This is a genomic window from Plantibacter sp. CFBP 8775, from assembly GCF_014839505.1.
GTDB classification, from domain to species: Bacteria; Actinomycetota; Actinomycetes; order Actinomycetales; family Microbacteriaceae; genus Plantibacter; species Plantibacter auratus.
Genome location: NZ_JACYNV010000001.1, coordinates 1,919,746 through 2,033,173, shown reverse-complemented (window position 1 = coordinate 2,033,173; position 113,428 = coordinate 1,919,746). Strand labels below are relative to the sequence as shown.

At 69.5% G+C, this 113,428-nt stretch carries 105 protein-coding genes, 4 tRNA genes, 1 pseudogene and 1 riboswitch (2 of these 111 running past the window's edge); of the genes and pseudogenes, 33 read left to right on the top strand and 77 right to left on the bottom strand.

Annotation, left to right across the window (positions count from 1 at the left end; translation table 11 throughout):
* The 6 genes from clpX to IFR14_RS09645 all read right to left on the bottom strand — a co-directional run.
* Positions 1-1,035: the 5' portion of an ATP-dependent Clp protease ATP-binding subunit ClpX gene (clpX, locus tag IFR14_RS09670; RefSeq protein WP_064295154.1), read on the bottom strand. It extends 243 nt beyond the left edge of the window; the window shows 1,035 of its 1,278 coding nt (coding positions 1-1,035); its start codon is at positions 1,033-1,035; the stop codon falls past the left edge of the window.
* A 111-nt stretch (positions 1,036-1,146) separates the two neighbouring features.
* Positions 1,147-1,815 carry an ATP-dependent Clp protease proteolytic subunit gene (locus tag IFR14_RS09665; RefSeq protein WP_071260849.1) on the bottom strand — a complete coding sequence of 223 codons (669 nt, stop codon included), beginning with the start codon at positions 1,813-1,815 and terminating at the stop codon, positions 1,147-1,149.
* A gap of 30 nt (positions 1,816-1,845) precedes the next feature.
* On the bottom strand, positions 1,846-2,439 hold the full coding sequence (locus tag IFR14_RS09660) for an ATP-dependent Clp protease proteolytic subunit (RefSeq protein WP_056006680.1): 594 nt from the start codon (positions 2,437-2,439) through the stop codon (positions 1,846-1,848).
* Positions 2,440-2,583: 144 nt separating this feature from the next.
* Positions 2,584-3,090 (bottom strand): tetratricopeptide repeat protein, encoded by a 507-nt coding sequence (locus IFR14_RS09655; RefSeq protein ID WP_191940912.1) that lies wholly within the window; start codon positions 3,088-3,090, stop codon positions 2,584-2,586.
* An 84-nt stretch (positions 3,091-3,174) separates the two neighbouring features.
* Positions 3,175-4,641: a trigger factor gene (gene tig / locus IFR14_RS09650; protein ID WP_161578527.1), complete on the bottom strand. Its 1,467-nt coding sequence runs from the start codon at positions 4,639-4,641 to the stop codon at positions 3,175-3,177.
* A 55-nt stretch (positions 4,642-4,696) separates the two neighbouring features.
* Positions 4,697-4,770, bottom strand: a tRNA-Pro gene (locus tag IFR14_RS09645).
* A 193-nt stretch (positions 4,771-4,963) separates the two neighbouring features.
* Between IFR14_RS09645 and IFR14_RS09640 the strand changes: the two genes are divergently transcribed.
* A tRNA-Gly gene (locus IFR14_RS09640) sits at positions 4,964-5,034 on the top strand.
* Between the two features lie 346 nt (positions 5,035-5,380).
* Here the strand turns inward: IFR14_RS09640 and IFR14_RS09635 are convergent.
* Positions 5,381-6,652 carry an HNH endonuclease signature motif containing protein gene (locus IFR14_RS09635; RefSeq protein ID WP_191940911.1) on the bottom strand — a complete coding sequence of 424 codons (1,272 nt, stop codon included), beginning with the start codon at positions 6,650-6,652 and terminating at the stop codon, positions 5,381-5,383.
* 335 nt (positions 6,653-6,987) lie between these two features.
* On the opposite strand from IFR14_RS09635, the gene IFR14_RS09630 reads away from it, so the two are divergent.
* Entirely contained in the window at positions 6,988-7,179 is a 192-nt protein-coding gene (locus IFR14_RS09630; RefSeq protein ID WP_086473518.1) for a hypothetical protein, read from the top strand.
* Here the strand turns inward: IFR14_RS09630 and IFR14_RS09625 are convergent.
* Positions 7,176-7,712, bottom strand: a complete 537-nt coding sequence (locus IFR14_RS09625) for a gamma carbonic anhydrase family protein (protein ID WP_137241835.1) — start codon at positions 7,710-7,712, stop codon at positions 7,176-7,178. The two genes, IFR14_RS09630 and IFR14_RS09625, sit on opposite strands and share 4 nt — an antisense overlap.
* Positions 7,713-7,927: 215 nt before the next feature.
* On the opposite strand from IFR14_RS09625, the gene IFR14_RS09620 reads away from it, so the two are divergent.
* Positions 7,928-8,416 carry a Dps family protein gene (locus IFR14_RS09620; protein WP_064295149.1) on the top strand — a complete coding sequence of 163 codons (489 nt, stop codon included), beginning with the start codon at positions 7,928-7,930 and terminating at the stop codon, positions 8,414-8,416.
* 81 nt (positions 8,417-8,497) lie between these two features.
* Here the strand turns inward: IFR14_RS09620 and IFR14_RS09615 are convergent, their stop codons facing one another.
* The 6 genes from IFR14_RS09615 to IFR14_RS09590 form a co-directional block, all read right to left on the bottom strand.
* Entirely contained in the window at positions 8,498-9,175 is a 678-nt protein-coding gene (locus IFR14_RS09615; RefSeq protein ID WP_290368178.1) for a response regulator transcription factor, read from the bottom strand.
* 4 nt (positions 9,176-9,179) lie between these two features.
* Positions 9,180-10,553, bottom strand: coding sequence for a sensor histidine kinase (locus IFR14_RS09610; protein WP_191940910.1), 1,374 nt, complete (start codon positions 10,551-10,553; stop codon positions 9,180-9,182).
* A 110-nt stretch (positions 10,554-10,663) separates the two neighbouring features.
* Positions 10,664-12,217, bottom strand: a complete 1,554-nt coding sequence (locus tag IFR14_RS09605) for an amidohydrolase (RefSeq protein ID WP_194718754.1) — start codon at positions 12,215-12,217, stop codon at positions 10,664-10,666.
* 37 nt (positions 12,218-12,254) lie between these two features.
* Positions 12,255-13,256, bottom strand: coding sequence for an Fpg/Nei family DNA glycosylase (locus IFR14_RS09600; protein WP_085510674.1), 1,002 nt, complete (start codon positions 13,254-13,256; stop codon positions 12,255-12,257).
* 62 nt (positions 13,257-13,318) lie between these two features.
* Positions 13,319-13,807, bottom strand: a complete 489-nt coding sequence (locus IFR14_RS09595) for a ribose-5-phosphate isomerase (protein WP_085510673.1) — start codon at positions 13,805-13,807, stop codon at positions 13,319-13,321.
* Between the two features lie 35 nt (positions 13,808-13,842).
* Entirely contained in the window at positions 13,843-14,466 is a 624-nt protein-coding gene (locus tag IFR14_RS09590; RefSeq protein WP_064295146.1) for a mycothiol-dependent nitroreductase Rv2466c family protein, read from the bottom strand.
* 142 nt (positions 14,467-14,608) lie between these two features.
* Between IFR14_RS09590 and pepN the strand changes: the two genes are divergently transcribed.
* The 6 genes from pepN (at position 14,609) to IFR14_RS09560 (ending at position 22,509) form a co-directional block, all read left to right on the top strand.
* On the top strand, positions 14,609-17,152 hold the full coding sequence (pepN, locus tag IFR14_RS09585; protein WP_191940909.1) for an aminopeptidase N: 2,544 nt from the start codon (positions 14,609-14,611) through the stop codon (positions 17,150-17,152).
* Positions 17,153-17,296: 144 nt separating this feature from the next.
* Positions 17,297-18,586: a histidine kinase gene (locus IFR14_RS21190; protein ID WP_191940908.1), complete on the top strand. Its 1,290-nt coding sequence runs from the start codon at positions 17,297-17,299 to the stop codon at positions 18,584-18,586.
* Positions 18,583-19,257, top strand: a complete 675-nt coding sequence (locus IFR14_RS09575) for a response regulator (protein ID WP_191940907.1) — start codon at positions 18,583-18,585, stop codon at positions 19,255-19,257. The genes IFR14_RS21190 and IFR14_RS09575 overlap by 4 nt, the downstream gene beginning before the upstream one ends.
* 81 nt (positions 19,258-19,338) lie before the next feature.
* A complete protein-coding gene (locus IFR14_RS09570; protein WP_079705699.1) occupies positions 19,339-20,346 on the top strand; it encodes a mechanosensitive ion channel family protein in 1,008 nt (335 codons plus the stop codon).
* A gap of 20 nt (positions 20,347-20,366) precedes the next feature.
* On the top strand, positions 20,367-20,771 hold the full coding sequence (locus tag IFR14_RS09565; RefSeq protein WP_191941291.1) for a globin: 405 nt from the start codon (positions 20,367-20,369) through the stop codon (positions 20,769-20,771).
* Between the two features lie 55 nt (positions 20,772-20,826).
* Positions 20,827-22,509, top strand: coding sequence for an FAD-binding dehydrogenase (locus tag IFR14_RS09560; RefSeq protein ID WP_191940906.1), 1,683 nt, complete (start codon positions 20,827-20,829; stop codon positions 22,507-22,509).
* 3 nt (positions 22,510-22,512) lie between these two features.
* Here IFR14_RS09560 and IFR14_RS09555 read toward each other — a convergent pair whose 3' ends face one another.
* Positions 22,513-23,193, bottom strand: a complete 681-nt coding sequence (locus IFR14_RS09555) for a hypothetical protein (RefSeq protein ID WP_191940905.1) — start codon at positions 23,191-23,193, stop codon at positions 22,513-22,515.
* 126 nt (positions 23,194-23,319) lie between these two features.
* Here IFR14_RS09555 and IFR14_RS09550 point away from each other — a divergent pair, with 126 nt between their 5' ends.
* Positions 23,320-24,192, top strand: coding sequence for an acyl-CoA thioesterase (locus IFR14_RS09550; protein ID WP_234993952.1), 873 nt, complete (start codon positions 23,320-23,322; stop codon positions 24,190-24,192).
* 10 nt (positions 24,193-24,202) lie between these two features.
* Here the strand turns inward: IFR14_RS09550 and IFR14_RS09545 are convergent, their stop codons facing one another.
* The 5 genes from IFR14_RS09545 to IFR14_RS09525 form a co-directional block, all read right to left on the bottom strand.
* Entirely contained in the window at positions 24,203-24,676 is a 474-nt protein-coding gene (locus tag IFR14_RS09545; RefSeq protein ID WP_064295138.1) for an acyl-CoA thioesterase, read from the bottom strand.
* A gap of 87 nt (positions 24,677-24,763) precedes the next feature.
* On the bottom strand, positions 24,764-26,446 hold the full coding sequence (ettA, locus tag IFR14_RS09540) for an energy-dependent translational throttle protein EttA (RefSeq protein ID WP_079705695.1): 1,683 nt from the start codon (positions 26,444-26,446) through the stop codon (positions 24,764-24,766).
* 13 nt (positions 26,447-26,459) lie between these two features.
* Entirely contained in the window at positions 26,460-27,905 is a 1,446-nt protein-coding gene (locus tag IFR14_RS09535) for an amino acid permease (protein ID WP_086473531.1), read from the bottom strand.
* 105 nt (positions 27,906-28,010) lie between these two features.
* Entirely contained in the window at positions 28,011-28,535 is a 525-nt protein-coding gene (locus IFR14_RS09530; RefSeq protein ID WP_240043895.1) for a DUF6993 domain-containing protein, read from the bottom strand.
* Between the two features lie 22 nt (positions 28,536-28,557).
* A complete protein-coding gene (locus tag IFR14_RS09525; RefSeq protein ID WP_137241843.1) occupies positions 28,558-29,016 on the bottom strand; it encodes a single-stranded DNA-binding protein in 459 nt (152 codons plus the stop codon).
* 282 nt (positions 29,017-29,298) lie between these two features.
* Between IFR14_RS09525 and IFR14_RS09520 the strand changes: the two genes are divergently transcribed.
* Entirely contained in the window at positions 29,299-29,499 is a 201-nt protein-coding gene (locus IFR14_RS09520; protein ID WP_064295136.1) for a hypothetical protein, read from the top strand.
* 800 nt (positions 29,500-30,299) lie between these two features.
* On the opposite strand, the gene nadE is transcribed toward IFR14_RS09520, so the two are convergent.
* The 4 genes from nadE to orn all read right to left on the bottom strand — a co-directional run bounded on the left by nadE (position 30,300) and on the right by orn (position 32,365).
* Positions 30,300-31,121: an ammonia-dependent NAD(+) synthetase gene (gene nadE, locus IFR14_RS09510; RefSeq protein WP_085510661.1), complete on the bottom strand. Its 822-nt coding sequence runs from the start codon at positions 31,119-31,121 to the stop codon at positions 30,300-30,302.
* Between the two features lie 91 nt (positions 31,122-31,212).
* Positions 31,213-31,563, bottom strand: coding sequence for a metallopeptidase family protein (locus IFR14_RS09505; RefSeq protein ID WP_064295133.1), 351 nt, complete (start codon positions 31,561-31,563; stop codon positions 31,213-31,215).
* 55 nt (positions 31,564-31,618) lie between these two features.
* Positions 31,619-31,694: transfer RNA gene (locus IFR14_RS09500), tRNA-His, on the bottom strand.
* 50 nt (positions 31,695-31,744) lie between these two features.
* Positions 31,745-32,365 carry an oligoribonuclease gene (gene orn, locus IFR14_RS09495; RefSeq protein WP_064295132.1) on the bottom strand — a complete coding sequence of 207 codons (621 nt, stop codon included), beginning with the start codon at positions 32,363-32,365 and terminating at the stop codon, positions 31,745-31,747.
* 52 nt (positions 32,366-32,417) lie between these two features.
* Between orn and IFR14_RS09490 the strand changes: the two genes are divergently transcribed.
* Together IFR14_RS09490 and IFR14_RS09485 are read left to right on the top strand one after the other, a co-directional pair.
* Positions 32,418-32,642, top strand: a complete 225-nt coding sequence (locus IFR14_RS09490) for an SCO4848 family membrane protein (protein ID WP_064295131.1) — start codon at positions 32,418-32,420, stop codon at positions 32,640-32,642.
* Positions 32,643-32,672: 30 nt separating this feature from the next.
* A tRNA-Arg gene (locus IFR14_RS09485) sits at positions 32,673-32,745 on the top strand.
* Positions 32,746-32,927: 182 nt separating this feature from the next.
* On the opposite strand, the gene IFR14_RS09480 is transcribed toward IFR14_RS09485, so the two are convergent.
* The 6 genes from IFR14_RS09480 to dinB all read right to left on the bottom strand — a co-directional run bounded on the left by IFR14_RS09480 (position 32,928) and on the right by dinB (position 38,240).
* Positions 32,928-33,500, bottom strand: a complete 573-nt coding sequence (locus IFR14_RS09480; RefSeq protein WP_137241845.1) for a hypothetical protein — start codon at positions 33,498-33,500, stop codon at positions 32,928-32,930.
* A complete protein-coding gene (locus IFR14_RS09475; protein WP_137241846.1) occupies positions 33,497-34,297 on the bottom strand; it encodes an energy-coupling factor transporter transmembrane component T family protein in 801 nt (266 codons plus the stop codon). The genes IFR14_RS09480 and IFR14_RS09475 overlap by 4 nt, the downstream gene beginning before the upstream one ends.
* The gene (locus tag IFR14_RS09470) at positions 34,294-35,691 is read right to left on the bottom strand and encodes an ATP-binding cassette domain-containing protein (RefSeq protein WP_191940903.1); all 1,398 of its coding nucleotides are present in this window, start codon (positions 35,689-35,691) and stop codon (positions 34,294-34,296) included. The genes IFR14_RS09475 and IFR14_RS09470 overlap by 4 nt, the downstream gene beginning before the upstream one ends.
* Before the next feature lie 86 nt (positions 35,692-35,777).
* Positions 35,778-36,407, bottom strand: a complete 630-nt coding sequence (locus IFR14_RS09465) for an ECF transporter S component (RefSeq protein WP_191940902.1) — start codon at positions 36,405-36,407, stop codon at positions 35,778-35,780.
* A gap of 36 nt (positions 36,408-36,443) precedes the next feature.
* A riboswitch (TPP riboswitch) is annotated at positions 36,444-36,552 on the bottom strand.
* Between the two features lie 50 nt (positions 36,553-36,602).
* The gene (locus IFR14_RS09460; RefSeq protein ID WP_079705686.1) at positions 36,603-36,932 is read right to left on the bottom strand and encodes a hypothetical protein; all 330 of its coding nucleotides are present in this window, start codon (positions 36,930-36,932) and stop codon (positions 36,603-36,605) included.
* Positions 36,933-36,941: 9 nt separating this feature from the next.
* The gene (gene dinB, locus IFR14_RS09455; RefSeq protein ID WP_079705685.1) at positions 36,942-38,240 is read right to left on the bottom strand and encodes a DNA polymerase IV; all 1,299 of its coding nucleotides are present in this window, start codon (positions 38,238-38,240) and stop codon (positions 36,942-36,944) included.
* Between the two features lie 82 nt (positions 38,241-38,322).
* On the opposite strand from dinB, the gene IFR14_RS09450 reads away from it, so the two are divergent.
* The gene (locus IFR14_RS09450) at positions 38,323-39,648 is read left to right on the top strand and encodes an acyltransferase family protein (RefSeq protein ID WP_191940901.1); all 1,326 of its coding nucleotides are present in this window, start codon (positions 38,323-38,325) and stop codon (positions 39,646-39,648) included.
* On the opposite strand, the gene IFR14_RS09445 is transcribed toward IFR14_RS09450, so the two are convergent.
* From IFR14_RS09445 to gatC, 4 genes are all read right to left on the bottom strand, one after another.
* On the bottom strand, positions 39,619-40,215 hold the full coding sequence (locus tag IFR14_RS09445) for a hypothetical protein (RefSeq protein ID WP_191940900.1): 597 nt from the start codon (positions 40,213-40,215) through the stop codon (positions 39,619-39,621). The two genes, IFR14_RS09450 and IFR14_RS09445, sit on opposite strands and share 30 nt — an antisense overlap.
* A gap of 115 nt (positions 40,216-40,330) precedes the next feature.
* Positions 40,331-41,830, bottom strand: coding sequence for an Asp-tRNA(Asn)/Glu-tRNA(Gln) amidotransferase subunit GatB (gatB, locus tag IFR14_RS09440; protein ID WP_064295122.1), 1,500 nt, complete (start codon positions 41,828-41,830; stop codon positions 40,331-40,333).
* A gap of 3 nt (positions 41,831-41,833) precedes the next feature.
* Positions 41,834-43,345, bottom strand: a complete 1,512-nt coding sequence (gene gatA / locus IFR14_RS09435; RefSeq protein WP_064295121.1) for an Asp-tRNA(Asn)/Glu-tRNA(Gln) amidotransferase subunit GatA — start codon at positions 43,343-43,345, stop codon at positions 41,834-41,836.
* Positions 43,342-43,641 carry an Asp-tRNA(Asn)/Glu-tRNA(Gln) amidotransferase subunit GatC gene (gene gatC / locus IFR14_RS09430; protein ID WP_064295120.1) on the bottom strand — a complete coding sequence of 100 codons (300 nt, stop codon included), beginning with the start codon at positions 43,639-43,641 and terminating at the stop codon, positions 43,342-43,344. Before gatC ends, gatA begins: the two co-directional genes overlap by 4 nt.
* Before the next feature lie 90 nt (positions 43,642-43,731).
* Here gatC and IFR14_RS09425 point away from each other — a divergent pair, with 90 nt between their 5' ends.
* Positions 43,732-45,453, top strand: a complete 1,722-nt coding sequence (locus IFR14_RS09425) for a long-chain-fatty-acid--CoA ligase (RefSeq protein ID WP_342365674.1) — start codon at positions 43,732-43,734, stop codon at positions 45,451-45,453.
* 2 nt (positions 45,454-45,455) lie between these two features.
* On the opposite strand, the gene ligA is transcribed toward IFR14_RS09425, so the two are convergent.
* A complete protein-coding gene (gene ligA / locus IFR14_RS09420) occupies positions 45,456-47,783 on the bottom strand; it encodes an NAD-dependent DNA ligase LigA (RefSeq protein WP_191940898.1) in 2,328 nt (775 codons plus the stop codon).
* A gap of 151 nt (positions 47,784-47,934) precedes the next feature.
* Between ligA and IFR14_RS09415 the strand changes: the two genes are divergently transcribed.
* Positions 47,935-49,413 carry a sugar porter family MFS transporter gene (locus IFR14_RS09415; protein WP_191940897.1) on the top strand — a complete coding sequence of 493 codons (1,479 nt, stop codon included), beginning with the start codon at positions 47,935-47,937 and terminating at the stop codon, positions 49,411-49,413.
* Between the two features lie 63 nt (positions 49,414-49,476).
* Here IFR14_RS09415 and mnmA read toward each other — a convergent pair whose 3' ends face one another.
* Positions 49,477-50,595 (bottom strand): tRNA 2-thiouridine(34) synthase MnmA, encoded by a 1,119-nt coding sequence (gene mnmA / locus IFR14_RS09410; RefSeq protein WP_229938575.1) that lies wholly within the window; start codon positions 50,593-50,595, stop codon positions 49,477-49,479.
* A 60-nt stretch (positions 50,596-50,655) separates the two neighbouring features.
* Complete coding sequence (locus IFR14_RS09405; RefSeq protein WP_191940896.1) at positions 50,656-51,879, bottom strand: cysteine desulfurase family protein; 1,224 nt, start codon at positions 51,877-51,879, stop codon at positions 50,656-50,658.
* 68 nt (positions 51,880-51,947) lie between these two features.
* Between IFR14_RS09405 and glgX the strand changes: the two genes are divergently transcribed.
* Both glgX and ybaK read left to right on the top strand, forming a co-directional pair.
* Positions 51,948-53,990, top strand: a complete 2,043-nt coding sequence (gene glgX / locus IFR14_RS09400; RefSeq protein ID WP_191940895.1) for a glycogen debranching protein GlgX — start codon at positions 51,948-51,950, stop codon at positions 53,988-53,990.
* A 2-nt stretch (positions 53,991-53,992) separates the two neighbouring features.
* Complete coding sequence (gene ybaK, locus IFR14_RS09395; protein ID WP_191940894.1) at positions 53,993-54,484, top strand: Cys-tRNA(Pro) deacylase; 492 nt, start codon at positions 53,993-53,995, stop codon at positions 54,482-54,484.
* Between the two features lie 57 nt (positions 54,485-54,541).
* Here the strand turns inward: ybaK and glgP are convergent, their stop codons facing one another.
* Positions 54,542-57,115 carry an alpha-glucan family phosphorylase gene (gene glgP, locus IFR14_RS09390; protein ID WP_191940893.1) on the bottom strand — a complete coding sequence of 858 codons (2,574 nt, stop codon included), beginning with the start codon at positions 57,113-57,115 and terminating at the stop codon, positions 54,542-54,544.
* A 172-nt stretch (positions 57,116-57,287) separates the two neighbouring features.
* Between glgP and IFR14_RS09385 the strand changes: the two genes are divergently transcribed.
* The gene (locus tag IFR14_RS09385) at positions 57,288-59,342 is read left to right on the top strand and encodes an alpha-1,4-glucan--maltose-1-phosphate maltosyltransferase (protein WP_191940892.1); all 2,055 of its coding nucleotides are present in this window, start codon (positions 57,288-57,290) and stop codon (positions 59,340-59,342) included.
* 65 nt (positions 59,343-59,407) lie between these two features.
* Positions 59,408-61,607 (top strand): annotated as a pseudogene (gene glgB / locus IFR14_RS09380) (1,4-alpha-glucan branching protein GlgB); the annotation flags it as partial.
* A gap of 31 nt (positions 61,608-61,638) precedes the next feature.
* Here glgB and IFR14_RS09375 read toward each other — a convergent pair.
* The 11 genes from IFR14_RS09375 to rpsB all read right to left on the bottom strand — a co-directional run bounded on the left by IFR14_RS09375 (position 61,639) and on the right by rpsB (position 71,491).
* On the bottom strand, positions 61,639-62,619 hold the full coding sequence (locus IFR14_RS09375; protein ID WP_137241858.1) for a tetratricopeptide repeat protein: 981 nt from the start codon (positions 62,617-62,619) through the stop codon (positions 61,639-61,641).
* Positions 62,616-64,481 (bottom strand): hypothetical protein, encoded by a 1,866-nt coding sequence (locus tag IFR14_RS09370; protein ID WP_191940891.1) that lies wholly within the window; start codon positions 64,479-64,481, stop codon positions 62,616-62,618. The genes IFR14_RS09375 and IFR14_RS09370 overlap by 4 nt, the downstream gene beginning before the upstream one ends.
* A 118-nt stretch (positions 64,482-64,599) precedes the next feature.
* The gene (locus tag IFR14_RS09365; RefSeq protein WP_191940890.1) at positions 64,600-65,343 is read right to left on the bottom strand and encodes an alpha/beta hydrolase; all 744 of its coding nucleotides are present in this window, start codon (positions 65,341-65,343) and stop codon (positions 64,600-64,602) included.
* A gap of 52 nt (positions 65,344-65,395) precedes the next feature.
* Complete coding sequence (locus IFR14_RS20865; protein ID WP_071260877.1) at positions 65,396-65,686, bottom strand: hypothetical protein; 291 nt, start codon at positions 65,684-65,686, stop codon at positions 65,396-65,398.
* Between the two features lie 50 nt (positions 65,687-65,736).
* Positions 65,737-66,405 (bottom strand): aggregation-promoting factor C-terminal-like domain-containing protein, encoded by a 669-nt coding sequence (locus tag IFR14_RS09360; protein WP_079705666.1) that lies wholly within the window; start codon positions 66,403-66,405, stop codon positions 65,737-65,739.
* Positions 66,406-66,480: 75 nt separating this feature from the next.
* The gene (locus IFR14_RS09355) at positions 66,481-67,038 is read right to left on the bottom strand and encodes a DivIVA domain-containing protein (RefSeq protein ID WP_342365673.1); all 558 of its coding nucleotides are present in this window, start codon (positions 67,036-67,038) and stop codon (positions 66,481-66,483) included.
* A 55-nt stretch (positions 67,039-67,093) separates the two neighbouring features.
* Positions 67,094-68,140 (bottom strand): phosphatidate cytidylyltransferase, encoded by a 1,047-nt coding sequence (locus IFR14_RS09350; RefSeq protein ID WP_342365672.1) that lies wholly within the window; start codon positions 68,138-68,140, stop codon positions 67,094-67,096.
* Between the two features lie 71 nt (positions 68,141-68,211).
* On the bottom strand, positions 68,212-68,766 hold the full coding sequence (gene frr / locus IFR14_RS09345; RefSeq protein WP_064295107.1) for a ribosome recycling factor: 555 nt from the start codon (positions 68,764-68,766) through the stop codon (positions 68,212-68,214).
* Positions 68,767-68,838: 72 nt separating this feature from the next.
* Positions 68,839-69,552 carry a UMP kinase gene (gene pyrH, locus IFR14_RS09340; RefSeq protein WP_056006822.1) on the bottom strand — a complete coding sequence of 238 codons (714 nt, stop codon included), beginning with the start codon at positions 69,550-69,552 and terminating at the stop codon, positions 68,839-68,841.
* Between the two features lie 169 nt (positions 69,553-69,721).
* Positions 69,722-70,549: a translation elongation factor Ts gene (gene tsf / locus IFR14_RS09335; RefSeq protein ID WP_064295106.1), complete on the bottom strand. Its 828-nt coding sequence runs from the start codon at positions 70,547-70,549 to the stop codon at positions 69,722-69,724.
* Positions 70,550-70,567: 18 nt separating this feature from the next.
* Positions 70,568-71,491, bottom strand: coding sequence for a 30S ribosomal protein S2 (gene rpsB, locus IFR14_RS09330; RefSeq protein WP_064295105.1), 924 nt, complete (start codon positions 71,489-71,491; stop codon positions 70,568-70,570).
* Between the two features lie 313 nt (positions 71,492-71,804).
* Between rpsB and IFR14_RS09325 the strand changes: the two genes are divergently transcribed.
* Entirely contained in the window at positions 71,805-72,329 is a 525-nt protein-coding gene (locus IFR14_RS09325; protein ID WP_191940888.1) for a murein hydrolase activator EnvC family protein, read from the top strand.
* Here the strand turns inward: IFR14_RS09325 and IFR14_RS09320 are convergent.
* The 11 genes from IFR14_RS09320 to IFR14_RS09270 form a co-directional block, all read right to left on the bottom strand.
* Entirely contained in the window at positions 72,302-73,231 is a 930-nt protein-coding gene (locus IFR14_RS09320; protein ID WP_191940887.1) for a tyrosine-type recombinase/integrase, read from the bottom strand. The two genes, IFR14_RS09325 and IFR14_RS09320, sit on opposite strands and share 28 nt — an antisense overlap.
* A gap of 57 nt (positions 73,232-73,288) precedes the next feature.
* Complete coding sequence (gene dprA, locus IFR14_RS09315) at positions 73,289-74,629, bottom strand: DNA-processing protein DprA (protein WP_191940886.1); 1,341 nt, start codon at positions 74,627-74,629, stop codon at positions 73,289-73,291.
* Positions 74,626-76,155, bottom strand: coding sequence for a YifB family Mg chelatase-like AAA ATPase (locus tag IFR14_RS09310; RefSeq protein WP_191940885.1), 1,530 nt, complete (start codon positions 76,153-76,155; stop codon positions 74,626-74,628). The genes dprA and IFR14_RS09310 overlap by 4 nt, the downstream gene beginning before the upstream one ends.
* Positions 76,155-76,511 carry a YraN family protein gene (locus IFR14_RS09305; protein WP_191940884.1) on the bottom strand — a complete coding sequence of 119 codons (357 nt, stop codon included), beginning with the start codon at positions 76,509-76,511 and terminating at the stop codon, positions 76,155-76,157. The genes IFR14_RS09310 and IFR14_RS09305 overlap by 1 nt, the downstream gene beginning before the upstream one ends.
* A 122-nt stretch (positions 76,512-76,633) precedes the next feature.
* Complete coding sequence (locus IFR14_RS09300) at positions 76,634-76,957, bottom strand: DUF2469 domain-containing protein (protein WP_071260887.1); 324 nt, start codon at positions 76,955-76,957, stop codon at positions 76,634-76,636.
* Between the two features lie 12 nt (positions 76,958-76,969).
* A complete protein-coding gene (locus IFR14_RS09295) occupies positions 76,970-77,614 on the bottom strand; it encodes a ribonuclease HII (protein WP_086473556.1) in 645 nt (214 codons plus the stop codon).
* Complete coding sequence (lepB, locus tag IFR14_RS09290; protein ID WP_086473557.1) at positions 77,614-78,363, bottom strand: signal peptidase I; 750 nt, start codon at positions 78,361-78,363, stop codon at positions 77,614-77,616. Before lepB ends, IFR14_RS09295 begins: the two co-directional genes overlap by 1 nt.
* A gap of 76 nt (positions 78,364-78,439) precedes the next feature.
* A complete protein-coding gene (rplS, locus tag IFR14_RS09285) occupies positions 78,440-78,787 on the bottom strand; it encodes a 50S ribosomal protein L19 (RefSeq protein WP_056006851.1) in 348 nt (115 codons plus the stop codon).
* Positions 78,788-78,975: 188 nt separating this feature from the next.
* Entirely contained in the window at positions 78,976-79,506 is a 531-nt protein-coding gene (locus IFR14_RS09280; RefSeq protein ID WP_137241868.1) for a hypothetical protein, read from the bottom strand.
* Between the two features lie 77 nt (positions 79,507-79,583).
* Entirely contained in the window at positions 79,584-80,243 is a 660-nt protein-coding gene (locus IFR14_RS09275) for a LuxR C-terminal-related transcriptional regulator (RefSeq protein ID WP_191940883.1), read from the bottom strand.
* Positions 80,240-81,493: an ATP-binding protein gene (locus tag IFR14_RS09270; protein ID WP_191940882.1), complete on the bottom strand. Its 1,254-nt coding sequence runs from the start codon at positions 81,491-81,493 to the stop codon at positions 80,240-80,242. Before IFR14_RS09270 ends, IFR14_RS09275 begins: the two co-directional genes overlap by 4 nt.
* Before the next feature lie 112 nt (positions 81,494-81,605).
* Between IFR14_RS09270 and IFR14_RS09265 the strand changes: the two genes are divergently transcribed.
* Complete coding sequence (locus tag IFR14_RS09265; RefSeq protein ID WP_191940881.1) at positions 81,606-83,108, top strand: PspC domain-containing protein; 1,503 nt, start codon at positions 81,606-81,608, stop codon at positions 83,106-83,108.
* Positions 83,105-83,488 (top strand): hypothetical protein, encoded by a 384-nt coding sequence (locus IFR14_RS09260; RefSeq protein WP_191940880.1) that lies wholly within the window; start codon positions 83,105-83,107, stop codon positions 83,486-83,488. The genes IFR14_RS09265 and IFR14_RS09260 overlap by 4 nt, the downstream gene beginning before the upstream one ends.
* Positions 83,489-83,517: 29 nt before the next feature.
* On the opposite strand, the gene trmD is transcribed toward IFR14_RS09260, so the two are convergent.
* The 3 genes from trmD to nirD are packed head-to-tail and all read right to left on the bottom strand — an operon-like array spanning position 83,518 to position 85,401.
* On the bottom strand, positions 83,518-84,225 hold the full coding sequence (gene trmD / locus IFR14_RS09255; protein WP_191940879.1) for a tRNA (guanosine(37)-N1)-methyltransferase TrmD: 708 nt from the start codon (positions 84,223-84,225) through the stop codon (positions 83,518-83,520).
* Positions 84,226-84,271: 46 nt separating this feature from the next.
* Positions 84,272-85,030 (bottom strand): sirohydrochlorin chelatase, encoded by a 759-nt coding sequence (locus IFR14_RS09250; protein WP_191940878.1) that lies wholly within the window; start codon positions 85,028-85,030, stop codon positions 84,272-84,274.
* Complete coding sequence (nirD, locus tag IFR14_RS09245; RefSeq protein ID WP_086473563.1) at positions 85,027-85,401, bottom strand: nitrite reductase small subunit NirD; 375 nt, start codon at positions 85,399-85,401, stop codon at positions 85,027-85,029. Before nirD ends, IFR14_RS09250 begins: the two co-directional genes overlap by 4 nt.
* Before the next feature lie 205 nt (positions 85,402-85,606).
* On the opposite strand from nirD, the gene nirB reads away from it, so the two are divergent.
* The 6 genes from nirB to IFR14_RS09215 all read left to right on the top strand — a co-directional run bounded on the left by nirB (position 85,607) and on the right by IFR14_RS09215 (position 95,595).
* On the top strand, positions 85,607-88,210 hold the full coding sequence (nirB, locus tag IFR14_RS09240; protein ID WP_446728078.1) for a nitrite reductase large subunit NirB: 2,604 nt from the start codon (positions 85,607-85,609) through the stop codon (positions 88,208-88,210).
* On the top strand, positions 88,211-88,990 hold the full coding sequence (cobA, locus tag IFR14_RS09235; protein WP_138946817.1) for a uroporphyrinogen-III C-methyltransferase: 780 nt from the start codon (positions 88,211-88,213) through the stop codon (positions 88,988-88,990). It begins immediately after the preceding gene.
* Entirely contained in the window at positions 88,987-90,150 is a 1,164-nt protein-coding gene (locus tag IFR14_RS09230) for a uroporphyrinogen-III synthase (RefSeq protein ID WP_191940876.1), read from the top strand. The genes cobA and IFR14_RS09230 overlap by 4 nt, the downstream gene beginning before the upstream one ends.
* A gap of 177 nt (positions 90,151-90,327) precedes the next feature.
* Positions 90,328-91,746, top strand: coding sequence for an MFS transporter (locus IFR14_RS09225; RefSeq protein ID WP_191940875.1), 1,419 nt, complete (start codon positions 90,328-90,330; stop codon positions 91,744-91,746).
* 37 nt (positions 91,747-91,783) lie between these two features.
* On the top strand, positions 91,784-93,937 hold the full coding sequence (locus tag IFR14_RS09220; RefSeq protein ID WP_191940874.1) for a molybdopterin oxidoreductase family protein: 2,154 nt from the start codon (positions 91,784-91,786) through the stop codon (positions 93,935-93,937).
* Entirely contained in the window at positions 93,934-95,595 is a 1,662-nt protein-coding gene (locus tag IFR14_RS09215) for an FAD-dependent oxidoreductase (RefSeq protein WP_191940873.1), read from the top strand. Before IFR14_RS09220 ends, IFR14_RS09215 begins: the two co-directional genes overlap by 4 nt.
* A 93-nt stretch (positions 95,596-95,688) precedes the next feature.
* Here IFR14_RS09215 and rimM read toward each other — a convergent pair whose 3' ends face one another.
* From rimM to rpsP, 3 genes are read right to left on the bottom strand one after another with little or no spacing between them, the layout of a single operon-like run.
* Complete coding sequence (gene rimM, locus IFR14_RS09210; protein WP_342365671.1) at positions 95,689-96,336, bottom strand: ribosome maturation factor RimM; 648 nt, start codon at positions 96,334-96,336, stop codon at positions 95,689-95,691.
* The gene (locus IFR14_RS09205; protein WP_064296312.1) at positions 96,337-96,588 is read right to left on the bottom strand and encodes an RNA-binding protein; all 252 of its coding nucleotides are present in this window, start codon (positions 96,586-96,588) and stop codon (positions 96,337-96,339) included.
* Between the two features lie 2 nt (positions 96,589-96,590).
* A complete protein-coding gene (gene rpsP / locus IFR14_RS09200) occupies positions 96,591-97,016 on the bottom strand; it encodes a 30S ribosomal protein S16 (protein ID WP_064296311.1) in 426 nt (141 codons plus the stop codon).
* A 251-nt stretch (positions 97,017-97,267) separates the two neighbouring features.
* On the opposite strand from rpsP, the gene IFR14_RS09195 reads away from it, so the two are divergent.
* Positions 97,268-98,410: a glutamate--cysteine ligase gene (locus tag IFR14_RS09195; RefSeq protein ID WP_191940872.1), complete on the top strand. Its 1,143-nt coding sequence runs from the start codon at positions 97,268-97,270 to the stop codon at positions 98,408-98,410.
* A 10-nt stretch (positions 98,411-98,420) separates the two neighbouring features.
* Here IFR14_RS09195 and IFR14_RS09190 read toward each other — a convergent pair whose 3' ends face one another.
* Positions 98,421-98,801, bottom strand: coding sequence for an META domain-containing protein (locus IFR14_RS09190; RefSeq protein ID WP_191940871.1), 381 nt, complete (start codon positions 98,799-98,801; stop codon positions 98,421-98,423).
* A 16-nt stretch (positions 98,802-98,817) separates the two neighbouring features.
* Positions 98,818-100,371, bottom strand: a complete 1,554-nt coding sequence (ffh, locus tag IFR14_RS09185; RefSeq protein WP_191940870.1) for a signal recognition particle protein — start codon at positions 100,369-100,371, stop codon at positions 98,818-98,820.
* A gap of 103 nt (positions 100,372-100,474) precedes the next feature.
* On the opposite strand from ffh, the gene lipB reads away from it, so the two are divergent.
* Together lipB and lipA are read left to right on the top strand one after the other, a co-directional pair.
* Complete coding sequence (lipB, locus tag IFR14_RS09180; protein ID WP_191940869.1) at positions 100,475-101,149, top strand: lipoyl(octanoyl) transferase LipB; 675 nt, start codon at positions 100,475-100,477, stop codon at positions 101,147-101,149.
* Positions 101,146-102,162 carry a lipoyl synthase gene (gene lipA / locus IFR14_RS09175; protein ID WP_064296306.1) on the top strand — a complete coding sequence of 339 codons (1,017 nt, stop codon included), beginning with the start codon at positions 101,146-101,148 and terminating at the stop codon, positions 102,160-102,162. Before lipB ends, lipA begins: the two co-directional genes overlap by 4 nt.
* A gap of 24 nt (positions 102,163-102,186) precedes the next feature.
* Here lipA and IFR14_RS09170 read toward each other — a convergent pair whose 3' ends face one another.
* From IFR14_RS09170 to IFR14_RS09160, 3 genes are read right to left on the bottom strand one after another with little or no spacing between them, the layout of a single operon-like run.
* Positions 102,187-102,687, bottom strand: coding sequence for a DUF2004 domain-containing protein (locus tag IFR14_RS09170; RefSeq protein WP_079705645.1), 501 nt, complete (start codon positions 102,685-102,687; stop codon positions 102,187-102,189).
* Positions 102,687-103,565, bottom strand: coding sequence for a signal recognition particle-docking protein FtsY (gene ftsY / locus IFR14_RS09165; protein WP_064296361.1), 879 nt, complete (start codon positions 103,563-103,565; stop codon positions 102,687-102,689). The genes IFR14_RS09170 and ftsY overlap by 1 nt, the downstream gene beginning before the upstream one ends.
* A gap of 54 nt (positions 103,566-103,619) precedes the next feature.
* Positions 103,620-107,291: an AAA family ATPase gene (locus tag IFR14_RS09160; RefSeq protein ID WP_191940868.1), complete on the bottom strand. Its 3,672-nt coding sequence runs from the start codon at positions 107,289-107,291 to the stop codon at positions 103,620-103,622.
* 149 nt (positions 107,292-107,440) lie between these two features.
* Between IFR14_RS09160 and IFR14_RS09155 the strand changes: the two genes are divergently transcribed.
* Entirely contained in the window at positions 107,441-108,523 is a 1,083-nt protein-coding gene (locus IFR14_RS09155; protein WP_191940867.1) for a GNAT family N-acetyltransferase, read from the top strand.
* 3 nt (positions 108,524-108,526) lie between these two features.
* Here IFR14_RS09155 and mutM read toward each other — a convergent pair whose 3' ends face one another.
* The 6 genes from mutM to IFR14_RS09125 form a co-directional block, all read right to left on the bottom strand.
* Positions 108,527-109,417, bottom strand: coding sequence for a bifunctional DNA-formamidopyrimidine glycosylase/DNA-(apurinic or apyrimidinic site) lyase (mutM, locus tag IFR14_RS09150; protein ID WP_191940866.1), 891 nt, complete (start codon positions 109,415-109,417; stop codon positions 108,527-108,529).
* On the bottom strand, positions 109,401-110,078 hold the full coding sequence (gene rnc, locus IFR14_RS09145; RefSeq protein ID WP_086473824.1) for a ribonuclease III: 678 nt from the start codon (positions 110,076-110,078) through the stop codon (positions 109,401-109,403). The genes mutM and rnc overlap by 17 nt, the downstream gene beginning before the upstream one ends.
* Positions 110,079-110,169: 91 nt before the next feature.
* Positions 110,170-110,379, bottom strand: coding sequence for a 50S ribosomal protein L32 (rpmF, locus tag IFR14_RS09140; protein ID WP_056006932.1), 210 nt, complete (start codon positions 110,377-110,379; stop codon positions 110,170-110,172).
* A 3-nt stretch (positions 110,380-110,382) separates the two neighbouring features.
* Entirely contained in the window at positions 110,383-110,895 is a 513-nt protein-coding gene (locus IFR14_RS09135; RefSeq protein ID WP_079706272.1) for a YceD family protein, read from the bottom strand.
* A 111-nt stretch (positions 110,896-111,006) separates the two neighbouring features.
* Positions 111,007-111,489: a pantetheine-phosphate adenylyltransferase gene (gene coaD / locus IFR14_RS09130; RefSeq protein ID WP_064296302.1), complete on the bottom strand. Its 483-nt coding sequence runs from the start codon at positions 111,487-111,489 to the stop codon at positions 111,007-111,009.
* A 19-nt stretch (positions 111,490-111,508) separates the two neighbouring features.
* On the bottom strand, positions 111,509-113,428 hold the 3' portion of the coding sequence (locus IFR14_RS09125) for an ATP-dependent DNA helicase RecG (RefSeq protein WP_191940865.1). 249 nt of this gene lie beyond the right edge of the window; only the last 1,920 of its 2,169 coding nucleotides appear in the window; its start codon lies beyond the right edge, outside the window; the stop codon is at positions 111,509-111,511.

The following is a 113,428-nucleotide window of genomic DNA, read 5'->3' as shown; positions in this document are numbered from 1 at the left end:
GATCTCGAACATGCGCTGGTACTGACGAACGAGTGCGTTCTTCGGGACCGTGAGGATCTCCATGAGCGCATGCTGGTCGAGCGGGGTGACCGTCGTGACGACCGGCAGGCGACCGATGAACTCGGGGATGAGACCGAACTTGTGGAGGTCTTCCGGCAGGACCTCGCCGAAGAGGTTCACGTCGTCGCCCTTGCTGTGCAGGGGTGCGCCGAATCCGATGCCCTTCTTGCCCGCGCGGGAGGAGATGATCTCCTCCAGCCCGGCGAAGGCGCCGGCCACGATGAACAGGACGTTCGTCGTGTCGATCTGGATGAACTCCTGGTGCGGGTGCTTCCGGCCGCCCTGCGGGGGTACCGAGGCGACGGTTCCCTCGAGGATCTTAAGGAGCGCCTGCTGGACACCCTCACCGGAGACGTCGCGCGTGATGGAGGGGTTCTCCGCCTTGCGGGCGATCTTGTCGACCTCGTCGATGTAGATGATGCCGGTCTCCGCGCGCTTGACGTCGTAGTCGGCAGCCTGGATGAGCTTGAGGAGGATGTTCTCGACGTCCTCGCCGACGTAGCCGGCCTCGGTCAGTGCGGTCGCATCGGCGACGGCGAAGGGGACGTTCAGTCGCTTCGCGAGGGTCTGCGCGAGATACGTCTTGCCGCAGCCCGTCGGGCCGATGAGGAGGATGTTGCTCTTCGCGATCTCGATGTCGTCGTGCACCGTCTCGGCGGGAGCGAGCGTGGCGCGTGAGCGGACGCGCTTGTAGTGGTTGTACACCGCGACCGAGAGTGCCTTCTTCGCGGCCTCCTGGCCGATGACGTACTCCTCGAGGAAGGCGAAGATCTCCTTCGGCTTCGGGAGGTCGAACTCGCTCACCGTCTCCTCGCTCGCTTCAGCGAGTCGCTCGGCGATGATCTCGTTGCACAACTCGACGCACTCGTCGCAGATGTACACGCCGGGACCAGCGATCAGCTGCTGGACCTGCTTCTGGCTCTTGCCGCAGAACGAGCACTTGAGCAGATCGGCGCTTTCGCCTATCCGTGCCATGTCTTTCCCTCTCCCTGGAGATTCGGTGCTCCGAGCCTAACCTGTCCCTGCGACAACTCGGCGCGCCACCCCGCTGGGATGACGCGCCGAGTCGTGAGCACTGGAGCCGGGTCAGGCCGTGATGGCCGCGATCGGGTTCTTCCGTGAGGTGAGCACCTGGTCGATGAGACCGTACTCGAGCGCCTCGGCGGCCGAGAGGATCTTGTCGCGGTCGATGTCCTTGTTGACCTGCTCCACCGAACGGTTGGAGTGGTGTGCGAGGGTCGACTCGAGCCAGCCGCGCATGCGGAGGATCTCGGCCGCCTGGATCTCGATGTCCGAAGCCTGTCCGTGGCCGGCCTCGCCGACGGCGGGCTGGTGGATCAGGATGCGGGCGTTCGGGAGCGCCAGGCGCTTGCCCGGCGTGCCGGCGGCGGTCAGCACGGCAGCGGCGGAGGCCGCCTGTCCGAGGACCACCGTCATGACGTGCGGACGGATGTACTGCATCGTGTCGTAGATCGCCGTCATCGCGGTGAACGAGCCACCGGGTGAGTTGATGTACATGACGATGTCGCGGTCGGGGTCCATGCTCTCGAGCACGAGCAGCTGGGCCATGATGTCGTCGGCCGATGCGTCGTCGACCTGCACTCCGAGGAAGATGATGCGGTCCTCGAAGAGCTTCGCGTACGGGTCCTGGCGCTTGTAGCCGTAGGCCGTGCGCTCTTCGAAGCTCGGGAGGATGTAGCGAGCACCCGGCATCTGCAGCGAGCGGCCCGCCGCACTGAACGTTGGAGTCTCCATGTGTTGCATTCCTGTCTGGTCGAAGCCGGGTTACTTGTCGCTGTCGACGGTTCCGCCGCCGCCGGCCACGTCGAGCGCGGACTCACGGAGGTGGTCGACGAAACCGTATTCGAGCGCCTCTTCGGCGTTGAACCAGCGGTCGCGGTCGCCATCGGCGTTGATCTGCTCGACGCTCTTGCCGGTCTGCGCCGCGGTGATCTCGGCGAGACGGCGCTTCATGTCGAGGATGAGCTGCGCCTGGGTCTGGATGTCGCTCGACGTCCCGCCGAATCCGCCGTGCGGCTGGTGGAGGAGCACGCGGGCGTTCGGGGTGATGTAGCGCTTGCCCTTGGTGCCGGCCGTGAGGAGGAGCTGACCCATCGACGCGGCCATACCGATGCCGACGGTGACGATGTCGTTCGGCACGAACTGCATGGTGTCGTAGATGGCCATGCCGGCCGTGATGGAGCCACCGGGCGAGTTGATGTAGAGGTAGATGTCGCGCTTCGGGTCGTCCGCGGCGAGGAGCAGCAGCTTGGCCGCGATCTCGTTCGCGTTCTCGTCGCGGACCTCGGCGCCCAGCCAGATGATCCGGTCCTTCAGCAGGCGGTCAAAGACACTGGGCGAGAACTGTGGTTCGGCCATTATCGCTCCGTTTCGGTTGTGCAGTGGTTCGAATCTATCGGAGGCGACGCGCGACCAACGCCCTGTTCGCCCTCGGCAGACTCCCGGGCGGCGGGGTTCGCCGGAGGCGGACGGCGAGCGGACGGACCGCGCGACCGTTGGGGCTCAGCGGAGCGGATCCGTCTCGAGTTCGTCGGCGTAGGCGCGGACGGACCGGTGGTATCGCGGCAGGTGCGGCACGAGAGCGCGGAGCGCGACGGCGGTCGCTCGACGCGGGTCCCCCGAGCTGGCGAGCGCCAGGGCCAGGAAGGCCGCGGTCGCGTCCGCGTACGGACCGGTCGGATCGTCCGCGAGCTGCTGTTCGAGCAGGACGATGCTCTCAGCGGTCCGGCCGAGGTTGCGGAGCGTGCTGGCCAGTTGGATGATCGCCTGCGGACGGTGCTCCTCGTCGAGTCCGGCCTCGAGGGCGGCGCGATAGCAGACCTCGGCCTCGACCTCGTGGCCGGCGGAGTCGCGCGCACCGGCTGCCTCGAACGCGGCGCGGGCGTCACCCGCCGGACGCTCGGCGGCCAGGGCGTCGATGGCGGCGATGCGCTGCTCGTCGTCGATGGTCTCGTCGGCCCAGACGGCTGCGACGCGGTCGTCCCAGCCGGTTGCGTCGGTCGTCGTCATGATGGCTCCCATTCGGCTGACGTGTCCGGAGACGACGACAGGGGCGGAATCGCTTCCGCCCCTGTCGTCACTGCTGGTGCTGTCCTACTCGGCAGCGGCCTCGTCGGCAGCGGCCTTCTTGGCCGGTGCCTTCTTGGCGGGCGCCTTCTTCGCAGGTGCCTTCTTGGCGGCGGCCTTCTTCGGCTCTGCCTCGGCCGGAGCCTCGTCGGCGGCGTCCTCGGCCGGAGCCTCGGTCGTCTCGTCGGCTGCAGTCTCGGTGGCGGCGTCCTCGTCCTCGACCACGGCGACGAAGTCGCTCAGGTCGACGGGCTTGCCGTTGGAGTCGACGACCTCGGCCTTGCCGAGCGCGATGGCGATGGCCTTGTTGCGGGCGACCTCGCCGACCATGGCGGGGATCTGGCCCTGCTGGCCGAGTGCCTCGATGAACTCACCAGGCTCCATGCCGTACTGCGACGCGCTCTGGATGAGGTACTCGGTGAGCTCGTTCTGGTTCACCTGGACGTTGAGCGACTCCGCCAGTGCGTCGAGGAGGAGCTGCGTGCGCAGTGCCTTCTCGCTGGACTCGGTGACCTCGGCGCGGTGCTCGTCGTCCTCGAGGCGGTTCTCGCCCTCGAGGTGACGGTGCACCTCGTCCTCGATGACGCTCTCGGGCACGGGGATCTGCGCGGCCTCGAGCATGGCGTCGACGAGCGCGGTGCGTGCGTCGCGGCCCTGGGTGATGACCTGCTGGCGCTCGACGACCTCGCGCAGCTGCGCCTTGAACTCGTCGATGGTGTCGAACTCGCTCGCGATCTGAGCGAAGTCGTCGTCGGCCTCGGGAAGCTCGCGCTCCTTGACGGCGGTCAGGGTGACGGTGACCTCGGCGTCCTCGCCCTCGTGCTCGCCACCGAGCAGCGGCGAGGTGAAGGTGGTGGTCTCACCGGCGGTGAGGGAGTCGAGTGCCTCGTCGATGCCGGTGAGCAGCTCGCCCGAACCGATCTCGTAGGAGACTCCGCTCGCGCGGTCGACCTCGGCGTCGTTGATCTTGGCGACCAGGTCGAGCTGGGCGAAGTCGCCCGTCTTGGCCGGGCGGTCGACGGTCACGAGCGTGCCGAAGCGTGCACGGATGCGGTCGAGCTCGTCCTGGACGTCGGCTTCGCCGGCTTCCTGAGCGTCGACGGTGAGCTTGAGGCCCTCGTAGGCGGGAAGCGTGATCTCGGGACGGACGTCGACCTCGATGTTCACGAGCAGGTCGCCGGAGAAGTCCTTCTCGTTCGGCCACTCGACGATGTCGGCCTGCGGGCGGCCGAGCGGACGGAGTTCGTTCTCCTCGAGTGCCTTGCGGAAGAAGCCGTCGAGGCCCTCGTTGACGGCGTGCTCGATCACGGCGCCCTTGCCGACGCGCTGGTCGATGATCGCCGGTGGCACCTTGCCCTTACGGAAGCCGGGGACGTTGATGTCCTCGGCGATGTGTCCGTAGGCGTGGGTGATGCTCGGCTTGAGCTCCTCGGGCGTCACCGCGATGGCGAGCTTGACGCGAGTGGGGCTCAGCTTCTCGACCGTGGTCTTCACGTGATTACTTCTCCTGTGTCGGGGATTCTGCCTCAGTTGAGGACGCAAAACGGAGTCGGGGCGACAGGATTCGAACCTGCGACCTCCCGGTCCCAAACCGGGCGCTCTACCAAGCTGAGCTACGCCCCGGATCGGCGACAATCCGGCCAGCCGGCCCGACCGACGAGCGGTGGGCGAAATGGCCTCGGTCAGTCTAGCCCAGAATCTGTGCGGCCCCTGTGCGGTTTCCGGGGCGGAACCGGCCTCGGGACACGGAGCTGCACGGATGGGCGCTCGGGATGCAGTAGCATTACCGGGTGAGTTCGTCGCATTGCGACGCCTCGGGGATGTAGCTCAATGGTAGAGCCTCAGTCTTCCAAACTGATTACGCGGGTTCGATTCCCGTCATCCCCTCTCCATTCGTCAGAACCATGCAGCGCCGTGCGAGCAGGCGCGACGGTTCGGCTCCGGTCCAGCGGCCTTCTGACGCCGCGCCCTTCGACAGACTCAGGGACCGGATCGTTCCCGTTGACCCTCCTCCGGTCACTGAGCTTGTCGAAGTGCCCACGAGGAACCCGTCGGCAGGCCCAGGAACCGGAGCCATCCGGGCACACCTCACCCCGGGACACCGAGCATGCGCGACCGAGCTGCCCTTCGACAGGCTCAGGGACCGAATCGTCCCCAGTGAACCTCGCCCGGTCACTGAGCTTGTCGAAGTGCCCACGAGAAACCCTTCGACAGGCTCAGGGACCGGTGGGGGTCAGAACGGCGCGGGATCCGGTTCGGTTCGATGACGTTTCCCGTCGGGTGTCGTCCAGTCGAGCACCCCGCCGGGCCCGTGTTCGAGGCTCCATCCGGGGAGGTGCTTCATCCGATGGTGATGTCGACACAGGCAGGCGAGATTGCCGACATCTGTTGCGCCGCCGTCCTCCCACGCGACCGAATGGTCGAGGTCGCAGGCTCTGGCTCGTCGCCCGCAACCGGGTGCGCGACAGGTGCCGTCTCGCAGGCGGACCGCGCGTTGAAGATCGGCGGGAACGCGGTACTGATTCCGCCCGACGGAGAGGATCGCGCCGGTTTCCGGCTGGACAAGGATCCGCGTGAAGCTGGGTGCGTTCACGGCGATACGCGCGGCGGTCTCCGGGTCGATCGGGCCGTACCCGTCGAGCATGCCGGGTGCGTCGGATACTCCGGCCATCGTGAGTGCCGGGACGGTGATCTGCACCGTCGGCTTGATGTGCTCCTGCACCTCGATCGGGTGCGGCAGGACTGAGCTGGACATCACGTCTTCCGGGGTCACACCGGTGAGCGCGAGCGCCGCGAGGGCGTCCGCTTGCAGTTGGGCGCAGGTGCGGGTGTCACCGGCCTTGCGCGACTCCGCGGCAGCCGCTTCGACCCGCTCCGCGATGCCCTGCGCGATCGGCGCCGTGGTGAACAGGTGCACCCACGCCATACCGTCCGCCGCGGGCTCGAACTCCACCCGACGGTCCGCCTCGGAGCGCACCGCTCGGGCGCTGATGGACTCGGGGTGGAGGCGCTCGCGCATGACGCGGGCGCTCGTGCGGAGGCCAGCGGCCGTGGTGCGCTCGGCGACGACGAGAATCTGTTCGAGGAACACCGCCCGCCCAGCAGCAGGGACGTCGCAGAGTTGGTCGGTGATCACTTGCGCATGCCGCGCCGAGATACGGCCTGCCTCCAGCGACGCGAGCACGGCTGGTGCGTCGTTGACGAGACGTTCGGCGTCGTTGGTCGCGCGCTGGATCGTCCGTTCCGGTATTCGGGTCGCCATCGCGAGGGCCGCACACGTCGACCGGCGGGAGAGCTCCCGACGCTCAGCCGGCGGAAAGATCGCCGGGACCGTGACGTCCGCGAAGGCGTCCGCATAGGCGGCAGAGCGGGCCAGGAGGCGCGCCTTCCGTGCGTCCAAGACTGCTTGCTGCCGGTGGATCTCCGCCCACTGATCCGAGAGCCCTGCGAGGCGCGCGGCGTGCTCGTCGCTCGCGCGGATCGCGGTGGCGGTGGTCTCGGTCATGGAACCAGTCCACCATGGACCACTGACATTCCAGATGCTGAGCTGCGCCGGTTGTGGAGGTTGCTCGTGTGCCCTTCGACAAGCTCAGGGACCGGAGGAGGTTACCCACAGACCGGGAGAAGATCGCCGGAGCCGGAAGTCCCTCGTGCGCCCTTCGACAGGCTCAGGGACCGGAAGAGGTGACACAGGGACCGGAGAGGTTACTCAGGGACCGGAAGAGGTTGCTCAGGGACCGGGAGAAGGCCACCGGAGCGGGAGGTCCCACCCGTGCCCTTCGACAGGTCGTCGCCTGGGGAGGACGGAGGACAGGATGCCCGACGCCCTAGGCTGAGCGCATGCGACTCGACGCGATCTGGCCCCACGTCTGGACGGTGGCCGGCGCGCTCGTCTTCTTCGTCGGGGTGTACGCACTCGCGACCGGGCGACTCGGCGTCGGACTCATCTGCATGATCGGCTGCGTCGTCTGCCTCTCCGGCTCGCTCGCCGCGCAGCGTCGCCTCAGGAAGCGCGACGCACGCCGCCGCTAATCCTCGTCGACGGCTGCGGCGTGGACCGCTCTGAGGGCGACGTAGTGTGCGGCGTTCTGCTTGATCGCCTCCTGCTCGTCGGCCGTCAGCTCCCGCCGCACCTTGGCCGGGACCCCCGCGACGAGCGACCCGGGCGGCACGATCATGCCCTCGAGGACCACCGCTCCGCCGGCGACGAGCGACCCGGCACCGATCACTGCTCCGCTCAGGACCACGGAACCCATACCGATGAGGCAGTCGTCCTCGACGGTGCAGCCGTGCACGACCGCGTTGTGTCCGACGGAGACGTTGCGCCCGATGACCGTCGGGTGGCCGCTGTCCGTGTGCACGGCGACGCCGTCCTGGATGTTGGACCCTGCGCCGAGCGTGATCGAGTCGGAGTCCGCGCGGAGGACGGCGTTGTACCAGACGCTCGAATCCGCGGCGAGCATGACGGCGCCCACCAGCACGGAGCCCGGTGCCGTGTAGGCACTCGGGTCGACCTGGGGCGAGCGTCCGTCTGAGAGTTTCCTGACCGTACCGTGCAGCGTCATACCGGCCACGCTATCGCAGGCGGCCCCGGCCGACGGGAACCCGCGTCGTTCCGGGGTGAATCGCCGGTACGGTCAGGCTTTCCTTGCTGAGTGCACCCTTCGTAAGCCGAGCCTCGACTTCCTTGCGGAATGTCTGCGGCTGAGTACCGTTGCATTCAAGTAGACCGACGAATCCGCCCGACCAGGGCCTCACTCGTCAACGAAGGGGAAACACCATGACCGACATCACCACCTCCATTCCGCAGGCCGTCGCCAACCCGGACGTCGCAGCAGGCACCGCGCAGTTCCTCAGCCCCGTCGTCGTCGACCTCACCGCCATCGTCGTCAACGGCAAGCAGGCCCACTGGCACGTGCGTGGCGCGAACTTCATCGGCGTCCACGAGCTGCTCGACGACATCGTCGACCACGCGCAGGAGTGGGCAGACCTCGCCGCAGAGCGCATCGTCGCCCTCGGCCTCCCGGTCGACGCACGCCTCAGCACCGTCGCCGCGAAGACCAGCACGCCCGAGCTGAGCGAGGGCTTCCAGCAGTCCGACCGCACCATCGCCGAGGTCATCGCCCTCATCGACGCCGCCTCCGCCTCGGTCAACACCGCGGTCGACGAGCTCGACGAGCTCGACCAGACCAGCCAGGACATCGCGATCGAGATCGCCCGCGGCCTCGACAAGGACCGCTGGTTCCTCTTCGCCCACCTCAGCCGGTAGTACTCCGGCGGGGCGACCCGCTCGCATCACCCACGAAGGGGCAGTCATCCGTGACTGCCCCTTCGTCGCGCGTGTCACCCTTCAGCCGTTGCGCTGGAGCAGGGCGAGGACCGCGAGGACGCGTCGGTGGTCGCTCCCGGAGTCCTCGAGACCGAGCTTCTGGAAGATGGCCGAGATGTGCTTCTCGACCGCACCGACACCGACCCGCAGGCGTTCGGCGATCGCCGTGTTCGTGCGCCCCTCCGCCATGGCGGAGAGCACCTCCGTCTCACGCGGGGTCAGGCCGGCCAACGGGTCGCGCTGTGCTGCGAACAGGGTGCGGACCACGTCGGGGTCGAGGACGGTCCCTCCCTCGACCAACCGGTGGATGGCGTCCTGCACCTCCTCCAACGAGGCGACCCGGTCCTTGAGCAGGTAGCCGATCCCACGCCCGCCGTCCGCGAGCAGCTCCCGGGCGTAGACGGTCTCGACGTACTGGCTGAGCAGCAGGACGGGGAGGTCGGGATGCTCGGCACGCAGCGCTATCGCTGCGCGGACCCCTTCGTCCCGGAACGTGGGCGGCATGCGGACGTCCATGACGATGAGGTCCGGTCGGTCCGCCGCGAGTCCGCGCTGGAGCGCCTCCGCATCGGCGTACGCGGCGACCGTGACGAAGCCGGCCTCGTCGAACAGCCGCATCAAGCCCTCGCGGAGCAGTGTCGAATCCTCGGCGATCACGATGCGGAGCGGTCCACCACCGGCACGGTCAGGGCTGATCACGCGTTCAGCCTACGGGGAGCGAGATCGACACGGCGCTGCCACGTACGACGCCTTCCCACACCGGGGCCGGCTCGATCACCAGTCTCCCGCCGAGACCCTGCGCGCGTTCCGTCAGGCCTTCGAGACCGTGGCCCGGTTCCAGGTGCGCGCCGCCCCGACCGTCATCGGTCACGCGGAGGGTGAGCCGCGAACCCAGCTGCTGGTCAACCGTCGCGTGGGCCTCGACGCCGGCGCGCCGCGCGTCCGCATGCTTCGACACGTTGGTCAGGAGTTCGGCGACGATGAAGTAGATCCCACGTTCCGTCTCACGAGGCAGCGTCACCGATGAGACGACCGCCAGCTCCGTCCTCGTCGGCACCGGACACCGCGCGGCGAGGTCCTCGAGTGCCGCGACGAGGCCGCGGTCCTGCAGCAGTGGCGGCATCAGGCCCTTCGAGAGCGCACGGAGTTCGTCGAGCGTCTCGGCGGCCTGGGCGCGCGCCTCGCCCAGGAGCGAGCGTGCGGAGGCGGGGTCCGTGTCGAGGCGTCGTTCGGCGGCCGCGAGATCCATCTGCAGCCGGACGAGCCGCTGCTGCGGACCATCGTGGATGTCCCGTTCGAGCCGCCGCACCGCACCCGCCTCAGCCGAGACGGCGGCACCGCGTGCACGCCGCTCCGCCAACAGCTCGGCTCGGAGCTCCTCCTGTGGCCGCGCACCGAACAGCCCGGAGGCGATGGCGTGGTGCAGCAGCACCAGCACCCGGAGGACCAGCGGGAGCGTCACGAGGAACACGACACCGAGCGCGAGATTCCAGAGCTTGTCGGCGAGCAACGCGTCCGACGGGTCCAGCGTGGGAGCCAGCAGCTCCGCGAAGCCCGAGGAGGAACCAGCCGAGAGCCGGTCCGCCCAGATCCAGTAGGTCGTGCCGGCGACGGCACCCACGGTCCAAGTGATGGTCAGCCCCCAGGTGATGCCCCCGACGATCGGGTTCACGAGGACCGTGTGCAGGGCCGCCAGCCACCAACGCGGTCCGGCGAGTGGAGCGAGCACGGCACCCAGTGTCGTCTCGGTCCCGATGGACGACCGCCAGGCTCCTCGTCGGATCGGCGGGAGCCCCGTCGTGCTGAGACGCGCGACCTCGAGCTCCACGAACGCCCGCGAGACCCAGAGGGCTCCGACGACGATCAGGAGACCGACCCCCAGGATCGCGAGCCCGAAGCCGAGGGAGAGGATCACCACGGCGACGACGCCGCCGGCGATGACGATCGGCAGGTTGGGCAACAGGAACAGGAGCGATCCGGGGACGTCCAGCCAGAGCCGACCGTATCGCCATGCGCCTCGGGTGGAGGGATCAGGCTTCGCCGACGCGTCGAGCTGCCGGCCGATGGCGGTGGTCATGAAGGAGGTCCTTTCGACGGAGCGGTCCCGGCTCTCGCACCGGGCTCACCTCAGTCTGTTCGGCTCCGCCGACGAACGGCATCCGGTGGACGCCCCGTTCCGATCGGGGGTTATCCCCCGGCCGGGTGGACGGATGGAGCCGCCGTCAGGCGCCCACCCAGCATCGTCGCACGGACCGGCATGGTGCGCAGGGCTTCCGGCGCGCAGGAGAACGGGTCGAACCCCACGACGACGAGGTCGGCGGGGCGGCCGACGGCAACCACGTCGTCGTCTCCTCTCGTCGACGCCGCCAGTGCTTCCTCGACCGTGATGGCCTGCTCGCCGTGCCAGGCCTCGCGTCCATCGCGGCTGCGCGTCACGGCGGCGGCGATGGAGACCCACGGGTCGAGGGGAGCGACCGGGGCGTCGGAACCGAGTCGGAGCGTGGCGCCGGCGTCGAGGAGGCTGCGGAGCACGAAGGCACGGTCGGTGCGCCCGGCCCAGTGGACCTCGGCGATGTCCCGATCGTCCATCGCGTGTTCCGGCTGGACACTCGCAGCCGTTCCGGTCCGCGCGAACCGCTCCAGGTCCGATGCCCGGAGCAGCTGCGCGTGTTCGATCGTGCCCCTCGCGCCGGTCGTCTCGATCGCGTCGAGCGCGAGGGTGTTGGCGCGGTCACCGATGGCGTGCACCGCGCAGTGGAGGCCGTTGGCGGTCGCCAGGGTGAGCAATGCGGTGAGTCGCTCCGGCGGGACGTTGAGCATCCCGTGCGCGTCGGTTCCGGGAGACGAACCCGGATAGGGCGCGTCGCAGCAGGCCGTCCGGGTGTTGAGGGATCCGTCGGTGATGACCTTGAACGGGCCGACCTGCACCAGGCCGTCCGTTCCGGCGAGCACTCCCCCGGTCACGAGCCCGGCGTCGATCGCGCGCTCGAGGTGCTCGGCGTACACACCGAACGAGATGCGGAGCGCGCGAGTCCCGTTCCCGACCCGACGGATCCAGTCGGCGGCGTTCCAGCGCATCTCCAGGTCGACGACACCGACGACGCCGCGTGACGCCGCCTGATCGGCTGCGGCGTCGACCCAGCGGTCGGAGAGCTCGTCGGCGACCTGGTCGAGCTGCTTGAGGACGGCGAACGACTCCTCCTCCCGCAACAGGCCGGTGGGATGGTCGGCGAAGCCCGTGGCCCGGAGCGCCGCGCTGTTCAGCCAGCAGCAGTGGAGGTCGGCGCTGACCAGCACGACCTCGCGGTCCGGTGCGATCGCGTCGAGCAGCGCGAACGTCGGCGCGTCCGGCCAGAGGGCGTCACGGAACCTCGCGCCCTCGACCCAGCCGTCACCATCGGCCCCCTGAGCGATCCGCTCAGCGACCAACTCGACCGCCTCGGCGGCGGATGCAGCAGAGGACAGGTCGACGCGCCTGGCCGTACGCGCCCACTGGGTGAAGTGCACGTGGTGGTCCCAGAGCCCGGGCAGGAGGAACCCACCACCGCCGTCCAACACCCCGGGGTCGGAGCGAAGCAGGACCTCGGGGTCGGCGGGTCGGATCGCCACGATCGAGCCGTCCTCGAGCAGGACGTCGACCCGTTCGGCGTCGGACGAGCCTCCGCGGCGCGGTCCGGACAGGTGGACGTCGGCGATCGTCGTGACGAGGTCGCCGTCGGGTCCAGGGCGGTGCTCGGTCATCACATCGGTCCTCGTCGGTTCGGCGGGCGGGTTCGGTTCAGCGCTGACAGTTCGGGCACCAGTACAGCTTGCGGGCGCCCATCTCCTCCAAGAGGATGTTCGTCCCGCAGACGCGGCACGGCAGTCCCTCCCGCTTGTAGACCCAGTGGCGATCGGCGCGGTTGGCCATCGCGAGGCGGTAGTCGGCCGCCGACAGGTCGTCCATCGTCATCATCTGGCCGGTCTCGACCCCGATCGCGAGCAACCGCGTCCAGTCGAGCCAGATCTCGCGAAGCGTCTCGACGGGGACCGTCTTCCCGGTGCGGTGCGGATCGAGACGGGCGCGGAACAGCAGTTCGGCGCGGTAGACGTTGCCGATCCCGCTGATGATCTGCTGATCCATGAGGAGTAGACCGATCGGGGAACCCTTACGGTGCGCACGCGACACGAACCGCTCCCCCGCCTCCGCGCTCGGGTCGAGCAGTGGATCCGGTCCGAGCCGATCGATGACGGCCTGCACCCCGGCGGCGTCGATCACCTCGCAGGCGGTCGGCCCGCGGAGGTCCGCCACGGTCGTCTCGGTCAACAGCCGCACGCGCACCTGACCCACCGGTTCGGGTGGGAACCGCTCGTCGATCTCGGCGAGTGGACTCGACTGCTCGGACATCCGGACCCTGGCCCGGCGCGGTGCACCGATGCTGTGCAGGGAGTTCTCCCCGTCCGCATCGTGGATCGGCGCATCGTCGTCGTCGAGCACCGTCCCGCGCTGGTTCGTCTGCCCCATGCGGCCGTTCGAGGCGGCGATGGTCGGGTCCGACCGGATCTCACCGGCGAAGTCCCACGCGCCGTACAGACCGAGGTGCACCCGCAACCACAGTCCGTCGTCGAACTCGAGGAACATCTGCTTGCCCACGGCCTTGGCGTCGGTGACCGTCCGGCCGTCGAGCACGGCGGCACCCTCGGCGAAGCGCCCCTGGGGAGACGACACGGAGACCCGGTGTCCGACGAAGTTCTGAGCGAACTGTCGGGCGATGCGATGGACGGAGTGCCCCTCGGGCATGGTGACTCCTCACTCGGTGGGGGCGCGATCCGGCGCGCCGCGCGGTGGCGGTGGAGGACGCGTCAGGCGTCGACGTGCTTGCCGGCGATGGTGCCGGTCGCCTCGAATTCGGCGAGCTGGGCGATCCGACGGGCGTGACGTTCCTCGAGGCTGAACGGCTCGGCGATGAACGCGTCGATGAAGGACACCGCCTCATCGGTGCTGTGCTGACGCGCACCGATCGAGATGACGTTGGCGTCGTTGTGCTGCCGAGCCAGCTGCGCCGTGCTGAGGTTCCAGACGAGCGCCGCGCGGACACCGACGACCTTGTTCGCGGCGATCTGCTCGCCGTTGCCCGAGCCGCCGAACACCACGCCGAGGGCGTCCACACCGGCCTGCTGATCGCGCACGACGGCCTTCGCCGCGTTGATGCAGAACGCCGGGTAGTCGTCCAACGCGTCGTACTCGGCAGGGCCGTGGTCGACGACGTCGTGACCGGCTGCGCGCAGGTGGTCCTGCAGGAACTGACTGAGCTCGAGACCGGCGTGATCGGTGGCGATGTGGATGCGCATGTGGAAAGTCTAGGGTTCCGGGCGCCGGCGTCGCGTCAGTCGAAGATCGGGTCCGCCGTACGGCTGCGCTTCAGCTCGAAGAAGCCCGGGTAGGCGGCAGCGGCGACGACACCGTCCCACAGTGCGAGCGCCTGCTCGCCCTTCGGCGCCGGCGAGATGACGGGTCCGAAGAACGCCACGTCGTCGATCGCGATGACGGGGGTGCCGACGTCCTGACCGACCCGTCCGATGCCGTCGAAGTGGCTCTCGCGCATGGGCCCGTCGTAGGCGTCCGTCGTCGACGCTTCGGCGAGCGCCGCCGGGAGCCCGGTCTCGGCGAGGGCTTCGGCGATCACGGCGTCGACGTCCTCCGCGCGTCCGCCGGGGTGGATCCGCGTGCCGAGGGCGTCGTAGAGCGGCTTGACGACCGCATGTCCGTGTTCGGCTGCCGCAGCGGCGACGAGCCGCGTGTATCGGAGCGCCCGGGGGAAGAAGGCCCGGTAGTCGTCGCTGACGTCCTGGTCCTCGTTGAGGACGGCGAGGCTCATGATGTGCCAGTGGACGTCGAGGTTCCGGGCTTCGGTGACCTCGTCGACCCAGCGCGAGGTCATCCAGGCCCACGGGCAGGAGGGGTCGAACCAGAAGTCGACGCGGGTGTTGTCTGCAGCGGAAGTCGTCATGCCGTCACCCTACGCGCCGATCCCCGTCGACTCCCCCGAAACGGACGGACGGCGGGTCTAGGCTGGTTGATCGTGCCGCGGTCGTCACGAGCGACCACGTGCAGTTCACACGTCACGTGTCCATCAACACCAGGGAGCAGTTGTGCCAGGAGAGAACCTCACCCGAGTCGAAGCCCAGGAGCGCAGGGCGCTCGTCGACACGTCGAGCTACGAGGTCGTGCTCGACCTCACGACCGGTCCCGAGGTGTTCCGCAGCACCACGACGGTGCGCTTCACCGGTGAACCGGGCGCCTCGACCTTCATCGACGCCATGACGCGCACCGTCCACTCCGTCACGCTGAACGGCGTCGAGCTCGACCCGTCGACCGTCTCCGACGGCGTGCGCATCCAGCTCGACGGCCTCGCTGCGGAAAACGTGCTCGTCGTCGACGCGGACGCCGAGTACACCAACACCGGTGAGGGCCTCCACCGCTTCGTCGACCCCGTCGACGGCGAGGTGTACCTGTACAGCCAGTTCGAGGTGCCGGACTCCCGTCGGGTGTTCGCGGTCTTCGAGCAGCCCGATCTGAAGGCGACGTTCACCTTCACGATCACGGCGCCCGCAGCCTGGCAGGTCGTCAGCAACTCCCCGACGCCTGAGCCGGTACCGGCGCACGACGGCGCGGCGACCTGGAGCTTCGCACCCACGCAGCGCATCTCCTCCTACATCACCGCGATCGTGGCCGGCCCGTACGACGTGGTGCGCAGCGAGCTCACCTCGAGCGACGGCCGGACCATCCCGCTGGGCGTCTTCGCTCGCAAGAGCCTGGCGGAGTACCTCGACGCCGACTACATCTTCGAGAAGACGCGTCAGGGCTTCGCGTACTACGAGGAGAAGTTCGCGTACCCGTACCCGTTCGAGAAGTACGACCAGCTCTTCGTCCCCGAGTTCAACGCGGGCGCGATGGAGAACGCCGGCGCGGTGACCTTCACCGAGACCTACGTGTTCCGCTCGAAGGTGACCGACGCGATCAAGGAGCGCCGGGTCGTCACGATCCTGCACGAGCTCGCCCACATGTGGTTCGGCGACCTCGTCACCATGAAGTGGTGGAACGACCTGTGGTTGAACGAGTCGTTCGCCGAATGGGCTTCGACGATCGCCACCGCTGAGGCCACCGAGTGGACCGAGGCGTGGACGACGTTCAACGCGATGGAGAAGACCTGGGCCTACCGCCAGGACCAGCTGCCGTCGACGCACCCCATCGTCGCGACCATCAACGACCTCGAGGACGTCCAGGTCAACTTCGACGGCATCACCTACGCCAAGGGCGGCTCCGTCCTGAAGCAGCTCGCCGCCTGGGTGGGCATCGAGGCGTTCTTCGCCGGCGTCGGCAACTACTTCCGCAAGCACGAGTTCGGCAACACCGTGCTCGACGACCTGCTCGTCGAGCTCGAGGCGACGAGCGGCCGCGACCTCCGCGAGTGGTCCAAGCTGTGGCTCGAGACCGCCGGGGTCGGGACGTTGAGCCCGGAGTTCACGGTCGACGCCGACGGCGCGTTCACCGCGTTCGCCGTCCGGCAGACGGTCCCCGCGGACTACGACACGCTGCGTCCGCACCGCCTCGCCATCGGCCTGTACCGACTGCAGGACGGCAAGCTCGTCCGCACCCAACGCGTCGAACTCGACGTCGACGGGGCGCTCACCGAGGTGCCGGAGCTCGTCGGTGAGATGCAGCCCGACCTGGTGCTGCTGAACGACGACGACCTCGCCTACGCGAAGATCCGCCTCGACGAGCGGTCGCTCGCGACGGCGATCGGCCACCTCGCCTCGATCGAGGACCCGCTCGCACGCTCGCTGGTCTGGGGCGCTGCCTGGGACGCGACCCGCGACGCCGAGTCGAGCGCCTCCGACTACGTGGAGCTCGTCCTCGGGAACATCGCCACGGAGACCGAGTCGACGACCCTGCGCACCACGCTCGGCCAGCTCGGTCTGGCCGCGCGCAACTACGTCGCTCCGGAACGCCGCCTGGCGACCATCTCCCGGGTCGGCCACGCGCTCTGGACGCTCGCCCAGGAGGCGGAGGCCGGCTCCGACGCGCAGTTCCAGTTCGTGAAGTTCTTCGCCGCTCTCGCCTCGACCCCCGAGCACGGCGAGCACCTGCGTGCACTGCGCGACGGCTCCGCGGCACTCCCGGGCCTGGAGATCGACACCGACCTCCGCTGGGAGCTCCTCGAGGGCCTGGTCCTCCTCGGTCTCGCGGACGGTTCGGACATCGATGCGGCGCTCGCCGAGGACAACACGGCGAACGGTGCCCAGGCGGCCGCTCGTGCACGGGCGACGATCCCCACCGTCGAGGGCAAGCGCGCAGCGTTCGACTCGGTCGTCGAGCACGACGACCAGCCGAACGCGATCGTCCGGAACGTCGGTCTCGGGTTCGGGCACGTCATCGACCCGGCCGTCCTGCAGCCGCTCGTCGAGCCGTACTTCGCCGCGCTCACGTCGGTCTGGGAGTCGCGCAGCTACAAGATCGCCGAGTACATCGTCGAGGGGCTCTACCCGGCGGCGCTCGCCTCCACCGAGCTCCGCGACCGCACCCGCGCGTGGTTGGCCGCCAACGCCGATGTCCCGGCACTCCGACGCATGCTCGTCGAAGCCCTCGCCGGGGTCGAGCGGGCGCTCGCGGCACAGGCACGGGACGCCGCGTGACCCACTCGGCCGGATAGCACTCCGGTACCAGGATCATCTGGCGAGAACCCCTCCACGGCACGACCCGCTGTGGAGGGGTTCTCCGTATCCTGGAGGGATGCGCGGCCCAGTGAACGACGAGCGACCCACAGGGTCGTCCTCGTCGTGACTACTCGGAAGCCCTCCTCCGACCGGGACCGGGCCGCGACGGAGGCCGCGCTGATGCTCCCACGCCCACCCGGGGTCGTCCGACGCTGGTGGTCGAGGCATCCGTGGACCGCCGACTCGCTCATCGCCGCCGGGTACCTCCTCATCGCGCTCTCGGTCAGCACCGTCGAGTGGTTCGACGTCGACCTGGCGGCTCAGCCCGGTCGCATCGCCCTCGCCGTCGCGATCGTGGGCATCACGACGCTCGCCGTCCTGCTCAGGCGACGGCGCCCGCTCGCGATGACCGTGCTCGTCATCGCCGTCGGTCTCGTCTCGGTCGCACAGACGGTGGGCGTCGACGCGTTCGCGGTGCCGATCCTGCTCTACTCGGTGGCCGTGTACCGGACCGTCGCGCTCGGTTGGCAGGCGTTCGCCACCGCCGCGGTGGTCGCCGTCCTCGCCCCGTTCCTGCCCTGGGCCGCGCCACATGAGCCGGGAGAGCCGCAGCAGACCATCATCTCGGTCGTCCTCTTCGCGCTCTTCGGGCTGCTGATCGGGATCAACGTCGGCAATCGCAAGCGGTACGTCGAGGCCCTCGTCGATCGGGCGGCGCAGCTGGCCCGCGAGCGCGACCAGCAGGCCCAGCTCGCCGCCGTCGCCGAGCGGACCCGCATCGCCCGCGAGATGCACGACATCGTCTCCCACAGTCTCACCGTCATCGTCGCGCTGAGCGAGGGGGCCCTGGCGACGAAGGACCCGGCGGCGTCACGGTCCGCCATGACCGCCGTCACCGACGCCGCCCGCGGCTCCCTCGTCGACATGCGACGCATGCTGGGCGTCCTCCGCGAGACCGGCAGTGCACCCCTCGCACCGCAACCCGACGCCGCGTCGATCCCCACGCTCGTCGAGACCTTCCGCGGGCTCGGTCTGCCGGTCGCACTCACCGTCTCGGGGCCGTCGACGGACGACCCGTCGATCCTGCTCGCCGTGCACCGCATCACGCAGGAGGCACTCACGAACGCGCTGCGGTACTCGGAGCGGCCGAAGCGCGTCGACGTCGTCCTCACCACCGACGACGAGCAGCTCGAGCTCATCGTCGAGAACGACGGCTCCATTCCGGACGCGCCGTCGCTCGGCGCCGGCCAGGGGTTGCTGGGCCTCCGCGAACGCGTCGCGTTCCAAGGAGGTCGGGTCACCGCCGGAGCCGTCGGCGATCGGCTGTGGCGCGTCCATGCCGTCCTCCCCCTGGAACCACGCCCGTCGAGAACGTCCCCGCCGACCACCGAACCACGAGGAACCACACCATGACCGACCCCGTCCGCATCCTGCTCGTCGACGACCAACAGCTCATCCGGCTCGGATTCGGTCTCGTGCTCGGCGCTGAGGACGATCTGGACGTGGTCGGTGAGGCTTCGAACGGCGCCGAGGCGATCGACCTCGCCGCCAGCCTGCGGCCGGACGTGATCCTCATGGACGTCCGGATGCCGGGACTCGACGGGATCGAGGCGACCAGGAGGATCGTCGCCGCGAACCCCGACAGCCGCATCATCATCCTGACGACCTTCGACCTCGACGAGTACGCCTTCGGAGCGCTGCGGGCCGGCGCGAGCGGCTTCCTCCTGAAGGACGCCCTGCCGAACGAGCTGACGTCCGCGATCCGCGCGGTCCACGCCGGCGACGCCGCCGTCTCGACCCGCATCACGAAGCGGATGCTCGAACTCTTCGCGACGGCCCTCCCCGGCACACCCACGGCCGCCGAAGACGGCTCGGCAGCAGAACTCGCCGAGCTGACACCGCGGGAGCACGACATCCTCGTCGCCATGGCGGAGGGGCTGAGCAACGCGGAGATCGCCGCCCACTTCGTCCTCTCCGAGTCGACGGTGAAGACGCACGTCGGTCGCGTACTCATGAAGCTGCAGCTGCGCGACCGCGTGCAGGCGGTCATCTTCGCCTACAAGCACGGACTCGTGCGTCCATGACCGTTCACGCAGGCACCGTCCGGCTCGCACTCGGGCGGCTCACACGGTTCACTCCGGGTCGCTCGATACACTGAGGCCCATATGAACTGGGATGAGATCTGGCCTGACGTGACCGCCTTCCTCTGGACGGCGGGGTGGAAGATCATCGGCGTGGTGGTCGTGATCGGCCTGGCGTTCGCCGCCGCATGGGTGCTCCGATTCGTCATCCGACGCGTCGTCGGCCGCATCGTGAGTGGCGTCAAGAAGAGCGCCGACGTCACCGACACGCAATCGCTGCTCGCCTCGCCGCTCGCCGCCGTCCGACTCGTCCAACGCACGCGGACCCTCGGCACCGTGCTCAGCAACATCGTCAACGTCACCATCGTCATCGTCGCGGCCATCCTCGTCGTCAACGTCATTGACTCGAGCATCATCGGCTCCTTCGCCCTGCTGACGGCCGCGGTCGGTGCCGGTCTCGGTTTCGGCGCGCAGAACATCGTCAAGGACATCCTCAACGGCCTGTTCATGGTGGTGGAGGACCAGCTGGGCGTGGGCGACGTGGTCGACCTCGGACCCGCCACCGGCGTCGTCGAGACCGTCGGCATCCGGATCACCCAGGTACGCGACGTCAACGGCACGCTCTGGTTCGTCCGCAACGGCGAGATCCTGCGGGTCGGCAACATGTCGCAGGGGTGGTCGCGGGTCATCATCGACCTGGCGATCCCGTACGACACCGACGTCGAAGCCGTCCAGGAGCGCATGCTCGACACGGCCAACGAACTCGCCCACGACCCCAAGTGGCGCTCCCGCATCCTCGAGAAGCCCGAGCTGTGGGGTCTCGAGTCGATCTCGGGTGACGCACTCGTCATCCGCCTGGTGATCAAGACGCGCACGAGTGCCAAGGACGACGTGGCTCGCGAACTGCGGATGCGGTTGAAGCGGGCCGTCGACGAGATGGACGTCAAGCTGCCGTCGCTCAACAGCATCGTCCTCTCGGGCTTCGAGGGTGCCGCAAGCGTGACCGGTTCGCGTCCCCCGCGCACCCACCCGACCACGGTGGTCCCTCCACGGGCGCCGAAGACCAAGCGACCCCCGAGAGGGCAGCAGTGACCGACTCCCAGGCACCAGGCATGTCCTTCTACGAGCAGGTCGGCGGACACGCCACCTTCAAGGCCCTCGTGGACGAGTTCTACCGCGGCGTGGCCGGCGACCCCGTCCTGAAACCGATGTACCCCGAGGAGGACCTCGGTCCGGCGGCCGACCGGCTGATGCTCTTCCTCGAGCAGTACTGGGGTGGGCCGGGCACCTACAGCGCCGAACGCGGCCACCCGCGTCTCCGGCTCCGACACCAGCCCTTCCACGTGAACCCCGACGCTCGCGACCGCTGGCTGCTGCACATGCGCGCCGCCGTCGACAGCCTCGACCTCGCGCCGGTGCACGAGGCGACGCTCTGGGACTACCTCGAGCGGGCAGCCCACGCCATGGTCAACACCTTCGACGAGGATCCAGGGGCACCGCACCGCAGTCTCCTCTGATTCCGGCCGCACGGTCGTAGGATCGGACGCACGTCCGTGCCGAAGGAGTCAGCAGATGCCAGCAGCCGTCCCTCCCAACCCGTCCGCCGATCGAACCGAGGCCGACGCGATCGTGATCGGCAGCGGGCTGGCGGGGCTCGTCGCAGCCGCAGAGCTGATCGACGCCGGCAAGCGTGTCATCCTGCTCGAACAGGAGCCGGAGTCGAACCTCGGTGGCCAGGCGCACTGGTCGTTCGGCGGCCTGTTCCTGGTCGACTCCCCCGAGCAGCGCCACCTCGGCGTCCGTGACTCGCTCGAGCTCGCGACCCAGGACTGGTTCGGCGCAGCAGCGTTCGACCGTCCCGAGGACCACTGGCCCAAGCGCTGGGCAGAGGCGTACCTCGATTTCGCCGCGGGCGAGAAGCGCGCCTGGCTCCACGAGCAGGGCGTGCGGTTCTTCCCGGTCGTCGGCTGGGCGGAACGGGGCGGCTACGGCGCCATCGGCCACGGCAACTCCGTTCCCCGCTTCCACATCACCTGGGGCACCGGACCCGGTGTCGTCGCGCCCTTCGTCCGACGGGTGAACGCCGGCGTCGAGGACGGCTCGGTGTCGGCTCACTTCCGGCATCGTGTGGACGAGCTGCTCACCGAGGACGGTGCGGTCGTCGGCGTACGCGGCTCCGTGCTCGCCCCGTCGCATGCCGAGCGCGGAGCTCCGAGCTCGCGCGAGGTCGTCGGCGAGTTCTCGTGCAGGGCGCCTGCGGTGCTCGTCGCAAGCGGTGGCATCGGAGGGAACCACGACCTCGTCCGCGAACAGTGGCCGGCCCGGCTCGGGACGCCGCCGACGACCATGCTCTCCGGTGTCCCGGCGCACGTCGACGGACGCATGCTGGCGATCAGCGAACGCGCGGGCGGGCATCTCATCAACGGCGACCGGATGTGGCACTACGTCGAAGGCATCACCAACTGGGATCCGATCTGGCCGCAGCACGGCATCAGGATCCTGCCGGGGCCGTCGTCGCTCTGGTTCGACGCGACCGGGAAGCGACTCCCGGTGCCGCTCTTCCCGGGCTTCGACACGCTCGGTACCCTCGCGCACCTGCGTGCCACCGGCCACGACCACAGCTGGTTCGTGCTGACCCAGCGGATCATCGAGAAGGAGTTCGCACTGTCGGGGAGCGAGCAGAACCCTGACCTCACCGGGAAGGACCTCGGGCTGCTCGCGAAGCGCATCGGCCCGGGAGCGCCCGGCCCCGTCGAGGCGTTCAAGGAACACGGCGCGGACTTCGTCGTCGCCGACACGCTCACCGAGCTGGTCGCAGGGATGCAGGAGCTCAGCCCGGAGAAGCCCATCGACGCGGCGAACGTCATCGCCGAGGTGGAGGCCCGCGATCGCGAGATCGACAACCCGTTCACGAAGGACCTGCAGATCACGGCGCTCCGCGGTGCCCGCTCCTACCGGGGCGACAAACTCATCCGCGTCGCCGCACCGCACCGGCTCCTCGATCCGAAGGCCGGACCGCTCATCGCGGTGAAGCTGCACGTCCTGACCCGCAAGAGCCTCGGTGGGCTCGAGACCGACCTCGCGAGTCGGGTCCTCGGCCCGGACGGGAACCCGGTGCCCGGCCTCTACGCCGCCGGTGAGGCGGCTGGCTTCGGCGGTGGAGGGATCCACGGCTACCGCGCGCTCGAGGGGACCTTCCTCGGCGGCTGTCTGTTCAGCGGTCGGACCGCCGGCCGCGCGATGGCCGCCGGCTGAGGATCAGGACACGGCGCCCGCGAGCACATGCCCGCGTCGGGTGCTCAAGCGGACCCATCCGCCTGAGCGGAAGACGGCCGCGCGCTCCGGCTCGGCGATGAAGCCGAGGCCCACCGCGGCGAACGCGGCACCGGTCGGGAGTCCGTGGCCGTCGCCGAGGGGCCGGGACCAGACCTGCGACCGCACCTTCTGGACGATCTGATCGCCCACCGCTGTGGGGAGCGTCTCGGCGATCTCCGAGGCCCCCGTCCTGGCGACGAGTTCGAGCTCGATGGTGTCCACGTCGCCCGCACGTTCCCAGCCACCACGGGGCGGTGCCTGTCCGACCCACGGGGCCGTCCTCGTGGACGGCGGCAGCTCGAGCGGCACGGTCTCGCGGGCATCCGCGACCAGGTCCTCGGCAGCGACGCCGCCGAGCGTGCGGACGATGCGGTCGATGAGTTCACGCGGGGTCGCGAGCACGTCCGCCGTGGCGGGTTCGGCGAGTGCGAAGGTGCGCATCCCGATGATCGTCGGACTCCGGTCGAGCAGACCCTGCGGGTGCAGCACCGGAGCGGAGACCGCCAGGACGTCCCCGATAGCCAGGAGCCGCACACCGGAGTCGTCGATCCGGGCGGCGCGTGCGAGGAAGGTGCGGAGGTCGGCGAGCGAGGTGGCGTCGAGGAGCTGCAAGATGGTGGACATCTCCTCTCAATCTACGCCACCGCCGCGTGCGCTCCGGCACCGCGTCGCCAGGGCCTGGATAGACTCGGCGGGTCGGGTCGGGCATCGACGACCGAGCCTCGACCCCCGGATGAAAGGCGTGTTCGCGTGAAGGAACCGATCCACTCCCTGCTCACCGCACTCGACCTCAGTGCTCCCGGTGTCCGGACCGACGAGGACATCTTCACCGGTCCGTCCCAATGGATGCCACAGGGGCGGGTCTTCGGTGGTCAGGTGCTCGCCCAGTCCGTCGTCGCCGCGACCCGGACCGTCGACGCCGAGCGCATCATCCACTCGATGCACGGGTACTTCCTCCGACCAGGCGACGTCGACCTGCCGATCACCTTCGCGGTCGACCGCATCCACGACGGACGCTCGTTCGCCACCCGGCGCACCCAGGCATACCAGAACGGGGTGCCGATCCTCTCGATGATCGCGTCCTTCCAGACCCAGGATGAGGGCCCGGAGCATCAGATCGAGCTGCCCGACGGGATCCCGGACCCGGAGACGCTCCCGTCAGCCGCCGAGCTCCTCAGCGGGATCGACCACCCGGCGGCCGAGGCGTGGGCGACGGGACGCCCCTTCGACCTCCGCCACGTCGGCTCCCCCGTCTACCTCCGGGTGGAGGGCGAGCGGACCACCCGGCAAGCGGTGTGGTTCAAGACGATCGAGGACCTGCCCGACGACCCGGCGCTGCACCGTGCAGCGCTCGCCTACGCGAGTGACTACACGATCCTGGAGCCGGTGCTCCGTCGTCACGGCGTCCCGTGGGCCACCCCGGGCATCAAGATCGCCAGTCTCGACCACGCCATGTGGTGGCACCGACCCGCCCGCGTCGACGAGTGGCTGCTCTACCTGCAGGATTCCCCGAGTGCCACGGGCGGACGAGGTCTGTCCCTCGGGCGCATCTACGATCGGGCGGGTCGCCTCGTTGCGAGCGTCGCCCAGGAGGGCATGGTGCGGTTCCCGACGCCTCGGTGACCGGCGTCGCTCAGCGCCGCGAGAACTCGATCGGATCCTCGAGGAACGGCTCCCATGCGGCACGTTCGACGTCCGAGATCCGGCGCGGCTTGAGCGTCTTGGCGTCCACCATGACGACCGTCGTGGAGGCTCGGGCGTACAGCGTCTGCGATGCCCCGCCCAGCGGCGAGTAGACCTCGTACGCGACCTGCAGGCTGGCTCCGCCGATCTTGCCCATCCAGAGCTGGACGTCGAGCGGATCGCGCTGGTACGGGATCGGGGCCAGGTACTCGATCTCCTGGTGCGCCACGAGCGTCAGCGTCTCGGCCTCGAGGCTCGCATCGATGACCGCGGTCGGCGGGACGTCCTCCGACGCCAGCGTCGGGATCCAGAAGACGCGGACGCGCGCCTCCTCCAGCAGCTTGAGCATGGAGGCGTTGTTGACGTGGTTGAAGGCGTCGAGGTCGCCCCACCGCAGTGGGATCGGCACGTGGAGTCTGGTCATTGCTGGGCCCTCCGTGGGTCGGGGACGTACGGGTCGTGAACGGACGACGGCCCATCGGCAGAAGCCGATGGGCCGTTCGCACGAGTCCTAGTCGCGCGTGAGCTTGCGGTACGCGGAGCGGTGCGGCTTGGCCGCGTCCGGTCCGAGGCGCTTGATCTTGTCCTCTTCGTAGGACTCGAAGTTTCCCTCGAACCAGTGCCAGTTCGACGGGTTCTCCTCGGTGCCCTCGTACGACAGGATGTGCGTCGCGATGCGGTCGAGGAACCACCGGTCGTGGGTGATGACCACAGCGCAACCCGGGAACTCGAGGAGCGCGTTCTCAAGGCTCGAGAGCGTCTCGACGTCGAGGTCGTTGGTCGGTTCGTCGAGCAGCAGGAGGTTACCGCCCTGCTTGAGCGTCAGCGCGAGGTTCAGTCGGTTGCGCTCACCACCGGAGAGGACGCCGGCCTTCTTCTGCTGGTCCGGCCCCTTGAACCCGAAGGTCGACACGTAGGCGCGGGACGGGATCTCCTGGTTGCCGACCTGGATGTAGTCGAGCCCTTCGGACACGACCTCCCAGAGCGTCTTGTTGGGGTCGATGCCCCCACGGGACTGGTCGACGTAGGAGAGCTTCACGGTCTCGCCGACCTTGAGCTCACCGCCATCGAGCGGCTCGATGCCGACGATGGTCTTGAACAGCGTGGTCTTACCGACACCGTTCGGGCCGATGATGCCGACGATGCCGTTGCGAGGCAGGCTGAAGGAGAGGTCGTCGATGAGGACGCGTCCGTCGAAGCCCTTCTCGAGCTTCTTGGCCTCGAGGACCGTCGAGCCGAGTCGCGGACCGGCGGGGATCTGGATCTCCTCGAAGTCGAGCTTCCTGGTGCGCTCGGCCTCTGTCGCCATCTCCTCGTAGCGAGCGAGACGAGCCTTCGACTTCGCCTGGCGGCCCTTCGCGTTGCTGCGGACCCACTCGAGTTCGCTCGCGAGTCGCTTGGCGAGCTTCGCGTCCTTCTTGCCTTGGACGTTGAGACGCTCGCCCTTCTTCTCGAGGTAGGTCGAGTAGTTACCCTCGTAGGGGTACAGGCGACCGCGGTCGACCTCACAGATCCACTCTGCGACGTGGTCGAGGAAGTACCGGTCGTGGGTGACGGCGAGCACGGCGCCCGCGTACTGGGCGAGGTGCTGCTCGAGCCAGAGCACGCTCTCGGCGTCGAGGTGGTTGGTGGGCTCGTCGAGGAGCAGGAGGTCGGGCTTCTGCAGGAGGAGCTTGCAGAGTGCGACGCGACGCTTCTCACCACCGGAGAGGTGGGCGACCGTGGCGTCGGACGGCGGGCAGCGCAGGGCGTCCATCGCCTGCTCCAGCTGCGAGTCGAGGTCCCAGGCGTCAGCGGCGTCGATCGCCTCCTGCAGCACGCCCATCTCGGCGAGCAGGGCGTCGAAGTCGGCGTCGGGCTCGGCCATCGCGAGCGAGATCTCGTTGAAGCGGTCGATCTTGCCCTTGATCTCGCCGACGCCCTCTTGGACGTTCTCGAGCACGGTCTTGTCCTCGTCGAGTTCCGGCTCCTGCATGAGGATGCCGACGCTGAAGCCCGGCGTGAGCTTCGCCTCACCGTTCGAGGGGGTGTCGATCCCCGCCATGATCTTCAGGATCGTGGACTTACCGGCACCGTTCGGGCCGACGACGCCGATCTTCGCTCCGGGCAGGAACGCCATCGTCACGTCGTCGAGGATGAGCTTGTCGCCGACCGCCTTGCGGGCGCGGACCATCGAGTAAATGTATTCAGCCATGTCGCCGTCCAGTCTACGGGCGGACCCTCCGTTTGCGCTGCACGACGACGCCCGCGATGACGGCCGCCGCCGCGATCGCGCAACTCGTCGTCACCTCGAGGAGCCGGGCGGGCCCGCCGAAGAACATCGACACCAGCAGCGCGACGAGCGCGACGACGACCACGACGGTGAGCCACGGGTGTCCCCACATGCGGATCCCGCCGACGCGGTCGCTGCTCTCCGACGGCGAGACCTGATCGAACCGTCGGCTGCGCAATTGAGCGACGGCGATCACGATCCACACGAAGATCGCGATCGCGCCGGTGGAGTTGACGAGGAACGTGAAGACCTCGTCCGGTGCGAGGTAGTTCAACAGGACGCACACGAGCCCGACGACGGCCGAGCACAGGATCGCGACCGCCGGAGTGCCGCGCCGTGTCGTCGCGCGGACCGCTCGCGGGGCCTCCCCGCGGCCGCCGAGCGAGAACAGCATGCGCGATGCCGTGTACAGCGAGGCGTTGAGCGTCGACAGCAGGGCCGTGAAGACGATGATGTCCATCGCCACCCCGGCACCGGGAATCCCGGCGGCGTGCAGCATGGTGACGAAGGGACTGATCCCCGGCGTGATCTCCGTCCACGGCACCACGATGAGGACGACCAGGATCGAGCCGATGTAGAACAGCAGGATCCGCCAGACGACCGAGTTCACCGCTCGCCGGACGGCACCCTTCGGGTCCACCGATTCTCCCGCCGCGATCGTGGCGACCTCGGCACCGAACATCGAGAAGATGATCGGCAACAGCGCCGCCAGGACGCCGCCGATACCGAACGGCAGGAAGCCCCCGTCGGTTGGAGCGAGGTTGGCGACGGTCGCCGTCTCGGTCGGGATGACGCCGACGATGATGAGCGATCCGAGCGCGATGAACAGGATCACGGCCGCGATCTTGATCGACGAGAACCAGAACTCGAACTCACCGAACGACTTCACGGAGACGAGGTTGGCGGCGAGGAATGCGACGGTGATCACGAGCGCCGGGATCCACTGCGGGAGACCGGGCACCCACTGGCTGACGATCTGCGCTGCGGCCGTCGCCTCGATGCCGACGACCACGACCCAGAACCACCAGTAGAGCCATCCGATCGCGAGACCGGCCCAGGGACCGATGAATCGCGAGGCGTAGGCGGAGAACGACCCGGTCTCGGGCGATGCGGAGGCCATCTCCCCCAACATGCGCATGACGAGCACCACGACCACGCCGGCCAGGGCGTACGCGAGGATCACGCCGGGCCCTGCTGCGAGGATCGCCGTGCTCGACGCCACGAGGAGCCCGGCGCCGATCATGCCACCGAGGGCGATCAGCGCCAGATGACGAGGCTTGAGCGTGTGCGCGAGCGCCGTCGGCGCGACGGCCAGACGTTCGTCGGCCAGGAAGACGGCCTCGGTGGCAGGTTCCCCGCCAGGTGATGGGTTGGCGGTCATGCAGTCCCTCGATTCCGGATCGAGCCACCCAAGAAGTGGCGACATCTGAAATGTCAGGCTATGGCATGCCTACAACTTGCACCAGTCCGGAAGCGGTCGGCGGCTCTACCAGTCGATCGCGCGGGTGACCCCGATGAGGCATCGACCGGTGTCGAGCTGCGACACCACCGACGAGTGGTACCCCGTCGCCGGCCCGTTCTGCCCGAGGATGCACTGCCCTTGCCACCGGATGGCGAACTGGATCGAGTCGGCCGGCTCGCCGATGCTCGTCGTGTCCGAGGAGACCTCCATCTCCGCCTTCGGGAAGCCGGCGGCGACGAGACCGTCGATGATCGCCTGGCCGCCAGCGGCGGGGTTCGCGGCGAGCGTGGCGGCGTTCACGGCGTCGAAGAACGGCAGGTTGTCGGTGGCGGTGCCCTCGGGGAGCAGCACCGGTGCGGCCGGAGCCGTCTCAGTGGCGGTCGGCGTCTGGCTCGGCGTGGCCGTCGGCTCGGGAGCAGGCTGGGTGCAACCGGTCACGACGATGCCGAGCAGGCCGAGCACCACGCCGACCCGGACGCCGGCGATCGACGAGCGACGACGGATCGAGGTGACGGCTGAGACGGGGCGATCGCGGAGGCTCTTCTGCACGTCGAGCAGTCTACGCGGCGCGTCAGAACGGCGTGTCCTGCGGCGGTGCCGACGCCCACTCCCCGGTTCCGGATCCGGATCCGGTCGACTCGGATGCGGCGGACGCCGGGGACGCCCCCGCTCCGACCGGCGACTCATTGGACCCCTTCGGTTGCCAGCCGATGTCCGGCCCGATGTGATCGGCTTCGATGTCGACCGACGTCCCTCGTCGATCGCCCTGCTCCCAGTCGCGGATCCGCAACCGGCCGAGCACGATGACGCGTTGTCCTTTGACGAGCGATGTGGCGGAGGCGGTCGCCAATCCACGGAAGGCGCTCACCGTGTACCAGTTCGTCTCCTGCGCCACCCAGGAACCCTGCTTCTGGTCGTACCGACGTTGCTGCGACGCCAGGCGGAAACTGGTGATGTCCAGCCCGGACGTCGTGCGATGGTGCTTGGGGTCTGTCGCGACGTGTCCGCAGACGGTGATCTGGTCGTTCATGGGTTCCTCTCCTGTCGGTCCGACGATCCTGGCGGCGGATCGCGGAAGCGTCCGGGGCGGGTCCGTGCCGATCGCCGCCCCGGACGCGCTGCCAGCCTCACCGATCCCGGAGGCCCCGTGGCGAGCCGGGCGGCCCTCGTCGATGTCCACAACCGCGCACCTCGCTGTGGAGGACCCTCGCTCCGCTCTGACCAGGGCCGATGTCGGTGGCCCCGCATACGCTGACGAGTACCAGCCGGCAGTCCCAGTCCGGTATCGCCCCACCAGCGCACGAGGAGTCCCATGCCCAACGCCCTGAGCATCCGTCCCGGCTACTGGCGCGTGACGACCCCCGACGGCCGCGTGCTCGGCAACATCGAGGCCGTCGGAGCGGACGGCGTCCCGGAGTACCGGGCCAACCGGTTCAGACCGGCGGTCCTCGGGTACGCCCCACTGGGCAGCTTCAGCGATCTCGCGGTCGCCATCGACGCCTTCCGCAACTGAGCGACGACCCTCCCGCCGTTCCCATCGAACCCGGTGCGTCGCCCGTGTTCACGCCCGAACGAGGGGTAGTCTGCGGCCCATGCAGTGGTGGAATGACTTCGTAGAGTGGGTGACCTCAGCTGAGGTCCGCCCCATGCTGTTCGCTGCGGCCCTCTTCATCGTGGCCGTCGTGGTGTCCTCCCTCGTCGCCGCCGGCGCAAGCCGTCGCGCGCTGCGAGCCATCGTGGACCAACGCGACCGAGAGCAGAAGAACGTCGCGATCCTGGCGCTCGTCGACGCCGCCACCGAGGCCAGCGTCTGGAACTCGCTCACCCCGCAGGAGCAGGTGCTCAGCGATCGGGCCGTCGCCCAGGCCGACACCCTCGTGCGGCTCAGCCCGATCAAGGGTGCGGCCGTCGCCGCGGACTGGGCGAACCACCAGCTCCACGAGATGAAGCGCAACTCCGCGACGTTCGGGTACGAGTTGGACCCGGTGGTCGAGGACTTCCGCGACCGCCTCGTCGAGTGGTCGAAGAAGCCGGCACGGGCCCGAAAGGACTTCGACGGAGACCTCCGTCGCTGGCGCGCCGAGTCCAGCGGATCGGAACAGGCGCTCGTCGCGGAGCAGGAGTCGTGGGTCGCCAAGCAGCACCACGAGCAGTACGCCGGTGTGAAGCCCGCGTCCACCGCCCCGGCTGCACGGCCCGGCGACATCACTCGCTCGACTGGCGGCACGATCAACACCAGCACGACGCAGCGCATCATCGACGACGTCGCGGTCCTGGAAGCCGANCCGCCGTCTTCGTGTCAGGGGTGCGTGGTCAGCGCCACCAGGTGTCGAATTTGCTGACCGGGACCTGTCGCTTGTGCTCCGTCGCCGCGTACCGGGCCTCGATCGCTTCGGCGGCCACCGGATCGATCTCGCTCCCCTCGAGGAAGTCGTCGATCTGCTGGTAGCTGAGCCCGAGGTTCTCCTCGTCGGTCTGGCCAGGAGTGCCGTCGAGGAGATCGGCGGTCGGGGCCTTCAGGTAGAGGCGTTCCGGAGCGTCGAGCGACTCCAGGAGCGCACGCCCCTGACGCTTCGTCAGGCCACTGAGCGGGAGCACGTCGGCCCCGCCGTCGCCGAACTTCGTGAAGAAGCCGGTGACCGCCTCGGCCGCGTGGTCCGTCCCGACCACCAGGAGCCCCTGCTGACCGGCGATCGCGTACTGCGCGACCATCCGTGCCCGCGCCTTCGCGTTGCCCTTGACGAAGTCACTGAGGGGTTCGCCGGTCGCATCCGCGTACTCGGCTTCGAACCCGTCGACCGCACGTTGGATGTTGAACACGACGGAGTCGTCCGGGCGGATGAACGACAGCGCCAACTGGGCGTCGTCCTCGTCGTGCTGCACGGCGTACGGTAGACGGACGGCGACGAACCGGGCCTCGCCACCCTCGGCTCGGACCTCTTCCGCCGCGAGCTGGCACAGGCGCCCGGCGAGCGACGAGTCCTGTCCCCCGCTGATCCCGAGCACGAACCCCTTCGTGTGCGTCGCCCGCAGGTACGACTTCAGAAAGTCGATCCGGGAACGGACCTCGGCCGCCGGGTCGATCGTGGGGCTGACATGGAGTTCCGCAATGATGCGGGCCTGGATCTCGCGCATGTCCCCAGGCTACTCGCTCACCGGAGGCGCACCCGGAACTCCGAGGCACTTGCAACACACCGGAAACACGGCTCGGTGGGCGAGGCGGGTCTCAGGCCCAGCCGAGCTCGTGCAGCCGCTCGTCGTCGATGCCGTAGAAGTGCGCGATCTCGTGGACCAGGGTGGTGTGGATCTCGTCGGCGAGCTCGTCGAGTGTCTCGCACGCCGCCAGATGCGGCTCGCGGTAGACGATGATCCGGTCGGGCATCTCGCCGAAGCCGTAGCGGTCGCGCTCCGTCAGGGCGACGCCGTCGTACAGCCCGAGCGTGTCGAGCGTGCCGTTCTCAGGGCGGTCCTCGACGACGAACACGACGTTGTCGAGACCGTCGACCATCTCGTCGGGCAAGCGGTCGAGTTCGTCCACCACGAGGGCTTCGAACGCCTCGGTGTCCAGCTCCAACATGCCCGCTCCCCGGATACGACAGAAGCCGGAGGGATCCTCCGGCTTCTGTACGACATGGGGTGAGTAACGGGGCTTGAACCCGCGACCTCCTGGACCACAACCAGGCGCTCTGCCAACTGAGCTATACCCACCATGCGACCTGCTCCGCGGAGACCGCGTCACAAGCGACTGGACGAGTCTATTACATGTTTGGGGCGTACCGTGACACGACCGCTTCCGAAACCTGCTTCGCGTCGTCGGAGGACGGGCCGGGGAGGTCGACGAACAACGCTCCGCGGTAGTAGGCGAGCTCACGGATGGACTCGAGGATGTCCGCCAGCGCGCGGTGTCCGCCGTGCTTCGACGGGGCGTTGAAGTACACCCGCGGGTACCACCGACGGGCGAGTTCCTTGATGGAGGAGACGTCGACGTTGCGGTAGTGCAGGTGGGCGTCGAGCCGCGGCATGTACCGCGCGAGGAATCCTCGGTCGGTCCCGATGGTGTTCCCGGCCAGCGGTGCCTTCGACTCGTCGGGGACGAAGCGCTGGATGTACTCGATGACCTGGAACTCGGCGTCCGCGACGCTCACGCCGTTCGGGATCTCCTCGAGCAGCCCCGACGTGCGGTGCATGTTCGTCACGAACTCACCCATGTTGTCGAGTGCCGACTGGTCGGGCTTGATCACGACGGAGTAACCCGGGTCGAGGATGTTCAGTTCGAAGTCGGTGATCACGACGGCGATCTCGACGAGTTCGTCGACCTCCAGCTCGAGTCCGGTCATCTCGCAGTCGATCCAGACCAGACGGTCCCCAGCTGTGCTCATGGGTCGAGTCTACTCAGCACGACCGACGCCGCCGGTTCCGTAGACTCGAGCGGTGATCATCGCCATCTCCGTCCTGCTGCTCGTCAACGGTGTCTACAACGTCGTCGTCTGGCCCCGCTTCCTCAAGCGCATCGTGGCCGACCCGCGCGCCCGCGACGATCAGGGACGTGCGACGACGTTCCTGCGCGTCCACGTCATCCTCATCAGCATCGCCCTCGTCCTCGCAGCCCTGTCGCTCGTCTTCGGAGTCCTCGGCCTCCTCGGCGTCGGCGCCTGACACACCGCTGCGGTATCCTGGACGACGCCCGCCTCCGTAGCTCAGGGGATAGAGCAGGAGCCTTCTAATCTCTTGGTCGCAGGTTCGAATCCTGCCGGGGGCACCTCACACGACATCGCGGACCCTTCTCATCTCTTGGTCGCAGGTTCGAATCCTGCCGGGGCACACCACCCTTCGACAAGCTCAGGGACCGGAACCCGAGTCCTGACCCTTCGACACGCTCAGGGACCGATGACCGGAAGCTGACCCTTCGACAAGCTCAGGGACCGAGATCGCGGTCGGTCGTCAGACGCGGAGCCAGGAGTTCCAGCGGCCCGCTTCGTCGCGCCGTAGGGCGTCGAGGACGAGCGCGAAGACCTGGTCCGCGGCGCCGGTCGCCTCGATGCGGAGACCCGCGTCGAGGTCGGGCCGCTCCCGCTCGATGAACGAGTCCTCCTGGAGGGTCCACCCCGCGAGCCAGTCGACGCCGTCACCGCGCCCGATGAGGCGGTCGGTGCGCTGCACCACCGGCGCGTCGAGCCACAGCACCGTGTCGGCGAGCACCCGCGACGATCGCGACGACGACCCGCAACCCTCGACGATGAGTGGACGGTCGCTCGGCACGAGGTGCGCCTCCGCACGGGTGGACCGTTCCCAGTCCCAGCGCCGCCACTCCCCCGCGCGCCGCTCGGAGAACGGTCTGAGGATCCACTCGACGAGGAGTCGAGCACCCTCGTCGAGCCCCTCCCACCCCGGATACAGGTCGTCCATGTGGACGACCGTGCTGGCCATCAATGCGGACGCCACCGAGGAGGCGAGCGTCGTCTTCCCCGTGCCCGACCGTCCGTCGATGAGCAGGACCGGCGGAACCGCGCTCACTGACCCACGACCCGGAACGTACCGGCGAGGACCGCCGTGGACAGCGCGAGGGCCATGATCACGATCGTCACCAGGACGGCAATGAGATCGGCCCGGCCCAGGCGGGACGGTCTGGCCCAGGTGCGTTCGATCGGTGCCCCGAACCCCCGCGCCTCCATCGCCGTCGCGAGTTTGCTCCCGCGGCGGATGGCGAACACCAGCAGCACGAACGCCATGGACGCGAACCGCCGGACCACTCCCCGGTCCCCCAGCCCACGGGCACGACGGGCGAGCGCGAGACTGCGCCAGTCGTCGATGAAGAGTCCGAGCATCCGCGCTCCAGCGAGGATCCCGAGCACGAACCGCGACGGCAGCTTCGCGATCTGGGACAAGCCGTCGGCCAGATCGGTCGGATCCACCCGCGCGAAGAGCAGGATCGTCGGGAGACCGAGCGCCAGCACGCGGATCGTCACGGCGACCGCCAGTTCGATCGAGTTGTCCGTCACGCGGACGAACCCGAGCGACAGGTACTCCGTCCCTCCCGGCTTCGCGTACAACAGCATGCTGATCCCGCCGATGGGCGCGAAGACGAGCACCGGCAGTGCCCGCTTCAGCAACGCGGTGAACCGCAGGCCGGAGAGCGGGAACAGCATCACTTCGAGCAGCACCGCCGTGCTCGCACTCACCCAGTCGATCGTCAGCAGCAACGGGACGGACAGGATGAGGACGGCCAGCACCTTCGTCACCGGATTCACCCGGTCGAGTGGCGGTCGATGGTGCAACACCGTCGAGCGCTCCGCTGCAGTGACGCTCGTCATGCGGCCCGCCTCCCGAGCTCCAGCGGTTCGAGGAGGATGCGATGGTCGCCCAGATGCTCGACGACCCCCGCGTCATGCGTGACGGAGACGATCGTCGCGCCGCGCTCGAGCTCATGTTGCAGCAGGCGGACGAGTGACAACCACGTGCGTCGATCCTGCCCGAACGTCGGTTCGTCGAGGACCATGACCGCCGGCCGGGCGGCGAGGACGGTGGCCACCGACAACCGGCGCTTCTGACCGCCCGAGAGACTGAACGGGTTCGCCTCGGCGAGACGCCCGAGACCGAGCGCCTCGAGGATCTCGGTGACCCGCTCGTCGATGGCGGTCCGGGACCAGCGGAGGGCCTGCAGGCCGACACCGAGCTCGTTCCGCACGGTCGATGAGACGAACTGGTGCTCGGGATCCTGGAAGACCGTCCCGATGCGCGTGAGCAACTCGGTGGACTTCCAGCGGATCGGCCGGGATCCCAGCCTGCCGGCGAGCTGCGGAGCGGCGGTCACCGTCCCCGTGATCTCCGGCAGCAGTCCCGCCAGCGTGAGCGCGAGCGTGGACTTCCCCGCCCCGTTGGGGCCGACGATGACGGTCGCCGCGCCCTCGGGCACCGCGAGCCCCAGGTGCTCCTGCACCGGCTGCTTCCGCGTTCGACCGATCGCCAGGTCGTCGGTCGTGATGACCGCCGCTGATGGGCCGGACACCGGACGAGGGGCCAACCCCAGCGGGATGCCCGGCACCCAGACGCCCGCATCGGCCAGGCGCTGCCCGACGTCGTCGAGGACGAGGTCGGGTGGCCCGTCGGCGAGGACACCGCCGTCGGCGTCGAGCACGACGACCCTGGTCATCAGCTCGCGCCAGACGTCGACGCGGTGTTCGATGACGACCAGGGTGGACGAACCGTCATCGACCAGCCGAGCGACGGCGTCCCGCACCTCCGCCACCCCGGCCGGGTCGAGGTTCGCGGTCGGTTCGTCGAGCAGGAGGAGCGAGGGGTGCATGGCGAGTACGCCGGCGAGGGCCAGCCGCTGTTTCTGACCGCCGGACAGCGCCGAGGTCGAGTGGTCCAGCGGCAGGTCCAGTCCGACGGCCTCCAGCGAGGCGTCGACGCGGCGCCAGATCTCCTCGCGCTCGACGCCGAGGTTCTCGCAGCCGAAGGCGACGTCGTCGCCGACCTTGGACAGGATCACCTGCGAGTCGGGATCCTGCAGCACGAGCCCGATGCGACCCCTCGCTCGTTCAGGCGGAACGCCGTCCACGAGGAGCGAGCCGTGGGACTCCCCCTCGTCCGCACCGCCGAGGACGCCGGCCAGTGCGTGGATCAGCGTCGACTTGCCGGCACCGGACGCCCCCAGGAGGAGGACCCGTTCGCCCGGTTCGATCACGAGGTCGAGGTCGCGCACCGCCCAGGCCTTCCGACCGGCATGACGCCACCCCCAGTCCCGCGCGACGACGCGCGCCGGACCGGTCGCAGCCGTTCCCGGCACGATCAGACCTCGCGCCGAGCGTCCCGCCCCGAGGCGAACCGACTGAGCGCCCCGGTCGACGCGAGTGCCCTGACAAGGGCCCAGCCGACGACACCGGCGAGGATCGCGCCCGAGACCAGCAGGGAACCGAGGTAGATCGCGTTGAACTCGACACCCTTCTCGAGGTTGCCCGACATCACGAGCTCGAGGAGCCATGCGCCGGCCCCGGCTCCGGCACCGGCGAGGATCGCCGGAACGAGGCCGAAGCGCTTGTACGCGAGCGCCGCGAACACCAGCTCGGCCCCCAGGCCCTGAGCGAGGCCGGAGTACACCGTCGTGACACCCCATGCGTTGCCGATGAGGGCGGAGACGATCGCTCCGATGGTCTCGACGAGGAGCGCAGCGCCGGGCTTCCGGATGATGAGTCCGCCGAGCACCCCACCGAGGAGCCAGATCCCGACGGCGATCCCGCCGAAACCGGGCGTGACGGCGCTGGCACCCGCGTACCAGAGTGATCCGAGCGTGTTCCACGCCCAGAAGATGAGGCCGGTCGCGACGCCGAGCACGGCGACCACGACGATGTCGACGACCCTCCAGCGCAAGGTCCGCGACGCAGCGCGTTCAGAGGGTGAGATCCTGGTCGATGCTGACACGATACGTGCCCTTCCTGTAGACGGAAAAGAGCACGGGATAGCGAGAAATGGTCTCCCTGCGCTGGCATGATCCAGATCAGGTTCGACGGTCGAAGGCGAATACCTTCCTCTCAGCCCGGTTCACCGGACTCCCGTGGTGGCACGAGTCTAACCCCTGCCGTGCGCAGTCGCACGACAGGGGTTCGACGGAGAGGGCTACTTCTTGAGGGCCTTGATGAGGCCGGCCAGCGCCTTGCCGCTCACCCAGATGAACGGGATCGCGACGGCGATGAGCGAGATGAGGTTCGGGTCGAAACGGAGACCCTCGTCGGTCTTGATGTAGGCACCGACCGGGATCGAGACGCCACCGCCGCCACCGCCGCTCGGGGCGTCGTCGCCGTCGCCCTCGGAGCCGCCGCCGAAGCCGTAGTACGTCAGCGCGACGGGCACGAGCTTCGTGCCGTCGACGTCCTGCTGCTCCCCGTAGGCTGCGGACACGCCGAGCCCCTTCGCCTGTTCTGCCAGCTTCTCCACGAGATTCGTCATACCGCGAGGCTACCGCTCGGTATCCACCGGTCCAAGGGGTTGATCCGTGCTCCCAGCACCCTGCGAGTCTCCGCGACTGCCGAGTCCGCGACGTCTCGGCTTGCCGAGGAGGGAGGCGGGAGCGATCGCGAGATCGCCGAACCGGCTCGCGACCCGGTCGATCGTCTGCTCGGCTTCACGCCACTCCTCGTCCGGGTCCCAGAGCCCGGCACCGGCCTCATCGGCGGGGACGAGCTGGTCGACCTTCACCCCGACGAGGCGCACGAGGCGTCCGCCGCGATCGAGGTCGTCGAACAGCGACGCCGCCTCGTCGTAGACCCGACGCCCGACGTTCGTGGCCTCGCCGATGGTGCGCGACCGGGTGATGACGCTGAAGTCCGCATAGCGGACGCGGATGCTGATCGTCCGGCCGGCGTAGCCGCCCTTCCGGAGCCGGATCGCGACGAGGCCGGCGAGGTTCAGCAGCTCGCGCTTGAGGATGGTCGGGTCCGAGACGTCCGTCGGGAAGGTCACCTCGTGGCTGACGCTCTTCTCGCGTCGTGCCAGCTCGATGCCGCGCGGATCGATCCCGTTCGCGAGCTCGAGGAGTCGGCGACCGGAGGCCTCACCGACCGCGCGCTGGAGCATCGACAGCGGGGTGGATGCGAGCTGACCGATGGTCCGGATGCCCCGGTTCGTCAGCTGCTCCTCCGTCCGACCACCGACGCCCCACAGCGCACCGACCGGCAACGGATGGAGGAACGCCAGGGTCTCGTCGGCGGGCACGACCAGCAGGCCGTCAGGCTTCGACAGGCCGGAGGCGAGCTTCGCGACGTACTTCGTCGACGCCAGGCCGACCGAGCACGGCAGACCGGTCGCGTCGAGGACCCGTTGCTTCACGAGCGCGGCGATCGTCCGCGGGCTCCCGAGCAACCGGACCGCACCGGAGACGTCGAGGAAGGCCTCGTCGATGCTCAGCGGCTCGACGAGCGGTGTGACCGACTCGAACACCTCCATCACCCGGTCGGAGTACTCGCGGTACCTGCCGTGGTGGGGCGGCAACACGACGGCGCTCGGACAGAGGCGCATCGCCTGGGACACCGGCATCGCCGCGCGCACGCCGTACCGGCGAGCCTCGTAACTGGCGGAGGTGACGACCGACCGCCCCTCCTTGTTGCCCACGATGATCGGCAGACCGCGCAGCTCGGGCCGTTCCAAGAGCTCGACCGAGACGAAGAACGCGTCCATGTCGACGTGGAGGATGGGGGTACCGCTGTCGTCGGCATCGTGCGCCGAGACGCGACGAGACGCTCCATCCTGCCGACTCATGACTCCATTGTCGCAGTCGCCTCCGACACGCTCTCCACAGGGGCCAGGGCGGGAGGGCTCGGCGACGCTAGGCTGTCCGGCGATGAGCACGCGAACGCGGACCGGGTCGGCCCCGGCGGTCCCAGACCTCTCCGGGCGGGACCTCGCCCTCGACCTCGTGCGCGTCGCGTGCGTCGTGACGGTCGTCATCGTCCACCTCCTGATGGTCGCGGTGGCGGTCGAGCCGGACGGCACGATCGGCATCTCCCGCGCGTTGGAGCAGCAACCCTGGTTCGACACGGGTACCTGGTTCGGCCAGATCATGCCGCTGTTCTTCATCGTGGGCGGCTTCGCGACGATCACCGGCTGGCGCAGCACCGTCCGACATGGTGGCGGGACGAGGGACTTCCTCCGGTCCCGAGTCTTCCGACTCGCCCTGCCGACGATCCCGGTCCTGCTCTTCCTCGCCGCGGGGCTGTGGCTCGCCGGGGCGCTCGGTGTCGACCCCGCCATCATCGAGGCCGTCGCCGCAGGCGTCGGGTCCCCGCTCTGGTTCCTGGCCGCCTACCTGCTGTGCCAGGCGGTCGCCCCGTTCCTCGCCACCTGCCACGACCGCCACCCCGTCCTGACCTGTGCGGCACTGCTGGCCGGCGTGATCCTCGTCGACGTCGTCCGGTACTCGACCGGCCTCCTGGGCATCGGTCTCGTCAACCTGGTGTTCGTCTGGCCGCTGCTGCAGCAGTTCGGGTTCTTCCTGGCCGACGGTCGTCTCCGCACCGTCCCTCGCCTCGTCCTCGTGGCCGTGGTGCTGGTCTCCTACGGTGCGCTCGTGCCGATCACGACCTGGCTGCCGTACTCGACCAGCATGCTCGGCAACCTCAACCCACCGACCCTCCCCCTCGTCGTCCTCGGCGTCGGGCAGCTCGCCCTGCTCGCCCTGGTGCACCCGCTGCTCACCGCCATCATGCGGACCCGCGCCGCGCGAGCGGTCGTCTTCCTCATCGGGTCCCGGCTGATGACGGTGTACCTCTGGCATCTCCCCCTGATCATCGCGGTCGCCGGTCTCCAGCTCGCCCTCGGCATCCCCTTCGCGGAACCGCTGAGCGCGGCATGGTGGTGGACCCGACCGGTCGTGCTGCTCGTCGTCGCGGTCCTGCTCGCGGGCGTCGGCACACTCCTCGGCCGCGTCGAGCACCCCCGCAAGCTGCGCCTCGACCCGGAGCGCAAGCCTGCGCACGTCGCCGTGTGGATCGCGCTCGCGAGCGCATTCATCATGCCCTTCGCGGAGATCTCCCACCCGCTCACCGCCACCATGGCGGCTGCAGGTGCTCTCGGCTCGATCATCGCGGTCGTGCTCCTGAACCCGACCCGTCGGCCGGTCGAGGGCGTCGCGAACGGATCAGACCAGGCCGTGGACCAGCGGCCGTAGCCACTCGCGGAAGGCCTCCCGGTCATCCCGGAGCGACTCACTGACCACGATCGTGTCGGGCGCGACCACCCAGGCCCCCGGTCGGCAGATCGGGAGCACCTCGAGGTCCAACCGGAACGAGCTGGATTGCCGACGCAACTCGAACTGACGCTCGCGGATGAGTTCGTAGACGTCGGTGAGACGGCTCGGCGATCGCCCTGCGAGCGCGCGTTCGTACTCACGGATACGGGCCGACGCCCATCGGTACGCCTCGTCGTACGCCCGATAGGCGAGCTCCTGCAGGTCGAGGGCTCGATCGAACACCTCGAAGTGTGGTGGACGGACCTCGGCCATGAAGAGGCGCGTGTCCCGACGGGCGATCCCGGTCCACCAGCCGTCGAACTGGACCGCGAGCGCGTCGAGGTCGAGGCCGGCGACGTCGACCCGCTCCAGCCCCGGCGTGACTGCGGGAAGCTGCGCGACGCATCGCTCGCCGAGCCCTGCCATGTCGCGGAACGCGAGCGCCAGCATGAGGGCCATCGGAGCGTCTTCCGTGACCTGCCACCGCATGGTGCCTTCGACCAGCATGGCGGAAGTGTATGCCGGGCCCGCAGTCGGCACCAGGGCTTCCGCTGGCCGACGACATCGGGCCCGAGCCGCCGTCGTCGACGGTGGCACGGGCCCGATGGTGCAGCAGCGGCCGCTACTGCGAGGCGCGCTCCAGGACGAGTTCGCGCACACGCGCCGCATCGGCCTGTCCGCGCATCGCCTTCATCACGGCTCCGATGACCGCGCCGGCGGCCTGGACCTTGCCGTCGCGGATCTTGGCGAGGACGTCCGGCTGAGCGGCCAGTGCCTCGTCGATGGCGGCGATCAGCGGCCCGTCGTCGGACACGAGCGCGAGACCGCGAGCGTCGATGACCTCCTGAGGAGTGCCCTCCCCGTCGATGACGCCCTCGAGCACCTGGCGCGCGAGCTTGTCGTTGAGCGTTCCGTCCTCGACGAGCGCAGCGAGTGCCGCGACGTGCTCGGGCGACACGAGGCTCGTCGCCTCGACGTCGCGCTGGTTCGCGATCCGCGAGATCTCGCCCGTCCACCACTTCCGTGCGGCGGCCGGAGCGGCACCGGCCTCGACGGTGGCCGTGATCTCGTTCAGCAGACCACCGTTCACGACGTCCTGGAACTCCAGGTCGGTGAAGCCCCACTCGCTCTTCAGCCGACGGCGGCGGACGGCCGGCTGCTCGGGCAGTGCCGCTCGGAGTTCCTCGATGAGTTCGGGCGACGGCACGACCGGGAGCAGGTCGGGCTCCGGGAAGTACCGGTAGTCGTCAGCGTCGCTCTTCGGCCGGCCGGCGGACGTGGCACCGGTGTCCTCGTGCCAGTGCCGCGTCTCCTGGACGATGGATCCGCCGTCCTTGAGGATCGCCGCCTGCCGCTGGATCTCGTAGCGGACGGCGCGCTCGACGGAACGCAGGGAGTTGACGTTCTTCGTCTCGGTACGCGTGCCGAGCTTCTCCTGGCCGCGCGGGCGCAGCGAGATGTTGGCGTCGCAGCGGAGGTTCCCGCGCTCCATCTTCGCGTCGGAGATGCCGAGCGCCACGACGATGTCGCGGATCGCGGAGACGTAGGCCTTCGCGATCTCGGGCGCCCGGTGCTCGGTGCCGTAGATCGGCTTCGTGACGATCTCGACGAGCGGCACACCCGCGCGGTTGTAGTCGACGAGCGAGTACTCGGCACCCTGGATACGGCCGGTGGAACCGCCGATGTGCGTGAGCTTGCCGGCGTCCTCCTCCATGTGCGCGCGCTCGATCGGCACCGTCACGATGGTGCCGTCCGCCAGCTCGACGTCGACCGAGCCCTCGAACGCGATCGGCTCGTCGAACTGCGAGATCTGGTAGTTCTTCGCGAGGTCGGGGTAGAAGTAGTTCTTCCGCGCGAACCGGCTCGAGGGTGCGATCGAGCAGCCGAGGGCGAGCCCGAGGCTGATCGAGTACCGCACCGCCTGCTCGTTCACGACCGGGAGCGACCCGGGCAGACCGAGGCAGACCGGCGAGATGTTCGTGTTCGGAGCGTCGCCGAAGCCGTTCGGCGCCGAGGAGAACATCTTCGTCTTGGTGTTCAGCTCGACGTGCACCTCGAAGCCGAGCACCGGCTCGTACAGTTCGAGGGCTTCTTCGTAGGAGAGGAGCTTGTCCTTGGCCATGGGTTACCGACCTCCGAGAGCGGGTGCCTGCGAGATGAGGGTGTGCCCCCACGTCGATTCGAGGAGCGCCTCGAGGGCGGCGCCGACCCGGTAGAGCCTGGCGTCCTCCCGTGCTGGCGCCATGAACTGGATGCCGACGGGCAGACCGTCTTCCGGGGCGAGACCGATCGGCACGCTGATGCCGGGCACGCCGGCGAGGTTCGCCGGGATGGTGGTGACGTCGTTCAGGTACATCGCCAGTGGGTCGTCGATACGCTCGCCCAGCTTGAACGCCGTCGTCGGGGCGCTCGGGCTCACGAGGACGTCGACCTGGTCGAAGGCCGCCGCGAAGTCGCGCTGGATGAGCGTCCGGACCTTCTGGGCGCTGCCGTAGTAGGCGTCGTAGTAGCCCGCGCTGAGCGCGTACGTGCCGAGGATGATCCGTCGCTTCACCTCGGGACCGAAACCGGCCTCGCGCGTCGCGGACATGACCTGCTCGACCGTGCCGCCACCCTCGGGCGTGACCCGCATCCCGAAGCGCACCGAGTCGAACTTCGCGAGGTTGCTCGACGCTTCGGCGGGGAGGATGAGGTAGTAGGCCGCGACGGCGTACTCGAAGTTCGGAGCGGAGACCTCGACGATCTCGGCACCGTTCGCCTCGAGTACCGCGAGCGCCTCCTGGAAGCGGCTCTTCACGCCGGCCTGGAAGCCCTCACCGTTGAGCTCGGTGACGACGCCGACCCGGAGGCCGCGCAGCACGTCGCCGCGCGCGCCCTCGCGGGCCGCAGCGGCCATCGACGGCCAGGCGTCGCGGAGCGAGGTGGAGTCGAGGGCGTCGTGCCCGGCGATGACGTCGTGGAGGAGGCCCGAGTCGAGGACCGTGCGGCTGACCGGCCCGACCTGGTCGAGCGAGGAGGCGAGTGCGATCGCCCCGTAGCGGCTGACCGCGCCGTAGGTCGGCTTCACGCCGACCGTGCCGGTCACGTGCGCCGGCTGGCGGATGGACCCGCCGGTGTCGCTGCCGAGGGCGATGGGTGCCTCGAACGCGGCGACCGCGGCAGCGGAGCCACCGCCGGAACCGCCGGGGATGCGGTCGAGGTCCCACGGGTTGTGGGTCGGGCCGTACGCGGAGTGCTCCGTGCTCGAGCCCATGGCGAACTCGTCCATGTTCGTCTTGCCGAGCGGCACGAGACCGGCGGCACGCGACCGGGCGACGACGGTCGCGTCGAACGGTGACAGGTACCCCTCGAGGATCTTGCTCCCCGAGGTGGACGGCATGTCCGTCGTGACCAGCACGTCCTTGATGGCGAGCGGGACGCCCGCCAGCTCGCCGAGGTCCTCGCCCGCGGCACGGCGTGCGTCGATGTCGGCGGCGACGTCGAGTGCGTGGTCCGACACGTGGAGGAAGGCGTGGACGTCGCCGTCGACCTGCGCGATGCGGTCGAGGTGCGCCTGGGTGGCTTCGACGCTGGAGACCTCGCCAGCGCGGAGCTTGCTCGACAGCTCGGCTGCCGTGAGACCGATCAACCCGCTCACTGCTCCTCCCCCAGGATCGCCGAGACCTTGAAGCGACCGTCGGCCGATTCCGGCGCGTTCTGCAGCGCCTGCTCCCGCGTGAGCGTGTTGCCGACGACGTCGTCGCGGTACACGTTCTCGAGCGGGATCGGGTGGCTCGTCGCCGGGACGTCAGGCGTGGCCACCTGCTGCACCTTCTGGATGTTGTCCACGATGGAGTCGAGCTCCGTCGTGAGGTGGGCGATCTCGTCCTGGCTCAGGGCGATTCGAGCGAGGTTCGCGAGATGCGCGACCTGCTCGGTAGTGATTTCCGACATGCGTCTCCCGTACGTGTAGCGGTGGCGGTCGCTCCAGTCTATTCGCCAGGGACGTGGTCGTCCGTCGGGCTCCGCCCCTACAGTGGGACGGTGACCCAGAACGACTCGAGCAGCCGTCCCCGTCCCCCGCACGAGCGTCCCTGGCTCGCGAGCTACGCCGCCGACGTGCCGGACGACATCCCCGAGCAGACCGGCAGCCTCGGCGATCTCGTCGAAGCCTCCGCCGCGAGCTACCCGGACGCCGTCGCGCTGGAGTTCTTCGGGTCGACCACCACCTACACGGAGCTCGAGGCGCTCATCGCCCGTGCCGCCGCCGGCCTGCGCGCACTCGGTGTCCGGGCGGGAGACCCCGTCGCCCTCATGCTCCCGAACTGCCCGCAGCACATCGTCGCGTTCTACGCGGTCCTCAGGCTGGGCGCCGTCGTCATCGAGCACAACCCGCTCTACACCCCTCAAGAGCTCCGCCACCAGTTCGAGGACCACCGCGCGACGTTCGCGATCGTCTGGGACAAGGTCGCCGAGCACCTGCAGGACTTCCCGGCCGATCTGGCGGTGCACTCGCTCGTGACGATCGACGTGACCCGGGCGATGCCGCTCCACATGCGCGCTGCTCTCCGTCTGCCCATCCCGAAGGCGAGAGCCTCACGGGCTCAGCTCACCGCGCCGGTGTCGGGCACCGTGCGGTGGGAGCAGCTCCTGACCTCGGGGCCGCTGCCGGCGAGCCACCCGAAGCCCGCGACCGACGCCCTCGCACTCATCCAATACACGAGCGGGACGACGGGCTCGCCCAAGGGGGCCGCACTCACCCACGGCAACCTGCTCGCGAACGCGGCGCAGTCCCGCGCCTGGGTGCCCACGGTCAAGCGTGGGGAGGCCGTCGTCTACGCGGTGCTCCCGATGTTCCACGCCTACGGCCTGACGCTCTGCCTGACGTTCGCCATGAGCATGGGCTCGCGCCTCGTCCTCTTCCCGAAGTTCGACCCGGCGCTCGTCCTCAAGGTCATGAAGAAGCGACCGCCGACCTTCCTGCCCGCCGTCCCGCCCATCGCCGACCGACTCCTGACCGCGGCGACCGAGCAGGGCGTGTCACTGCAGGGCACCGAGATCGCCATCTCGGGCGCGATGCCGCTGCCGCACGACCTCGTCGTCCCGTTCGAAGCTGCGTCCGGCGGTTTCCTCGTCGAGGGCTACGGGCTCTCCGAGTGCTCACCGGTCATCTCCGCGAACCCGGTCTCGACCGCACGGAAGCCCGGGACCATCGGCCTCCCGCTGCCGAGCACCGAGGTGCGCGTCGTGGATCCCGACGACCCGGCGACCGATCGTCCGGCCGGCGAGGCGGGCGAGTTGCTCGTCCGCGGCCCGCAGGTCTTCCACGGCTACTACAACAAGCCCGAGGAGACCGCCGCCGTCCTGCTCCCAGGAGGCTGGTTCCGCACCGGCGACATCGTGTCCATCGACGAGGAGGGGTTCATGACCGTCGTCGACCGGATCAAGGAGCTCATCATCACCGGTGGGTTCAACGTGTCGCCGAGCGAGGTTGAACAGGTCCTCCGCGGACACACGTCGGTCGCCGACGCCGCCGTCGTCGGGCTCCCTGATCCCCACTCCGGCGAGCAGGTCGTCGCGGCCGTCGTCGCGGCTCCCGGTGCCACTGTGGATCCGGATGCCCTCCGAGCCTGGGCGCGGGAGATCCTCACCCCGTACAAGGTGCCGAAGCGGGTCGTCGTCGTCGACGAACTCCCAAAGTCGCTCATCGGCAAGGTGTTGCGGCGCCAGGTCCGCGACGAGCTGCTGCAGGCCGACAAGGACTGAGGTCAGTCCGTCGGCACCTCGTCGGCGGACGCTGCGCCCTCGGCTTCATCCTCGGCCGGGGCGTCCGGCTCGCCGAGCGCCGCCGGACCCTCGGAGACGAGCAGGGCGAACTGCTCGGCGTCGATGATCCGCAGACCCAGTGCTTCGGCCTTCGCGAGCTTCGACCCGGCACCCGGGCCGGCGGCGACGAAGTCGGTCTTCTTCGAGACGCTCGACGCTGCCTTCCCGCCCGCCTGCACGATCGCTTCCAGCGCACCCTCCCGGGTGAAGCCCTCGAGCGAACCGGTGGCGACGACGGTGACACCGGACAGCACACCACCGGCCGCGACCGCCGCGCCAGGCCCAGGGTGTCCGGGTGTGGCCCACTGCACGCCCGCCGCAGTCCACTCCTCGACGATCTCGCGATGCCAGTCGACCTCGAACCAGGCGATGAGGGCGTCGGCGATGATCCCGCCCACGCCGTCGACCTCCGCGAGCTCATCGCGGGTGGCCGCACGGATGGCGTCGAGCGAGCCGAAGTACTCCGCGAGTGACCGGGCGGCCACCGGGCCGACGTGGCGGATGTTCAGTGCCACGAGCAACCGGGCGAGCGGGCGGGTCTTCGCGCCGTCGAGGTTGGCGAGGAGTTCGATCGCGTTCTTGGACGGCACCGAGGACTCGTCGCCGTCGAACTCGTCCGCGGCCGGGTCGTACACGCCGTCCTTCTTGGCGCGTCGGCGGCGGAAGGGCGTGACGCGCTTCTCGGATCCGTCCTCGTTGAGCTTGGGCAGCCCGGTCTCGTTGTCGCGGACGATCACGGTGACCGGGAAGATGTCGGCCATCGTGAGCGAGAAGAGTCCGGCCTCGGTCGTCAGCGGTGGTTCGGCGGGCTCCACCGGCTGGGTGAGCGCCGCTGCCGCCACCTCGCCGAGCGCCTCGACGTCGAGCGCGCCACGGGAGCCGATGTGCTCGACGCGTCCGCGCACCTGCGCCGGGCAGCTCCGCGCGTTCGGGCAGCGCAGGTCGATGTCGCCCTCCTTCGCGGGGGCGAGGGTGGTACCGCACTCGGGGCAGTGCTCGGGCATGACGAACTCGCGCTCTGAACCGTCGCGGAGCTCGACGACCGGGCCGAGGACCTCGGGGATGACGTCGCCGGCCTTCCGGAGGACGACGGTGTCGCCGATGAGCACCCCCTTCGCCTTCACGACGTCCTGGTTGTGCAGGGTCGCCTGACGCACCTCGCTGCCGGCGACGAGCACCTTCTCCATGACGGCGAACGGGGTGGCGCGACCGGTGCGCCCGACGCTCACGACGATGTCGAGGAGCTTCGTGTTCACCTGCTCGGGCGGGTACTTGTAGGCGATTGCCCATCGCGGAGCACGACTCGTCGCGCCGAGCTCGCCGTGGAGCGCGAGATCGTCGACCTTCACGACGACGCCGTCGATCTCGTGCTCGACGCTGTCGCGGTGGGCGCCGAAGTACTCGATGAACTCCGCCGCACCGGTCGCCTCGTCGTGGACCCGGTAGTGCGAGGAGGTCGGGAGCCCCCAGCTGTGCAGCAACTCGTAGACCTGTGACTGCCGGGCGACGGGCGGCTGTTCCCACGCGCCGATGCCGTGGACGAGCATCTGCAGTCGGCCGAGCCGGTCGTGCATGAGTGCGAGCTGGGCCGGGTTCTTGCTCTCCGCCTTCTGGCGCAGGGAACCGCTCGCCGCGTTGCGCGGGTTGGCGAAGACCCGTTCACCGGCCGCCGCCTGGTTGGCGTTCAGTTCGCGGAAGGCCTCGACCGGGAAGAAGATCTCGCCCCGGACCTCGACGACCTCCGGGAACTCGACCTCGGGGTCGGACGACGTCAGGCGATCGGGGATCGAACGGATGTACCGCACGTTCTCCGTGACGTCCTCGCCGACGACGCCGTCGCCGCGCGTGGCCGCGCTCACGAGGCGGCCGCGCTCGTACCGGAGGTTGATGGCGAGGCCGTCGATCTTCAGTTCGCAGAGGTACTGGACGGACCCTCCGGCGTCGCGCTCGACCTTGGCGGCCCAGGCGAGGAACTCCTCGATCGAGAAGACGTTGTCGAGGCTGAGCATGCGCTCGAGGTGGGTGACGGGGGCGAACAGCGTGGTCTCGGCACGCCCGCCGACGGTCTGGGTGGGGCTGTCCTGGCTCTGCAGCTCGGGGAACAGACGCTCGAGCTCCTCGAGCCGCCGGAGCATCGCGTCGTACTCCTCGTCGGAGGCGAGCGACTCGTCGCGCTCGTAGTACGCGTCGCGGAGCTCGAGGATGCGCGAGGTGAGTTCCTCGGCCTCGGTCGATGCCTGCTGGAGGGTCTGTCCGGTGCTGTTCGCCACGGCGTCCAGTCTACGAGCGGCGTCCGACACCGGCGGGCGCTTGACACCCGGCACGTCCTCCCGGATGTGCGCAACGGGGTCGGGATGGGTCTCATCGAGGAGTATGGTGTCGCAGTGCCGCAGGAACCATGCGCGCGGAATCGGAGGAACCATGTCCCAGTCCAGCAGTCCGGGAACGGGGGCGGCTCCTACCAGCAAGCAGCTGACCGCGCGCGTCATCGGCATCTCCGTCTCGGCCGCGGTCGGTGGCTTCCTCTTCGGGTTCGACTCCTCCGTGGTGAACGGCGCGGTCGACGCGATGCAGGACCACTTCGCGCTCAGCGAGGCACTCATCGGCTTCGCGGTCGCGTCAGCGCTGCTCGGTTGCGCGCTCGGCGCCTACCTCGCGGGCCGGATCGCAGACAGCCGCGGCCGCATCTTCACGATGCTGCTCGGTGCCGGTCTGTTCTTCATCTCCTCCTTCGGAGCCGGCTTCGCCTTCTCCCCCTGGGACCTCGTCATCTGGCGCATCGTCGGCGGACTCGGTATCGGCATCGCCTCGGTCGTGGCTCCGGCGTATATCGCCGAGATCGCGCCGAGCGCCATCCGAGGTCGTCTCGCCTCGCTGCAGCAGCTCGCCATCACGCTCGGCATCTTCGCCGCGCTCCTGTCCGACTCCGTCCTGGCGGGCGCCGCCGGCGGCGCCTCGAACCCGCTGTGGTTCGGCGTCGAGGCCTGGCGCTGGATGTTCATCGCCTGCGCGCTCCCGGCCGTGGTCTACGGCGTGCTCGCGATGCGGCTCCCCGAGTCGCCCCGGTTCCTCGTCCGCAAGGGCAAGTCGGACGAGGCCCGTCGGATCTTCGCGACCGTCTGGCCGCAGGAAGAGGTGGATCGCGCCGTCAAGCTCGCCGAGCAGGCGGTCAAGGACGATGAGCAGCAGAAGAAGGCGACCCTCTGGGGCGGACGCTTCGGGCTCCTGCCGATCGTCTGGATCGGCATCATCCTGTCGATCTTCCAGCAGTTCGTCGGCATCAACGTGATCTTCTACTACTCGACGACGCTGTGGAAGGCCGTCGGGTTCCAGGAGTCCGACTCGCTCCTCATCTCGGTCATCACCTCGGTGACGAACGTCGCGGTCACCGTCGTCGCCATCCTGCTCGTGGACCGGATCGGTCGACGGCCGATCCTCCTCGCGGGTTCCATCGGTATGACGGTCTCGCTCGGCGCGATGGCGATCGCGTTCACGCAGTCGATCACCGACAGCGCCGGCGAGGTCTCGCTGCCCCAGCCGTGGGGCACGATCGCCCTCGTGGCCGCCAACGTGTTCGTCGTCGCGTTCGGCGCGTCGTGGGGACCGCTCGTCTGGGTGCTCCTCGGCGAGATCTTCCCGAACCGCCTGCGCGCGAAGGCACTCGGTGTCGCGGCGATGGCGCAGTGGATCGCGAACTTCCTCATCACGGTCAGCTTCCCGGCCCTCGCCGCGTTCTCCCTGCCGGTGACCTACGGCATGTACGCGCTGTTCGCGCTCCTCTCGTTCGTCTTCGTCCTCGCGAAGATCCCCGAGACGAACGGCCTGACGCTCGAGGAGGCGGAGACGCTCTTCGTCAAGAAGCCCAAGAAGTCCAAGGCGGGCGCACAGACCCGATCCTGACGACCGACGCGGAACGCCCGACGAGCCTGCCGGCTCGTCGGGCGTTCCGTCGTTGCGGCGTCCTCAGGCGGAGGCGGCGGCTCCGACGGGCACCGCACTGACGGTGCGGTCGATCGTGAACTGGCCGAGGACGCGCGTCCCGCTGTACAGCACGGCGGTCTGTCCGGGAGCGACGCCGTCCAGCGGTGTCTCCGGGTGGACGACGAGCTCGCCGTCGACGAGCGTCAGTGCGGCGGGGACCGGGTCGGCGTGCGCACGGATCTGGACATCGCACGGGATCGGTGCGACACCGACCTCCGGAGCCCTGCCAGCCCAGGTGAAGCGCGAACCGGCGATCTCGCCGATGGCGAGCGCCTCCTTCGGCCCGACGACGACCGTGTTGTCCTTCGGCCGCACCTCGAGGACGAAGCGCGGACGTCCATCCGGCGCCGGCACGCCGAGGTGCAGGCCCTTGCGCTGGCCGACGGTGAAGGCGTGGGCACCCTCGTGCGAACCGACGACGGCTCCGTCTCGGTCGAGGACCTGGCCGGTCTCGGTGCCGACCCGCTCCCCCAGCCAGCCCTTCGTGTCGCCGTCGGGGATGAAGCAGATGTCGTGGCTGTCGGGCTTGTTCGCCACCGTGAAGCCGCGCTCCGCGGCCTCGGCACGGACCTCGGCCTTCGACGGTGTCGCCCCGAGCGGGAACATCGAGTGCGCGAGCTGTTCGGCGGTGAGCACGCCCAGGACGTACGACTGGTCCTTGGCCCAGGCACTCGCGCGGTGCAGCTCACGATCGCCCTCGGGGCTCGTGACGATCGTGGCGTAGTGACCGGTCACGACCGCGTCGAACCCGAGGTCGAGCGCCTTCTCGAGCAACGCCGCGAACTTGATCTTCTCGTTGCAACGCATGCACGGGTTCGGGGTCCGGCCGGCGCGGTACTCGGCGATGAAGTCGTCCACCACGTCGAGCTTGAAGCGCTCCGAGAAGTCCCACACGTAGTACGGGATGCCGATCAGGTTCGCCGCACGCTGGGCGTCCATCGAGTCCTCGATGGTGCAGCACCCGCGACTGCCGGTGCGGAGCGTGCCCGGCATCCGGCTGAGCGCCAGGTGGACGCCGACCACCTCATGGCCTGCGTCGACGGCGCGCGCCGCTGCCACGGCGGAGTCGACTCCGCCACTCATCGCTGCCAGAACTTTCACCGGGCAAGTCTACGCGCCAGCCGCTGGACGGCCACCCGCAAGCGGTGACGGGACGGCTGCTCAGGGACGAGCGCCCAGCGCCGTGTCGCGGTCGGCGGAACCGGCCCGACTCGCCTGTGCGTACGCGCGCGGCAACGCCTGGAGGAAGTCGTCCACGTCCGTCTCGGTCGTCGTCCGACCCAGCGTGATCCGGAGGACCGATCGGGCCTCCGTCTCCGGGCGTCCCATCGCGAGCAGGACATGCGACGGTTCCGGGACGCCGGCCTGGCAGGCGGACCCCGTCGAGACCGCCACCCCTGCGAGGTCGAGGAGGAAGAGCATCGAGTCCCCCTGTGCGCCGGGGAACACGAAGTTCGCGTTCGACGCGAGTCGCTCGCTGGGATCACCCGTCAGCTCGGCCTCCGGAACGGTCGCCCGCACGCCGGCCACGAGTCGGTCGCGCAAGGCGCTGAGACGCTCCTGCTCCGCGGTCCGCTCGAGCGCCATGAGCTCCGCGGCGACGGCGAACCCGACGGCTGCTGCGACGTCCTGCGTGCCGGAGCGGAGTCCGCGCTGCTGTCCGCCACCGTGCTGCAATGGCTCCACCACGGCTGCGCGGCTCACGACCAGGGCTCCGATCCCCACGGGACCACCGATCTTGTGCGCGGAGACGCTGAGCGCGACGAGACCACTGGCACCGACCGATCCGGATGCGGCGCGAAGGTCGGCGAGGTCGATGGGGAGGTGTCCGTAGGCCGAGACCGCGTCCAGGTGGAACGGCACCTCGGCCGCTGCGGCGATCGCCGCCAGCCGGACGACGGGCTGGATGGTGCCGACCTCGTTGTTCGCCCAGAGCGCCGTCGCCACGGCGATGTCGGGGCCGTGGTCGGCGAAGTGCTCGGCCGCCGTGTCGAGTGAGACCCGGCCGAGGTCGTCGAGCGGGATCCAGAGCGGGGATGCACCCTCGTGGCGCTCGAGCCATTCGACGGTGTCGAGCGTGGCGTGGTGCTCCCCCGCGGGTGCGAGCACGGCGGCGCGGCGTCGATCCTGCTGGCGGTGCCAGTAGAGCCCCTTGAGGGCGAGGTTGATGGATTCGGTGCCGCCGGAGGTGAAGACGAGTTCGATGGGGTCGCACCCGAGGGTCGCGGCGACCCGCTCACGTGCCTCTTCGAGGAGGCGGCGGGCCTGCTGCCCGGGGCCGTGGATGGAGGCCGGGTTGCCGACGGTCGCCATCGCGGACGCGTAGGCCTCGATCACCTCGGAGCGCACCGGGGTCGTCGCGGCGTGGTCCAGGTACACCACCATGCCGCTCCTCCCCTCACCGCGGTGTCCGCGGATCTTCGCGCACTCCCGCACTCACTACTGTAGAACCCATGAACGCTGGTGACCCCCTCCACGATCTCGGCGTCCGCCTCGGCCCGTCCGGTGGTGAGCTCCGTGTGTGGTCCGAGCACGCGGATGCCCTCGAACTCGTGATCTTCGACGACAAGGATCTGAACTGGATCACCCACTCGGTCGAGATGACCCGCGACGACGACGGGGTCTGGAGTGGGAGTTCCGAGGAGCTGGTGCTCGGCCGACGCTATGCGGTCCGCGCCTCCGGGCCGTCCTCGCCGAACAACGCCTTCGACCCGAGCCTGCTGCTGCTCGACCCCTACGCCCGCGGGCTCGCCCGGGTGTCGGCAGAGCAGTGGCGTTCCGTCGTCGTCGACGACGCGTTCGACTGGGGCGGCGTGCAGAAACCCCGTGTCCCGCTCGACCGGACCGTCGTGTACGAGGCGCACGTCAAGGGGCTGAGCAAGCTGCACCCCGACGTGCCGGAGGAGCTGCGGGGCACGTACGCGGGCCTCGCCCACCCCGCGATGATCGCGCATCTGCACGATCTCGGGGTGACGAGCGTCGAACTGCTGCCGGTGCACGCGTTCACCTCGGAGCAGCGTCTCATCAAGCAGGGCCTCGTCAACTACTGGGGCTACAACACCCTGAACTTCTTCAGTCCACACGCCTCCTACGCGACGAAGACGGCGCAGGCGGGTGGTGCGGACGAGGTCCTCCGCGAGTTCAAGGGCATGGTGAAGCTGCTGCACGAGGCCGGCCTCGAGGTCATCCTCGACGTCGTCTACAACCACACCGCCGAAGAGGGGCCCGGCGGCCCCCGCACGAGCTTCCGCGGCATCGACAACGCGACCTACTACCGTCAGGACGCCACCGGCGCCTACATCGACGTGACGGGCTGCGGCAACACCGTGGACTTCGGCCACCCGGTCCCCCAACAGCTCGTGCTCGACTCGTTGCGGTACTGGGCTAACGAAGTGCAGATCGACGGCTTCCGGTTCGACCTCGCTGCGACGCTCGGTCGGAACGAGGCGGTCGAGTTCACGCCTGACCACCCCCTGCTCGAGGCGATCGTCCACGACCCGTCGCTCGTCGACGCGAAGATGATCGCCGAGCCCTGGGACGTCGGGATGGGCGGCTGGCAGACGGGGAACTTCCCCGCCGGTTGGCACGAGTGGAACGACCGGTACCGGGATCGCGTCCGCAACTTCTGGCTCTCCGACATCGACTACGCGAGACGGGCGGACGCCCCGGTCGGGATCGGTGGGTTCGCGACCCGTCTGGCCGGATCGAGCAACACCTTCTCCGCTGAGCGCGGTCCGCTGGCCTCCGTCAACTTCATCACGGCCCACGACGGGTTCACCCTGGCCGACCTCGTCTCGTACGACGTCAAGCACAACGTCGGGAACGGCGAGTCCAACCGCGACGGGACGGACAACAACCGTTCCTTCAACCACGGTGCCGAGGGCCCGACGGACGACCCCGCGATCCTCGCCGCTCGTCGCAAGGCGATGCGGAACCTGCTCGGCACGCTCCTGCTGTCGGCGGGTGTCCCGATGCTCACCGCGGGCGACGAGTTCGGGCGGAGTCAGCGTGGCAACAACAACGCCTACTGTCACGACTCCGAGCTGACCTGGGTCGGATGGACGAGGGAGCCCTGGCAGGACCAGTTGCTCGCGCACAGCCGCCGGCTTCTCGAACTCCGGCGCGAACACCCCGCCCTCCGACCGGAGCACTTCGCCGCCGCCGGGACGACGGTGCCCGGCGCGAGCGTCATGGACTGGTTCGACGCCTCGGGCGCGACCATGAGCACCGAGGACTGGACGAGCCCGCGGAACCGGACGTTGCAGTTCTTCTCGACGAGCACGCCGGAGTCCGAGGAGCTCGACCGCGTGCTGCTCATCGTGCACGGCGTCGAGCAGCCGGTCGAGGTCACCCTGCCCGAGCACGAGGGCGTGACCGCGTTCGTGCGCATCTGGAACTCCGCGGACGACGCACCGACGTCCGAGGAGGAGCAGTTCGTCCCCGGCCAGACGGTCCCGGTCTCGGCCACGTCGATGCAGCTCTTCCGAGCCGTCTGACGATGGCGAAGCGCAGGGCCGAGGGTGGCGGCACCCCGGCGACGGTGACGTTGACCTCGCTGGGCATCCCCTTCACCCCGCGGTCCTACCACCACGACCCGTCGGTGACGGCCTTCGGTCTCGAAGCCGCCACGGCGCTCGGGGTCGACCCGCCCAGGGTGTTCAAGACCCTGCTGGTGGAGGTGGACGGGTCGCTCGTCGTCGCGATCGTCCCGGTCACCGACCAACTCGACCTCAAGGCGCTCGCGACGGCCCTCGGCGGGAAGCGGGCGACGATGGCGGACCCCACCGTCGCCGAGCGGAAGACGGGCTACGTGGTCGGCGGCATCAGCCCGATCGGGCAGCGCACCGCGCTCCCGACGGTGCTCGACGAGAGCGCGTTCGAGCACGAGACGGTGTTGGTCTCAGGTGGTCGGCGCGGGTTCGACCTCGAACTCGCCCCGTCCGACCTCGGAACGGCCGTCTCCGCCGTCGTCGCGCGGATCGCCCGATAGTCGGATCCCTCGACGCACCGGACCGAGGGACGCACCGGCGCGTCGGAGGAGATCGCCCTACTGGTCCGCCACGGCGACGAGCCCGAGTTCCGCGGGGGTGAGGAGCAGCTCGTGTCTCGGCACGATGCGCACCGTGTACCCGAACCCGCCGGCCCGATCGAGGGGAAGCGTCCCGGCGTACTCGAGCGTGTGCTCCGGCCGACTCGTCGACGGGGACTGCTGTTGCTCGAGCGGCTGCGTCCGGATGTCGAGCAGTTCTCCCCCGGCACCGGGTACCCCGCAGACCACCTCGACGGTCACGTCCTCGGGTGACAGCGACCCCAGCTGGACGTAGGCGCGCAGCCGCAGCACGTCACCGACCTGCGGGACCGCGTCGACGCCGCCGCTCTCGACATGGGCGACCGCCAGCTGCGGCCAGGCCTCGCGGACCCGCTGCTTGTAGGCCGCCAGCTCGCGCGCCCGCTGCTGATCGGACGCGTTCAGCTCGCGCTCCATCGCCGCCGCCGGGAGGTACATGCGCTCGGTGTACTCGCGGACCATGCGGTCGGCGCTGAGTGGTTCGGACAGCGTCGAGATCGTGTGTCGCACCATCTGCATCCAACGCTGCGGCAGACCGTCGTCCCCGCGCTCGTAGAACCGTGGCACCAGCTGGTGCTCGAGGATCTCGTACAGCGCCGTGGCCTCGAGGGCGTCGCGTTCATCGTCGTCCGCCGCGCCGTCCGCCGACGGGATGACCCAACCGTTCTCGCCGTCCGCGTAATCGTTCCACCATCCGTCGAGGATCGACAGGTTCAGGGCACCGTTGAGCGCGGCCTTCATGCCGGAAGTCCCGCAGGCCTCGAGGGGACGCAACGGGTTGTTCAACCACACGTCACAGCCGGGGTAGAGCGTCTTGGCCATCCCGATGCCGTAGTCGGGCAGGAAGACGATGCGCGATCGGAGTTCGGGATCCTGGGCGAACTGCACGAGGCGCTGGATGAGCCGCTTGCCGTCGTCGTCCGCCGGGTGCGCCTTGCCCGCGACGACGATCTGGACGGGCCGTTCGGGGTGGAGCAGGATCGCGCGCAGTCGATCGGGATCGCGCAGCATGAGGGTGAGCCGCTTGTAGCTCGGCACGCGCCGGGCGAACCCGATCGTCAACACCTCGGGGTCGAGCAGTTCGTCGATCCAGGACGGGAGCACCGCCTGCGGGTTCTGGCTCCGATACCCGTCGGCGATCCGACGCCGCACGTCGGCGACGAGGCGCTCCCGCATCCCGTGCTTCCGCGACCAGAGCTCTGCGTCCGAGAGCGACGGATCGGACCAGTCCGCTCGACTCGTATCGGTCGTCCCCCACCGGTCCACGGCGAGGTCGACGAGCGACGGATCGGTCCAGCTCGGGGCGTGGACACCGTTCGTGATCGACGTGATCGGCACGTCCGAGACGTCGAAGCCGGGCCAGAGGCCTCGGAACATCGCGCGGCTCACCTCGCCGTGCAACCGACTGACGCCGTTCGCGCGCTGCGCCAGACGCAGGCCCATGATCGCCAGGTTGAACACGTCGGCCGAGCCGCCGTTCGCCGTCTCGTCGCCGAGTGCGAGGACGTCCGGTGCGGCGACGCCCGGGAGCAGGTCACCGCTGAAGTAGCGCGTGATCACCTCGCGGTCGAACCGGTCGATCCCGGCCGGAACGGGGGTGTGCGTCGTGAAGACGGTCCCGCCCCGCACGAGCTGCAGCGCCTCGTCGAAGGAGAGTCCGTTGCCGACGAGGTCGCTGATCCGCTCGAGCCCCAGGAAACCGGCGTGGCCTTCGTTGGAGTGGTAGACCTGCGGCAACGCGTGGTCGGTGAGCTCGCTCCACTGCTTGATCGCTCGGACGCCGCCGATGCCGAGGAGGAGTTCCTGCAGCAGTCGATGCTCGCCGCCACCGCCGTACAACCGGTCCGTCACCCCGCGCAGGTCGGCGACGTTCTCGGGGATGTCCGTGTCGAGCAGCAGCAGTGGCACCCGACCGACCTCGGCGATCCAGACCCGTGCCGACAGGCTCCGGTCGTCGGGGAGCGCCAGAGTGACGGTGACCGGTGTCCCGTCCGGTTCCCGGAGCACCGTGACCGGGAGTCCGTCGGGGTCCTGCACGGGATAGGACTCCTGCTGCCAGCCGTCGTTCGTGATCGACTGCGCGAAGTATCCGGAGCGGTAGAGGAGACCCACGCCGACGAGCGGCACCCCCAGGTCGGACGCGCTCTTCAGGTGGTCGCCGGCGAGGATGCCGAGGCCGCCCGAATACTGCGGCAGGGCCGCGGCGATACCGAATTCGGGCGAGAAGTAGGCGATCGTCTGCGGTTTCGGGTCCGGGAGGCCCTGGTACCACCGCGGCTCCTCCAGGTATCGGCGGAGGTCGGCGTGCAAGGCGTCGGCCCGGCCGACGAAGTCCGCGTCGGAGGCGAGTTCCGCCAATCGCTCCGGCGTCACGAGTCCGAGGCCGCTGATCGGATCGTGGTCGGACTCGCGCCAGACGTCCGGCGCGATCTCGTCGAACAGGCGCTGCGTCGGCTCGTGCCACGACCACCGCAGATTCGCAGCGAGGGCGGTGAGCGAGGTCAGGGACTCGGGGATGAGCGCGCGGACGGTAAACCTGCGGATAGCCTTCACGCGCTCACTCTATGGCAACCGCGGAACGCACCCGAACGCTCATCGGGCGGCCACCCGGGACACGGCCGCGCCCGAGGCCTTAGCATGACGCGCGACACCCCGCGCGCCCCTTCATCGGTGGTCGTTTCGCGGTACGGTCGGACCAGTGGCACCGAAGGAGATGGAACGCACTATGCCGAAGTCAGTACCGCAGTCCTCCACCGTCGACGACGCCGTACCGGTGTCGCTCGCGCTGTCCCCGAGCATCGGGCGCATCCCGATCCTTAATCCGACCCCCTCGGTCGAAGGTGGCCGCTGGCCGGCCAAGGCGTTCGCTGGCGAGGTGGTGCCGTTCGGTGCGACCGCGTTCCGCGAAGGACACGACCTCATCGGTGTCGAGCTCCTGCTCACCGATCCGCGCGGGAAGACGGTCGCACATCGGATGGCTCCGGGCGCCCCGGGCACGGACCGCTTCGAGGTCGAGGTCCAACTCACGACGGAGGGCACCTGGCGGTACCAGGTCCGCGCCTTCGCCGACGAGTTCTCGACCTGGGAGCACAACGCCCGGGTCAAGATCGAGGCCGGCGTCGACGTCGAGCTCATGTACCTCATCGGCGCGGAACTCCTCGAGCGCGCCGCGACGGACAAGCTCCGCCCGGCGAAGGACCGCCGCTTCCTCACCGCCGCCGCCAAGCTCCTCCGCGACACCGACGCCGAGCCGGAAGCCCGGTTCGCGGTGCTCGACGATCCAGAACTCCTGGCCATCGCCGACCGTCGGCCGTTCGCCGGTCTCGCGAGCACGAGCGACGAGCGCGTGGTCCGCGTCGAGCGCACCCGGGCCGGCGTCGGTTCCTGGTACGAGTTCTTCCCGCGGTCGGAGGGTGCCGAGCGGAACCCGGACGGCTCCTGGACGTCGGGCACCTTCCGCAGCGCAGCCGGTCGGTTGCCGGCCGTCGCCGCGATGGGGTTCGACGTCCTCTACCTGCCGCCCATCCACCCCATCGGCGTGACGTTCCGCAAGGGACCGAACAACACCCTCACGCCCGGCGAGCACGACCCGGGCTCCCCCTGGGCGATCGGTGGTGCCGCGGGCGGTCATGACGCGATCCATCCCGACCTCGGCACGGAGAAGGACTTCGTCGCCTTCGTCCGCCAGGCGAAGAAGGCCGGCCTGGAGGTCGCGCTCGATCTCGCCCTGCAGGCGTCGCCGGACCACCCCTGGGTGACCGAGCACCCCGAGTGGTTCACGACCCTCCCCGACGGCACGATCGCGTACGCCGAGAACCCGCCCAAGAAGTACCAGGACATCTACCCGGTCAACTTCGACAACGACCCCGAGGGCATCCGGGCCGAGGTGCTGCGCATCATCCGGCACTGGATCTCGCTCGGTGTCCGAATCTTCCGCGTCGACAACCCCCACACCAAGCCGCTCGACTTCTGGGAGTGGTTGCTCGCGACCGTCAACCGGACGGACCCCGACGTCGTGTTCCTCGCGGAGGCCTTCACCCGTCCGGCCCTGCTGCAGGGTCTGGCGAAGGTCGGGTTCCAGCAGAGCTACACCTACTTCACCTGGCGCAACACGAAGGAGGAGCTCGAGGAGTTCCTCGGCGCGGCAGCGACCGAGACCGCCGACTTCCTCCGGCCCAACCTGTTCGTCAACACGCCGGACATCCTCACCGAATACCTCCAGTTCGGTGGCCGGGCGGCGTACAAGGTGCGTGCGGCGATCGCCGCGACCGCCGCGCCGACGTGGGGGGTCTACGCCGGGTACGAGCTCATCGAGAACGTCGCCCGTCCCGGAGCCGAGGAGAACATCGACAGCGAGAAGTTCGAGTACCGTCCGCGGGACTGGGCCGCTGCGGAGGCCGCCGGCACATCGCTGTCGCCGTACCTCACCCTGCTCAACCAGATCCGGCGTGCGCATCCCGCCCTCCGGCAGTTGCGCAACATCAGCTTCCACTGGAGCGACGACGACCAGATCCTCGTCTTCAGCAAGCATCTCGACCAGCGGTTCACCGGCACCGGTGAGCACGACACCCTGCTCGTCGTCGCCAACCTCGATCCGCACTCGGTCCGACAGACCATGGTGCACCTCGACCAGACCGTGTTCGGTGGTGTCCCGGGCGGCAGCTTCGACGTCACGGACCTCGTCACGGGAGCCGAGTGGATCTGGTCCGACAGCAACTTCGTGCGCCTCGACGCCTTCACCGAGCCCGTGCACATCCTGAGCGTGAGGATCCGACCATGACGACCAGCCCTGTGACCCCAGACGGAGCCGCTGCACCGAAGCGCTCCGGCCGTCGAGCCGCACCGATGCCGGTCGACGCCACACCGGCGCCCCGGGAGCTCCCGCTCCCCTCCGTCGAGGACTGGATCCTCGACGCCGTCGCGGAGGGCCGCTACCACGATCCGCACGAGATCCTCGGCCAGCACCTGGTCGACCTCGGCGGAGTGAGCGACCCCCTCGTGGTCGTCCGCGCCAGACGCCCGCTGGCCGAGCAGGTCACGGCGGTGCTCGCCAACGGTGCGCGCGTCGAGCTCGCGCACGTCCGCGCCGGCATCTGGCAGGGCTTCCACGTCGACGGCATCATCGACTACACGCTCGACGCCCGCTACAGCGACGGGTCGATCTGGAACGCCGACGACCCGTACCGGTTCGCGCCGTCGATCGGTGAACTCGACCTGCACCTCATCGGCGAGGGTCGCCACGAACGGCTCTGGGACGCCCTGGGCGCACACGTCACCGAGCTGCGTGGGGTCACCGAGTCGGTCGCCGGCACCGCGTTCGCCGTCTGGGCACCTCACGCACGTGCGGTCCGGGTCATCGGCGACCTCAACTCCTGGGACGGCACGGCACACGCCATGCGCAACATGGGTGCGACGGGTGTCTGGGAGCTGTTCATCCCCACCGTCGGCGCCGGCGAGCTGTACCGCTTCGAGATCCTGACCCAGCACGGCGACTGGGTCCGTCGGTCCGACCCGATGGCCCGGTTCACCGAGCGCTCCCCCGCCACCGCATCCGTGACCGGTGTCAGCGACTACCGCTGGACCGACGAGGCGTGGCTCGATCGGCGGGCCGCGAGCGATCCGCACAACGGACCCATGAGCGTCTACGAGCTGCACGTCGGCTCCTGGCGTCCCGGGCTCGGCTACCGGGACCTCGCGGACCAGCTCATCGAGTACATCGCTGAGCTCGGCTACACGCACGTCGAGTTCATGCCACTCGCCGAGCACCCCTTCGGCGGCTCCTGGGGCTACCAGGTCACCGGCTACTACGCGCCGACGAGCCGCTTCGGTTCGAGCGACGACCTCAAGTACCTGATCGACCGTCTCCACGGCGCGGGGATCGGCGTCCTCATGGACTGGGTGCCCGGCCACTTCCCCAAGGACGAGTGGGCCCTCGCGAACTTCGACGGTCAGCCCCTCTACGAGCACCCCGACCCGCGACGCGGCGAACAGCCGGACTGGGGCACCCTCGTCTTCGACTTCGGGCAGCCCCAGGTCAAGAACTTCCTGGTGGCCAACGCCCTCTACTGGCTCGAGGAGTTCCACGTCGACGGCCTGCGCGTCGACGCCGTCGCCTCGATGCTGTACCTCGACTACTCGCGGAAGGACGGCGAGTGGCTGCCGAACGTCCACGGCGGGCGCGAGAACCTCGAAGCGATCAGTCTCCTCCAGGAGGCGAACGCGACGGCCTATCGACGGAACCCCGGCATCGTGATGATCGCCGAGGAGTCGACGAGTTGGCCCGGCGTCACCGCCCCGACGAGCGAGGATGGACTCGGGTTCGGCCTCAAGTGGAACATGGGCTGGATGCACGATTCGCTCCAGTACATCGAACACGACCCGCTCTACCGGTCACACCACCACGGCGAGATCACCTTCTCGATGGTCTACGCCTTCAGCGAGAGCTTCCTCCTGCCGATCAGCCACGACGAGGTCGTCCACGGCAAGGGGTCCCTCCTCGCGAAGATGCCCGGGGACCACTGGCAGCAACTCGCGAACATGCGGGCCTACCTCGCCTTCATGTGGGCCCACCCCGGCAAGCAGTTGCTCTTCATGGGCCAGGAGTTCGGTCAGCCCTCCGAATGGTCGGAGGAACGCGGGCTGGACTGGTGGATCCTGGACCAGCCGAGCCACCGGGCACTGCTCGGCCTCGTGTCCCGACTCAACGCCGTGTACACGGAGCACCCGGCCCTCTGGGCCCTCGACCACGACGCCGCCGGCTTCGAATGGCTCGATGCCGGGGACGCGCAGAACAGCGTGCTCTCCTTCCTGCGCTGGGACGACGACGGCAACGTGATCGCCGCGCTCGTCAACTTCTCCGGCGCCCCCGTCGGCCCGTACCGGGTCGGTCTGCCCCGCGCGGGTCGGTGGGAGGAACTGCTCAACACCGACGCCGTGGAGTACGGCGGATCCGGCGTGGGCAACTACGGATCGATCGAGGCGTCGGCGTCACCGTGGGCGGGACGCCCGGCTTCCGCCGAGCTCACGCTCCCTCCGCTCGGCATGANGGAGGCGGGCCTTCGTCGTGCATCGGTCGGTCAGTAGAGCAGGCCGGTCAACCGGGCCCTGGCCTTCATGACGCGCGGATCGGTGACGCCGGCGACCTGGAACAGCTCGAGCAGGCGCGTCCGGACGGTGTCCTTGCCCGACTGGTCGAGGTCGGGGAACAGCGTCAGCAGACGGTCGAAGGCGTCCTCGAGGTGCCCTCCGGAGAGGTCGAGGTCGGCGACGGTCAGCTGGGCGTCGAGATCGTCGGGAGCGGCGGCCGCTCGTCCGCGGATCTCATCGAGGGTCTTCCCCGTGAGGCGGTGCAGCAGACGGACCTGGGCGAGGCCGGCCACAGCCATGTCGTCCTTCGGGTTCTGCGCGATGGCCTTCTCGTACGCGGCGATGGCCGTCGGGTAGTCGGCGCGCTCGATGGCCTCGTAGGCCTCGGCGTGGAGGGGCGGCAGCGGCTCCTCCACGGGCTCGGCGGGAGCTGCGGCGTCGCCATCGGCGACGACGGCCCGACCGGAGACCCCGTTCTGCTCGGCCAGCTGCAGCAGCTGCTCGATGACATCGCGCACCTGCGACTCCGGGATCGCGCCGTTGAACATCGGCACCGGGCGTCCGCCCACGACGGCGACGACCATCGGGATCGACTGCGCCTGGAAGGCCTGGGAGAGCTGCGGGTTCGCGTCGACGTCCACCTTGGCGAGCACGAAGCGACCCGCGTATTCGGCGGCGAGGCGCTCGAGCACCGGCGAGAGCTGCTTGCACGGTCCGCACCATTCGGCCCAGAGGTCGATGACGACGGGCACCACGGAGGACAGCTCGACGACCTGACCGAACCCGTCGTCCGTCGCGTCGAAGACCAGTGACGGGACCTGCACGGTCTGGCCGGTCGTCGCACCGGGAGTCTCCGCAGGTGCGCCCGGTTGGTTCGGTGTGGCAGCAGGCGGCGTCTGGTGGCGACGCGCGAGGCCGGAGAGGTCAACGGCGCCGCGCAGGTGTGCTGCGCTCGGCTCCGCGGCACTCACGGGAGCTCCGATGCGGCGATGAGGGTCTGGGTGAATCCGAGCAAGGTGATCTTCTCTCCGGAGTTGACGGCTGGCACGTAGAACAGGAGCTGGTCGCCGTAGGTGGCCTGCGTCCCCTTCGCGCTCTCGGTGATCCCGGAGAGAGCGGCGACCGCACCCGAAGGTTTCACGGTAGCACCGGCTGTGACGACGGATACCACCTCCCCCTCCTGCACGTTGACGGCGACGATCGCACCGGAGTCGTTGGTCGCCAGCGCGACGTTCGGGCCGGTACCGGCGGCCGCCGAGAAGGCGATACTCGCCGTGGTGGGGAGGCTCGCGGCCTTCGTGGCGCGGTCCGCGGCGACCTGCGTGCGGAAGACGTCGCCATCGGCGTTGAACAGGCCGGCGAAGGTGCTCGCATCGCCGTTCGTGATGATGTCGGCGTACGCCGCGGCGATCTCCTCCGGCGGCATGACGAGCAGCTTGGAGTCCGGCGGGACGCTCGCGGCACCGATGGTCGCGGGCGCGACGTTCTCGAGTCGGGCGCCCTCGAGGAGCTTCTCCGCGTAGACGACCTGGTAGTTCGACCGCGGGTCCTGCTGGGTCATCACGAGGACCGTCGGCGACACCGTCTCGTCGGCCTTGTCCTGGATCGCGGTCATGACCGTCCGTGGCCAGGCGTCCGTCGCCTGAGGCAGGGTGAGCGTGACGGGCGAGGCGGGGATGGGGGTCGCTCCGGCGGCGTCGGCCACCTTCGAGCGGAGGGCGTAGTTCGCGGTGCGCTCCTCGAGCGCCGGCCCGGAGAATCGGACGGCCGCAGCGGTGCCGTCGAGCGCAGCGTCGGCCTCGGACGCCGCCGTCGAGATCCGCGACACGATCCGTTCGACCTGTGGCACGGTGACGACGGGCGCCGCGAAGTCCTGGTCCTGGCTGTCGGCCGGCAGGTCCGTCGCGGTGACGGTGGGCGTCGGTGACGACGCTCCGATGGTCGGCCAGTAGTCCTGGGAGCAGCCGCTCAGGCCGAGCGTGCCGATGAGGACGAGCGGGACGCCCACGACGAGGGAGCGGCGGAGCGGGGAGCGCTTCGTCTTGCCGGCCCCGAGTTCACGGGGGCGGCGCGGCTTCGGTTGTCTCGACATCTTCGTGATGCCCTTCTGTCCTTGTCCGGGACCCTTGCGACGCGGGCCTCGCGAGCGACGCATGCGCTGGATCCCAGAGAGGTAGAGCACGATGCCGGCGAGGAGCACGAGGATGCCACCGGCGATCAGCGGACCGGCCCACGGTGTGGCGTTGTCGAGTGGCCAGGAGAGGCGGAGGGAATCCGGAGCAGCGGCCGAGCCGTCGGTCGCGATGAGCACGTCGATGTCCTTCGGCAGGTTCATCGTCGCGATGACCGCGCCCGCTTCGTCGTACTCACCGAGCCAGAGGTCGGATCCGCGCGGGTCCGGGCCCTTCTCGGAGGTGGTGGTGTCGTCGGTGGCCTCGGGGGCCGGCGTCGCCGACGGCTCGGGACTCGGGGTCGCCCCGTCGTCGTCGGTGGCGTCCGCCTCGGCGGTGACGGTCGTGGTCGTCAGGGCGGTGCCGGCACTGTTGACGCCGACGCGGCTGTACGGCTCGTCGCCGAGCCAGGCCGTGATGTCTTCGGAGCGCCCGTAGCTCATGAACACCTGCGTGTCGCCGCCCGCGCCCGCCACGATGGACTGCGCTCCCGGCTGCGACTGCAGCACGCTCCCGGGGATGACGATGAACCGGTCACCGCTGTCGACCGTCGTGGACAGGCTGAAGGTGCCGGGCGAGAGGAACACGGTCCGTTGCGCGATTCCCGTCACGATCATGACGGCTGCCACGACGAACGCGGCGATGGCGAGAACGAAACGCACGGATTACTCTCCTCTGGCGTCGGAGCGACGCGGGTGATCCTGCGTCCGACGGGATCCGGCGGGTCGGGCCGGCAGGAGACGCAGGTGGTTCAGGCTATCGGAAATGACTGGGAGGCGGCTAGACGGCCGCTGGGAGGCCAGGGGCCGGCCAGTGGGTCGGGAGCGGCAGCGCCTCGGGACGCACTGCAGCGACGATCTCGGTGAGCACGCGTCGGGTCTGGCTCTCCCCCACCCACAGGTGCTTGGCACCGTCCACCGGGACGAGGGTGGCACCGGGGAGCACGCCGAACCGTTCCGCCGCTTCCGCTGGTCGGAGGTAGTCGTCGAACTCGGGCACGAGGACGACCATCGGCCGGTCGTCGCCGGCCCAGGCCCGGAGCTCGTCCTCCGTCGTGCGGTGCAGCGGCGGAGAGAGGAGGATCACGCCGTCGACGGCCGGGTCGCGCCCGTACTTCAAGGCCAGCTCGGTCCCGAACGACCATCCGACGATCCACGGATGCGGAAGCCCGCGCTCGGCCACGAACGCCAGCGCGGCCTCGACATCGGCCCGCTCGCCGACGCCGCCGTCGAACGCGCCGTCGCTCGTCCCTCGAGGAGACGAGGTGCCGCGGGTGTTGAAGCGGAGCACGGCGATCCCCGCGAGCGCAGGCAGGCGCGCCGCGGCCTTGCGGAGCACATGGGAGTCCATGAACCCGCCGGCGGTCGGCAGCGGGTGGAGCGTCACCAGGGTCGCGACGACCTCGCCGTCGGCCGGCACCGCGAGCTCACCGACGAGGGTCAGGCCGTCGGCCGTGTGCAGCTCGATCTCCTCGCGGACGGCGGGGAGCTCGGCGCCACCACGGATCTCGATGGTGTCGGTCATGAGTCAGTCCTCCGGGGCAGTGTGGTCGGGTCGTTTCGCGGCGTGCGGGCGTTCACCGGATCCGCCAGCAGTGGGAGTGCCAGTGCCGCCGGGCAGCGATGTCGGCCTGGTCGCCCAGGACCCCGTCAGCGCGCCACGTCACCACATGGGCGGTGCCGGGCGGGATGGACTGTCCGCATCCAGGACACACATAGGTCTTCTGCGCACTGGAACCGCTGACGGGCTGGACGAACCAGGATCCGTCTCGATGGTCCTCGGTGCGTTTCCACCCCGCCATCAGCCGTTCGAGACCGTTACCCTCGTCGTCGCCGGGCCGTGGCCGGTGGCGATGGTGTCGGGGCATGGGTCAAGTCTAGGCTCAGCCTCCACGACCGTGTCGGGAGGCGGTTCCGGTCAGTACCAGCCGTTGGACTCCGAGTGGGCCCACGCGCCACACGGCGTGCTGTACCGACTCGTGATGTATCCGAGACCCCAGGTGATCTGCGTCGCGGGGTTGGTCGCCCAGTCGGCTCCGGCCGAGGCCATCTTGGAGCCGGGAAGCGCCTGCGGGATGCCCGTGGCGCCGGAGCTGGCGTTGTAGGCGTACACGTTCCAACCCGACTCACGGTTCCACAGGGAGACGAGACAGCTGTACTCGCCCTCGCCCCAGCCGTTGGCCATGACCATGTCGTAGGCGATGGCCTGAGCCGTACCCGGGTCGGGCGTGCCTGCCGCGGGAGCGCTGCCCGTGGACGAGGAACCGCCGCCGGTCGCGGCCGGCGTCGCCACGGGAGGCGGCGGGGGCGGAGCGACGACCTCGTAGCTGTCGCGGGCGAAGGTGTACTGGTAGTTCGAGCTTGCGACGACGGACTGCGCGGCGTTGCCACCGAACTGCGCCTGCTTCTCCGCATAGGAGGATGCCACGACGCTCGAGGTCGGGTCGACCATCGTCACGGCGACGAAGCCGAACGCAGCCGTCGCCGCGAAGATCCCGAGGACCTTCTTGCCGCGAGAGCGCGGCCGACGGTAGGGCTGAACAGCCTTACCGGTGTTCGGCTGGGCTGATGGTTTCCACGGGGTCACGTCAGTTGAGTCTTGAGGCACGATGCATCGATGGTAGCCGAGAATGCCTGATCAGGCCACCTGGTCGCCCGACGCTCAGCGAACCGCCAGCATGACGTCCACGACGCTGTCGAGCAGTGCGTCGACCTGGGACTCGCGGTAACCGGCCCATTCGTTGCGGAACACGGCCGTGCGGACGCGGTCGACGTTGAGCGGCGTCCCGTCGTGGAAGTAGGCGACGAGGCGATCCGCGAGGGCGTCCACGTCCTTCCGGCTGTAGCCGCGGGCGAGCAGGCTCACGCGCTGGAACCGCTGGCCCTCCGGCCTCGTCAGCCGGTTGAGGATGACCTGCGCGGTGCCGCGGGCGTCGCGCAGCCACTCCTTGGCGCCGCGCTCCTCGACCGACCGCTCCCGCTCGCGGAGCGAGAAGGCGTCCTCGAGTCGCTCGAGCGCCGCGTCGACATGCTCGGTGCTGTAGCCACCCCGGACGAGCCGGAACGCCACGTGCCGGATGTCCTCCGCGCTCAGGATCGCATCGGCGTCGGCGTCGGCAACCTGCCCGTAGGCGGCGCGAGCGCGGTCGAGGAACTCGTCGACCTCGGCCGGATCGTAGCCACGCTTCGAACGTTTTGCGGTGGGGAAGATCGTGCTCACCGGACCATTCTCCCCCATGAGGGGCTGATCGGGCGAAATCGGACCGAGCCGGGACTCAGACCGCGAGTCCGCCGAACAGGAGGTAGACCACGTAGGCGACGACCGCCGACGGCAGGATCGAGTCCAGGCGGTCGAGGAATCCCCCGTGCCCGGGAAGCCACGAGCTCATGTCCTTCACGCCGATGTCGCGCTTGATGAGCGACTCCGCGAGGTCGCCGACCGTGGCACTGCCGAGGAGCAGCAGACCGAGCAGGACACCGACCCACCACGGAACACCGAGCATGAGGATCGCGAGCAGCACGCCGGCCACGACCGAGACGGCCCCCGCCCCGGCGAAGCCCTCCCAGGTCTTGTTCGGGCTGATCACCGGCGCCATCTTGTGCTTGCCGAACGACAGGCCGCTCACATAAGCGCCGACGTCGACGCAGATCACGAGGATCAGGAACGCCAGCGTCCACCATTCGCCCTCGGGCTGGGCGACCAGGAACACGGCGAAGGAGGCGAGGAAGGGGACGTAGACCTGGATGAACGTCCCGGACGCGAGGTCGCGGACGAGCGTGGGAAGGTCGGTCCGCTTCGAAGCGATGGCCTGCTCGGCCACGCGCCAGACGATGACGAGCAGGATGCCGAGCAGGACGACGGACCAACGCCAGACGTCGTGGAGGAAGAACGCCGCCGGCTGCATCGCGACGGCCGAGATGACGGTCGGGATCGCCGGCACCCGGCGCCCGGTCTGCTCGAGGGCCTTCCGCAGCTCCAGCGTGGCGAAGGCCACCACCGCCGAGGCCAGGACGACGAAGATCACCTTGAAGATGATCAGACTCACGAGCATGATGCCGCCCGCGGCCACCCCGATGAGGATGGCGTTCACGAGGTTGCGGCCGACGCGCGCCTCGATGCGTTCGTTCGTCGCGTCGAACTGCGCCTTCGTCGCCTGGACCTGCCGTTCGATGTCGGCGCGTTTGGCGTCGACCTGCCGCTCGAACTTCGCGCGGCGGTCCTTCAGCTGGGATCGCAACTCCTGCGAGCCCGACTTGCCGGACCGGCCGGGTTCGGGCTTCGACGGATCGCTCGATCGCCCGGGAGCGACATCGTCTTCCACAGGTACCTCCAGCGGGCGTGCCGTCGGTCGAGGGACCGGTCGGCGAACGGAATCAGCGGTGGGACAGCGGCTCAGATGGAGAGCAGCTCGGTCTCCTTGGCCTTCAGCGCGGCGTCGACGGCGTCGATGTGCGACTTCGTGACGGCCTCGAGCTCCTTCTCGCCGCGTGCGACGTCGTCATCGCCGACCTCGCTCTTGAGCGCCTCGAGGTCGTCCTTGCCCTTGCGACGGATGTTGCGGATCGACACCTTCGCGTCTTCACCCTTGCCGCGGACGATCTTGACGTATTCCTTGCGACGCTCAGCGGTCAGCTCCGGCATGGTGACCCGGATGACGGTGCCGTCGTTCGTCGGGTTGGCGCCGAGGTTCGGGATGTCGCGGATCGCCTGCTCGATGTCGCGCAGTGCGGACTTGTCGTAGGGCGTCACGACGATCGTGCGCGCTTCCTGGTTCTGCAGGGAGGCGAGCTGCGCCAGCGGCGTCGGCGTGCCGTAGTAGCTCACCAGGACCTTCTGGAACAACTGGGGGTTGGCGCGACCCGTACGCACCGTGGCGAAGTCATCCTTCGCGGCCTCGACGGCCTTCGACATCCGGGTACCAACATCCGAGAGGACATCCGCGATCACGAGCACTCCTTTGATTGCATTACTGGGTTCAGTCTAGTCGGGCGGCGGCGCTCGGCCTGGCCGCCCTGCCGCCTAAGCGGAGGTGACGAGGGTGCCGATCGCCGCACCGCGGATGGCCGCCGTGACGTTGCCGGCCGGCTCCATGCCGAAGACGCGCATCGGCATGCCGTTGTCCATGCAGAGGCTGAAGGCCGTCGAGTCGACGACCTTGAGGCCGCGCTGGAGCGCCTCCTGATAGGAGATGGTGTCGATCTTCGTCGCCGTCGGGTCGACGCGGGGGTCGGCGGTGTAGACGCCGTCGACACCGTTCTTCGCGACGAGGACCTCGACGGCTCCGATCTCGAGCGCGCGCTGTGCGGAGACGGTGTCGGTCGAGAAGTACGGGAGTCCGGCGCCCGCTCCGAAGATGACGACGCGACCCTTCTCGAGGTGTCGCTCGGCGCGGAGCGGGATGTAGGGCTCGGCGACCTGCGTCATGGCGATGGCGGACTGCACGCGCGTGGCGGCGCCGGCCTGTTCCAGGAAGTCCTGGAGCGCCAGGGCGTTCATGACCGTTCCGAGCATGCCCATGTAGTCGGCTCGGCCGCGGTCCATGCCGCGCTGGCTGAGCTCGGCTCCGCGGAAGAAGTTGCCGCCTCCGACGACCACTGCGACCTCGACCTCGGCGGTCGCCTCAGCGATCTCGCGGGCGATCGACCCGACCACGTCGGGGTTGACGCCCAACTGGCCGCCTCCGAACGCCTCACCTGACAGCTTGAGCAGTACCCTGCGCTTCTTCTCCGGCATCCGCCTGTCCTTCCTCGTCCCTCACACAACTTAGCGTCAGGAGCCGCCCGCTGTCCGCGACAGCCGTCGACTCGCTGGCTGGATCGTCACCGATCCCACGTGCGCGGGTATGCCCGCGCACGCAAAGGGGTCCGGATCGCCACTGGCGATCCGGACCCCGTCACAACTGCTACGCGCCGACCTTGAAGCGGGCGAACCCGGTCACGGTGAGGCCCGCGTCAGCGAGCACCTTTTGCACGGACAGCTTGTTGTCCTTGGCGTAGTCCTGCTCGAGGAGCGCGACCTGCTTGAAGTACGAGGTCACGCGGCCCTCGACGATCTTCGGCAGTGCAGCCTCGGGCTTGCCCTCGTTCTTCGAGATCTCGGTGACGATCTCGCGCTCCTTCTCGACCTCGTCGGCCGGGACGTCGTCGCGGCTGAGGTAGGACGGGTTGGCGAACGAGATGTGCTGCGCGATGCTGCGAGCCGTCTCCGCGTCGTCGCCCGTGTAGCCGACGACCACGCCGACCTGCGCGGGCAGGTCCTTGTTGGTCTTGTGGAGGTAGACGGCGAAGTGCTCACCGTGCACCACCGCGAGGCGGCGGAGCTCGAACTTCTCACCGATGATCGCAGCGGAGTCCGCGATGACCTCGGCGACGGTCTTGCCGTCGGCCGGGGCCGCGTTCCCCTCTTCGACGGTGGTCGCGCCGGCGGCGACGACTGCGTCGAGGACGAGGTCGGCCAGGGCGAGGAACTTCTCACCCTTCGCGACGAAGTCGGTCTCGCAGGCGAGCTCGATGAGCGTGGCGGTGTCGCCGTTCTCCTTCGCGGCGACGAGGCCCTCGCTCGTGGAGCGGTCGGCACGCTTCGCGTTGCCCTTCGCACCCTTGAGACGCAGGATCTCGGTCGCCTTCTCGACGTCGCCATCGGCTTCGACGAGAGCGTTCTTGGTGTCGACCATGCCGGTGCCGAGCTGCTCGCGCAGCACCTTCAGGTCAGCGAGAGAAAAGTTGGCCATTGCTGGTGTCCTCCTTGATTACTTCTCGTCGGCGACGACGGCGGCAGCTGCGCCCTCGGCGTCGGCGGCGGACTCGGTTGCAGCGACCTCGACGTCTTCGACAGCCGGAGCTGCCTCGACGGCGTCGGTTGCGGCGATCGCCTCATCGGCGACCTTCTCGGTCTCGGCGGAACCCTGCTCGCCGCCCTGGAGCAGCTCCTGCTCCCACTCGGCGAGCGGCTCGGCCGGGGCGTCGCCCTCGGTCGGCTTCTGGTGGCGCTGGATGAGACCCTCGGCGGCGGCGTCGGCGATGATGCGCGTCAGCAGGCCGACGGAACGGATCGCGTCGTCGTTACCCGGGATCGGGTAGGTGACCTCGTCGGGGTCGCAGTTGGTGTCGAGGATGCCGATGACCGGGATGCCGAGCTTGCGCGCCTCGTCGATCGCGAGGTGCTCCTTCTTGGTGTCGACGACCCAGAGCGCCGACGGCGTCTTCGAGAGGTTGCGGATACCACCGAGCGACTTGTGGAGCTTGTCCAGCTCGCGCTTCTTGATGAGGAGTTCCTTCTTGGTGAAGCCGCTCTTGGAGGCGTCTTCGAAGTCGAGCTCCTCGAGCTCCTTCATGCGGGCGAGTCGCTTCGACACCGTCTGGAAGTTGGTAAGGAGGCCACCGAGCCAACGCTGGTTGACGTAGGGCTGGCCGACGCGCGTCGCCTGCTCGGCGATGACTTCCTGCGCCTGCTTCTTCGTGCCGACGAAGAGGATGGTGCCGCCGTGGGCGACCGTCTCCTTGACGAAGTCGAAGGCCTGGTCGATGTAGCCGAGCGACTGCTGCAGGTCGATGATGTAGATGCCGGAACGCTCGGTGAAGATGAAGCGCTTCATCTTCGGGTTCCAACGGCGGGTCTGGTGCCCGAAGTGCACGCCGCTGTCGAGCAGCTGGCGGATGGTTACGACGGCCATGAGCCGTTCTCCTGTTCTGCGCTCGCCACCGCACCGCTGACGCGGACGGGTGGGAGTGCCTCGGTTGTCTGACGGACCGGATGGCCTCGTCCCTGGTGCCCGGCGCACGTCCGCCACGCTCCGGAGAGCGAGGACCGATTGGAAGTGGTGGCCGAAATGGCACGCGTAGTCACCCCGACGAGCGAGGTGCTCCGTTCAGCATAGCATCAGGCCACCGTGATGACGGTGCTCCACAGGCCGTCCGACCACGTCCGCCTCCCCGCTCCGAAGCGCCCAACTGCCTTCGCTTTCCCGAGCCCGCCAGGCTCGGATCATGATGACCTCGATCGCCAGTTGGTTCCTCATCTCCTGCCTGGTGCTCCTCGCACCCGTGAGCACGTCTGGGGCGGCGCCGGCCTGGAGCTGGCCGATCGCTCCCCCGCACGTCGTCACCGAGCCGTTCGTCGCGCCGCCCGACCCGTACAGCGCCGGCCACCGGGGTATCGACATCGCGGCATCGCCCGGTCAGCCGGTGGCCGCAGCAGCCGCCGGCGTCGTGACGTTCAGCGGGACGGTGGTCGACCGCCCACTCGTCGTGATCCGGCACGACGACGGACACCTCTCGAGCATCGAGCCGGTGGTGGGTTCGGTCGACGTCGGTAGCCGCGTGACCCGCGGGGCACCGATCGGGACGGTCGGCGTCGGCGGACACTGCGCCGACGGCTGCGTGCACTTCGGGGTGCGGCTCGACGGCGTCTACGTCAATCCGATGCTGCTGCTCGGCGAGGTGCCACCGGCCGTCCTGCTCCCACTGACCACGACGGCGGGGGCTCAGGCCCGCGGGTGGGCGTTGCGGTAGCTCTCCTTGATGCGTTCGACGGAGACGTGCGTGTAGATCTGCGTCGTCGCGAGACTCGCGTGGCCGAGGAGTTCCTGGACCGCGCGGAGGTCCGCTCCCCCGTCGAGCAGGTGCGTCGCGGCGGTGTGCCGCAGGGCGTGAGGCCCTGCCGGACCACCACCGGGCACGGCGTCGAGGAGCCGGGCGACGAGCGTGTAGACGGAGCGTGGGCCGAGCCGTCCTCCGCGTGCGCCGAGGAAGAGGGCTGCGCCGGGCGTCGGTCCGCGGTCGTTCGCGGCTGCACGGGCGACCAGCTGCGGGCGGGCGCTCGTGAGGTAGTCGACGATCGCCGACTGAGCGGGGACGCCGAACGGCACGACCCGCTCCTTGTCGCCTTTGCCCGTGACACGGACGGTGAGCCGGTCGAGGTCGAGGTCGTCCCGGTCGAGTCCGCACAGCTCGGACACGCGGAGGGCCGAGGCGTAGAGCAGTTCGACGACGGCGAGGTCGCGGAGGGCGTTCGGCTCCCCCAATGCGGCGCGGTCCTCGAGCCCCGCGAGGAGGTCGTCGAATGGGCCCCGGCCGACGACGCGTGGCAGGGTCCGACCCGTCTTCGGACTCCGGAGACGTGCCGCGACGTCCGAATCGACCCTGCCGGTGCGCAGGAGCCAGGCGCTCCAGGCCTTGGCCGTGGCGGTGCGTCGCGCGAGCGTCGCCTTGGACGAGCCGGCCTCGGAAGCGGCCCAGAGCCAGTCGCGGAGGAGGTCCAGCGTCACGCCGTCGACGCGCTCGACATCGCGTCCGGTGGCGAAGTCGGCGAGCTGCCGGAGATCGGATGTGTAAGCGCGAACGGTCTGCGGCGACAGCCGACGCTCGGAAGCGAGGTGCTCCGAGAACCCGTCGATGCTGCTCCAGATGTCCACGTGGACAGCATGCCCCACGCCTCCGACGCCGTGGTCTTCCCCCGCCGACCGATCACCTCACGCCCGTCCCCCGACGAGCACCCACCCCCGTTCCCGTTCCTCGACGGCCCCGGCCAGATCCAGCGCACCGAGCACGCCGCCGACCTCACGAGGACTCAGACCACTGGCTTTCGCAAGCGCCTCGACGGTGCGCGGCGAGCGCGCGCTCATCACATCACGGACCCGGCGTTCCTCCGGAGAAGCGAACGCCTGCGCATCCGCGTCGAGCGCGGTCCACCCGGCGAGCTCCGCCATCTGCGCGGCGTTCGTGACGCAGGTGGCGGCGTACTCACGGATCAGGCGGTGACAGCCAGCCGACGACGGACTCGTGACCGGGCCGGGCACAGCTCCGAGCGGACGCCCGAGGGACGCAGCGTGTCCGGCCGTGTTGATCGACCCGGAGCGGTCTCCGGCCTCCATGACCACCGTCGCAGCCGAGGCTGCGGCGATGAGTCGGTTCCGTTGCAGGAATCGCCATTTGGACGGTGTGGACCCGCACGGTGATTCGCTGATGACGGCTCCGCCGGACTCGCGGATCCGACGGATGAGCGCATCGTGACCGGCTGGGTAAGGCCGATCGACCCCGCCTGCAAGGTAGGCCACGGTCACACCTCCGCTCCCGAGCGCGGCTCGGTGCGCGGCGCCGTCGATGCCGTACGCGGCACCAGACACGATCACGAAGCCCCGATCGACGAGCCCGGCCGCCGCCTCGAGGGTGACGTGCTCGCCGTAACCGGACGCAGCCCGGGCCCCGACCAACGCGATGGCGCGTCCTCCCGCAGGCGCGTCGGGAGAACCGCGCAGCCAGAGGGCGTGCGGCGCGTGCACACCGAGGTGGTCGAACCCCGCATGCCAGCCCGGAACGCCGGGCAGGAGTAGTCGAACGCCGACCTCGATCGCCGTCTCACAGGCGGCGACGAGGTCAGCCGAGACGAGACGGGGGCGCCAGCGTTCCAGCGCACTTCCGAGCACGCGTGAAGCGGGCATCGCGGCGGGATCCTCGGACTCGGCATCGGCAGACGTCGAGCCCGAGCCGCTGGACCACTCGCTGCCGAGGATGCGGCGCTGCAGTTCGGTCGGCCCCACCCGTTCCAGGACCGCTGAGAGCGCGCCCGCTGGGCCGAGCGCACCGACCACGAGCCCGGCGACGCCGTCACCCGGTTCAGCGATCATCGTCCAGGCTGCCCGAGCGAAGGCCGCCCGTATCCCGGCGGTGCCGACGTTCTCGTCGGCCTCTGGGACGTGCTCGGCACCTCCATCTGCGCGAGGATTGCCCGCGGCCTCGGCCGACTCCAGGCCGCCGAGTCCTCGGACGAGGCGTTCGATCAACTCGCGGTCCAAGCCGAACCACGCACTCATGAGATGCCCTTCCGCAGGAAGAGGGCGCGCCCCAAGTGCTCGGCTGAGGGGCTGCCGGCCCCGTCGAGGTCGGCGAGCGTCCAGCTCAATCGGAGGATGCGGTCGTAGCCGCGCATGGTGATCCCTCCCCGCTCGAGGGAGCGGTCCAACGCGCTGGTGACGGACCTGGGCAGCCGCATCCGAGGGCTCCTGAGCCAGGTGCCGCTCGCCTGCGCGTTCGTGGTCCAGCCGGTGCCAGCCAACCGCTCGGCACTCGCGGCCCGCACCGCTTCGACGCGGGAACGAGCCTCAGCGGTGGAGACACCGCCCTCCTGCGAGAGACTCGTCAGTGCCGAGGTGATCCGGTGCACCCGGACGCGGATGTCGATCCGGTCGAGGAGCGGCCCCGAGATCCGCCCGAGATAGCGTCGACGGGCCTGCGGTGGACAGGTGCAGACGCCGTCCGCCGTGCCGTACTGACCACAGGGGCAGGGGTTCGCGGCGAGGACGAGTTGGAAGGCGGCCGGGAACGTCGCGCTGCCGTGTGCACGATGCACGGTGATCACGCCGGCTTCGAGTGGCTGACGCAGCGAGTCGAGGACGTCGGCGCGGAACTCCGGCGCTTCGTCGAGGAAGAGCACGCCGTGCGCCGCGCGCGCAGCTGCCCCCGGCCGGATCTGGCGCGAACCACCACCGATGATCGCCGCTGCCGATGACGAGTGATGTGGGCTCTCCCACGGTGGTCGTCGGGCGAGCGTGCCGTCAGGCGGCAGACCGATGAGCGAGCGGAGGCAGCTGACCTCCACCGCGGCCTCGGGCTCGAGGTCGGGAAGGATCTCGGGGAGCCGGGCGGCCAGCATGGTCTTGCCGGCACCGGGAGGTCCGACCATCATGACGTGGTGCCCGCCGGCCGCCGCAGCGACCATCGCGTCGACCGCCTCCGGTTGTCCGACCACGTCCGCGAGATCGAGCGGGTCGGGCGTGGGTAGCCGGTCGACGCGTTGCCGGACGGGTTCGAGGTCGATCGCGGACAGTTCTGCACCGTGCCAGATGGCCGCATCGCGCAGCGAGGTCGCCCCGATCACCGTGACGCCGGGCACGAGCTGCGCCTCCTCGACATTGGCCGTCGGCACCATCACCGCGTCGTAGCCGGCGCGGGCGACGGCGAGGACGGCCGGCAGCACCCCGACGAGCGGACGGAGCCGACCGTCGAGCCCGAGCTCACCGAGATGGACGACCCGCTCGGCGGACTCCCGGCGGACCAGGCCGCCCACGGCGAGACAGGCGATCGCCATGGAGAGGTCGAAGGCGCTCCCCTGCTTGGGCAGCGACGCGGGAGACAGGTTGATCGTGAGCTTGCCACCGGGCAGCTCGCAGCCGGAGTTCGCCGTCGCACTCTTGATGCGGTGCGCGGCCTCACCGAGCGACTTGTCGGGAAGGCCGACGATCGCCATGCCCGGTACGGTCGCGGCAGCTGACGCCTCGACCTCCACGATCGCGCCCGTGAGGCCGGCGAGCGCGACCGACCAGGTGCGTGCGACGGCCATCAGGAGACTCCCCGCAGGTGCTGGAGTCGTATGTCCCCTTCGGAGGGCAGCACGATGCCGACGACGTCGACGCGCATGCGCCTCGAGCGCGGTCGGTGCTCAGCGCACCAGGCTCCGGCGAGGCGACCGATCCGGGCCAGTTTGCTCGGCGTGACCGCCTCCGCGGGATCACCGAAGCCGACGCCCGAACGCGTCTTCACCTCGACGAAGACCAGCGTGCCGTGGTCGTCCGCAACGAGGTCGAGTTCGCCCTGCGGGCATCGCCAATTGCGGTCGAGGATGCGGTATCCGCACGCCTCGAGATGATCCGCCGCCAGTTGCTCGCCGCGTCGGCCGAGCTCGTCTTTCCGTGCCATGTGCACCTCCTGGCATCCAGCCAAGCGTGCAGACGAGGCGCGTTACCCGGAGGTGGGTCTGTCGCCGACGAGCGCGTGAAGAAGCGCGCCTGTGGAGCGCTGTCGATCGCGGAGACTGCGCCCTACTCGTCGAGCGTGAGTTCCTTCGGGAGCTCGAAGTCACGCGAGGACAGCTGCTCGACGTTGACGTCCTTGAAGGTGAGCACTCGGACGCTCTTGACGAACCGGTCGGAACGGTAGACGTCCCACACCCAGACGTCGGTCATGGAGAGCTCGAAGTAGAAGTCGTTCGCCGTGTCGCGTCGCACGAGGTCGACCTCGTTGGCGAGGTAGAACCGGCGCTCGGTCTCGATCACGTACTTGAACTGACCCACGACATCGCGATACTCGCGGTAGAGGGCCAGTTCGACCTCGCGGTCGTAGTCTTCGAACTCGTCTTCGTCCATGGTCTCTCCAGTCTACGTGTAGGCGGGCAGCCAGCTGCTCCGGTGGTGGAGGGTCAGGCCGTGCTCGGAGAGGGCCGACAGATGATGCGCCGAGCCGTACCCCTTGTTGCCCTCCCACCCGTACTCCGGCAGTGCCTCGTGCAACTCGATCATCAGTCGGTCGCGGTGCACCTTGGCAAGCACGGACGCCGCGGCGACCGACGCGCAGTCCCGATCCGCTTTTACCCTCGTGGTGATGGTGAGCGGTCGCTGAAGCGCCCGGCTCAACCAGTCGCTGTTGCCGTCGAGCAGGACGGTCGATCCCGTGACGTCCGCGCCGACGGCGTGCAGTTCGAGCAGCGCCCGACGGCCGGCGAGTCCGAGGCACGCGGTGATGCCGAGCTCGTCGACCTCCGCGGGGCTCGCGAGCCCGACGGCACCGTACAACACCCACTCGCGAGCCAACGGTTCCAGGCGGGTCCTCGCTCGCTCGCTCAACAGCTTCGAGTCGCGGAGTCCCTCAGGGAACGGCCCACACGCCGGGGCGACGACCGCAGCGCCGACGGCCACCGGGCCGGCGATCGCTCCGCGGCCCACCTCGTCCATGCCGATGACCGACGGGACACCCGCAGCGAACAGTCCGTGCTCGACCTCGAGGGTCGGTTCGCTGACGGCCATCACTCCTCTTCTGGGGCGGGGATGCCCTGGAAGACGGACGGGTAGTTGTCGAGCCAGGCCCAGTTGCTGGACGGCCAGGTGATGACGAACGCGCGCCCCACGACGTTGTCGATCGGGACGAAGCCCCCACCGGGGGTGTCGCCGTTGTATCGGGAGTCCTTCGAGTTGTACCGGTTGTCGCCCATGACCCAGAGCGAGCCTTCGGGGACGACGATGTCGAACGCGTCTCCGGACACCTTCTCAGTGCCGGCCGGGAGCTTCACGTACGGTTCGTTCAGCGGCACCCCGTTGACCGTCATCTGCCCGAGGGGATTGCAGCACGACACGTGGTCGCCCGGCAGGCCGATGACGCGTTTGATGAGGTGGTCGTCGCTGTCGGGAGCGACGAGGCCGAAGATCGACAGCACCCATTCGACGGCTGCGGTGACGGGAGGCTGCGGAGCCTCGACCGTCTGCGGGAGCCAGCCGCCCGGATCCTGGAACACGACCACGTCGCCGCGGTTCAGCGAGACCACGTCGGGGACGAGCTCGTTCACCAGGATGCGGTCCTGGATCTGCAGCGTGTTCTCCATCGACCCGGACGGGATGTAGAACGACCGTACGAGGAAGGTCTTGATGAGGAAGGAGACCAGCAGCGCGACCACGAAGATGATGAGGAGGTCGCGAAGGAAGAGCAGCGCTCCGCGTTTGCCGCGGGGGCGCTGCTGGTGGTCGGGCGACGCGTCTGCCGCCAGGGAATTGTCTGTCATTTAACCGCCTGAGCTCCCCACCAGCTTATCCGGTGGGGAGCTCAGGAATGATCGCGGACGGCGACCGGGAGGACGACTAGTTGTCGCGCTTCTCCTTGATCTTCGCCTTCTTGCCACGGAGCTCGCGGAGGTAGTACAGCTTCGCGCGACGGACGTCACCGCGGGTGACGACCTCGATGTGGTCGATGTTCGGGGAGTGGACCGGGAAGGTACGCTCGACGCCGACCTGGTAGCTCACCTTGCGGACCGTGAAGGTCTCGCGGACACCCTCGTTGGAGCGGCCGATGACGACACCCTGGAAGACCTGGATACGGGACTTGTTGCCCTCGATGATGTTCACGTGCACCTTGACGTTGTCGCCGGCGCGGAAGTCGGGGATGTCCGACTTGAGGGATGCTGCATCGACTGAGTCGAGAATGTGCATGATGATTCCATCTCTGCGACCGCCACAGGTCGACCGCTGAATACGTTCGGAAGGAAGGGTGTGCCCGATGCCGGCGTTCCCCTGTGGCAGAACTGCGGAGGCACAAACAGCAATTGTGTCATGAAAGGGCCTCGGATGGGAAACCGGGGCTCCCGGACGGCGCAGGCGACCGCTGTGCAAGCGACCGCTCAGCGGCGCTCGTCGGGCTTCGACTCCTCGATCACGATGAACTCGCCGCCGTCGATCGGACCGGGATCGAACCGCGGCTGCGGCGGGATCGCCGATCCGGGGACCGTGCCTGGCCCGGCTGCAGCGGCCATGCGCTCGAATTCGGCCATCGTCTCCCGGGCGCGGCGTGCCGTCTCGGAGATGAGTTGCGCGATGACGCCCCAGAAGGCGGCGAGGCCCGCGACGACGCCGAGGACCGCCCAGAGGGCGACGCCCGAGCTAAACGAGCCGAAGCAGATGATCGTGACGTGCCAGAGCGTGAGCAGGCCGACGTCCGTCCACGACACGAGCTTCGTCGTCCGGACGCTGGCCCTGGCGGAGATGAGGAACGCGATCGCGGCGAGCGCGATGGCGAGGATCGGCATGGCGATGAAGAGCCCGAACAGGCTCCAGCCGCTCTCACCGAAGAGTCCCCATCCGACGAACGGCCAGGCGGGCAGCACGAAGATCGCGGCGAATCGCCAGTAGTAGAACGCCCGACGGATGATCATGCCTTCAGGCTACCGCCGGGCTCCTGAGCGCGCACTGGTCGTTCGCTGTCGGCCGATGTCCGTTCCGGCCCGCGTGGTCAGAGGAGCTTGCGCTGCAGAGCCCAGGCGGCGAGTTCGTGGCGGGAGGACAGCTGCAGCTTGCGCAGCACGCTCGACACATGGGTCTCCACGGTCTTCACGGAGATGTACAGCTCCGTCGCGACCTCCTTGTAGGCGTAGCCGCGGGCGATGAGGCGCATGACCTCCTGCTCACGGGCGGACAGCCGGTCGAGCTCGTCGACGGACTCCGCGGTCTCGCCCGTCACGGCGCCGAAGGCGTCCAGGACGAAGCCCGCGAGGCGAGGCGAGAAGACCGCGTCGCCGTCGTCGACCCGCCGTGCGGCCTCGGCGACCTCGGCACCCGAGGAGCTTTTCGTGATGTAGCCGCGTGCACCGGCCCTGATCACCCGGACGACGTCCTCGGCGGCGTCCGAGACGCTCAGCGCGAGGAACCGGGTGGCGGGCGCGGTCGACACCGACCCGGCGATCACGTCCGCACCACCGCCACCAGTGCCGCCCGGCAGGTGGACGTCGAGCAGCACGACCTGCGGGCGGGTCTCCCCGATCACCCGGATCGCCTCCTCCACGTCACCGGCCTCCCCCAGCACCTCGATGCCGGGATCGAGTTCGCTGCGCAGCCCGGAACGGAAGATCGAATGGTCGTCGACGATCACGACGGTCAGTGGTCGGTCGCTCATGGTCGGCTCCTCGGAACGGTCGGGACGGTGTCGGGCTGCGGCGCCGTCGCCGCGGCGTCGTGGACGGGCAGGACGAGACGGACCTCGGTACCTCGTCCGCTTGGCCTCGAACGGATGGTCGCCTCGCCACCGATGCGCTGCATGCGGCCGATGATCGACTCCCGCACCCCGAGGCGGTCCCGCGGGACCTGTTCCAGGTCGAAGCCGGGGCCGCGGTCGGAGATCGACACCTCGATCCGCTGCGGCGCCGTCTCCAGATAGACGGAGACGTCGCCGCCGGCGTGACGTGCCGCGTTGAGCACGGCCTCCCGCGCGGCGGCGAGGAGCGGCTCCGGAGCGTCGTCGATCGCACGCCCGACCGCGACGACGTCGACGCGCACCGCGTGGTCGGCCTCCACCGCGGCCGCGATGGTCCGCAGCTCGGTCGCGAGATCGCCCGTCGGAGCGGTCCCGCCGGAGAAGAGCCAGTTCCGCAGCTCGCGCTCCTGCGCCCGTGCGAGACGGGACGCCTCACTCCCCGGACCGGCCTGCTGCTGGATGAGCGCGAGCGTCTGGAGCACGGAGTCGTGCAGGTGCGCTGCGATCTCGGCGCGGTCGGCCTCGCGCATCCGCGCGGCACGCTCGTCGGCGAGGTCGCGATTGAGCTGGAGCGCCCAGGGGGCGATGACCACGGCGACCCCGAGGAGCACGGCGATCGCGGCGACGATGACCGTCCACATGTTCGGGCGGTCACCGGTGACGAAGAACAGAAGGATGCCGAGGACGACGAGGACGAGCGCTCCGAGCACGCGAATCAGGAGGGCACGTGAGCCCTCACCGCGACCACGCTCGCCGAACTGCCGCCAGGCGAGTGCGGCACCCGCGAGGACGACGATGACGGGGATGACGGCCTCGAGTGGGATGTCCAGCCCGGTCCGGGTCGCGATCAGCGCGGTCCCGGCCGCGAGCAGGGCGATCCCGAGCAGCACCTCCGTGATCGGCGCGCGACGGGGGCCGTCGAGGTCGCCTCCGTCATCGGTCGAGGCCGGCCGGAGCAGGTGCTCCCGAGGATCGAGCGGTGCGTCCGCGCCCTGCGTCGGCGTCATGACCCACAGCCACACGTAGAGGAGCAGGCCCGCTCCGCCGCAGCACGCGAGGATGACCGTCGCCGTCCGCACCGCGGCGACGGGGAGACCGGTGTGCTCGGCGAAGCCGGCGCAGACACCGCCGAGCAGGCGGCGCCTCGGACGGATCATCACCTCGGTTCCCATGGAGCCATCCAAGCAGTTCGGGGTGCGGTCGGCACCCTGGGACGGCAGGATCAGGGTGCACTCAGGGTCATGCCGGATGGGCCCGACCCGGACGCTTCGCCAGAATCGGACCATGACGAACCACAGCACGCCGCCCACCGGAGCAGAACCGGGGGCACCAGCCCCGCAGGATCCGACGACCCGCTTCTTCGACTGGTGGCGGTCCACCGGTCTCCGTCGCTCGAGCGACTCGTGGCTCGGCGGTGTCGCCGGGGGTGTCGCGGCCCGGCTCGGCCTCGATCCGATGATCGTGCGCGGAGCACTCATCGTCATCGCGATCCTGGGCGGGCCGGTCCTCTTCGTCTACGCCGCGGGCTGGGCGCTCATCCCCGACCAACAGGGTCGGATCCACCTCGAGCGTGCGATCCGGGGCGTCTTCGACCCGGCGATCGTCGCGATCGGCATCCTCGCGGTCCTCACCGCCGTGCCGTTCATGCGCGGCCTCTGGTGGGACGGCGTGCCGCATGCGTGGAACCTGCCCGGGTGGCTGGAGTCGACCATGACCGCCGGTTGGGTGATCGCCCTGGTCGCCGCAGCTGTCTGGCTGATCGTGATGTTCTCCCGCCGCGACCCAGGGCGGGCGACTCCGTCTGAGACACCGCCGCAGCGCGACCCGTGGACCAGCGACGCCTCGATCCCGAAGCCGACGGCACCATCGCCCACGGCCTCCCCCTCGGGCCCTGCCGGCTCGGCCCCGGCCTCCCGCGGTGCCGCGAACCCGGTGTCGCTCGCGAAGGCCGACGGTTCGCCTGGTGATGCGAGCGCGACCGTCCCACTCCCTGGAGCCACCGCCACCGCGTGGAACGGAGCTCCGAGCCACCAGCGCGGCTGGACGAGTCAGGAGTTCCGGGATGAGATGAGCCGCCAGCGAGCCGAGCAGCAGGCCGAGCGCGAGACGAAGGCTCGAGAGCGTCGTACGCAGCGTCCTGGAGCGGCCTTCGTGGCCATCACCCTCGGGCTGGCACTGCTCGCCGGTGCCGGCGCGGCCGTCATCGCGGCGAGCGCCGGGTTCTCGATCCCGGTCGTCGTGGTCATCGGGCTCGCCGCAGCGCTCGGTGCGCTCGCTGTCGCGACGATCGTCGCGGGCATCAGCGGACGGGAGAGCGGCTGGCTCGGACTGTTCACCTGGGCCGCCGTGATCTCCTTGCTCGCCACCGGGGTGTTCCCCCTCGGCTCCTCCTTCCTGCCGGTCGGACGCACGACCTGGACCGTGACGTCGACGGATGCGGACGACCGACGCGGCTACGTGATGATCGCCGGCAAACCCACGCTCGACCTCGGCGAGCTCGCCGACGACGACGCCTTGCGCGGTGGCACGATCGACGTGTGGATCCTCGCAGGAGAGGTCGACGTGCTCATCCCCGAGGACGTGCCGGTGATCGTCGAGTTCTCAGCGATCGCGGGCACCCTCGAGACGGGACGCGATGGTCGGGACCGGACGGACCGCCGCGGCGGAGCCCTCTTCCAGGATGAGGCACGGTACGGACGTACGGCGTCAGGAGACACGACGCGGGTACGGGTGTGGACGGTCGCCGGCAGCGCCGTCGTGACCGAGGAAGCGGAGGCGGGACGATGAGCGAACAGGACGACCGGACCAGAGCGACGAGCATGTCGTTCCCAGTCGACGCGGCGACGGGATCGGCTCCGTCGGAGACCGATCAGACGGCCACCACGGAGTCGGACGCCACGCGGCCGACCACTGCGCAGCCGGCCACAGCCCAGACGGCCGATGAGCCGAGGACCGATGTCGGCCCGACGGATCGGGGTGGCCGGGCGCCGCGCTTCGGCACGATCCTCTGGGGCGTGCTCCTGCTCGTCTTCGCCGGCGCCATGCTCGTCACCAACCTCACCGAGGTGCGCATCGACCCCCTGGGGTGGATCACCGGGGCGATCATCGCGACCGGGGCCGTCCTCGTCATCGCCGGCATCGCCGCCGCCGTGCGACGTCGGCCCTGACAGCCGTCACGCACAGGACCCCAACGCGCTCAGGCGTCCGGCTCGTCAGCGGGCAGCAGATCCGGGCGGACCTCGCGGGTCCGCTCGATCTGCTGCTGCCGACGCCAGGTGGCGATCGCACCGTGATTGCCGCTCAGCAGCACCGGCGGTACCGGGAGTCCTCGCCACTCGGCGGGCTTCGTGTAGCTCGGGTACTCGAGGAGCCCGTCTTCGTGCGACTCCTCGACCAGACTCTCGGGGTTGCCGACGACCCCCGGGACGAGCCGACCGATCGCCTCGATCATCGCCATCACGGCGACCTCTCCCCCGTTGAGGACGTAGTCGCCGAGGCTCACCAGGCGGACCCGCGCTCGGCTGGCGGTGTGGTCGAAGACGCGGTGGTCGATGCCCTCGTACCGGCCGCAGCCGAAGACGAGGTGCGGCTCGGCCGAGAGCTCGCGGGCCATGGCCTGCGTGAACACCTCACCCGCCGGAGACGGGAAGATGACGAGCGGCTCCTCCTCGGTGTCGTCACCCAGGATGCCGTCGAGCGCCTCACCCCAGGGCTCCGGCTTCATGACCATGCCGGCTCCCCCGCCGTACGGGGTGTCGTCGACGGTGCGGTGACGGTCGTGCGTCGAATCCCGCAGGTCGTGGACGTCCAATTCGATGAGCCCGCTCTGCTTCGCCTTGCCGAGCAGCGAGAGGTCCAGGGCATCGAAGAAGGTCGGGAAGATCGTGACGATGTCGATGCGCATGAGGAGCAGTCTATTCGCGCGACGGTCGTCGTCCCGGTCGCGCCGGTCAGCCCGACAGTCCGGCCGAAGCCTCCGCGTAGCGGTCGACCACGAGGTCGACGATGCCGGGATCGGGAACCTCTCCGAGGTGGAGGAGCGGCGGCGTCACGAAGTCCGCTCCCGCCTCCTCGAGCAGCCTCGCGAAGTAGCCGGGCGCCAGCAGGTAGGTGGCGATGATGACCCGCCCTCGCGGTCGGCTCGTTCGCGCCGCCGCCACCGCGTCGGGCACCGACGGCTGAGCCGCGGAGACGAACGCCGTCTCGACCGGCACACGCAGTCGCGATTCCAGCCGACGTCCCATGTCGACGCAGTCGGCGACGGCCCTGGCGTCGGTGGACCCGGCCGCTCCGAGCACGATCCGATCATCGGGCGTCACGTGCAGCGCCTCCAGTCGCCTGGCGAGGACCGCCACGAGGCGGTCGTCCGGTCCCATCGCCCGCCCGAGTGCCGTCGGCCGATCCGTCGCCTCGAGGTCCTCGACGAGGTCGACGTGGACGTGGAACCCCGCGGACAGGAGCAACGGCACGACCACCGCGGGCCGCTCGGGCTCGATCGAACCGAGGGTGGCCGGGACGTCGGGCTGCTGGACGTCGACGAAGCCGCCGGCGACGTGGAGGTCGGCACGCGCCCGTCCGACGGCGTCGACGAGCGCGGCGACGGAGGCCTGTCCGATCGGGCAATTCGTCCCGTGGGACACGGCCAGGAGCGCCGGACCCGTCCGCGGACGCGTCTGCAGGCGGCGAACCGCGGCCTCGAGCAGGGTCATGCGTCCTCCCCCAGCTCGATCTCCACGAAACCGCCCACGATGCGGGTGCGGAAGGTCTGGAGGAAGAGGTTCGGGTCGGTGAAGCACTCACCCGTGCCGAGGTCGTACACCTGCTTGTGCAGCGGTGACGCGATCGTCGGTCGCTCCCCTCGGGAACCGACGATGCCGCGAGCCATCACCGGCGCGTCCGTGTGCGGGTCCCGATGGTCGACGGCGTAGACCTCATCGGCCCCGATACGGAACACCGCGATCTGCCGGGCTCGGAGCAACGCCACCTCGCCCCAGGAGAGCTCGAGGTCGTCGATGGCGCAGACGCGTCGCCACTCGGCGAGCGCCGTCCGCCCGGTGTGCTCCTGCATCGTGATGCTCATCGTCGGCCTCCTGGTCGTGCGTCGGAGCACCGACGCTACGGGTGGGGTGTTTCGTCGGATCACCCGTGACGTTTCCGTGAGGTGAAACCGACCTCACATCCGCCCGGGCGTCGTGTGCGGTCCTGGACGCGTTCGGGACACATGCGGGCAACGGTCCGGAAACGCCGCGTCAGTACGCTCGCTGGAACACGAGCCGAGGGGGCCCATGATGATCGATCCCACCGCAGGAGATCTGCCGCGTCGCGTCGTCGTGGTCGGTGGCGGCCCGGCCGCGCACCGTCTGGTCGATGCCCTGCACAGTCGCGACGCCGGGCGCACCATGCACATCACGGTCGTCTGCGAGGAGCTCCACCGCCCCTACGATCGTGTGGCGCTGAGCAAGCGTCTCGACGACGCGGCGATCGACCTCACGCTCGCGCCGACGGGCGTCTGGGACGAGCAGCACGTGTCGCTCCTGCTGGGCGAACGCGCCGAGCGGATCGACCGCGAGGCCCGGACGGTGCACACCTCCCTGGGGCGGGTCGTCGCGTACGACGAGCTGGTCCTGGCGACCGGCTCCTCGGCCCCGGTGCCCGAGATCGACGGTTCGGAACACGCCCTCGTCTACCGGACGATCGATGACGTGGACCTGCTGGTGTCGGAGATCGAGCGCATCGGCTCCCTGCGAGGTCGTCCCGCCCGGGTGATCGTCGCCGGCGGCGGGCTGCTCGGGCTCGAGGCTGCCGGTGGTGCGGCACGGCTCGGTGCCGAGGCGAGCGTCGTGCACTCCGGGTCGTGGCTCATGTCCGCCCAGCTGGACGAGGGAGCCGGTCGAGCCCTCGGGCGCATCATCGGCGGCCAGGGTATCGGTCTGCACCTGGGGACGAGGCCACGGTCGATCCTCGTGGACGAGCAGGGCGGTGTCTCGGGCGTGAAGTTCTCGAGCGGCCAGCAGGTCGACGTCGACATCGTGGTGTTCGCGATCGGGATCCGCGCCAGGGACGAGCTGGCCCGCGATGCCGGGATCGAGCTCGGTGACCGCGGTGGTGTCGTGATCGGGACCGACTGCAGGACGTCTGCGCCTGGTGTCTGGGCCATCGGCGAGGTCGCCTGCTTCGACGGTCGATGCACCGGCCTCGTCGCGCCGGCGAACGCGATGGCCGAGGTCGTCGCGGATCGGCTGCTCGGTGGCGAGGCGGAGTTCACGACCGTCGACGACGCGACGAAACTCAAGCTGTCCGGCGTCGACGTCGCGAGCTTCGGCGACGCACTTGCACGCACGGAGCAGAGTCTCGAGATCGTGTACGCGGACCCGGCGCGCGGGCTGTACCAGAAGCTCGTCATGACGGACGACGCCAAGACCCTCCTGGGCGGGGTCTTCGTCGGCGACGCCTCGCCCTACGCCTCGCTGCGTCCGCTCCTCGGCGCTGAACTGTCGAGTGAGCCGGCCGCCTACCTGTCGGCCTCAGGGATCGAGGCACCGGCCGGGGACGAGCTCCCCGACGCAGCGCTCGTCTGCGCATGCAACGCCGTCACCGCGGGGACCGTCCGCGACGCGATCGCGGGCGTGCACGGCGAGGCGTGCACCGAGCTGGGGGCGCTCAAGACCTGCTCCCGTGCCGGGACCCAGTGCGGCTCCTGCGTCCCGCTCGTGAAGAAGATCCTCGAGACGGAGCTGACGAAGTCCGGCATCGCCGTCTCGCGGGCACTCTGCGAACACTTCGAACTGTCCCGTCAGGAGCTGTTCGAGACCATCCGGGTGCTCGGCCTCACCTCCTTCGACGAGATCCTCGCGCGCTACGGCACCGGCCGCGGCTGCGACGTGTGCAAGCCGGTGATCGGTTCCATCCTGGCCAGCCAGCAGGGTGGGTACATCCTCGACGGCGGCCGGGGGACGCTGCAGGACACGAACGACCGTGCGCTCGCGAACATGCAGAAGGACGGCACCTACTCGGTGGTCCCTCGGATCCCCGGCGGCGAGATCACGCCGCAGAAGCTCGCGGTCATCGCACAGGTCGCCACCGACTACGGGCTGTACACGAAGATCACGGGCGGTCAACGCATCGACCTGTTCGGCGCCCGCCTCGAACAGCTGCCCGACATCTGGCGCATCCTCGTCGACGCCGGCTTCGAGTCCGGACAGGCGTACGGGAAGTCGCTCCGCAACGTGAAGAGCTGTGTCGGGTCCAGCTGGTGCCGTTTCGGTGTGCAGGACTCCGTGGGCATGGCGGTCCACCTCGAACTCCGGTACCGCGGCCTCAGGGCACCGCACAAGTTCAAGTTCGGGGTCTCCGGGTGCGCGCGCGAGTGCGCCGAAGCACGTGGCAAGGATGTGGGGATCATCGCCACCGAGCAGGGCTGGAACCTGTACGTCGGCGGCAACGGAGGGTTCCAGCCGACTCACGCGCAGCTCCTCGCCGGAGACCTCGACGACGAGACGCTCATCCGGTACATCGACCGGTACCTCATGTACTACATCCGGACAGCGGATCGACTGCAGCGCACCGCCAGGTGGATGGAGGACCTCGACGGCGGACTCGACCACGTGCGGGAGGTCGTCGTCGAGGACTCGCTCGGACTCGCCGCCGAACTCGAACAGGCCATGGCCGCCCATGTGGACGGGTACGAGGACGAGTGGGCGGCGACCCTCGCCGACCCGGAGCGCCTCCGCCGGTTCCGTTCCTTCGTCAACGAGCCCGGCGACGCCGAACCGCGACTCGCGCGGGTCGCGGAGCGAGGCCAGTACCGGCCCGCGACGACGGAGGAGATCGAGCGCGGCGAGGCCGTCTATCTCGCAGGGCCTACCATTCCAGTGAGGGAAGGGGCGTAGATGTCGGGTCCAGGCAGGGTCACGCTCGTCGGCGGCGGACCGGGCGATCCCGCGCTGCTGACCGTCGCTGCCGTCGAGGCCCTCCGCGACGCGGACGTGGTCCTCTACGACCGGCTCGCACCCCACGACACCCTCCCCGAGCTCGCCCCGAACGCGCTCCTCGTCGACGTCGGCAAGCGCCCTGGTCATCACCCGATCGGACAGGACGGCATCGAGACCGTCATGGTGCAACACGCGCTCGACGGCGCGGCGGTCGTCCGCCTCAAGGGAGGCGACCCGTACGTCTTCGGGCGCGGCAGCGAGGAAGTCCTGGCCTGCCACCGCGCGGGCGTCCCCGTCCGCGTGATCCCGGGCGTCTCGAGTTCCGTCGCCGTGCCCGCGGCGGCAGGCATCCCCCTCACCCACCGGAACCTGAGTCACCTCTTCACCGTCGTCAGCGGTCACGCTCCGCTCTCCGACGAGGAACACCGTCACCTCGCCGGCCTCGGTGGGACGATCGTCGTCCTCATGGGCGTCGGCACGCTGCCCTCCATCTCCCACGGGCTCCTCACTTCGGGGCTCGCCGCCGACACCCCCGTCGCGATCATCGAGCGCGGCTACAGCGAGACCCAGCGCACCACCGTGGCAGACCTCGGGACGATCCTCCACGTCGCCGCGGCCGCCGGTGTGCGGTCACCGGCCGTCATCGTGATCGGCCATGTCGTCGCCTTCGCGTTCGAGGGCGATGCCGAGGCCTCGGAACTGCTGGCGCGGGCCGAACGACTGGCGGCGCCGGCATGACCGACATCACGCCACCGACCGCCGACCCCGGCCCGGATGTCACGACCCCGGTTCCGGGATTCCGCGCGGACCAGCTCGAGGGCTTCCGGATCGGGGTGACGAGCGACCGCCGATCGCAGGACCTCATCGACGCCTTCGAGCGACGCGGTGCCACCGTCGTGCACGCACCGACGCTGCGGATCGCACACGCACAGCACGACGAACCGCTCATCGACGACACCCGCGACATCATCTCCGCACGCCCCGACGTCCTGCTCGCCACGACCTCGTACGGCATCCGACGGTGGTTCGAGGTCGCCGACGCCGCTGGACTCGGCGACGAACTCCTCGAGGCGCTCGCCGAGACGGCCATCCTCGTCCGTGGGCCCAAGGCACGCGGTGCCATCCGAGCAGCGGGTCTGAACGACGTGGGCATGAGCGACCGCGAGACCACCGCCTCCCTCGTCGACAAGGTCGTCGCCGACTACCCGGCCGGTCTCCGCGTCGCCGTCCAGCTCCACGGGTACACCGACGAGCGCCAGCTCGAACGGCTCCGTGCCGTCCATCAGGAGGTGCACACGGTCGCCCCGTACCGGTGGACGGACCCCGACGCGACCGACGAGCGCGTGCGGCGACTCGTCGAGGCGATCGTGAGCGGCTCGCTCGACGCGGTCACCTTCACGAGTGCCCCGTCGGTCGTCGCCCTGTTCACGGCCGCGGAAGCACTCGGTCAGGAGGACGCCGTCGTCGACGCCTTCCGTCGCGACGTGCTGTGCGCGGCCGTCGGCCCGGTCACGGCGGCGCCACTGCTCGCCCAGGACATCGAGCCCATCGTCCCCGAGCGGTTCCGCATGGGGGCACTCATCCGGCTGCTGTGCGAACACCTCGAGCAGCACGCGATCCTCCGAGCCGAGACGCTGCACGGCCCGATCGCCATCCGTGGGGCCATCGTGGAGCTGCCCGGGTCCAGGGTCCGGCTCCCCCCGAACTCCCTCGCGCTCCTCCGCGCCCTCGTCCGCGCGAACGGAGCCGTCCTCTCGCGCTCCGCGCTGGCCGACGCGCTGCCCGCAGCCGCGGACCACCACGCGCTCGAAGTACAGATGAGCCGCCTCCGCCAGACGCTCGGCGTCCCTGGACTCATCAACACGATCGTCAAGCGCGGCTACCGCCTCGACGTCTGACGACGGCCGATCCGGCCCCTGGACCGCGCGCCGTCATCCGCCTCACCGGGGTGATCAGTGCCTGTGAGCAGGCGGTGATCCAGGTGTTACCTCGCGGGTGGGGCCCCGAAACACGTCGTCTGTAGCTTCGGAGACAGCACACGTCCCGTCCCGCTTCACCGAACGCTCGGAGCAGCCATGACCACGAACCTCGAAGCAGCCGACGCCCCACCGACCACGACGACACCGACCGTCACCCCGGTCGCCCTGACCCACCGTCCCGGTCGTTGGATCGACGGGTGGAACCCCGAGGACAGCGCGTTCTGGGACCGGGAGGGCCGCGGCATCGCCGGACGGAACCTCCGGTGGTCGATCTTCGCGGAGTTCCTCGGCTTCGTGGTCTGGCAGCTCTGGAGCATCGTCGTCGTCATGCTCCCGACGGCCGGGTTCTCGTTCTCCACGGCCGAGACCTTCTGGCTCATCTCGATGCCGAGCCTCGTCGGTGCGACCCTCAGGTTCCCGTACTCGTTCATGGTCCCGCGCTTCGGCGGGCGGAACTGGACGATCATCTCGGCGGGGCTGCTCCTCATCCCGTCCATCGCGCTCGCGCTGTGTGTGGGCAATCCGGACACCCCGTTCGGCGTCATGCTCGTCGTCGCCGGACTCGCCGGCTTCGGCGGCGGCAACTTCGCCAGCTCCATGTCGAACATCACCTACTTCTACCCGCAGCGGGAGAAGGGCTGGGCGCTCGGGCTGAACGCGGCGGGCGGCAACCTCGGGGCAGCGGTCGCGCAGTTCGTCGTCCCCATCGCCGTCACCGTCGGAGCCGCCGCGACCCTCAACCTGAGCCTCGCCGGATGGATCTGGGTCCCCTTCATCCTCCTCGCGATGTTCGGCGCCTACCGGTACATGGACAACCTGTCGTCAGCGAAGGCGGACCTCCGCGGATCCGCCGCCGCGCTCCGGGAACCGCACCTCTGGCTCCTCGCGCTCCTGTACATCGGCACCTTCGGCTCGTTCATCGGCTTCGCGAGTGTGTTCCCCAAGCTCATCGCTGATCAGTTCCCCGACTTCTCCTCCTTCGCCGTCGGTTCAGCATCGATCTCGCTCGCGTTCCTCGGAGCCCTGATCGGCTCGCTGGCACGACCCTTCGGTGGGCGTCTCGCCGACCGCTTCGGCGGGGCCGTCGTCACGATGAGCGCGTTCGCCGTCATGGCCCTGGGGGCGCTCGCGGTGCTGTGGACCCTGCCGCTGGCGAACTTCTGGCTGTTCCTCGGCTGCTTCCTGCTCCTGTTCGTCGCCGCCGGTGTCGGCAACGGCTCGACGTACCGCATGATCCCGAGCGTCTTCGCGGCGCGATCCGGCCTGCGCGATGCGCACCACCGCAGCGGCGACGTCGGGACGCAGCGCAAGGCCGCCGCCGCGCTCGGGCTCATCTCCGCGATCGGCGCTTACGGCGGCTTCGTGATCCCGCAGATCCTCGGGCTCTCGCACGGCGCGACCGGCAGCTACTCGGCCGCGTTCATCGGCTTCATCGGTGCATACGTCGTCCTGTTCGCCGTCACCTTCCTCGTCTACTTCCGCAAGAACGCGTCACTCGCCGGCCAGCGACTCTGAGTCGTCGCTCCACCCGCTCCTGATCGAAGGACAACGCATGCCTCGTCCCACCGCCCCGGTGACCGACACCCACTGCCCGTACTGCGCGTTGCAGTGCGCGATGTCCCTCACCCGGACCGCGGCGGTGGACGGGGTCGCACCGAGGCTCCCGGTCGACGTCGCCGGGCGGGACTTCCCGACGAACCGGGGCGGCCTCTGCAAGAAGGGGTGGACGTCGGCCGAGCTCCTCGCGCGGGGCGATCGCCTCACGACCCCTTTGGTGCGCGACGCCACCGGTGCGCTGGTCGAGACGAGCTGGGATGCGGCGCTCGACCTCGTCGCCTCGACCGTCCTCCGGATCCGCGACGAGCGCGGGGCGGACGCCATCGGGGTCTTCGGAGGCGGTGGCCTCACGAACGAGAAGGCCTACCAGCTGGGCAAGTTCGCCAGGATCGCGATCGGGACGAGCCGGATCGACTACAACGGTCGGTTCTGCATGTCGTCCGCCGCGGCAGCGGGCAACCGCGCGTTCGGGATCGACCGGGGGTTGCCGTTCCCACTGGAGGACCTCGACGACGCGTCGACCATCCTGCTCCTCGGCTCCAACGTCGCGGAGACGATGCCCCCGTTCATCAGTCATCTCGTCGGTGCTCAGGCCGCCGGTGGCCTCATCGTGGTCGACCCGCGCCGCTCGGCCACCGCGCGACTCACCGAGACCGGTCGTGGACTCCACGTGCAGCCCGCGCCCGGGACCGATCTGGTCCTGCTCCTGGGGCTCACGCACATCGTCCTCGCCGAAGGGCTCGCCGACGAGGCCTACCTGGCCGAGCGCACGACCGGGCTGGACGGCCTGCGCCGCAGCGTGAGCGCGTGGTGGCCGGAACGCGTCCAATCCGTGACCGGTGTGCCGGCGGCGGTCCTCCGCGACGTGGCTCGTCGGCTCGCAGCCTCGGACGGCACCTACATCCTCACCGGTCGCGGCGTCGAGCAGCATGTCGACGGCACCGACACGGCCACCGCCGCCATCAACCTCGCACTCGTGCTCGGACTACCGGGTCGGACGGGATCGGGCTACGGCACGCTCACCGGCCAGGGCAACGGCCAGGGCGGCCGCGAACACGGTCAGAAATGCGACCAACTGCCCGGGTACCGCAAGATCACCGATCCGGAAGCCCGCCGTCACGTCGCCGAGGTGTGGGGTGTGCCAGTCGAATCGATCCCCGGTCCCGGGCTGCCGGCCGTCGCCCTCCTGAACCGACTCGGTGAACCGGACGGTGTGCACGCGCTCCTGGTCCACGGCTCGAACGTCGTCGTATCCGCTCCGAACGTGCAGACGGTCCGGGACGGACTCCGCCGCCTCGAGCTGCTCGTCGTCTGCGACTTCTTCCTGTCGGAGACCGCCGCGCTCGCGGACGTCGTCCTCCCGACGACGCAGTGGGCGGAGGAGGATGGCACCATGACCTCGCTGGAGGGGCGTGTGATCCGCCGCCGGCGGGCGCTCGATGCCCCGGTCGGCGTCCGCAGCGAGCTCTGGATCATGCACGAACTCGCCCGTCGTCTCGATGCTCCGGGCCGATTCGAGCTGGACCCGTCGATCGTGTTCGACGAGTTGGCGGCCGCATCCGCCGGAGGCCTCGCCGACTACTCGGGACTGAGCCACGCCCTGCTCGACACCGGGCTCGCCGCGCACTGGCCGTTCCCCGTCGGCAGCGGCGGCACGCCCCGGCTGTTCACGGAACGGTTCGCACACGACGACGGTCTCGCCCGCATCGTCCCGGTCCGCCCCGCGAAGGTCTCGGAGTCACCGGAGACCGGGGAGGAACTCACCCTGACGACCGGACGCCTCCTCGAGCACTACCAGTCGGGCACCCAGACCCGCCGCGTCCCCGAGCTCGACGACGCCCGTCCCGAGGTCTTCGTCCAGGTCCACCCCGCGACGGCGGCACGACTCGGGATCGTCGAGGGCGGACTGGTCGAGGTCTCGAACCACCGGGGCACGCTGACGGTCCGAGCCCGTGTCGACGGCGACATCCGTCACGACACCGTCTTCCTGCCGTTCCATTACCCGGGCGACGCGTCGGCGAACCTCCTGACGCAGGACGCGGTCGATCCGATCTCCGGGATGCCGGACTTCAAGCGCGCGGTGGTGCGGCTGCGCCCGGCCGCTGACGCACCGCTGCCGGAAGCCACAGGGACCGGAGCCCTCCGATGAGTCCGCGACCAGGTCGGCCACTCCGCATCGTCGTGGTCGGATTCGGCCCGGTCGGTGCGCGATTCGCCGAGGAGGTCGCGCCCGGCGTGCGGGACGGCTCGCTCCAGGTGACCGTGGTCGGGCAGGAGCCGGTCGACGCGTACAACCGGGTGCTGGTCGCCGATCACGCGGTCGGCTCGACCGGACTCGCCGACATGACGCTCGTCAGTGCCGAGGACCTCGCCCGGGACGGTGTCCGTGTCCTGCGCGGCACGACCGCGATGCAGATCGATCGAGAGACGTGGACCGTCGAACTCGACACCGGGGAGACGCTCCCCTACGACCGCCTCGTCCTGGCGACGGGTGCGCGCGCGAACGTTCCGACACTCGACGGCGTCGATCGACGGAAGCGGGACCTCCCGGCGCTCGAGAAGTACGGACGGTCGTTGCTGCTGTCCGACCACGACCTCCCCCGCGGCGTCTGCACCCTGCGTGACCTCGCGGACGCCGACGCCGTCGCCGAGGTCGTCCGATCGGGCGGCCGGATCGTCGTCCTGGGTGCCGGCGTCCTGGGACTGGAGCTCGCGCTCTCCGCCGCGCGCGCCGGCGCCGACGTGGTCGTCGTCCACCACGGCCCCACCCCGATGCCGCGGAACCTCGACCGCGGCGGCGGCTCCGTGCTCGCCGCGGCGCTGCGGGCAGCAGGAGTGGAGGTCATCGCGCACAGCCGCGCCGAGGCGGTCGGTCATCGGGACGACCCCGCGGGCGGGAGGCACTTCGACGCGCTGATCACCGCTGACGGGAAACGGATCACCGGCGATCTGCTCGTCCTGTCGTGCGGGGTGAGCGCACGCTCCGATCTGGCGATCCTCGCCGGGGTCCGTGTCGGCTCCGGCGTGCTCGTCGGTGAAGACCTCAGCAGCTGGTCGGACGAACGGATCTTCGCCATCGGCGACTGCGCGCACGTGCTGGCGCCGACACCGGACCTGCGCCGCGAGCGCATCGTCCCCGGCGGCCCGTCGGGGCTCATCGGCCCAGGATGGCGGCAGGCCGAGTGGCTCGCCGCTCGTTTCCTGCTCGAGGCCGCGGCCGGCGGACCACCGCTCGAGCTGGGTCCGCCACCGGTCGAGCGGCCGAGCACCGTCGCACTCAAGGCCGAGCGGGTCGACGTCGTCGCGGTCGGCGACGTCCAGGCCGAGCCCTGGGACGTCGAGCCGACCACCGCTGACGCGTGCAGCGTGCATCCGGCCGCTCCGCGCAGCGTCTCGGTGTGGGCGGACCCCGACCACGGCCGCTACGTCAAGATGATCACCCGCGCCGGGGTCCTGACCGCCTTCGTCTGCGTCGGTATGCCGCGCACTGCGGCCGAGCTGACGCTCCTGTACGACGGGGGCGGTGAACTGCCGGCGGATCGCTCGGTCCTCCTCCGGCTCGACGGGCCGGACGCGATCGGTGGTGCCTCCGCCGAGGCGTTCGCCCCCTCGACGACCGTCTGTACGTGCAACGGCGTGACGGTCGGCAGGATCATGGATGCCGCGCAATCGGGCAGTACCACGGTCGCCTGCATTGGCAAGGCAACCCGCGCCGGTACCGGCTGCGGTGGGTGCACCGGCCGGATCGCCGCGGTCCTCGAGCGGGTCGCGGACGGTGATCGTCAGAGCGAGCCGGTACCGGCGTGATCTGCCGGAGACGACGACGGAGGCGCCGGTTGCACGCAACCGACGCCTCCGTCGTGGGTGTTCCGAGCCGGGAGAACCGACTCGGAACGGGATCTACTGCTCCGGCTGCGATGCTCCGGTGTCATCCTGAGCCTCGTCGGAGGCCTCGGATTCGACTGGGCCGGCCGTCGTCGTCTCGGGGGCTTCGTCGGCCTCCGGGAGTTCCTCGAACAAACCGGTGGGCGGCGTGACCGTGACGATCCTGGCAGCGATGTCGACCGTGGGGACGATCGCCTTCACGAACGGGACCATGACCTCGCCGTCGCCGGTCTTCACGATCAGGAGGTCCTGAGCCGGGAAGTGGTCGACGCGGGCGACGGTACCGACGGCGACGCCATCGCGGTGCACGGCCAACCCGACGAGCTGGTGGTCGTACCAGGCATCGTCGTCGACCGGCAGCTCGGTGGAGTCCTGCTCGACCCAGAGGATCGCCTTCACCAGGGTCTCCGCCTCACTGCGATCGGAGATGCCGATGAAGAAGGCGACCGGCTGGCTGTTGTACCAGCGCAGTTCGATGAGCTCGAGCGTCTTGCCGCGCCACTTCGATCCTGCGGGGACCTGGAGCGTGAACGTCGCGCCCGGGGTGAACCGGTGCTCCGGCTCATCCGTGTAGAGCTCGACCTTCAGTGCGCCCTTCAGGCCATGGGCTTTCGTGAGCCGACCGACCCGCAACTGGGTCTTCGGCTCCGTCTCGTCCGCCACCTACGCGCTGGCGCCGGAGGCGTCCGTGTCGACCACGTCGACTCGGACCCGCCGACCGTCTGCCAGCGCTGCCACGAGGGTGCGCAGGGCTTTGGCCGTCCGGCCGGCACGACCGATGACCCGGCCGAGGTCCTCGGGGTTCACACGAACCTCGAGGACCTCGCCACGGGCGGAGTTCTGTGCCGTGACGCGAACGTCATCCGGGTGATCGACGATCCCCTTGACGAGATGTTCGAGCGCGGGAGCGAGCAAGACTACGCCTGCTCTGCTTCAGCGGCGTCGGCAGCGGGCGCCTCGGCCTCGGCCGGAGCAGCCTTGGCCGCGGGGGCCTCAGCCTTCGGCTTGAGGACGGGCTTCTTCTTCTCGTCGGCGACGAAGGCGGCCTTCGGCTCCTTGACGCGGACGGTGCTCACGGCGTCCTTGTCGCCCTTGAACTTGCCCCAGTCACCGGTGAGCTTGAGGAGTGCTGCGACCTGCTCGGTCGGCTGGGCGCCGACGCTGAGCCAGTACTGCGCACGCTCGGAGTCGACCTCGATGAACGAGGGCTCCTCGGTGGGGTGGTACTTGCCGATCTCCTCGATGACACGACCGTCGCGCTTCGTGCGCGAGTCTGCGACGACGATGCGGTAGTACGGCGCACGGATCTTGCCGAGACGCTTGAGACGGATTTTGACAGCCACGATTCTCCTGAATGATGTGATGTTTGATGTGCTCGCTGCCGAAAGGTGGGGCCACACGCTCGACGCGAAAACTGTGGTTGCTGCGGGCGTCGGATAGAGGGTCGAACTCCGCGCAGACTCAACTCTCTATTCTGCCAGACATCGGGCGATCTGGGTAATCCGAGGACACCGATACCGGATGACCCCTCCACCCCGTGTGAAGATGGGCTGGCGCGCGGCATCCGGCCGCGCCCTGCGGGAGGTCGACGCCAATGCCCATCGAGTTCGCCAGATCCGAGCGTTCGACCGTCGGCCTCGAATGGGAGGTCGCCCTGGTCGACCGCGACACCGGCGATCTCGTCGGCGTAGCGGACACCGTCCTGTCGGAACTCCGCCCGAGCGACGGTTCCGATCATCCGCAGATCACCAACGAGCTGCTGCTCAACACCGTCGAACTCGTCTCGGGCGTGCACCACACGGTCCCCGAGGCGATCGCGGACCTCGAAGGCCAGCTGGCCGAGGTGCGGGCGATCACGGATCCGATGGGCGTCGAACTCATCTGCAGCGGTTCGCACCCGTTCGGCCAGTGGTACGACCAGCAGGTCACCGACAAGCCCCGCTACCACAAGCTCATCGACCGCACCCAGTGGTGGGGTCGCAACATGATGATCTGGGGCGTGCACGCGCACGTCGGCGTCGAGACGGTCGACAAGGTCCTCCCGATCATGAACGGGCTGCTGACCTATCTGCCCCACCTCCAGGCGCTATCGGCATCCAGCCCCTACTGGGGCGGGGTCGACACCGGGTACGCGTCGAACCGCGCGCTCATGTTCCAGCAGCTCCCGACGGCGGGCCTCCCCTACCAGCTCTCCGACTGGGAGCAGTTCGAGGCCTACGTCGACGACATGACGGTGACCGGCATCATCGAGGACCACACCGAGGTCCGCTGGGACGTGCGACCGTCGCCGCAGTGGGGCACGGTGGAGATGCGTGCGTGCGACGGAGCGTCGACCGTCGCCGAGTTCGGGGCCCTCGCCTCGCTCATCCACTGCCTCACCGAGCACCTGTCCGACCGTCTCGACGCCGGAGAGCGCCTGCAGACCCTGCAGCCGTGGTACGTCCGCGAGAACAAGTGGCGCGCAGCCCGGTACGGCCTGGACGCCGAGATCATCCTCGACTCCTCGGGCCACGAGCGCCTCGTGACCGACGACCTGCACGACCTGCTCGACACCCTCGCGCCGGTCGCCCGTCGGCTCGGCTGTGCGGACGAACTGGCGAGCATCGCCAAGATCATCGAGCACGGCGCGAGCTACCAGCGGCAGCTCGCCGTCGCCCAGGCGAACGGCGGCAGCCTGCAGGCGGTCGTGAGCTCGCTCGCGAAGGAGCTGCGACACGGGGTCCAACCCTCCGCCTGACGAGGCGGTGTCACTCCGCGCGGTCGAGCCTCCCGATCCGCGTGCCGGCGTCGTCGGTCACGGTCAGGCGGCCGCCGTCGTCCGAGAGCGTCGCCTGTGCGATCCCCCGCAGCCAGGTGTCGACGCCCGGGCACGCCATCAGGGTGCTCGCGACGTCGGAGACGACGACCGCGTCGTCCTTGGCGCGCCAGGAGCCGGAAAGGCTGTTGCAGCCGTCCGAACCACTCACGCGACCGTCGTCGGTGAACACCAGGTGCGGGTCGGCGGCGCCGGTCCCCTCACCCCAGGTGCCCAGGACGCGTTCGCCCGGAGACGGAGCGGAGCACCCGGCGAGCATGCCCGCGGCCAGCACGACTGCGACGACCGAGGCCGCCGCCCTCAGCGCGCGCATACCGCCTCCGCTCGACTCAGCGACCCAGGAACTTCTGCAGCTCGGCGAGCTCCGCCTCGGTCGGGGCCGCTGATCCCGACGACGAACCGCCGCCGAGGCCGAATCCAGCGCCAGTGGCGGCAGCCTCCGTCTCGACGGCGCCGGCGTTCTCCGCCGCGCGCTTGGCCGGGTTGCCTGAGCGGGAGCCCTTCTTCTTGGCCTGCGGCTTCGGTCGGTTCGTCCGTGCACCGGGGACCGGGCCCATCCCGGGGATATTCGGCACGCCACCCTTGGCGACGGTCTTCATCATCTTGGCCGCCTGCTCGAAGCGGTTGACGAGGGCGTTGACCTCGGTGACGGTCATGCCGGAACCCTTGGCGATACGCAGGCGACGGGATCCGTTGAGGATCTTCGGGTTCGTGCGCTCGGCCGTGGTCATCGACTGGATGATGGCCTCGGTGCGGACGATCTCGCGTTCGTCGAAGTTCTGGAGCTGCTCCTTCATCTGCCCCATGCCGGGGAGCATGCCCATCATCTTCTTGATGGAGCCCATGCCGCGCAGCTGCTGCATCTGCTTGAGGAAGTCGTCGAGCGTGAAGGAGTCGGTCGCGAACTTCTCCGCGACCTTGCGCGCCTCCTCCTCGTCGAAGTTCTGCTGCGCCTGCTCGATGAGGGTGAGGATGTCACCGAGGTCGAGGATCCGGCTCGCCATGCGGTCGGGGTGGAACGGCTCGAAGTCGTCGAGACCCTCACCAGTCGACGCGAACATGATGGGGCGTCCGGTGACGGAGGCGATGGAGAGTGCCGCACCACCGCGGGCGTCGCCGTCGAGCTTCGAGAGCACCACGCCGGTGAAGTCGACGCCGTCGAGGAAGGCCTTGGCCGTCGCGACCGCGTCCTGACCGATCATCGCGTCGATGACGAAGAGGACCTCGTCGGGATCGACCGCCTTGCGGATGTTCGACGCCTGCTTCATGAGCTCGGCGTCGACGCCGAGTCGTCCGGCGGTGTCGACGATGACGGTGTCGTAAAGCTTCTGCTCGGCGAACCGCACGCCGTCGCGGGCGACCTTGACCGGGTCGCCGACCCCGTTGCCGGGCTCGGGAGCGTAGACGGGGACGCCCGCCTGCTCTCCGACGACCTGGAGCTGGTTGACGGCGTTGGGGCGCTGGAGGTCGGACGCGACGAGGAGCGGCGTGTGACCGTCCTTCTTGAGCCACTTGGCGAGCTTGCCCGCGAGTGTCGTCTTTCCGGCACCCTGGAGGCCGGCGAGCATGATGACGGTCGGCGGCTTCTTCGCGAACTCGAGACGGCGCTGCTGTCCGCCGAGGATCGTGACGAGCTCGTCGTTGACGATCTGGACGACCTGCTGCGCCGGGTTGAGGGCCTTGCTCACCTCGTCGCCGAGGGCGCGCTCGCGTACGCGACCCGTGAAGTCCTTGACGACGTCGAGTGCGACGTCCGCGTCGAGGAGGGCGCGACGGATCTCGCGGACGGTGCCGTCGACATCGGCCGCGGAGAGCTTGCCCTTGGTGCGGAGGTTCTTGAACGTATCCGCGAGGCGGTCAGAGAGTGTGCCGAACGTTGCCATGATCCCTCCAGTTTAGGGCAGACCGCGGCGCGAGCCGGTCGAACGTCGCCATGGTCCGAAGATGAGTATTTGGACGCCGTCCAACAATGCTATCGTGGCGGCCATGACACAGCTCCTCATCGCCGGGCTCGCGCCCGCGTTCGTCCCGTACCGCGAGGGTTGGGCGCTGCAGCGTCGAGTCCATGAGGCGGTCGTCAGCGGTGAGAGGCCCGAGCACCTCATCCTGTGCGAACACGAGCCCGTGTACACGGCGGGCAAGCTGACCCGGCCGCACGAACGTCCCGACGACGGCACACCGGTCGTCGAGGTCGACCGCGGTGGCCGCATCACCTGGCACGGACCCGGACAGCTCACCGGCTACCCGATCGTCCGCCTCCCGGAGCCGGTCGACGTCGTCGCCCACGTCCGCCTGCTCGAGGAGGTCATGCTGCAGACGATCACCGAGCTCGGCGTCATCGGCCGCCGCATCGACGGACGGTCGGGTGTCTGGGTCGACCCCGTCGCCGGCGGACCTGCCGCGAAGATCGGCGCCGTCGGTGTCCGGGTGCAAGCGGGGGTCACGCTGCACGGCTTCGCGCTCAACTGCGACAACTCCCTCGAGCCCTTCGGCCACATCGTCGCGTGCGGCATCGCCGATGCCGGGGTCACCACGATCAGCGCCGAGCTCGGTCGACGGGTCACGCCCAGCGACGTCGCGGGGCGCGTCTCCGAGATCTTCGAAGCACTCCGGCCCGGCTGGACGGCCGCGTCCGTGACCACGATCGGAGCGGCCGCGTGAGCGGCTGCGGCGCACCGGCACCCGCTCCCGCGGCGGACACCGGCGGACGGAAGCTCCTGCGACTCGAGGTCCGGAACGCCCAGACCCCCATCGAGCGGAAGCCCGACTGGATCAAGACCCGCGCGACGATGGGACCCGAGTACCGACAGCTCCAGGCGCTCGTGCAGGAGGAGGGCCTCCACACGGTCTGCCAGGAAGCCGGCTGCCCGAACATCTTCGAGTGCTGGGAGGACCGCGAGGCGACCTTCCTCATCGGCGGGTCGCAGTGCACGAGGCGCTGCGACTTCTGCCAGATCGACACCGGCAAGCCGGCCGACTACGACCGCGACGAGCCACGGCGGGTGGCCGACTCGGTGCAGCGGATGCGCCTGCGCTACGCGACCGTCACCGGTGTGGCGCGCGACGACCTCCCCGACGAGGGGGCGTGGCTGCACGCCGAGACCGTCCGGCGCATCCACGAGACGAACCCGGGGACGGGCGTCGAGATCCTCGCGACGGACTTCTCCGGCAACCCCGACCTCCTCGGCGAGGTGTTCGCCTCCCGGCCGGAGGTCTTCGCACACAACGTCGAGACGGTCCCGCGCATCTTCAAGCGGATCAGGCCCGCCTTCCGTTACGAGCGCTCCCTCGACGTCCTGACCCAGGCGCGTGCCGCCGGCCTCATCACGAAGTCCAACCTCATCCTCGGGATGGGCGAGGACCGGAGCGAGATCAGTCAGGCGCTCGAGGATCTGCACGAGGCCGGCACGGACATCATCACCGTCACCCAGTACCTCCGGCCGACGCCTCGACACCTCCCCGTGGACCGCTGGGTCAAGCCGCAGGAGTTCCTGGAGATCAAGGAGGAGGCCGAGGAGATCGGGTTCCTCGGTGTGCTCGCGGGACCGCTCGTCAGATCGTCCTACCGTGCCGGACGCCTCTGGGCGCAGTCGATGACGGCAAAGGGCCGCGAGGTCCCCGAGGGACTGCAGCACCTCGCAGACGCCTCACTCGGTTTCGCCCAGGCAGTCTGAGGCCGACGCCTCGACCTGCCGGGCTCAGTCCTCGCTCGTGACCCCGGTGACCTCGCCGTCGGAGGTGTACGCGACCATGAGCACGCCGTCGAGCTGGTCCGCGTCGAGCGAGTACTCGAAGATCGCGAACGCCTCGTCGCCGTTGTGCTGATGCGGCGCGAACCCGACGCTCAGCAGCGTCATCGACCGGATGACGTCGACGTCGCGGTCTCCGGACTCGTCGACCAGGACGTCCGGCAGGGACTCCCCCAGCTCCTCGACGGCTTGGATGATGTACTCGGTCACCTCGGAGGTGCGGTCGTCGACCTCGCTCAGCATCGCCTCACGCGAGCGCAGGTCGAAGCCCTCCAGGGCGAGGATCATCGCGGCCGCCAGGTCGAGAGCATCGGCCGGGATGTCGTCCTCGTCGGGGGCGCTCAACGAGATGGAGACGGACTGCTCCCCGACGTCGATGTTGTCGGACCAGTAGACGCCACCACCAGGCTCGGTCGCGATGATGCCGAAGTAGTCGTGTTCGATCGCCATCAGCTGCCCACCAGATTCTGTGCGAAGACGTGCGGCGTGAAGCCGGTGAGGTCGCCGATGCCCTCACCCTGGCCGACGAGCTTGATCGGGATGCCGGTCTTCTCCTGCACGGCGAGGACGAACCCGCCCTTCGCGGAGCCGTCGAGCTTCGTCAGGACGAGTCCGGTCACCCCGGCGTGCTCGATGAACGCCTGCGCCTGCGACAGACCGTTCTGACCGGTCGTCGCGTCGAGCACGAGGAGGACCTCGGCGATGGGCGCCTGCTTCTCGACGACGCGACGGATCTTGGACAGCTCGTCCATGAGCCCGCCCTTCGTCTGCAGCCGACCGGCGGTGTCGATGATGACGATCTCGGTGCCGGTCTGCTTGGCGTACTCGATCGTCTGGAAAGCGACGGACGCCGGGTCCTGCCCCTGCTGCTGGGGGCGGACGATCTGTGCGCCCGCACGCTCGGCCCAGGTCGCCAGCTGCTCCACGGCAGCGGCGCGGAAGGTGTCCGCTGCCCCCACGACGACGGTGCGGTCGTAGTTGCGGAGGAACTTCGCGAACTTGCCGATGGTGGTCGTCTTGCCGACCCCGTTGACGCCGACGACGAGGACGACCGCCGGACGCTCGCTGAGCTTCAGCGTCGTGTCGAACTTCGACAGCCGCTCCTCGACCTCCTCGCGCAGCATGCGCTGGAGGTCGCGCGGGTCGGTGGTCCGGTAGCGGTCGACGGAGGCGTGCAGGCCCGTGACGATCGACTCGGTGACGTCGGGACCGAAGTCGGCGCCGATGAGCGCGTCCTCGAGGTCCTCCCAGGTGGTCTCGTCGATCGTCGGACGTTGGAACATGCCTTTGAGGGCACCGGAGAGTGACCAGGGTGTGCGTGCAGCCATGGTCTCAGCGTAGCCGTCGGCGACGCGGTCCCGTCGCGAGGGGACGAGACCGGATCAGCTCGCGCGTTCCGCAACCACGCGCTGACCGACGACGGCCGACACCCCGTCCTGGCGCATCGAGACGCCGTAGAGGGCGTCGGCGATCTCCATGGTGCGCTTCTGGTGCGTGATGACGATGAGCTGACTCGTCTGACGGAGGTCCTCGAAGATGGTGAGGAGCCGCCCGAGGTTCGCGTCGTCGAGGGCCGCCTCCACCTCGTCCATGATGTAGAACGGGCTCGGTCGGGCTTTGAAGATGGCGATGAGGAGGGCGACCGCGGCGAGCGAGCGCTCCCCGCCCGACAGGAGCGACAGGCGCTCGATCTTCTTGCCGGCGGGCTTGACCGACACCTCGATGCCCGTGGTGAGCATGTGCTCGGGGTCGGTGAGCGAGATGCTGCCCGTGCCGCCGGGGAACAGGATCGGGAACACCTCGGTGAAGGCGGCTTCGGTGTCGGCGAACGCCGAGGCGAAGACGACCTCCATCTTCCCGTCGATGTCCTCGATGATCGACAGCAGGTCGGCGCGGGTGCTGGTGAGGTCGGCGAGCTGTTCGGTGAGGAAGCGGTGGCGCTGTTCGAGTGCCGCGAACTCCTCGAGCGCGAGCGGGTTGACCCGTCCGAGTTGGGCGTAAGTGCGCTCCGCTGCTGCCAGACGCTTCTGCTGCTCGGCGCGGACGTAGGGCGTCGTCGGCACGTCGTCCGACTCCTCGGTGGGTTCCTCCTCCGGCTCGGCGTCCGGCGTCGCGGGTCCGTCGGCAAGTGCCTCGGGCGCCTCGTCCGAGTCGGGCGTCGTCGTCTCGGGCGAGACCTCCGGACCGGTGTCGTCGGCCGTTCGCACAGCCGAGCGGGCGGTCGCGCGGGGTGTCGGAGGGTCGACGGGCACCGGAACCTCGGGCCCGTACTCGGCGACGAGAACGTCCTCGACGAGTCCCAGCTCCGACCCGGCGCGCTCGAGCAGACCGGACAAGTGGAGCTTCTTCTCGTAGATCTGGAGTTCGAGGCCGTGGACGCTCTCGGTGACGACCTGCAGCCGCTGCCGGAGCGTGTGCTCCTCGCCGCGCAGTCGCACGAGCTCGGCGTTCCGGCTGGACCGCGTCGCCTCGGCTGCCGCGAGCGCGACGCGGGCCTCGGTGACCGACCGGTCGACCGAGTCGAGGACGGGCGGGAGCGCCTCCGTCACGGCGGTGGCGGCCGCGGCCTGGCGCGCACGGATGACGGCACGCCGAGCCGCTTCCTCAGCTGCCGCCTGGTCGGCCTGCCGCTGCCGCTCGAGGTTCGCGACCGCGAGCTCCTCCGCCCGCACGCGTTCGCGCGCGGTCTCGAGGAGGAGGCGGTGCTGCACTTCGGCCTCGCGCGCCGCGTCCAATTCGGCGGAGAGCCCGTCGCGTGCCGACACGTCGAGGAGCGGTCGTGGACGCGCGCGAGCGGTGTCGTGGTCCAGCTTGGCCCGCTCCACGGCGGCAGCGGCGTCGGCGACGGCCGCCTCCGCCGTCCCGGCAGCTGCGAGGAGGCGGTCGTGTTCGGCCTGCGCGGATTCGTACCGGACCGTGACCCGGTTCACGCGCTCGGCCTGTGAGGCACGGTTGGCGTCGAACTCGCGGAGGGCGCTGAGCGCCGCCTGCGCGGTCTGCTTCGCCTCCTGCAGGATCGTGCGCTGCTCGGCCAGGGCGAAGCGCGCCCGTTCGATGAGCGACTCGACCTCACCGTGTCGATCGGCGGCAGCATCGCGCTCGGCCAGCAGCTCGATGCGACTCTGCGCTCCGCCGCTCCCCCCGCGGACGATGCTGTCCGTTACCACTGCGCCGTCGCGGGTCACGAGGGTGAACGCGCTGAGCGACGAGCCGAGTCGGTCGTACGCCGCGATCGCGTCGTCGAGCGAGTCGACGACGAGGACCGAGGCGAGGATCCCCAGCACGCCCGGAGGGGCATCCACCAGCTCGGCAGCCGAGGTGAACCCGGCGGGCACGTCCGGGACGTCTCGCGCACCGTCGGCGATGACGATCTCGACCCGGCCGAGCTCCTGGTCGGCCGCGTGATCGAGCGCCCGACGGGCAGCGTGCCGGTCGACGGCGACGGCGGCCTCCGCGAGCGTGCCGAGCGCTGCGGCCACAGCCGACTCGTGGCCGGGTCGGACCTGCACCCGGTCCGCGACGATCCCGTCGATCCCGTCGAGACCGCTCGCAGCGAGCTCGGCCGAGCCGGTCTTGAGGTCGAGGGCGCGCGAGAGTGCACTGGTCTTGGCGCCGAGCGAATCGCGTTCACGTTCGAGGGTGTGGAGCTGCTCGCGCAGGCCCTCGATCTCCCCTTCGGCCTCCGCTGCGCCGCGCTGGGCCGCCTCGTAGGCGTCGTCGAGTCCGGAGTCGGCGGCGTCCGCCAGGGTCGGGTCGTCCTCGAGCGCTTCATACTCCAGCCGCGCGGCGTCCAGACGGAGGGCAGCGGCGTCGATCGCGTTCTGCTGGCGCAACGCCTCGCCACGGACCGCGGCGAGTTTGGACCCGGCGGCGTCGACGGCACCCGCGAGCTTGGAGAGCTCCAGGTCGTGTCGTGACACGAGCGCGCTCTGCGCTGCGATCTCGACGTCCACCGCGTCGAGTGCGGCGCGCTTCGCGCGGGTGTCCGCCTGCGCCTCCTGCAACGCGCGCTCCGCGTCGGCGACCGCCACCCGCAGTCCGTCGATCTCCGCGGTCGCGTCGGCGACCATCTGCTTCGTGATCCGGGGTTCGGCGGCCGTCGCGTCCGTCGAAGAGCCGAGGAGTGCGAGCCGCTGATTGGCGAGCGTGTACAGGTTCCGGAGGCGCTCCTGCACGCTCTCGAGCTCGAAGGTGATCCGGCGGGCGTCGTCGACCGCGTCGCCGAGTTGTGCCTGCTCGATCCGGTTGATCCGCAGTTCCGCCTGTTCCAGCTGCTCCTGGAGGACGAGGCGCTCGCTGTGGCGCTCACTCTCCGAGCGGTTGTGCTCGTCGAGGGAACGCCGGAGGCCCACGACGTCGTCCGCGAGGATCCGAGCGCGGGCGTCGCGGACGACCGCGGCGATCGTCTGCGCCTCCCGGGCGATCTCCGCCTGACGACCGAGCGGCTTCAGCTGCCGGCGGATCTCGCCGGCGAGGTCGCTCAACCGCGTGAGGTTGGTCTGCATCGCCTCGAGCTTCCGGAGCGTCTTCTCCTTGCGTCGGCGGTGCTTCAGGATGCCGGCCGCCTCCTCGATGAAGCCGCGTCGCTCCTCGGGCGTCGCCCGCAGCACCGCGTCGAGCTGCCCCTGTCCGACGATGACGTGCATCTCGCGGCCCAGACCGGAGTCGCTCAGGAGCTCCTGGACGTCGAGCAACCGGCACGTGTCGCCGTTGATGGCGTACTCGCTCCCGCCGTTGCGGAACAGGGTGCGGCTGATCGTCACCTCGGTGTACTCGATGGGCAGTGCGCCGTCGCTGTTGTCGATGGTGAGCGTGACCTCGGCTCGACCGAGCGGTCCCCTGGTCGACGTGCCGGCGAAGATGACGTCCTCCATCTTGCCGCCGCGGAGGGTCTTCGCCCCCTGCTCGCCCATCACCCAGGCGAGCGCGTCGACGACGTTCGACTTGCCGGAGCCGTTGGGACCCACGACGCAGGTGACGCCCTGCTCGAACGCGAAGGTGGTGGGGTGCGCGAAGGACTTGAACCCTTTGAGCGTCAGGCTCTTCAGGTACACGCGCACCTCCTCTCCCGCGTCGCGGATGCTGTGCACTACGGTAGCGAATCCGCGGACGGACGAGGGACACCACGCTGTGCCGGCCCGCCGGGGCGGTCGTACCATGGACCGCATCACCCAGGACGGTCTGGTGTGGGAGGGAGGCGACGATGCGCGTCACGATCGACGAGGTGGAGATCCCGGCGTCCGGGAGCTCAGCCGTGTTCGAAGCGGTCCAGGAGGTCGCGAACACGCTCGAAGCGGAGATCTGGTCCACCGACGACTTCGCCCTGACCTCCGCCATGACCCTTCCCGAGTACCGCGACCAGCGGTTTCAGCGACGCGTCCTGCTCGCCGCCGTCCTCGACGGCCGTGTGGTCGGTCGCGGCTGGCTCGGGTATGGCACCGAGGCCGACGCGGTGACGGCCTCCCTGGACGTCGGTGTCCTCCCCGAGGCGCGTCGTCGTGGGATCGGCACAGCGCTCCTGTCGGAGTTGGAGCGACGGGCCCTCGCGGCCGGCCGCCCGACGGTGACCGCCTTCACCCAGCACGCCGTCGACGACATCCCGGCCGGCGAACCGCTCCTCGGTGCGAGCGTCGGCGAACAGGCGATCCCCGCGAACGCCGCGGCCAGCCGGTTCATGCTCGATCGTGGATACGCCCTCGCGCAGGTCGAGCGGACCAACCGCTGCGACCTCGCCACGACGCTCGGGGAGCTGCCGGACATCGTCGCTGCGTCGACCGCCCGAGCCGGGCACGAGTACCGCCTCGTGCACTGGTTGGATCGCACCCCCGACGAGCTGCTCGGCTCGCTCGCGACGGCCCGCGAACACATGGCGACGGACATCCCGGCCGCCGATCTGGAGCTCGACCCCGAGGTCTGGACGCCCGAGCGGGTCCGCGCCCGCGAGGACCAGCTGGCGGCGTCTGGCGACCACGCGATCGTCGTCGCCGCCGTCCACCGCGACAGCGGCACGGTCGCCGGGTACAGCGAGCTCGTCCTCGGCGAGGGCAAGGAACACGCGGAGCAGTGGGACACGCTCGTGCTCGCCGACCACCGGGGACACGGCCTCGGACTCTGGATGAAGGCGGCGAACCTCCTCGCACTCGCCGATCAGGCACCCGATCGGTCCCGGATCTACACCTGGAACGCCGACGAGAACGCGCACATGCTCGCGATCAACGACCGACTCGGTTTCCGCATCGTCGGCTACTCCGGAGAGTGGCAGCGCCGACTCCCCCGCAGCGACTGATCGTCAGGTGCGGCGCTGGCACACGGGACAGCGGTGCGAGCCCCGGTTCATGAACTGCTCGCGGACGATGAGCGTGCCGCAGCGCGCGCACGGTTTGCCCTGCCGGCCGTAGGCGTTCAGGCTGTGGGCGAAGTACCCCGCCTGACCGTTGACGTTCACGTACTGGGCGTCGAAGCTCGTCCCGCCCTCGGCGAGGGCCTTGGCGAGCACGGAGCGGACCTCTTCGAGCAGCCGGCCGGCGCGTCCGAGCCCGAGACGGGCGGTCTCCTGCTCGGGGTGGATGCGCGCCGCCCAGAGCGACTCGTCCGCGTAGATGTTGCCGATCCCGCTGACCAGGGTCTGATCGAGGAGCGCCCGCTTCACACCGGTGCGTTTCTCGCGCAGTCGTCGGAGGAAGACGGCGTCGTCGAAGGCCGGGTCCATCGGGTCGCGGGCGATGTGAGCGACCTGGTCGGGCACCATCGCGACCTCGTCGCCGAACCCACCTGCGGCTCCGTCCGTCGTCGGGACGAGCGCGGTCACTGCCATGGAGCCGAAGATCCGCTGGTCCACGAAGTGCAGCCAGAGCTCGCCGTGCTCGGGATGCTCCAACTGCAAGCGGATGCGCAGGAGTCGGTCGGCGTCATCGCCAGGTGACCGGAGCAGCATCTGCCCGCTCATGCCCAGGTGACCGACGATCGCCTCATCGTCGTCGAGAGGGAACCAGAGGAACTTCCCGCGTCGGACGGCCGATCGGATGGTCCGCCCCGTCAGCCGTGCGGTGAAGTCGGCGACACCACTCGCGTGGCGGCGCAGGGAGCGTTCGTCGAAGACCTCGACGCCGGCGATCGTCGCCCCGCTGACGGCGGGCTCCAAGCCGGCGCGGACGACCTCGACCTCAGGGAGTTCCGGCACTGATCCTCGACCAGGCTTCCAGGGCCGCGGCCATCTCGGCGTGCTTCTTGCTCGTGCCGGAGCCCGTCGCCGTGACGGCGGTGCCCACGGTGACCGTCGCGACGAACCGTCGGTTGTGGTCGGGGCCGGAGCTGGCGATCTCGTAGACGGGCGCCGGCGCACCGATGGCCGCGGCGGCCTCCTGGAGGCTCGTCTTCGGGTCCATCGCCGCACCGAACCGCTCAGGGTTCTCGAGCAGGGGGTTCACCAGCCGCAGGACGAGTGCCGTCGCCGCGTCGGGACCGGCCGACAGATACGTCGCGCCGATGACCGCCTCCATCGTGTCGGCCAGGATGGACGCCTTGTCGCGGCCACCGGTCTGGTCCTCGCCCTTGCCGAGCTTGATCCGCTCGCCCAGACCGATCGAGCGTGCGACCTCAGCGAGCGCGATCGTCGAGACGAGGCTCGCACGTCGCTTCGCCAGCTGCCCTTCGTCGAGGTGCGGGAAGTCGCGATAGAGCATGACGGTGACGGCCTGCCCGAGGATCGAGTCGCCGAGGAACTCGAGGCGCTCGTTGTGCGGGAGTCCACCGTGCTCGTACGCGTACGAGCGGTGCGTCAGCGCCAGGTCGAGCAGCTCGTACGAGACGTCGACACCCAGTTGCCGTGCGAAAACGACCACACCGGGATCGGTCTCCGATACGGAGCCGATTCCGGTGTGGTCGGAATGATTCGTGTTCACGCTGTTCGAACGCGGACGTTCAACGCGCGGATCAGACGTCTGCGACCTTGCGGCCCTTGTACTCGAGGTACAGGGCGGTGCCCTGCGAGTCCTCGACGACCTTGGCGCGGTGCGGCAGGCTGTACGTGACGCGGCCGTTCTCCACCGTCTTCACGAGCGTCGGCACGGCGGCCTTCCACTGCGAGCGACGCGAGCGGGTGTTCGAGCGCGAGACCTTCCGCTTCGGGGGGTTTCCAGCCATGATCTATCTCTCTTCTGTGTCTGCAGCGGCGCGCTGGGCGCTACTGGCGTCTGTGTCAAGTACGGAGTCTGAGGACAAGCCCGCGAGCGCAGACCAGCGAGGATCTGCGACGTCGTGAGGGTGTCGTTCCGGACGTTCGGCCAGCCGCTCACCGGTCTCGGGGTCGAGTCCGGGGCAATCCGGCTGGCACACCGGCTGAAACGGCAATGCGAGAACTACCGCATCTCTGACCAGAGGTTCAAGATCCACGTGGTCGTCGTGAACCTCGAAGTCAGACGCTTCCGAATTAGGATACGCGAAAAGTTCCTGAATCTCGACTTCGACAGGCAGTTCGATGTCGCGGAGGCAGCGTCCGCACTCGCCGGTCGCCAGTGCGTCGACGTCGACGGTCACGAGGATCCCCTCGTGAACGGATTCGAGACGCACCTGCTCGGAGAGCGTCGTGCCCTCCTGGACGGCGACCAGACCCTCGCCCCAGCGCTCGGCGAGCACCACCTCGAGGTCGTGCTCGCGCATCTCCCCGGGACGGTTCACCAGATCGCGCACGTTGACGCTGAACGGCGAATTGTTCGTTCTCTTCCTAGTCACGATCGACGATTCTACGCCGAACCCGACCGGGAGGACGCCCTAGCCCTCCTGGAGGAAGGTCGCCACCACCTGCGGGACGTACGGGCTGACATCGCCACCGAGCGCGGCCACCTGCCGGACGAGTGAACTGGAGACGTGCGCGTGTGCCGGATCAGGCAGGAGGAAGACCGTCTCCACGCCGGCGAGGCTGCGGTTCATGATGGCCATGGGCGTCTCGTACGCGACGTCGACCTGCGAGCGGATGCCCTTCACGAGTACGCTCGCGCCGACGTCCGTGCAGTAGTCGACGAGCAGGCCGACGTTCCACTGTGCGACGACGATGTTGTCGGGCAACCCGCCGTCGGCGATGGAGCGCTCGAGCAAGGACACCCGCTGCGGCATCGGCAGTAGCGCGGACTTGTCGGGATTGTGCACGACCAGCACGTGCAGTTCGTCGAAGATGCGCGCCGCCCGCTCGATGACATCCAGGTGACCGAGGGTGACTGGGTCGAACGATCCGGGGACGACGGCGATCCGCTTCATGCCGCCAGCCTATCGGTGCTCAGTTCTTGGCGAGCGCGGCGCGATCGGATTCGTCGAGGCGCCGGCGGAGCGCTTCGGCCAGCACCGGGTGGTCGGCGAGGTCGGGATCGGTGTCGAGGAGCTCGGCGGCATCCGCCCGCGCCTCGATGATGACCTCGCTGTCGTGCACGACCCGGAGCAGCTTGAGCGAGGACCGCCCGCCCGACTGCATGCTGCCGAGGACGTCGCCCTCGCGCCGCAGTTCGAGGTCGACCTGCGCGAGGTCGAAGCCGTCGAGCGTCGCGGCCACCGCGTCGACGCGCTCGCGTGCGGTGCTCTCCGCCTCCGCCGCGGTGACGAGCAGACACAGACCCGGGACGCCGCCTCGGCCGACGCGTCCGCGGAGCTGGTGGAGCTGCGACACCCCGAAGCGCTCCGCGTCGAGCACGACCATCGTCGAGGCGTTGGGGACGTCGACGCCCACCTCGATGACCGTCGTCGCCACGAGCACGTCGATCTCACCGGCCGCGAAGGTCCGCATCGTCCGGTCCTTCTCCTCCGCGCTCATCCGGCCGTGGAGGACGTCGATGCGTCGGGAGGCGAGCAGCGGGTGGGTACGCAGCTGCTCCACCGTGGTGAGCACGGACGCGATCGGGCGCGCCGGGTCGGCGTCCTCCTCGAGTTCCTCACCGGGCTCGACCTCCTTGGCGTCGATCGCCGGGCACACCACGAACCCCTGCCGCCCCTGCGCGAGTTCCTCGGCGAGGCGCTCCCAGACGCGGGAGATCCACCGCGGGTGATCGGCCAGGGCGACCACGAAGCTCTCGATCCCCTGCCGCCCGCGTGGCAGCTCCTTGATGATGCTGACGTCGAGGTCGCCGAAGACGGTCATGGCCACGGTCCGTGGGATCGGCGTCGCGGTCAGTACGAGGACGTGCGGCGGTGTGCGTCCCTTCTGACGGAGCTGGTCGCGCTGCTCCACGCCGAAGCGGTGCTGTTCGTCGACGACGACCATCCCCAGATCAGCGAAGGTCACGGCGTCACCCAGCAGCGCGTGCGTCCCGATCACGATCCGGGCCTGGCCTGCGACGATCCGCAGCAGCGCCCGTTTGCGATCGGAGGTCGGCAGCTGGCCGGTGAGCAGCGTCGGCATGAGCTCGGCCGAGAGGTCGGGCCCGAGCGAACGGACGATCGACCGCAGGTGCTGCGCCGCGAGGACCTCGGTGGGCGCCAGTAGCACCGACTGTCCCCCGCTGTCGGCGACGGCCGCCATGGCCCGGAGGGCGACGAGCGTCTTGCCCGAACCGACCTCGCCCTGGACGAGCCGGTTCATCGGATTGGGCTGCGCGAGGTCGGCCGCGATCTCCGTGCCGACCGTCTGCTGGTCGCCGGTCAGCTCGAACGGGAGCGCGGCATCGAGGCGCTCGAGGTAGCCGCCGGCTTTCGGCACGCGGGGTTCGGCCGCCAGGGCACGGGTGGCCGCGCGCTGCTGGAGCAGGGCCGTCTGCAGGAGGTACGCCTCCTGGTACCGCAGACTGCGCCGGCCACGCTGCCAGTCGCGGTCGACCGCCGGGCGGTGCACCGCCCGGATGGCGGCGTCGAAGGAGAGCTCACCCCTCGCGGCACGGACCGACCGCGGGACCGGGTCCTCTTGCGGCGGCAACGCGTCGAGGACCAGTTCCACGGACTGCCTGAGGTTCCAGCTCGTGATCGTGCTCGTCGCCGGGTAGATCGGGATGGGCGCCTCCGACCACGCCTTCGCCTGGGCGTCCGCGAGCGCCGGTGCCTCGGCGTCGTCGGGGAAGAGCTGGTACTGCGGATGTGCGAGCTGGTAGCTGCCGCGGTAATCACCGACCTTGCCGGCGAAGATGCCGCGGAGTCCGGGCCGGAGTTCGTTCGCCCGCCACTTCTGGTTGAAGAACGTGAGGTTCAGGCGGCCCTGGCCATCGGAGATGACCAC

Bases quoted from the DNA above. Each gene is read 5' to 3' on its own strand.
- IFR14_RS09665 (WP_071260849.1), bottom strand. From the start codon at position 1,815: ATGGAGACTCCAACGTTCAGTGCGGCGGGCCGCTCGCTGCAGATGCCG.
- IFR14_RS09660 (WP_056006680.1), bottom strand. From the start codon at position 2,439: ATGGCCGAACCACAGTTCTCGCCCAGTGTCTTTGACCGCCTGCTGAAG.
- IFR14_RS09655 (WP_191940912.1), bottom strand. From the start codon at position 3,090: ATGACGACGACCGACGCAACCGGCTGGGACGACCGCGTCGCAGCCGTC.
- IFR14_RS09635 (WP_191940911.1), bottom strand. From the start codon at position 6,652: ATGACCGAGACCACCGCCACCGCGATCCGCGCGAGCGACGAGCACGCC.
- IFR14_RS09630 (WP_086473518.1), top strand. From the start codon at position 6,988: ATGCGACTCGACGCGATCTGGCCCCACGTCTGGACGGTGGCCGGCGCG.
- IFR14_RS09625 (WP_137241835.1), bottom strand. From the start codon at position 7,712: ATGACGCTGCACGGTACGGTCAGGAAACTCTCAGACGGACGCTCGCCC.
- IFR14_RS09620 (WP_064295149.1), top strand. From the start codon at position 7,928: ATGACCGACATCACCACCTCCATTCCGCAGGCCGTCGCCAACCCGGAC.
- IFR14_RS09610 (WP_191940910.1), bottom strand. From the start codon at position 10,553: ATGACCACCGCCATCGGCCGGCAGCTCGACGCGTCGGCGAAGCCTGAT.
- IFR14_RS09605 (WP_194718754.1), bottom strand. From the start codon at position 12,217: ATGACCGAGCACCGCCCTGGACCCGACGGCGACCTCGTCACGACGATC.
- IFR14_RS09600 (WP_085510674.1), bottom strand. From the start codon at position 13,256: ATGCCCGAGGGGCACTCCGTCCATCGCATCGCCCGACAGTTCGCTCAG.
- IFR14_RS09595 (WP_085510673.1), bottom strand. From the start codon at position 13,807: ATGCGCATCCACATCGCCACCGATCACGCCGGTCTCGAGCTCAGTCAG.
- IFR14_RS09590 (WP_064295146.1), bottom strand. From the start codon at position 14,466: ATGACGACTTCCGCTGCAGACAACACCCGCGTCGACTTCTGGTTCGAC.
- IFR14_RS09575 (WP_191940907.1), top strand. From the start codon at position 18,583: ATGACCGACCCCGTCCGCATCCTGCTCGTCGACGACCAACAGCTCATC.
- IFR14_RS09570 (WP_079705699.1), top strand. From the start codon at position 19,339: ATGAACTGGGATGAGATCTGGCCTGACGTGACCGCCTTCCTCTGGACG.
- IFR14_RS09565 (WP_191941291.1), top strand. From the start codon at position 20,367: ATGTCCTTCTACGAGCAGGTCGGCGGACACGCCACCTTCAAGGCCCTC.
- IFR14_RS09560 (WP_191940906.1), top strand. From the start codon at position 20,827: ATGCCAGCAGCCGTCCCTCCCAACCCGTCCGCCGATCGAACCGAGGCC.
- IFR14_RS09555 (WP_191940905.1), bottom strand. From the start codon at position 23,193: ATGTCCACCATCTTGCAGCTCCTCGACGCCACCTCGCTCGCCGACCTC.
- IFR14_RS09545 (WP_064295138.1), bottom strand. From the start codon at position 24,676: ATGACCAGACTCCACGTGCCGATCCCACTGCGGTGGGGCGACCTCGAC.
- ettA (WP_079705695.1), bottom strand. From the start codon at position 26,446: ATGGCTGAATACATTTACTCGATGGTCCGCGCCCGCAAGGCGGTCGGC.
- IFR14_RS09535 (WP_086473531.1), bottom strand. From the start codon at position 27,905: ATGACCGCCAACCCATCACCTGGCGGGGAACCTGCCACCGAGGCCGTC.
- IFR14_RS09525 (WP_137241843.1), bottom strand. From the start codon at position 29,016: ATGAACGACCAGATCACCGTCTGCGGACACGTCGCGACAGACCCCAAG.
- IFR14_RS09520 (WP_064295136.1), top strand. From the start codon at position 29,299: ATGCCCAACGCCCTGAGCATCCGTCCCGGCTACTGGCGCGTGACGACC.
- nadE (WP_085510661.1), bottom strand. From the start codon at position 31,121: ATGCGCGAGATCCAGGCCCGCATCATTGCGGAACTCCATGTCAGCCCC.
- IFR14_RS09505 (WP_064295133.1), bottom strand. From the start codon at position 31,563: ATGTTGGAGCTGGACACCGAGGCGTTCGAAGCCCTCGTGGTGGACGAA.
- orn (WP_064295132.1), bottom strand. From the start codon at position 32,365: ATGAGCACAGCTGGGGACCGTCTGGTCTGGATCGACTGCGAGATGACC.
- IFR14_RS09475 (WP_137241846.1), bottom strand. From the start codon at position 34,297: ATGACGAGCGTCACTGCAGCGGAGCGCTCGACGGTGTTGCACCATCGA.
- IFR14_RS09460 (WP_079705686.1), bottom strand. From the start codon at position 36,932: ATGACGAATCTCGTGGAGAAGCTGGCAGAACAGGCGAAGGGGCTCGGC.
- dinB (WP_079705685.1), bottom strand. From the start codon at position 38,240: ATGAGTCGGCAGGATGGAGCGTCTCGTCGCGTCTCGGCGCACGATGCC.
- IFR14_RS09450 (WP_191940901.1), top strand. From the start codon at position 38,323: ATGAGCACGCGAACGCGGACCGGGTCGGCCCCGGCGGTCCCAGACCTC.
- IFR14_RS09445 (WP_191940900.1), bottom strand. From the start codon at position 40,215: ATGCTGGTCGAAGGCACCATGCGGTGGCAGGTCACGGAAGACGCTCCG.
- gatB (WP_064295122.1), bottom strand. From the start codon at position 41,830: ATGGCCAAGGACAAGCTCCTCTCCTACGAAGAAGCCCTCGAACTGTAC.
- gatC (WP_064295120.1), bottom strand. From the start codon at position 43,641: ATGTCGGAAATCACTACCGAGCAGGTCGCGCATCTCGCGAACCTCGCT.
- IFR14_RS09415 (WP_191940897.1), top strand. From the start codon at position 47,935: ATGTCCCAGTCCAGCAGTCCGGGAACGGGGGCGGCTCCTACCAGCAAG.
- IFR14_RS09405 (WP_191940896.1), bottom strand. From the start codon at position 51,879: ATGGTGGTGTACCTGGACCACGCCGCGACGACCCCGGTGCGCTCCGAG.
- glgX (WP_191940895.1), top strand. From the start codon at position 51,948: ATGAACGCTGGTGACCCCCTCCACGATCTCGGCGTCCGCCTCGGCCCG.
- ybaK (WP_191940894.1), top strand. From the start codon at position 53,993: ATGGCGAAGCGCAGGGCCGAGGGTGGCGGCACCCCGGCGACGGTGACG.
- IFR14_RS09385 (WP_191940892.1), top strand. From the start codon at position 57,288: ATGCCGAAGTCAGTACCGCAGTCCTCCACCGTCGACGACGCCGTACCG.
- IFR14_RS09365 (WP_191940890.1), bottom strand. From the start codon at position 65,343: ATGACCGACACCATCGAGATCCGTGGTGGCGCCGAGCTCCCCGCCGTC.
- IFR14_RS20865 (WP_071260877.1), bottom strand. From the start codon at position 65,686: ATGCCCCGACACCATCGCCACCGGCCACGGCCCGGCGACGACGAGGGT.
- pyrH (WP_056006822.1), bottom strand. From the start codon at position 69,552: ATGCCGGAGAAGAAGCGCAGGGTACTGCTCAAGCTGTCAGGTGAGGCG.
- tsf (WP_064295106.1), bottom strand. From the start codon at position 70,549: ATGGCCAACTTTTCTCTCGCTGACCTGAAGGTGCTGCGCGAGCAGCTC.
- rpsB (WP_064295105.1), bottom strand. From the start codon at position 71,491: ATGGCCGTCGTAACCATCCGCCAGCTGCTCGACAGCGGCGTGCACTTC.
- IFR14_RS09325 (WP_191940888.1), top strand. From the start codon at position 71,805: ATGATGACCTCGATCGCCAGTTGGTTCCTCATCTCCTGCCTGGTGCTC.
- dprA (WP_191940886.1), bottom strand. From the start codon at position 74,629: ATGAGTGCGTGGTTCGGCTTGGACCGCGAGTTGATCGAACGCCTCGTC.
- IFR14_RS09310 (WP_191940885.1), bottom strand. From the start codon at position 76,155: ATGGCCGTCGCACGCACCTGGTCGGTCGCGCTCGCCGGCCTCACGGGC.
- IFR14_RS09305 (WP_191940884.1), bottom strand. From the start codon at position 76,511: ATGGCACGGAAAGACGAGCTCGGCCGACGCGGCGAGCAACTGGCGGCG.
- IFR14_RS09300 (WP_071260887.1), bottom strand. From the start codon at position 76,957: ATGGACGAAGACGAGTTCGAAGACTACGACCGCGAGGTCGAACTGGCC.
- IFR14_RS09295 (WP_086473556.1), bottom strand. From the start codon at position 77,614: ATGGCCGTCAGCGAACCGACCCTCGAGGTCGAGCACGGACTGTTCGCT.
- lepB (WP_086473557.1), bottom strand. From the start codon at position 78,363: ATGACAGACAATTCCCTGGCGGCAGACGCGTCGCCCGACCACCAGCAG.
- rplS (WP_056006851.1), bottom strand. From the start codon at position 78,787: ATGCACATTCTCGACTCAGTCGATGCAGCATCCCTCAAGTCGGACATC.
- IFR14_RS09280 (WP_137241868.1), bottom strand. From the start codon at position 79,506: ATGATCATCCGTCGGGCGTTCTACTACTGGCGATTCGCCGCGATCTTC.
- IFR14_RS09275 (WP_191940883.1), bottom strand. From the start codon at position 80,243: ATGAGCGACCGACCACTGACCGTCGTGATCGTCGACGACCATTCGATC.
- IFR14_RS09270 (WP_191940882.1), bottom strand. From the start codon at position 81,493: ATGGGAACCGAGGTGATGATCCGTCCGAGGCGCCGCCTGCTCGGCGGT.
- IFR14_RS09265 (WP_191940881.1), top strand. From the start codon at position 81,606: ATGACGAACCACAGCACGCCGCCCACCGGAGCAGAACCGGGGGCACCA.
- IFR14_RS09260 (WP_191940880.1), top strand. From the start codon at position 83,105: ATGAGCGAACAGGACGACCGGACCAGAGCGACGAGCATGTCGTTCCCA.
- trmD (WP_191940879.1), bottom strand. From the start codon at position 84,225: ATGCGCATCGACATCGTCACGATCTTCCCGACCTTCTTCGATGCCCTG.
- IFR14_RS09250 (WP_191940878.1), bottom strand. From the start codon at position 85,030: ATGACCCTGCTCGAGGCCGCGGTTCGCCGCCTGCAGACGCGTCCGCGG.
- nirD (WP_086473563.1), bottom strand. From the start codon at position 85,401: ATGAGCATCACGATGCAGGAGCACACCGGGCGGACGGCGCTCGCCGAG.
- nirB (WP_446728078.1), top strand. From the start codon at position 85,607: ATGATGATCGATCCCACCGCAGGAGATCTGCCGCGTCGCGTCGTCGTG.
- cobA (WP_138946817.1), top strand. From the start codon at position 88,211: ATGTCGGGTCCAGGCAGGGTCACGCTCGTCGGCGGCGGACCGGGCGAT.
- IFR14_RS09230 (WP_191940876.1), top strand. From the start codon at position 88,987: ATGACCGACATCACGCCACCGACCGCCGACCCCGGCCCGGATGTCACG.
- IFR14_RS09225 (WP_191940875.1), top strand. From the start codon at position 90,328: ATGACCACGAACCTCGAAGCAGCCGACGCCCCACCGACCACGACGACA.
- IFR14_RS09220 (WP_191940874.1), top strand. From the start codon at position 91,784: ATGCCTCGTCCCACCGCCCCGGTGACCGACACCCACTGCCCGTACTGC.
- IFR14_RS09215 (WP_191940873.1), top strand. From the start codon at position 93,934: ATGAGTCCGCGACCAGGTCGGCCACTCCGCATCGTCGTGGTCGGATTC.
- IFR14_RS09195 (WP_191940872.1), top strand. From the start codon at position 97,268: ATGCCCATCGAGTTCGCCAGATCCGAGCGTTCGACCGTCGGCCTCGAA.
- IFR14_RS09190 (WP_191940871.1), bottom strand. From the start codon at position 98,801: ATGCGCGCGCTGAGGGCGGCGGCCTCGGTCGTCGCAGTCGTGCTGGCC.
- ffh (WP_191940870.1), bottom strand. From the start codon at position 100,371: ATGGCAACGTTCGGCACACTCTCTGACCGCCTCGCGGATACGTTCAAG.
- lipB (WP_191940869.1), top strand. From the start codon at position 100,475: ATGACACAGCTCCTCATCGCCGGGCTCGCGCCCGCGTTCGTCCCGTAC.
- IFR14_RS09170 (WP_079705645.1), bottom strand. From the start codon at position 102,687: ATGGCGATCGAACACGACTACTTCGGCATCATCGCGACCGAGCCTGGT.
- ftsY (WP_064296361.1), bottom strand. From the start codon at position 103,565: ATGGCTGCACGCACACCCTGGTCACTCTCCGGTGCCCTCAAAGGCATG.
- IFR14_RS09155 (WP_191940867.1), top strand. From the start codon at position 107,441: ATGCGCGTCACGATCGACGAGGTGGAGATCCCGGCGTCCGGGAGCTCA.
- rpmF (WP_056006932.1), bottom strand. From the start codon at position 110,379: ATGGCTGGAAACCCCCCGAAGCGGAAGGTCTCGCGCTCGAACACCCGC.
- IFR14_RS09135 (WP_079706272.1), bottom strand. From the start codon at position 110,895: ATGCGCGAGCACGACCTCGAGGTGGTGCTCGCCGAGCGCTGGGGCGAG.
- coaD (WP_064296302.1), bottom strand. From the start codon at position 111,489: ATGAAGCGGATCGCCGTCGTCCCCGGATCGTTCGACCCAGTCACCCTC.